The following is a 115,343-nucleotide window of genomic DNA, read 5'->3' as shown; positions in this document are numbered from 1 at the left end:
GAAGTGTGTGGTTTAGATGAATATCAAACTCACGCTTAGATAATACGCCAATCACGCTATTGCGGTGGGAATTACGCATAATCAGCTTGATGATTTCATCCGCACGCTCATTCAAGACATTATTAACCTTCAGATCAATAAAGCCATTGTATTGAGCTGCCTTATTTTGATCATTTACGACCTTGCGGATAATGACAAATGAATGAACTTCAAATAGAGGTGCTTTGTTGTAAACACTCTGCATAAATTCATCGTACTGTCTACCTGAGCGATTATATTGTTCTATCCATCGTGAGAATTTTCTCTGAAATTTACTGGTTGTGCACGTAACTTTCAAGTCACTGAAATAAGAATCATATCGTTCTGTACCCGGCGTTGAGCCATCAAAATATATAGAAAATAGTTGATGCTGATGCATCTTGGTCAGTTTGAGTTAAATTGGCGCAAAAGTGTTTATCGATACGGCAGAAGTAACGCTGAATGCGGAAAAATGGTCAGGTTTAACCGGTTCCCACACAGCACAGATCAGTAGTGCCGGTTTAGGTTTAAATTGGTTTAATGTATGGAATGTCCAGGCAAATGCCGAAGTTGCATTCCCAATTTGCAATACGCCAGATCAGTTAGACAATCGTGATGATCATCAATACTGGTTAAGCATTCGCAAGAATTTTTGATTAAACATGGTTTTAATCAGAATTAATCTATCTTGATATAGATAAAAATATCAGTAGTTCAGGGGAAGCTTCGGCTTCCTTATGAGCTTTATGTTTTTATTTTCAATAAACAGTTCTGCCTAAATTGGGTATAGAAGTTAAAATTAAGTTCAATGTTTACTGAGTTTTCATCCCAATAATTTTTAACCCATCACTTCCACCTTCACCAAAGCCAAAGCAATCCGTTCAATATGCTGATAAGCCGGTTGCTCTAATTCTTCGCCAAAAACATCGGAATCAATTTCTTCATAAGACCATTTTATATTTGAAGAAGGAGTAAGCAGTTTTTTTAATTCTTCTAAAAATGGATTGCCCTTTGATCTTATTGCCACACCGGTATATAAAAATAAGCATCCCTGTGGATTAATCCTTGTAAGTCCTTCTTTTAAAATGTTAAATGATAATTCATTGCCATCTAGTACATTCCCACCATGACGATATTGGCGTTGATCTGCATCGATCAAATAAGGCGGATTGGCAAAAATAAGGTCAAACTGTCCTTCAATATTCGCAAATAAATTGCTGTATATGGGATAGATATTATTTAATCCTGCAAACTTCGCATTAATTTGGCTATATGACAATGCTTTCGGATTAAGATCCGCCACTATCATTTCATTAAATTCTGGATAATGTTTTGCCATAGTAATGGCAGCAGCAGAAGTACCGCAGCATAATTCCAGACCGCGTTTGAATGGTTGAGGTTTATGGGATAAATACTGTTTTAAATGATAAACAAAGCGATAAGTATCCGGTCCAAAAAAAACTGCATCTTGTTGAATAGTTGGAAAACTGGAGTGAATAAACAATTGATCTTCTAGTGAGGCTACTCGGATGTTTGTGAACCAATAACCCTCTTGAAAATGAATAAGCTGATTTTCTTTTAAAATTGTAAAAAGAGTCCGGTCGAGATCAGTTTGTGAAAATGCTAAATTCCAGCCGAATATATCCCGAAGAGTTATATCTTTATCTTTTATATTCTTGTTTCGGTCAAGAATACGCTGATGTGAAAGAGGCGTTATCGCCGTAAAGTGATAATTTTTTTGTTTTAAAAATTTTAATAGAAAAAGCAAAGCCTGATGTTGAGCGGTTTCTACATTATTCAAAATTTGGTTCATATGAATTTTCTCTTCTAATTATTTAAAAACTATTTCAGTACTATAGAGGTTATTCAATCATTTAGAGTCCTATGACTTGAATTAGACATATATTAAATTCAGGCTGTATCGAGCTATTTAAAAATACACTAGATTGATATTCGCTTAATAGGTGGTTTTTTTAAGTAAAAATATGAGGGAAATTGGTTTAATTTATATTTAACATGAGAAGAGAGGCGAAAAATATGAAAAATAAGGATAACTATAAAAATAAGTTTTTAATTTTATTATTATGTTTGGTCATGCCGAGCCGATTATTTGGCAATAATCAGCTCGAATGGAGATTTGTCAAAGTACGATCTTAATTTTTCGTCTGTGGCAAATCAAACCAGATAAATTGACTATCTTCTAAAGCTTTGATGTGATTATTTTCAGCAAAAAGTAGCGCATCACCCGCTTTTACAATTTGGTCTTCAATTTGAATTGCGCCTGAAATGACATGCACATAGTTGACTTGCTGGGCCGCTTCAACAGCAAGCAGATGATCTTTGTGTAAGACGGCCGTTTTAACTTCAGCTTGTTGACGTATATGCATCGGTGCATTGTCATTTGGCCCGGCAATTAAGTGCCACTGATTTGGTTGCTCATGCGGATTACACTGAATTTGCTGATAATTGGGTTCTGCATCTTGTAGATCCGGGTGAATCCAGATTTGCAACATATGTACAGGGGTATCGCCATTGTTCATTTCGCTATGTTGAACTCCTGTTCCTGCGCTCATGAGTTGCCATTCACCCGCAGTAATATGACGTTCATTACCCAGGCTGTCTTTATGCGAAATTGTACCATCGAGTACACAGGTCAAAATTTCCATATTCTCATGGGGATGGGTACCAAAACCATTATGAGCAGCGATGGTGTCATCATTAATCACGCGAAGCACACTGACCCCCATGTATTTGGGGTTATACCAGCTACCAAAAGAAAAACTATGCTTGGTGTCTAACCAACCCGCCTGAACATGACCTCGATTTTCAGCATGATGTAAAAAAGCATTCATCTTTGATGCTCCTTATTATTTGAAATTAGAATGATAATACCGTGCTATAAAAGTGATAAAAATAGTATAAAAGCAACAGATCATTCTATATATGCAACGGTTATTTTTTCTTGTTAATATTTATAATATGTAGAATAGATCACATTATGGGTAATTCTAAGATAAATAGCATTTTATTTTTTGTAAAAAAAAGCCCACATAAATGCAGGCTTTGGCATGATCAATATTTTGATTATTCTAGGAATTTAACAGTTACGCCAGATTTCACTTTCTTACCTAAGTCATTGGCATCCCAGTTGGTTAAACGGATACAACCATGCGATGCAGTTTTAGAAATTGCAGACGGGTTTGGTGTACCGTGAATACCAAATGATTTTTTACTTAAACCAATCCAGATATTTCCAACAGGACCATTTGGACCCGGTGGTAGTGAAAGCGGTTTAGTATTCTTACCTTGCACAAAGTTACTTGGTGAATAGCTATACCAAGGATTTGGTGCTACGCCAGTCACTTTATAAGTACCTGTTGGAGAAGGAGTATCTGAACTGCCGATAGTCGCCGGGAATGAACCAATCATCTGGTTACGACTGTTAAATAAGTACAGTTGTTTTGCACCTTTATGCGCAACGATCAGATGAATGTCTTCAGGTACTTCGTTGCGGATATTGGCAACAATGATTTTCTCACCGGCTTTTTTGAAGGTTGCTTTAGGATTTAACTTTTTCAAAAAGTCTTCATCCATATGGAACTTTTCACCTAACATTTCAGTTATACGGGTGTAATACAAGCCTTTCATTTTTGCCTGTAATGCATAATCGTGTGGAATAGATTCAGCATAAGGGCCTTTCAAGTCAGCGTCGCTAAGGGTGTATTCAACAAATGCAGGTTTAGAACCTTGTTTAGCAACTAAAGCATCCCATGTTTCCTGGGTCAAAGTTCCTGTAGGTTTAAGACCGCTGATTTGCTGAAATGATGCAATTGCTTTGAGGGTATTTTTACCACTTGAACCATCAATCGCACCTGGTGAAGCATGAGCATTATTTAACATGACATGAGCGCGTGCATAAACCGGGAACTGGCCCTTACCAATATTTTCATACCATTCAGCTTGGTTCAGACCATCCAATGTCCATGATGCTTTAGCTGCAGCACTGGTATTGGTTGTCGTCGTTGCTGTTTTTGTCGTAGCTGCAGTACCGATTGCAGCAGTTTCATCTTCAGTTTGTTTAAGATCTTCTAAGGTTTTCGAAGCCTTATTTAAGTCTTGCTGTTCTTGTTGTGTAATATGGGTTTCGGTGCTTTGAGCGCTTGATGCCGCCTCGGTTGCAAGTGGATCAATCGGATCCTGAACCGCAGTATCAGCAATCTTATGGGGATTTAAGGGCTGTTCAGCAGTAGATGCGGCAAACGCTGTACCCGCAAAAATGCAACTTAAACTCATAGCGAGCAATGTGCGAACGAACATGGAATTCAACCTTAAAAATTATTCATTAACAATTTGATAAAACTACACAAGTATTGCAGAAAAAATGAGGAGATGCAGTATTTGTTTTGTGTAAAAATTATTTTACATTTCCCATGATTACTTTTTAAAGGCGAGAGAAGTTACTAAATTTTCGAGCTTTTTGTTATGATGGCTTGAAGATTAAAAATGAGATGGGAAAGTAAATGACGACTCTAAAAAACGATCGTTTTCTACGTGCTTTGCTGCGTGAGCCAGTAGATAGCACACCAGTTTGGATGATGCGTCAAGCAGGGCGTTATTTGCCTGAATATCGCGCAACACGTGCCAAAGCGGGTGATTTTCTTTCCTTGTGTAAAAATAATGATTTTGCATGTGAAGTCACTTTGCAACCTTTGCGCCGTTATGACTTGGACGCAGCCATTCTGTTTTCAGATATTTTAACTGTGCCGGATGCTTTGGGGCTAGGACTGTATTTTGAAGCGGGTGAAGGGCCGAAGTTCCATAAAACCATTCGTACCGAACAGGATGTGGCGAATTTACCCAACTTTAATGCCAAATCTGATCTAGATTATGTGATGAATGCTGTAACCACCATTCGTTCTGCATTAGGCGGTCAAGTACCATTAATTGGTTTTTCCGGCAGTCCTTGGACGCTTGCAACCTATATGATTGAAGGTGGATCAAGTAAGGATTTTCGTTATACCAAACAGATGATGTATGCCCAACCGGAAGTGTTACATGCTTTGCTTGATCGCTTGGCGATTGCCGTAATTGATTATTTAAATGCGCAAATTGATGCCGGTGCACAAGCTGTGCAGATTTTTGACAGTTGGGGTGGAGCGCTGGCTCATCGTGAATATATCGAATTTTCATTGAACTACATGCAGAAAATTGTTGCAGGTTTAAAACGTGAAAATGAAGGTCGTAAAGTGCCGGTCATTTTATTTACTAAAGGTGGCGGCCAATGGATTGAGCCGATGCTGGCAACCGGTGCCGATGCCTTAGGTTTGGATTGGACTACATCATTGAATGTGGCACGTCAAACTGTCAATAGCCGCGCTGCTTTACAAGGAAACCTGGATCCAGCCACTTTATATGGCACACCGGCATCCATTGAAAAAGCCACCAAAGCCATGCTGGATGATGCTTATGCAGGTGGTGAAAAAACCGGTTATATCGCTAACTTAGGTCATGGTATTACCCAATGGGTCGATCCTGCAAATCCTAAAGTATTTATTGATACGGTGCATGAATATAGCGCTAAATATCTTTAAGTATGTGTGAGTAAACTCATTTTTTAGGATTCAACCGTGATCAGTCTTGTTAAATCATGTTTTGAGTTCTCATTTAAGGCAGCTTCGGCTGCCTTATTTGGGATTTTACTCCTCATTGCTTTTGTAATTACCGCATCTATGGGAAGCCAAGAGTTTTACGGCTTTTTCCGTTATGACTATTTGTTGTTTTATGCCTTAATTATTCAAGTGTGCTTGCTCTATTTAAAGCTGGAATCATGGTCGGAAGCCAAAGTGATTGCCTTGTTTCATCTTATGGCGATGGTCATGGAAGTTTTCCTGACTCATCCGCACATTGCTTCATGGCAGTATCCACAACCTGCAATATTCAAAATTTTGACCGTACCTGTATTTGCTGGATTTATGTATTCAGCAGTAGGCAGTTTTTTTGCCCGCTCATTAAGGCTGTATCAGGTATCGTTCGAAAAGCTTCCTAATTTTCTTAACATGATGGCTTTGGCAGGATTTTCGTATATTAATTTCATGAGCAAATTTTTTGTGCCAGATATTCGTTATTTGCTCTTTGCATGGAGCATTTTTATTTTTTGGAAAACCAAAATTCGCTTTCAGCTACAACAGCATCAAATTCAGCTTCCCATGTTACCCGTGCTGATGGTTTTGGCATTTATTATCTGGGTTGCAGAAAATATCAGTACCTTTTATAAAATCTGGCTCTATCCGAGTCAGGTCGATGCCTGGCATATGGTCGGTTGGGGTAAGTTGGGTTCCTGGTATCTACTGTTAATGCTCAGTCTGGTATTGGTGCTGAAAATTTTAGGCACACGTCATGCCGAAGGCACCTGGACACTTAAATCCCATTAGAACAGCAAGTGTTTATTTTTAGCTAAATCATACATTTTTTCCATTGCACCGCACTTGACTTAACGCTAATCTCATAAGTGTGTAATTTAAATTACATGACTAGAGTAATAACAAGATTGCATGAGAATAATTGGAGAATAAGCATGTTGAAAAAAATAATGCTGGCCGCTGTAATGGTCACAGGTTCAGGTATGGCTATGGCCGATAATGATGTCGGTTGTGGTATAGGTAGTCAGGTATGGGAAGGTCAGTCTGGCATCATTCCTAAACTTCTGGCAGGAACAACCAACGTTCTTTTTACTAACCAATGGATCGGGATTACTTTCGGTACTTTAGGATGTAGTCAAGGCGGAAGAGTTACCGCTCAGGTGGTCACTTTTACCAATGAAAATTCCGAAACTCTCGCACGTGATATGTCGGTAGGTGAGGGCGAAAGCCTGAATGTGCTGGCTGAATTGCTCAAGATTAAAGCTGAAGATAAAGCCCGTTTCTTTGCGGTATCCAAGCAGAATTTTTCTGAAATTTATTCTGCTAAAAATCAGGATACTCTTCAAGTATTAACCTCTCTACAAACGGTTATGGCGAAGGATGATGTATTAAAATCCTACATCTAAGCCGTTGACTGAAAACCCTGTCACCCTGACAGGGTTTTCTTATAAATATAAGAATTGCAGAGAATAAGATTACTGAATGAAATATGCCTTTTTACTGCTTGGTTTGACCTGCATCCATTTAAGTCATGCAGCCGAAATAAAACCGGAAATCCAAACCTATCTAGATCTGGCTGAGAGCCAACAGCTGAATCAGGCCCGGACTTGGCAACGCCTCATGTATGCGAATGCACAGGGTAAAAGCGAGGTTAATTATGCAGGCTATTTTTTGGCCGAGCAGGGCTCAACCGATCTTAACAGGGAAATGCAGCAGAATATCCAGGCTTTATTTACGGCAGCCAAACCCAATCAGTCGATACGCTGTAAATTTCCGGCACGCAGTCACTGGTTGATGCAGCAACTGAATATCTCTGAACAGCAATTACCGGCGCTGAGCTGTCCCGAATTTGACCAGTGGATTGGTCAAGTTAAACCTTATAAAGCAACTTTAATCTATGCCACAGATTTCATGGGTAATCCCAGCTCCATGTTTGGCCATACCTTATTGCGTTTGGATCCGAAAGATCAGCAGCAGTTAAACCTGATTTCGTATGCGGTCAACTATGCGGCCACAGTAAACAGTAATGACAACTGGTCTTTTGCCTGGAAAGGCTTGACCGGACAATACCTAGGTGAATATTCCCTGATGCCTTATTATCGTAAGGTTAAAGAATATGGTGACTTTGAAAGTCGTGATTTATGGGAATATGAGCTGAATTTAAATCCGGAAGAAACGCAGTTTCTGGTTCAACATCTGTGGGAAATGCAGAAGGTCAGTTTCCCGTATTATTTTATCAATGACAACTGTGCTTACCGCTTGCTCGGGCTTTTTGACTTGGCACGTCCCGAGCTAAATCTTCAAGCACAGTTCAATTCAGCTGCTATTCCCATAGAAACCCTGAAAGTTGTCGAACAGCAAGGTCTGATCAAGGAAAAAATATATCGGCCTGCTTTGGAAACACAATTGTTGGCACAAGCTAGACAGCACGGCACAACTTTGGCGAAAACTGCCCATCAGGTGGCATACGCAAATACAGACACACAGTCTTTAACGCTCCAGAAGTTTTCGGGGCAGGATCAGGCTAAAATTCTGGAGATGGCCTATGACCATTTATATCTGGATTTTCTGAGACAAAAAGTCGATAAATCTTTTGCCCAGTCTCGTTTCCGTCAGTTACTGGGTTTAAGAAGTCAGCTTGATGTAGAAAAGCAGCGAAAGTCGCCGCTGCGTCCAAAAACGGATCCGACCCAGAGTCATAACGCACGTCATATTTCAATTGAGGCGGGTGAAGTGCAGGGTGAAAAATTTATCGAGCTTGGACACAGGCAGGCCTATCATGACCTGATAGATCCCCAGAGCGGCTTTCGTACCGGCACACAGCTATTATTTTTAAACACTGCAATACAGTACCGTGAAGATGAGCTGAAATTTGAGCAAATGGATCTGATGACAGTCAATTCCTACAATCCTGTTTCACCGTTTAAAATACCTTTGTCTTGGGGCTTTAATTTAGGTTGGCAGCAAGAAGCGTTAGAGCAGGGTGGGAATTTTAGTGAACATGAGCAGCATGGAGTTGCCAATTTAAAAGTACAAATGGGCTATAGCTATGCCGATCAGGCACGTGAGCATTTATGTTATGCACAGCTGCAAAATCATATTCAAGCCGGCAAGGCATTGGATAAAGGTTGGCGTGTGGCTATGGGTCCAACCCTAGGCTGTCAGAATATTTGGTCAGATAAAATTAATTCTTTAATTCAAGTGGAATTGCCGTATTGGGAAGATTCACACCAGTGGCAGTTGAAATTGAATACTCAATGGCAATATGTGTTGAACCAGCAAAACGCGATTCGACTGGGCTGGGAATATCAACAACAGGATGGAAAAGACTGGAATAAGGCCAGCTTAGGATATATAAACTTTTTTTAAGATCAGATTCTGTTCGTCCTCTCATTATTTAGATAGAACTTAAAATAGATCACACAGTAATTTTTTTGAAAATTTGTTATATTTATAAACTAATTATCTCCCTTTCAATTTTAAAGCTGTTGGATCAATTGTATGAATACAGAGAGTATTGCCATGCTGGCGGAGCAATGGAAATCGATTTGTGCTGGTTATTCTACAACTGATTTAAATGACACTTTTCAATTTATTCAAACCCATTCACTCGTTTTGGTGGATGAGTTCTATAAAAATATTATGCAAGAAAAAGAAGCATCCTATTTTCTTTCGGACAATCTTGTTCAAAACCGTTTAAAAGCAACTTTGAACCAATGGCTTCTCGATTGTTTTAATGTGCCATTTCAGCAGAACTTCGAAGAAATTTCAAAGAAACAGCTGGTGGTGGGAACAGTTCATGCGCGTATCGGGATTCCTTCCTGGTTGATCATGCGTGGTGTGCGGGAGATTGAAAATAAAGTATTTAATCTGCAATCCTGTAAAGTACAGGAAAATAGTTTCGTCATTATCAATTATATTATTCAGGTACTGGGTTTTGCGTCTGAAATCATGTGCCGTTCTTATGAAGTGAATATAGAAAAAAGTAATGACATCAAGCATACCTACCGTTTATTTTCAGCCATGCAAGATGTAGCCGTACAAAAAGATAAGCAACGTAGCTCATTACTGGACTGGGAAAATGAGCTGATGTTTAAAGTTTTTTCAGACAAGGTCGATTTTAAGCATCCTTTATTATCGAAATCTGAGTTTGGTTTATGGTTTATTCATAAAGCAGCCTATGCATTTACAGGTTCAGAGCAAGTCGATGTCATCATTGAGCGAATTTATGAGATTGACCAGTTAAATGAAAATGTTTTAGCGTGTGTTGAAAAAGATAAAACCATTGAATTGATCCAACACATACGTGAGAAAAATAGAGAAATCCAGCATTTGGTCGAACAGATTTTTCAGGTTGCTGAATATATTGATTCAGGAAATGATTCTTTAACTCAGCTGCTTAATCGACGCTATTTAAATACCATTATTTCCCGCGAGATTAATTTTTCTCGAAAAAATAATGTGCCATTGTCCTTGCTGGCAATTGATGCCGATTACTTTAAGCGAATTAATGACAAATACGGTCATGCAGCCGGTGATTTGGCGTTACAGTTTATTGGTGAAGTGTTGCTGGAGTCGGTGAGGGGCAGTGATTATGCATTCCGAGCGGGTGGGGAAGAATTTTTGTTGCTTCTGGTGGATAGTGATTTAACCCGAGCGCAGGAAATTGCGGAAAATATCCGCACACGTGTTCAGGAAACGCCTATTCGTACCGCTGCGGGCAGTAGTTTTAATTTTACCGTCAGTATCGGTTGTTCACTTTACGATGGACATCCCGATTATCAACGTTTCCTGGATGCGGCAGATTCAGCGCTTTATGCTGCAAAAAATAATGGGCGCAATAACGTTTATTTAGGCAAATAGCGTTAAGCGTGGAACATCATTTAGACTGTGTACAGGGCGAACAAAGTGCTCGGTATAATCTAGGGGTAAAAACAGCTTTAGGCTTCAACCACGACAAAATATTTTTTAACCGCTTCAAGCACTTCAAATTTACCGGTAAAACCGGGTGGGATAATGCCGGCTTCACCTGCTTTAATTTCGACAAAACTTTGTGTTTTGGCATCATGTAAGCGTACCAGACCTTCAATCACCTGAAAGAATTCCTGTTTGTTGGCAGCAAATTGAATCTTCCATGCTCCCACTTCACACGTCCAGATGCCACAGTTCATATTGGGATGCGCATATAAGCTTTGGGTTATCCGTTTAGGGTTGCCTGCAACCAGACGATCAGGATGAGGATAGTCAATAGCTGCCTGAGTCTGAGTCAAACCGTGACCTGCTAACCAAATAGATGACATGACTTATCCTTAAAGTTAAGAGTTGCGTAAACGAAAAATATAAAAGCATCCATAAAAAAGCCCCGGTTCGTCGGGGCTTTTTTGAATCTTTCAAACTTAGTAATTTTCAGGTAAAGCACTTAAAAACTCACGACGTTCTTCTTTATTGGTTTTAAAATCTCCAATAAAAGAAACCGTACGTGTAGTGGATTCCTGTTTGCCGACACCGCGCATCATCATACACATATGTGCAGAATCAATCATCACGGCAACACCGCGTGCTTGAGTGACTTCAGCCACCGCTTCAGCAATTTGCTGAGTCAGGTTTTCCTGAATTTGCAAACGACGTGCAAACATTTCAGTAATGCGGGCAAATTTAGATAGACCTAAAACATTCCCTTCAGGTAAATAAGCAATATGCACACGACCGTAAAAAGGAAATAAATGGTGTTCACATAAAGAATAGAATTCAATATTCTTGACTAAAACCATTTCACGGTTGTCAGAAGGGAAGACTGCACTATTGGTCACTTCTTCTAAAGTTTTGCTATATCCAGACGTTAAATACGAAAAAGCTTTAGCAGCGCGCATTGGCGTATCTTTAAGACCAGGACGATTAAGATCTTCACCAACTGCAGTTAAAATGTTGGCGTAGGATTGCTGCATAGACATAAGACGTGTTCACTTACACTGATATCGAACAAGGACGGCATTGTAGCAGAAAACCGCTATAATGCCCTGTTTTGGGGAAAAATTCTGCTTACTGTTTAAATTTAGGGTTTTTTTCTGCGCGTTTTAATAAAACCAAAACGGCACCCGTGCCACCCTGTTTTTCAGGTGCACTGACAAATGCTAACACATCACGGTGTTGACGAAGCCAGCCATTGACATAGGTTTTTAAAATGGCTTCTGGCCCTTTGCCATGCACAATCTTAATGACATTCTGATTTTCATCTTTGGCCATTTGAATAATCTGTAACACCGCAGATCGCGCATCTTCAACTGTACAACCATGCAGGTCAACTGCTTCAAACCAGCGCAGATTACCGGCTTTTAAATCTTCAAAAACCTTATGCTGTAAAGTGCCAATGCGATAGCTTAAGGTGGCTTGACTAGCAACCGGGTTCAGCATGGCTTGGGTGTCTGAAAGCTCTGCATTGTCTATTTGCATTGGCCCCGTGGCTGAAGCACGTTTGGCTAAGGTTTGTGCATCCATTTTTTTCTTTTTGTTCTTTTCAACCGGCGCAATATTACTGGTGTCCATTTTTTTGACACCTTGCATCGATTTTTGGAACAAATCGAAATCATCTTCCTGTTCTTGCTGGGCCTGAGCTTTAGGCTCAGGTTGTTGAGCAAGAGCAGTTGAATGCGGATTAGTAATTTGCTTTTTAAAAGATTTCAGCAAGTTGTACTGATCTTTCGAAAGCGAAGAATCATGTTTACTCATAATCTTAATTATTCATTAAACAGTTTCAGGCTGACCAAATAATGCGGTGAATGCATGATCTGGACGAGGCTGTTTCATAAAACTTTCACCCACAAGGAAGGCATGAATATCATGTTCTTGCATCATGTGGACATCATTTGGTGTGGCAATACCACTTTCAGTCACCAGTAAACGTGAGGGCTCAAGCAATTTCTTCAAACGTAGAGATGTATTTAAGTCGACATCAAAGGTTTTTAAATTGCGGTTATTCACGCCTAACAGACAACGCTCTGAAAGTCTCAGTGCACGTTCAAGCTCAGCTTCATCATGCACTTCAACCAGGACATCTAAATTATGTTCAAAGGCTGTTTTAGACATTTCTTCCAGTTGCTGGTTAGACAGACAAGCCACAATTAAAAGAATACAGTCTGCATGCAGGGCACGTGCTTCAATCACACCATAAGGATCAATCAGGAAATCCTTACGTAGAGCAGGAAGAGTACAATGTGAACGAGCAATGGCAATATTTTCGTCCGCACCTTGGAAAAAGTCCACATCAGTCAGTACCGACAAACAGGCTGCCCCGGCTTGCTCATATTGCTGTGCAATTACAGCCGGATTGAAATTTTCGCGAATCACGCCTTTAGACGGTGAGGCTTTTTTAATTTCAGCAATTACACCTGGACGTTTACCAAGCAAAGATTTTGCGAAACCACGTACAGGTGTCGCTGCCTGCGCCAGTTCTTCCACATCTTTATAGCTATGTTGCTTTAAACGTACAGCAAATTCTATCTGCTTGCGGTCAACAATTTTACCTAAAATGGTATTTGAGATATCTATCATGACAAGATTTCCTTTATAGCCTTAAGCTTCATATTCTTTGAGGGTTTTGGTGAATTCAGACAAAACGCTCATTTTTTCTAAAGCTTGTCCACCGTAAATAATGTCATGTGCGAGTGCCACACCTTGTTTGTAGCTGGTGGTTAAGCCCGATACATAGATGCCTGCACCTGCATTGAGTGCAATCATATTGGCCGCTTTTTCACCCTTTGCCGATTTTTTCTTACCTAAAGCATCTTTAATTAAGGCCAGACTTTCAGCTGAATCTTCCACAATTAAACCGGTCAAAGTTTGTGATTCAATATCGACATCTTCAGGGCTAATCATCCATTCAGTGATTTCACCATCTTTCAGTTCAGCGACATAAGTTGAAGATGCCAGACTGATTTCATCCAGACCGTCTTTGGAATGAACCACCATGACATGTTCAGCACCCAATTGTTTCATGACTTCGGCAATCGGGCGGCACAGTTCATTCGAGAATACACCCAGTACAAAACGTTGTACCCCAGCCGGATTGGTCAGTGGGCCAAGCAAGTTGAAAATACTTCGAATACCCAGTTCTTGACGTGGACCCACAGCATATTTCATGGCTTTGTGATGATTCGGTGCAAATAAAAAGCCGACCCCCATTTCACGGATACAGCGTTCTGTTTGCTGCATATTCAGGTTCAGGTTAATCCCTGCTTTTTCAAGCAAGTCCGATGAACCTGATTTTGAAGATACGCCTCGATTACCGTGCTTGGCAATGGTTGCGCCAGCAGCAGCAATCACAAAACTGGATGCCGTAGAGACATTAAACAGGTTTTGACCGTCACCGCCAGTACCGACAATATCGACCAGATGGGGAATATCACTGACATCGATTTTAATCGCAAATTCACGCATTACACGAGCGGCTGCAGTAATTTCATCAATACTTTCGCCTTTCAAGCGTAAGCCCATCATCAGCGCACCGATTTGAGCATCGGTTGCTTCACCGGACATGATGCTGCGCATCACATCTTCCATTTGCGGCTGAGTCAGGTGAATCTGTTTGGTAATATTATTTAAAGCTTGTTGAATATTCATGGTGTTCACTATGCATAAATTTCTAAAAAGTTTTGGAAGATTTGATGGCCATGCTGGCTCAAAATTGATTCAGGGTGGAACTGCACGCCTTCAACGGCCAATGTCTTATGTTTTACACCCATGATTTCTTCCATGCTGCCATCGGCTTCATTGGTCCAGCAGGTTACTTCCAAACAATCTGGTACGGTCGCCTGATCAATCACCAGTGAATGATAGCGCGTTGCCGAAAATGGAGAAGGCAGATTGCTGAAGATGCCTTTATTGCTGTGATGCATATCGGACAAACGACCGTGCATGACGTTCTTTGCGCGAATAATATCGCCACCAAAAGCTTGACCAATGGCCTGATGACCCAAACACACGCCAAGCAATGGAATTTTGCCGGCAAAGTGCTGAATTGCGGGAATTGAAATGCCTGCTTCACTGGGTGAGCAAGGACCAGGACCAATCACTAAATACTGAGGTTGCCATCGCTGGATATCTTCCAATGTCACGGCATCATTACGGACTACTTTTACGTCTTGATTTAACTCGCCAAAATATTGGACGATGTTGTAGGTAAAGGAGTCATAATTGTCGATCATTAAAAGCATGAGCTAACCTATTGAAAATTACGCACTTAAATGTGCTCGAATAGTCCAGGAATACTCGCATGATTGCTATTTTTTAGTAGCTCGCCTGATATAAATGAGGCTAACAAAAACAAGTCAAAAATGGAGTGCGAATAATCATAGCAAAAAATAAGCATTTTCTGCTGAACTATTTCTATGATAATGATTTTAGAGGAATCACCGCATGAGAATAAGCTGATTTATTTGCATTTTATCTTGAATGAAATTCATCGATGTTTAGTTCAACTATTGAATCCACTTTTGAATAAAATGCAGGCTTTTTAAGAGTTGAAATCAATGAATAAATAGATAAAATTAAATTTGAGTAATAGACTTACTATAAGTAAGTTTTATTTGTATTAAAATTGATAAATTCAAGCTATGTTTCATATGCATAAAGGGATATAAATAGAAGGAAATAATATCTCACCTTTATCACCAAAATGGCGCACAGCATTTGTTTGTGCAATGAATAAAAAAAATTACGGGTTAAACCAGATTAAATGTAAAATTCTTGAAAAAATAATCAGATAATTTGATTTTAAATTGAAATTTACCGGAGTGGTTTAGATTTAACAGTTGATATATTCAACAATAAAATCATCAACATGGTTGAAAATTAACTTTTAAGTATTTATTTTAATCTCAAGCGATGAATATTAAGCCAAATAGAGATAAAAAAAGATTATTTACAACTTTTAAAAATAAATTCGCACCATTTTAGTACACTGAAAGTAGCTTTTTAACCAAAAGTAATGAAGTGTGTTTGAATATGGTGCATTTACATTTGCACACAGTATAATAGCCTCAAACGAAAGTATCTAAATCTTCTATTCTGATAAAGAATTCAATATTTTATCTTTGTTTTTAAAAGTTGGTATGAGAATTGCTTAATAAATGCCAACTACTAACACGCACTTAGCAGGTGCAACAAAAAATCATCGGAGCACAATGAGCATGGCGAACAAGGTCCTTCAACTCATCCAAGAAAGTGGCGCAAAATGGGTCGATTTTCGCTTTACTGATACTAAGGGTAAAGAGCAACACGTAACTTACCCAGCAGATACGATTGACGAAGATACATTTGAAGACGGTAAAATGTTTGATGGTTCTTCAATCGAAGGTTGGAAAGGCATCGAAGCATCTGACATGATTTTACGTCCAGATGCTGAAACCTGCTTCCTTGATCCGTTCTTTGCTGAAGCAACAGTTGTTGTTACCTGTGACGTGATCGAGCCTTCAACTGGTCAAGGTTACGACCGTGACCCACGTTCAATTGCTCGCCGTGCAGAAGAGTATTTAAAATCTACGGGTATTGGTGATACTGCATTCTTTGGTCCAGAACCAGAATTCTTCGTTTTTGACGAAGTGAAATGGGAAATCGATATGTCTGGCGCGCGCCATACATTAATCGCTGAAGAAGCTGCATGGTCAACCAACAAAGACTATGAAGGCGGTAACTCTGGTCACCGTCCACGTGTTAAAGGCGGTTACTTCCCAGTTCCTCCTGTAGATTCTTCACATGATATGCGTGCAGAAATGTGTGCAAAAATCGAAGACATTATGGGGCCTGGTCGTGTTGAAGTACATCACCACGAAGTTGCATCTTGCCAGTTAGAAATTGGTGTGAGCTTCAACACCATGGTGCGTAAAGCAGACGAAGTTCAACAGTTCAAATATGCAGTTTGGAATGTTGCGCACCAATACGCTAAAACAGCAACCTTTATGCCTAAACCAATGGTTGGCGATAACGGTTCTGGTATGCACGTTCACATCTCAATCGCTAAAGATGGTAAGAACCTGTTTGCTGGTGATGAATATGCAGGCTTGTCAGAAATGGCATTGTACTTCATTGGCGGTGTGATCAAGCATGCGCGTTCATTGAATGCAATTACTAACCCTTCTACTAACTCGTACAAGCGTTTAGTGCCACATTATGAAGCTCCGATTATGCTTGCTTACTCAGCACGTAACCGTTCTGCTTCTATCCGTATTCCTTACGTGTCTAGCCCGAAAGGCAAACGTATTGAAGCACGTTTCCCAGATCCAATGATGAACCCGTACTTAGGTTTCGCGGCATTATTGATGGCTGGTCTTGACGGTATCCAAAACAAGATTCACCCAGGTGAAGCTGCTGATAAAAACTTGTATGATCTTCCTCCTGAAGAAGAAGCGAAAATTCCTACAGTTGCACATAGCTTAGATATGGCACTTGAAGCACTTCAAGCGGATCATGAATACCTGTTGAAAGGTGGCGTGTTCACTAAAGATATGCTTGATGCCTATATCGAAGTTAAAACTGAAGAAGTTCGCCGTTTAAATACGACAACTCACCCAGTTGAGTTTGAGATGTACTACAGCTTGTAATTCTTAACAGAATTTCAGTGTAAAAAAACCCGCTCTAGTAGCGGGTTTTTTTGTATCATCACTATTATTAACCACTACTCAGCCTATAAATTTATGGCACAACGTAAAAAACACACCAGCTTTTACCCATGGATTGATCCTAAAGATCATGAGCAAGGTTTTAAAATGAATTTTTCTGCCGTGACGTATCTAGAAGTAGGGCGTACCGTGGAAGGTTATAAGCAGGCAGAATTTGTCGGATTAAAAAATCCAGAGTTGGCGCTGGATTATGTCTATCCGCAAAGTTTTTATTTGAGTGCTGAAGGGATGATTTTAATCAAGACAGCGCAGGGTAAATTTGAAGTGATTGCCAAGACGGATAATTGTTAAGCGCATTTGATTGAATATGATGGGGGAGAGGAATGGCTGGGTTAACACTGGCTATTGCTAACATGATGTATATATGAGATTAAAATTAATCAACCTAAACGAGCAGAGGGCTTATGCAAAACAAGCGAGCATGTAAACGCCAGGATAAACAGATCCCTGCTGAATTACGTGAATGGTTGTATGCATCGGGTTCACTCACGCAGCAGCTGACAGATCTGGCGGATGGACGATTTAAAGTACAGCCCATCCATGAGCATTTTTTGCGTTTAAGTTTTGCAGACAGCCAATGGATGAACATGCCGCATCAGCATACCTCGTGGGTGCGTGAAAGTTATTTATATGGCTGTGAAGCCCAGCCTTGGGTGAAAGCAAAAAGTATCTTTCCGATTTTAAGTCTGCAATCTCGTGCACGTATCTTTCAGCATATTGGCAAAAAGCCGATTGGCTGGTTCTTGTTTCAGCGAACCGATCCATATTGTGAACGTCGTGTGATTTTGCTGGAAGAAGGTTGGACGCGGCAAAGTTGCTATACTTGGCATGGTTGTAAATTTATTGTTCAAGAGACTTTCTTGCCTGCGTTTGAACAGTTTATTCAGCAAAATACTTCACAATAAAATATTGAACAGAAATTTGGTTAAGGGACAGTCATGGCTACTGCACAGCAAATTACAGGGCGTGAGCGTTTAGCAGCGTATTACTATTTATGTCGTTTTGATAAGCCAATTGGTACAGAGCTGGTGTTTTGGCCGACCATGTGGGCATTGTGGATTGCAGGAAAAGGCATCCCCGACTTAAAAATACTGTTGTTGATGAGCTTGGGTGTGATTTTTATGCGGGCAGCAGGTTGTGCCATAAACGACTTTGCTGACCGTAAAGTGGATGGCGCTGTTGCCCGAACCAAAGACCGGCCTTTAGCGACCGGAGTCATTAAGCCAATAGAAGCCATCTGGGTGTTTTTAATTCTTGTTGCAGCAAGTGCCTGCTTGTTGTTTTTTTTACCCGTAGAGAGCTTTTACTGGTCATTTGGTGCGTTGATATTGGCCTTTATATATCCTTTTATGAAACGCTATACCAACTTGCCTCAGGTTTTTTTAGGGGCGGCATTTTCGTGGTCTATTCCGATGGCATATACCGCAGTTGGGCAGACACCTGATCTGACCTGTTGGCTTTTATACTTTGGTAACTTGGCTTGGACAGTGGCTTATGATACGCAATATGCCATTACTGACCGCGAATATGATTTAAAAATTGGGGTGAAATCAACTGCGATTTTATTCGGAAAATATGACATCGAAATCATCTCGTTATTACAGGCCGCAAGTGTATTGCTGATCGGTGCGGCTTTGTATCGTGAAGCTTTACTGGTGCCTTTTGGATTAATGGCTTTGCTTGTGGTAGTTGCTGACTTCATTTATCAGTGGACAAAAACCAAGGACAGAAATCCGCAACTCTGCTTTTGGGCATTCCGTCATAATCGTTGGGTGGGGCTGATTATTTTTGTCGGGATCTTTATTGCATTGCTTTAATGCTAAGTTGATTTAAAAGCTGAGTTTTATCAAAAGCCTCTACGCTATAATTGAGTAGAGGCTTTTTATACTTGATTAAAATATCAGGGTAACGAAACAACTCGCAATAAAAGAAGGTATTAGATTTGAGTCACACAGTTTTGTGCAAATGATTCCGTATTCTATTCATCCTGTCGACTAACATTGACGCTGATGACATTAGCGCTAGTAGTCCTGGTGATATAGAGAAATAGGCTTGCTAAAGGGTGGGTTAAAGAATGTCTTTATGCAATTGTCTGACATTTGGAATTTCGGTGTAACGTAATACACGATAACCTGCTTCATGCAGCATATGGTCGCGAAATTTATCCTCTTCAACTTTGTATAAATGCGTCGGGTCATCTAGCTCAATAATCACTAAAACTTGTAGTGATTCATTAAGTAAAACGAAATCGGTGACTTTGCGATTGAACTGGTTACGAATTTTAAGATGATGACTGGTAATGAGTGCACTAAAGGCAACTTGTGCCAAAACATGATATTGCGGAAAAGCTTCTTTTAAACGAACGTACATTCTGCATTCATAAGGGGTAATGACGCGTTTCGGATAAAACTTTTTTTTGCTTTTGCAGTATTGCTGAGCATATAGAATGATCAATGCAAGACTGGCAATAATACCAATAACAAGAAAGGTAGATGAACTGGAATTAAACACGATATGAATCTACAGATAAGAAAAAACCCACTCAAGTAGAGTGGGTTTTTAGAATTTGGCTCTCCAACCTGGGCTCGAACCAGGGACCTGCGGATTAACAGTCCGTCGCTCTACCGACTGAGCTATTGGAGAATCTGGTACGCATTCTATGTATCTAAGTTGAAGGGGTCAAGGGCTTATGCTTAAAAAAATCAGGAAAATGAACTGAATGTTTTAAAAATAAACTTATTGCTGATTATTTAAGTGATTTTATTAAGTTTATATAGTTTTCTTTGCTTTGTAAGGGCTGTGCTTTGCAGTATTCGTTGATCAATTACATCAGCTCAGCGTTGGTAGACTCAGCTTGTTGCGTTTATGGGATTTATTAAAATATTTTTATTTGCATGAACATGACTAAATTTTAATAAGCGAAGAAAATAGATAGGAAATAATCTAAGGTTTAAATAAAAATTAGCGAATAAAAAAAGCCCACTGCATGATGAGTGGGCTTTTTAGAATCTGGCTCTTCCACCTGGGCTCGAACCAGGGACCTGCGGATTAACAGTCCGTCGCTCTACCAACTGAGCTATGGAAGAATAGATGGCTCTCCAACCTGGGCTCGAACCAGGGACCTGCGGATTAACAGTCCGTCGCTCTACCGACTGAGCTATTGGAGAATCTGATGCGCATTTTAGGGATGAAAAGCTAAGTCGTCAACACGTAAATATAAACAAATGAATCATTTGCCTTATAATTATGCAGATATGCCCTAAAAATAAAAAAACCACCCATAAAGGGCGGTTTTTTTGTGCCTAAATAAAATTTATTTCAAATTTTATTTTTCAACACCAGCTTCTTGGCCAGCATATTTAGCATTTGCATAATCCCAGTTTACCAAGCTTTCTAGGAAAGTTTTGATGTAAACAGGACGTGCATTACGGTAGTCGATGTAATAAGCATGTTCCCAAACGTCAATTGTCAACACAGCCACTTTACCGTGAGCAAGTGGAGTATCAGCATTTGCAGTTTTAAGAATAGAAAGGTTGCCATTTACTTCGTCAGCAACTAACCAAGCCCAACCTGAACCGAATTGAGTTGTTGCAGCAGCAGCAAATTCTTCAGCAAATTTTTCATAAGAGCCGAAAGCTTCATCAATTTTAGCAGCTAAAGTACCAGTCGCTTTACCGCCACCGTTTTTAGCCATACAGTTCCAGTAGAATGTATGGTTCCAAACTTGAGCAGCGTTGTTAAATACGCCAACTTTAGAAGCATCACCCGCAGATGCTTTGATGATTTCTTCTAAAGTTTTACCTTCAAGCTCAGTACCTTTAATTAAGTTGTTAAGGTTAACAACATAGGTATTGTGGTGTTTGTCGTGATGGTATTCTAGAGTTTCTTTGCTAATGTGTGGAGCAAGATCTTCATAACCGTATGGAAGTGCCGGTAAAGTAATCGTTGTCATTTTTTCAATTCCTTGCGTTTTGCTGGGTTTTGACATTAAGTGCCCTTATTGTAATAGATTCTTGACCTGAATTGCGCATTGCTTATAAATAACAATACACAATAAAGCCTGAATTTATACGTTTAAAGAAAATGTCAATCCGTCAAATTTGAATTAAATCGGATTGTTTAATTCAAGGTAACTATACTCAATATCGAACTGTTCTGAAATAGCTTTTGCCAGACGTTGTACACCATAACGTTCGGTTGCATGATGCCCGCAAGCGTAATAATGCACATTCAATTCTTTGGCTTCGTAAAAAGTACGCTCACTGACCTCACCTGAAATGTAGGCATCACAATTTTGTTCAGCCGCTTTGCCAATAAAATCTTGTGCTCCACCGGTACAGAAACCAATTTTTTGGATTGAGGTTTTATCAGCAGGAAGATGGATGGCATTAAAATCTAAACGCTGCGACACATATAACTTAAACTCTTCCGCGGACACGGGTTGTTTTAAATAACCAATATTGCCAATCGGATTGCGTTCGCTTGGATCTAAAGCTTCAATATTTTCTAATGCTAAAAGATCCGCAATCGCCGCATTGTTACCTAAAGTAGGGTGACTATCTAAAGGTAAGTGATAGGCGGCCAATGAAATATCATGTTGAATTAAACTTTTTATGCGTTTGCCGCGCATCCCGGTAATCGGGTAGGGTTCACCTTTCCAAAAATAGCCGTGATGGACCAGCAGCAAATCGGCCCCTTGTTTAATCGCGGCTTCAATTGCATCTTGTGATGCAGTCACCGCACACAAGATTTTATTAACATCGGATTTACCTTCAATTTGTAGACCATTGGGTGCATAGTCTTTAAATTCGTGTGATTTCAGGGTTTGGTTACACCACTGAATAATCTCGTCGAGCTTTGCCATAAATTTCTCAAAAGCCTAAATATTTAACATCATCAAAACATATTTTGAATTGTAACTAAAGCATGACAAAACTCTTGCACTATTTTATGTTTCCTGCTGTATTTCATTTTACAATGGCACATAAATTACTTAGTCATCAACGAATTAAAATATTATTAGAGGAAAATAACGTGCGCCGCACATTTATATGGTTACCTTGGGTTTTACTCATTTTGGTCACGCTCGGTTTTCTTGCATGGCAACAATACCAGCAGCCTAAAGCACCTGTTGCGGCTGATGGCGTAAAAATGCCGGTAGAAAAAGTAGAGCCGTTAGTCAGTACGACTCGAACAGGCGCTATTGATTCTTATAATGCTGCGGTTAAAGTGGCTGCGCCTGCGGTGGTGAATATTTTTACCACCCAGAAAGTAAAGCAAGCTGAACATCCTTTGTTAAATGATCCTGCATTTCGTGAATTTTTTGGTGATCAAGCACCGGATCAATTGGGTCAGGAACAAAATGAAAATAGCCTGGGCTCGGGGGTTATTGTGCGTTCTGATGGTTATATCTTGACCAACAATCATGTGGTTGCACAGGCTGATCAGATTGTAGTCGGGTTAAATGACGGGCGTCGCGCTGTAGCAAAAATTATTGGCACAGATCCCGATTCTGATCTTGCCGTAATCAAGATTGAATTAGACAAGCTTCCGGTTTTACCGTTTAAACTGAGTGGCAATGAAGTGGGTGATGTTGTTCTTGCTATTGGTAATCCGTTTGGTGTGGGGCAAACCGTGACTCAAGGGATTATTTCTGCCACCAACCGTTCGGATTTGGGCATCAACACCTATGAAGATTTTATTCAGACAGATGCTGCGATTAATCCGGGTAACTCGGGTGGTGCGCTGATTGATGTGGCGGGTAATTTGATTGGTGTGAACACAGCTATTTTCTCTCAATCGGGTGGTTCACTGGGTATTGGTTTTGCCATTCCTGCGAAAGTTTGTCAGCAAATACTGAATTCAATTTTGAAAGATGGTCGTGTGGTTCGTGGCTGGCTGGGAATCAGCCTGATGCCAGTGCAACAGGATAACATTCTTGAACCTAAGCACACGGGTGTTGTGGTTGCAGATGTACTTCCTCAAGGCCCAGCAGCCAAAGCGGGAATTAAAAAAGGCGACAAGATTGTCCAAGTGAATGGCGAACCGATCAATTCGGCATCTCACCTGATTAATTATGTTGCATTGCAAGCTCCAAATAGCACGATTAAAGTTGAAGTCGTGCGAGGTGAGAAACCCTTAACCGTGGATGTAGTGGTGGCTGAACGTAAAGCGCAGAATAATAATTCACAATATATTCCTTTGCCTCAGCAATAAAGAATGTATAGCCATCCAATTTTGAGATGGAATAAAGAAAGAAAAAGCGCATTCCGATGCGCTTTTTCTTTTGTTACTAATTTATTGCTTACTCATTAGATAATTTTTATAAATCAAAAAATGTTTAAGATTCCGTTGATAAAATCAGAATGCTTTAGTTTGTTAATTCAGTTTTTATGTCTTTGCGTAGAGTATGTCTCTACTTTGGAAAGGTCCAAATAATGATCTCAAAATATATGGGGAGTCCACTCAAAGCTGGTTATTCTTAAATAATAAATTTTTTAAATCTCAAAACATTTCTACTTATGAATAATGTAACTTGATGTTTTAGATAGGCCGTATAGATTTAATGGGAAAACAGAAAATTTGGATAATTGTTTTTATAATAATTTAAACAGTTATAGATTATTCAGGCAGAAAAAAGCCCGCTTTAATGCTGCGGGCTTTTTCGTATTTGGCTCTCCAACCTGGGCTCGAACCAGGGACCTGCGGATTAACAGTCCGTCGCTCTACCGACTGAGCTATTGGAGAATCTGCCTGCGATTATAAGGAGATTTGGTGGAGGGTCAAGCTAAAAGTGTCATGATTCCTTCATTTTTGTGCTGTATGCTTTTTATTTAGACAAATAAATCAAAAACGTTAAAAAAACTTGCACAGCCAAAATCGGCTTGTTAGATTAAATGCATAACAGAGCGTTTGAATGAAAGTTCAACCAGTGTGGATTTAAACCAACTTGCCAGCACTAAAATGGCTAAACAGGAGAAAGCGAATGCATACGCTTACGATTGCCGAAATCTTTTCAAATTTATCTTTTTATCAAGACAATTACCTGTCTATTATTCAAAACCCCGAGCAATATCAAACTGCGGTAGAAGATGCTTATATCCAAGTGTGGCCTGTCGGGACTCAGAACTTGTATTTGGGTGATTTATTGCAGCTTTGGTTTAGCGATAAATGGTTAATTAATTCGCCTTGTCAATTGCTTTTAGACAGTTATTCGAAGGGTCGCAAGCAAGCTTTGCAACGTGATCATGATTTGTATTTATATCAGTTGAATGGCAGCGCTTTATCGGGACGCAATAATTCTAAAGTCTGGTCAATATCGGAACACAAAAAACTCGCTGTATCACTCGATAGCGTGTTTAAATATTTATGTATTTATAAAGGCACTTCACGCCCAGAAGTCGACTTTGCAGCGCTAACGAAATCATTTGAATCAGCGAGCTAATCCTGATTAAACTATAGAGCTTAAGTGTTTAACTTAAGCTCTTTTTCTTATCTTTTTTAAAGACCGGATTTAACCTTAACGGATAATCATGCAAGTCGCAGTCGCATGCGCATAAAGTTTGCCATCTTCATCGATAATTTTACCTTCAGAAATACCCAAGTTTTTGCTGAGATTAATGACTGTACCCACGGCATGAAGCTCTTTATCCTGAGGGATAGGACGGCACATTTTTATATTTAAGTCGATCGTGCCATAACCTACGCCTGCTTCCAGCATGCTGTGTACGGCACAACCAGTGACAGAATCCAGTACGGTTGCTGCAAAACCGCCGTGTACGCCGCCTAAAGGGTTTAAATGGCGATGATCTGCTTTTACCGTGAAATGAATTATTCCTTCTGAAACTTCGTAAGGTTGCATAGGAATGGTTTCACTAATACTTGCAGCTGGAATTTTTCCTGTACACATGGCTTGTAACAGTTGTAGTCCTGTCATTTCTTTGGGATTCATTCTATTCATTTTCCTTTCTTGGATTGATAAGTTCTAAAAAAGAACTTAAATTCAAATTAACCAGATGCTTGAAATTCGTCAAGGACTATTCAACTGCCTTTACTTCAAGAGTAGGCAAACAAATTGTAAGAAATTTTCTTGTATAAAATATTAAGATGCCGCTACGTTAATCTTTAAGAAAAATAAAAATAGATAAAAACATATAAGGTCTGCTTAGCTGGTTCACCCACTTTTCATGTTCGCGGAATCATCAGGTTCACATATGTCATTGTTCGATGTGTCGTAGACAAAGCAGCGGAATAATGACTATTGATGCGAGTCAGAACAGTTTGGTCTTTACTGACAAGAAAAATTTATTGATTTACCCTTCTTTGGCGTGTGGGCGGGGTTTTTGTAATCAGTCTGGTACCACTTTGTTTTGGCGTAGCCGGGATTTTAGCTATTGTGCTATCAAGGTCGTGATTTTAAATGAGCAACTATAAGATTTAAAGCTGCATGTGAAAATTATATTGATCATAAACCTAAATTTTATAGTTTTACAAATAAACCAAAAAGTGGACTGAAGATAAGATCATCGCCTTATTTTCTCAAAGTGATCAATAATAATTTTGATGAGTTTTGGCGAGGTTTCTATGCATGATTCAAAATATAGAAAAGGTTGTAGCAACAACAGAGTTTGATCAGATAATAGTTGTAAAACTACACATAATGATTTTTTAAATAAAAATTAGATTTTTAATTCATAAAAAAACCCGCGAATTTCGCGGGTTTTTTAAATCTATTTTTAAGGCAGATTATTTTTCAGCAGCAATTGAAGCAATCGCAGCGTCTACGCCTTCAATTGAATCAGCCGCTTTCTTAATACGAGCAAGCGCATCAACAAGCACTTCGTCAGCAGTTGCGTAAGAAATACGCATAAAGCCACCAAGACCGAAGGCATCACCAGGAACAACAGCAACGCCAGTTTCTTCCAATAACCATGCAGAGAATTCTGTGCAAGATTTTAAACCTTTTGCACGAATTAACGGTTTGATGTTTGCATAAGCATAGAATGCACCATCAGCTGGAAGGCAAGAAATACCGTTGATTGCATTTAAGCCGTCCATTACTAGGTCGTGACGACGCTTAAATGCTTCAATCATAGGCTCAAGCACATCTTGAGGACCATTCAATGCAGCTTCAGCAGCAACTTGCGAAATTGAAGTTGGGTTTGAAGTGGATTGAGACTGGATTTTTTTCATTGCGCCAATCAGTTTAGCAGGACCCGCTGCATAGCCAATACGCCAGCCAGTCATTGCATAGGCTTTAGACACACCATTAAGCACGATTACGCGGTCATACAGGTCTGGAGCAACAGTTGCGATGTTGTAGAACTCGTCATCCCAACGGATTGGTTCGTACATGTCATCTGAAGCAACCATGACTTCTGGGTATTTACGAAGCACATCAGCCAAAGCAACAAGTTCTTCTTTGGTATAGATCATACCAGTCGGGTTAGATGGACTATTAAGTACCACTAAACGAGTCTTATCAGTGATTGCTGCTTCTAATTGAGCTGGAGTGATTTTGAAACGTTGTTCTTCACCACATTTAACAACAACAGGAACACCTTCAGCGATGATCACCATGTCTGGATAGCTTACCCAGTATGGCGCAGGGATGATCACTTCATCACCTTTGTTTAACAAAGCAAGTGCCAAGTTAAAGAATGATTGTTTGCCGCCGCAAGAAACCAAAATTTGGTTTGCTGCATAGTCAAGATTATTGTCACGTTTAAATTTCGCGATAATCGCTTTTTTAAGACTTGGAGTACCGTCAACAGCGGTATATTTTGTAAAGCCGTTGTTGATCGCAGTAATTGCTGCATCTTTGATGTGTTGTGGGGTATCAAAATCTGGTTCACCTGCGCCCAAACCAATTACGTTTTTACCAGCAGCTTTAAGTTCAGCAGCCTTATTGGTAACAGCAAGTGTAGGGGACGGTTTGATGGCATTGACACGATCAGAGAGACGTACGTCCACGGCAGTATTCCTTCTTATAGGGATTAAAAAATAAAAAAGCACACTATCTTAGCCTAAAAGACAGGAGAAAGGGGTGCAAGAAATAGACGATATGTAAAAAATATATTTTTATGAATAATTGTTTTAATCGTTTTGGCTTTAATGGATGCGATTTTAGGTTTATCTAAGCAGATAAAATAACTCAAGAAATTGAATGTTGGGCAAGAGCTTTAATCTAACTAACGTGACTGGATGAAATAAAAAAGCTTAAACATAAAAATGGCTACCGTGAAGTAGCCATTTTATAAGATGCGATTTAAATAAAACAATTACATGAAACGGGATAAATCTTCTTCAGGACGTGCAGTCAGTACTTCAACACCTGTTTTGGTTACTAAAAGGGTGTGTTCATATTGTGCAGATAACTTATGATCTTTAGTGACTACAGTCCATTTATCACCCAGTAGTTTGGTTTGCCAAACACCAGCATTCACCATAGGTTCGATGGTGAACGTCATTCCTTCTTCCAGAACCATGCCGGTATTCGGTTGACCGTAATGAAGAACTTGAGGTTCGTCATGGAATACTGTGCCAATACCATGACCACAATATTCACGTACAACGCTAAAACGTTCAGATTCAACATATTTTTGAATGGCATTACCAATATTGCCAATGGTTGAACCCGGTTTAACCGTTTCCATACCGCGGTACATGGCTTCTTGAGCAACTTTACACAGGCGGTCAGCTAAAATAGAAGTTTCACCACCGACGATGTACATCATGTTGGTATCGCCGTGGTAACCGTCTTTAATGACAGTGACATCAATATTTAAAATGTCGCCTTTTTTTAATACTTTGGTGTCAGATGGAATGCCGTGGCACACCACATGGTTTACAGATGTACAGATCACATGCTGGAATGCAGGACGACCGGGCGCTGCACCGTAACCTAAACAAGCTGGAATGGCATCTTGTTTGTTAACAATATAGTCATGACAAATCGTATCAAGCTCAAGGGTCGTCACACCCGGAACAATATGCGGTTTGATCATATCCAGAATTTCTGCTGCCAGTCGTCCCGCTACACGCATTTTTTCAATTTCGTCAGGGGTTTTAATGAGTCGACGTGGAGCTTGATAAGTACTGTTCATGATCTCTAAAAACTTTTGGAAATTTGTATGTGACTATGGTATAAATAGCCGCCCATTTTATCAAATGCTTTTTCGTGAATAAATTTCACGGGCTTTGTTGGATGGGGCAACAAAATCCGCACATATATCGACACATTTCTCTGGGTGCTCTGCAAAGAGTGGAGAATGCGGATATATGGAGGCCTAACCCAAACTTTAAGGTAAAGAAAATGGCAGATTACAACGTAAGCATGCGCGACCTTCTTCAAGCAGGCGCGCACTTTGGTCACCAAACTCGTTTCTGGAATCCAAAGATGCGTGAATACATCTTTGGTGCGCGTAACAAAATTCACATCATCAACCTTGAACACACTGTTCCTGCGTTAAATGATGCTTTGAACTTTGTTAACAATCTTGCTAGCAAAAAGAACAAAGTATTGTTCGTTGGTACTAAACGTGCTGCATCTAACATCATCCGTGAACAAGCGCAACGCGCTGGTCAACCATATGTTGATCACCGTTGGTTAGGTGGTATGTTGACGAACTGGAAAACTCTTCGTCAATCAATCAACCGTTTAAAAGACCTTCAAACTCAATCTCAAGACGGTACTTTCCTTAAGCTTACTAAACGTGAAGCTTTAGAACGTACTCGCGAGATGGAAAAACTTGAACGTGCTTTAGGCGGCGTTAAAAACATGGGTGGTTTACCTGACGCATTATTCGTAATCGACGTTGACCACGAATCAATCGCGATTAAAGAAGCTAAAAACCTTGGTATTCCTGTAATCGGTATCGTTGATACAAACTCTAATCCAGACAACGTAGACTACGTTATTCCGGGTAATGACGATGCAATCCGTGCCGTTACACTTTACGCTTCTGCTATGGCTGATGCGATTCTTGCTGGTAAAGAGTACGCTCAATCACAAGCAAACGCTCAAGCTAAAGTTGAAGAAGTTGCTAAAGAAGCTCCAGAGGCTTAATGCGTTTTGACGCAGGTTTGTCATTTTTGCGCCATGTAATGGTGGCAAATTAAGCGTCAAGAAAGCAGAACGGCCCAGAGAACACTTTGGGCCGTTTTTGTTGAACAGATTCATTTTTCTACCGTATTTAGGAGAACAACATGACTGCAGTTACTGCGAGCATGGTAAAAGAATTACGTGACCGTACTGGTCTTGCAATGATGGAATGCAAAAAAGCATTAACAGAATCGAATGGTGATGTTGAATTAGCGATTGATAATCTTCGCAAATCAGGTCAAGCAAAAGCTGCTAAAAAAGCAGGTAACATTGCTGCTGATGGCGCGATCACGGTTGCTCAAGAAGGCAATAAAGCGCTTCTTTTAGAAGTAAACTGCCAAACTGACTTCGTTGCTAAAGACGAAAACTTTGCTGGTTTCTCTGCTAAAGTTGCTGCTGCTGCGCTTGCTGCAAACGAAACTGATGCTGCTAAAATTGCTGAATTGAAACTTGAAGATGGCCAAACTGTTGAAGAAGCGCGTATTGCTCTTGTTCAAAAAATCGGTGAAAACATCCAAGTACGTCGTGCGAAAATTGTTGAAGGCGAAAACCTTGCAGTTTACAAACACGGTTTAAAAATCGGTGTTGTTGTGTCTTACACTGGTGATGCTGCGACTGGTAAAGGTATTGCAATGCACGTTGCTGCGTTCAATCCGGTTGCTGTAAATGCTGAAGGCGTATCTGCTGATCTTATCGCTAAAGAAAAAGAAATTGCTGAAGCGAAAGCATTAGAATCTGGTAAACCAGCGAATATTGTTGAAAAAATGGTAACTGGTTCAGTTGAAAAATACTTGAACGAAGTTGTTCTTGAGCGTCAAATGTACGTAATCGACAACGATAAGAAAGTTGCCGATGTTCTTAAGTCAACTGCTACTACAGTTGCTCAATTCGTTCGCTTTGAAGTAGGCGAAGGCATTGAAAAGAAAGCAGAAATGAGCTTCGCTGAAGAAGTTGCTGCTGCTCAAGCTGCTGCACAATAAGATTAACTTGATTTTTTAAGTTAAATTGTTTGAAAAAAGCCCCGTTTGGGGCTTTTTTTATAAAGATTATTTCTGTGAAGATAATTAAATTTTGAGGAGCGGAGATGGCAAATAAAACCAATCTGGGGGGTGGCGCAGTTATTATTGTATTAATTGCCGCATATTTGGGAATTGATTTACAAGAACAGCAAAATACTTCAAATCAAACGCTCACGGATTTAGAACCACAAGCCGAAATTTTATCGAAATCACAACAGAAAGCATCTATAGATTCGAATTTAGCAAATTTAGCCACGCAAAATAATGATCGAAAAATTCAACAGGCATTTCGAGAACAAAAAAGTGATATTCAAGTCCAGTCAAGTGGGCGAGTGAAAGCTGTTTTGCGTGATGATAATGAGGGTTCACGGCATCAAAAATTTATTTTGGAATTGGGGAATGGGCAAACGGTATTGGTGGCTCATAATATCGACTTAAGCCCACGCTTGGATGACTTGCAAAAGGGTGAAATTGTGCAATTTTATGGTGAATATGAATACAGTGATCAAGGTGGGGTAATTCATTGGACTCATCATGATCCACAAAAAAATCATGCGAATGGTTGGTTAAAGTATAAAGGAAGAACCTATCAATAAAGGTTCTTCGAAAGGCTAAAATGATGAAGGTGTCTAAATTACCCTCATTTGCGATTTTTGGCGTTTTTTCCATTTGGGTATCAATTTACCTAGATAGGCATCCATACACCATACCGGGCCAATGAGGAGGAATTGGAGGTCTTTAAGGAAAGAAGGCTTTTTACCTTCGACTTTGTGCCCATAAAACTGTCCAATCCAGGCCAAAACGAAAATTGCGATATAAAATCCGGTACCCACAGGTAAAATAAAAATAAGCCATGCCATAACAATCAGTAGGGCTGCCATTGCCACAGCAAGTACCAGATCAAGGCGCGCATAAAAAATAAAAGTTAACACTAATATCAGGGCGGTAAGTAACGCACTGAAATGAGCAAGAATTCCAATGATTGAAAAAAGGATTGCAGGCACACAAACCCAATGAATGGCTTTGTTGGTTTTGTCTTGATGGCTGTCACTGTATTCATCTAGCCATTCGGTTATTGTTTTCATTCTCCACTCCAGCAGGAATTAAGTTCCACAGACTTATTTTTATTCAAATTAAATATAAAGCAGAACGAGGGAGGGGTCAAAGGAGTTGGAAGCTCAGCCTCGTTCATTTTAAATAAACAGAATATGTAGTTAAATCTAAAACCGTATATCAGGTGTGTCACGGAGATTTAAGTTCTATATTTTTAAAGCTGGGATTTTGATAAATCTGCTGACCTTCCTTGTAAGTTGAGAGTATTTTTATATCTTTAATATTGTTGTTCGGAACAGTCAGAGGGTTGTCACTCAGGATTACAAAATCAGCCAGTTTTCCTTTCGTTAGAGTTCCTTTGCTATTTTCTTCAAAATATTGGTAAGCCGCCCAGTCGGTGAGCGACTTTAAGGCAATATAAGGACTAACACGTTGTTCAGCACCCAGTATTTTGCCACTGCGTGTAACGCGGTTTACAGTGCTATCCAGCGTCATCATGCTATGAGGTGGAATAACCGGAGCATCATGATGTTCGGTAAACAAAATTCCTTTGCGTAACGCAGAGCCTGTCGGTGAAATACGATTTGCCCGCTCGACCCCCAGTGTTTCTTCTCTGTGCCAGTCGCCCCAATAATAAGTATGTAATGAAAAAAAAGATGGAATGAGCTCAAGAGATTTAGCTTTGTCTAGCTGATCTTCACGTATGGTTTGCGCATGAATAATGACATTGCGTCGGTCTAATTTAGGATAGTGCTGGGTTGCAGTTTTAATATCATTTAAATATTGGTCAATTGCAGCATCACCATTGGCATGAGCCAAGATTTGCCAATGATGTTCAAATGCTAGATTAATTGTGTCCTGTAAAATTTTATTGTCAGGAAAGGCAGGATAGCCTGAATAGTTTTTAGCTTTGCCTTCTGGTGGAATTAAATAGGGCTGGGTCAGCCATGCCGTTTTACCCTGAGGTGATCCATCCAGACTGATTTTAACGCCCCCTATGCGAAAATGGTGATCATAGTTGCGACTCGTGCCATATTTAAGCATGTATTGTTTTTCGTTATTGATGTCGGGGTAAGCCACCAAATCAATCGATAGTTTTCCTTGTTTGGCCAAGTTTCGCCATAATTCACTTGTGCCTGCATCCGCACGACCTTCCTGAACGGTTGTGTAACCATTTTGGACATAGGTCTGAATAGCCAGAAGCGCCATTTTCTCCATAATATCGGGCGGGACATTTTTAAAAGCTTGCATCATGGCACTAAAAACAGCACTTTCTTCAAGCACACCATTTGGCTCCATGGAGTCATTCATCCGACGAATCACGCCACCAGACGGATTGGGTGTTTTTGCATTGATGTTGAGTATTTCTAAAGCCTTATGATTTACCGATGCTAGATGACCAGATTGATGCAGAATCAAGACCGGCTGATCCTTAGAGATCTGATCCAGTTCTGTTGCTGTAGGATGGCGTTTCTCTTTGAGTTGAGCATCATCATAACCGTTGCCCATAATCCAGCCGGATGTCTGAAAAAATTCGGGGTTTTGCTGCTGCCAGCTTTTCATGGCAGCAATTAGCGTGTGGATATCGCTCACTGCTCCATCGGGAGGAGGGTAAAGATTCGCAACCGTTTGTTGTAAGCCGACACTGTTGACATGGCTATGTGCATCGATGATACCTGGGATGACAGTGCGCTGTTCTAAATTAAGTTGCTGTGCTTGTGGGGCGATTTTACGTGCTTGTTGAAGTTTTCCACTAAACTGGATATGACCTGCTTGAATCAGTAAGGCTTCGACATAGGTCGGTTGCATTCCTTCCATGGTCAAAATGGGACCACCATAAACCAAGAGAGTATTAGATGCTTTTTCTTGAACCGGTTCATGTTGTGCTGTAGGTAAATTTGAGCATGCAACAAGCAAAGTGAATGGGACTGCCGAAATGATGCATTTGGCGATCAAGTGAGGTGTATGGCGCTTTTGGGGCTTCGGTAATATATTCATCCTCGACTCTTATCATTATTAATACGCTGTATTTATTAAACACCAAGAGCAGGCTTAAAACAAAGTTTTTTCAGGCATTAAAAAAGCCACATTACGTGGCTTTTAAGTCAAATGTATTAGGAGGCAAGCATCATCTTATGAATTTGGACCATCAACACGTTCAATATTTACTTTTGCAGTACCTGCATTGGTAATACCTAACTGTTTCGCAGCACCATAAGACAAGTCTAGAACTCGGTTGCCATGGAATGGACCGCGGTCATTTACTTTTACCACAACACTCTTGCCATTGGTTTTATTGGTTACGCGGATATAGCAGTTCAACGGCAGGCTACGGTGAGCTGCAGTTAGACCATTCATATCGAATGTTTCACCACTTGCTGTTTTACGACCATGAAACTGGCGACCGTACCAAGATGCAGCACCTGTTTGGCTAAATTTACGAACTGTATTTGATGCAACAGTATTTAGCTTTTCAATCACTGAAGGCTCGTCTTCAGGAATTTCAATTTTTGCTGCAATGGTTTGACGACGGATTTTATCGCCAGAACGCTCAGTGATTGAAAGACTATTTAAATTTGAGAAGTGTGAATTGAACTTTTGAGCGTCTTTATTAAGTACACGCGTAGCTAAGCGAGAGTTGTCATTATCTGTGTTGAATGATGTCTGAACCAATTCCGCTTGAGACTGACTCAGGGCAAAAGTGGTCGTTAAAGCTAAAATATATTTAACCGATGAATGCATTATTAAACTCCTAAAGACCATTGACTTAATTTCATTTAAAAACTTGAAATATAAGCAATCCAGTCTGTTAATTCTCTTTTGCAACTACATTTGACGAGATGGATAATATTCATGCCATGCTAAAGCTGTCTACTCTTTAACTGAAAATATTACAAAAAGGACAGAAATAGAACGTTTATCGGTTAAAAAATAATCAATATTGTAACAATATGTTTATAATGCCTGTTTTGTGCGCCATTTTGCATAAAAAAACCTTGACTTTTGTTATTTTTGGTAAAAACCAGCCTTAACGGCTGGCAATTTCGGTGCCTAATTGCCATACCGCAGTGGCATACATACGGCTCTTGTTATAGGTCGTAATCACTTGAAAATTTGGATAAGTTATATAATAAATTGGCGCATAACTCTCTTGAAGCTGAATAATATTCACCATATCTAGATCGTCTATTTTCACAATCGGATTTGTTGGCGTAACACCTTGATTCTTTAACACTCCATAAGGAGTGGGCTGTTCCAAATTTTTCGCGATAATCGATTCTGGATTATTTCCTGTATAGCGTGCTGAAAATCCAATTGGTTGATTGCGTTGCCAGCCATGTTGAGACAAATAATTGGCAATCGAGCCAATCGCATCTACCGCTGAATTTCTAAGGTCAATATGCCCATCCGCATCATAGTCAACGCCTAATTTGGGAATGTTACTTGGCATAAATTGAGGGTAGCCGATTGCCCCTGCATAAGAACCCTTCACTGAATTGGTGGGAATGCCATCTTTATATGACCATGCAATCAGTGCAGAGAGTTCATCTTGAAAATATTGTGCTCGTCGCTCATAACCAAAACCTAAGGTTGCCAATGCATCACGAGTGACAAAATTACCTTTATTTGCACCGAACCCCGTTTCTACACCTAAAATACCTAAAATTACTGCTTGAGGCACACCAAACTGTTGTTCAGCACGGTTTAAAGTGTCGGCATATTGATTTTTAAAGCGCACTCCGCGTTGGATGGTGCTTTCAGCCATAAAGTTGGTTTTATATTCGTACCAAGGCTTACTTTCGCCTGGGCGATTCATAATATTAATAATATTGGGAAGGTTTTTTGAGCCATTCATAGCCCAATCGACTTGCTCTGCACTTAAACCATAGGTCTGCATGGTTTTTTGTTTAAAGCTGTTATATGCAGGCAGATTGTAGAAATCATTGGCCTGACAGAAACTGGTGATAGAAAGTGCACCGAGAAGTAAAGGAAGACGTTTAATTTTGTTATAAAAGTTGATACTTAACATATTACTCAAAGTTCCAAAAACATAATCAGTGTGTGAATTGACATCACGACGCTAAAAGCCGCTATTACAAATATAAGGATTGAAAACCCATCCGTGAAAGGTAACGGAATTTTTCAAATGGTTAAGATAGCATTGACTGAGGCTACAACAACAATTACATATACAAAAAAAGACAAAGATCGTGGCTCTACATATAATTTTACGTATATGAGACCAGTTCTGATGGCTATATTTTGCGGTTAGAGACAAAAGGACAAAAATAAAAATTAATCCGATTACGTTAGCCAGTCAGGCGTGATGTTTGGTAGCAATTACAATGATAAGGTCTATCGAGATTTAGCGTAATAAATTTAGCCGTGATTGAGCTTTCTTAAACAGTATATGATTGGAAAAGCATCAGAATATGTTGTCTGATTAGACGAATACTTGTTGCCATCAAATCATCTGATATTTAACGATGAAATAAAATAATGCTTCCCGATTGTCTTGTGTTTCAGCTCTATAAAAAAGCTTTCATAAAGGCAAAAACGAGTGTGCGCCTATAGCCTTCTGTCTATTATTTAACAATCAGAAAATAGCTTTACTAAACAAAAATTTATTTATTTAACTTTTTGTTAATTATCACTGCTATAAAGGTGATAGGGATAATGATTTAGGTCGGAATAAGAATAGTACAGAGAATAAGCTTTGATAGAATTTAGCTTCCCACATCACTCTATATATAGAAAAATTTTTCATAAAAATGCAGGAATGTAAAAATGATAAATGCCCTGTTTCTGCAATCAATCTAAGATAAAGTAAATCTGTAAAAATGGATTCAGATCAATCATCCATGAAGGCAGTATTGTTTATTCTTTGTTTAATGATGCTTTGAGAGCAAAATTTTGTCATAAAAAAACCCAGCAATCGCTAGGTTTTAGATAGTTTAGAATACTTAAGCATGAAATAAGGTGTCGTGGTATTCCGCAAGTACCAGAAGCTCGGCTTTATTCAAATTTGGAATAATTTTATTCACTGCAATATGCACGGCTTTAATCACCGCAGCAGAGCCAATATCCGCTGCTTTACGCTTGATCATGCCTAAATCTAGGGTCTTGTTAAAGTCATTCATAAAATGACGCACGGTCGCTTCAGCAAATTGCTTATACGATTCGGTGAGCGCCGCCTTATTGATGTCATTACCCGCTTTAATTTCGGCATAACTATGTTTGAGGTTGGTCACCAAACTGGCATCTAAATGCTCGCCTACACGCAAGTTGCCTTCCGCATCTTTAAATAAGCTTTTTTCAGAAAACTCAATCGATTGCTTAACCACATCATTTGAAGATTTACCCATCAACTGTTTCAATAAGACAGCAACAGTAGATTTGATATAGCCCGCCAGTTTTTCAGCAGTATCGCGCTTATCGCTGGCTGGAAAACGACGCACCAGCTCAGTCAAAATGCCATCAATGATCTCTTCATTAATCAGCAATGCGGTCTTGTCGCGTAAAGGGTAAAGCGGTTCGCTGGAATTTTTCTTTTCCTGAGCGGTTTGAATACTGCTTAATAATTCTGCAGAAGGAATAAATCCAAAAAATGGCATGTTAAAAAACCTCAATGTTCTTTATTTTATTGTCGCGCCAAACGAATGGGGCGAGGCATCCATGTCGCATCCGATACACGGCAAGGGTTGATGTCTAATCCACCACGACGTGTATAAGTTGCATAGACCATCAGCTTTTCTGGCTTAAGGTTTTGCCAAATATCGGCAAACATCTGTTCCACACATTGTTCATGGAAACCATTATGCTGACGGTAAGAAATAATATAAGCTAAAATACTGCGATAACAAGGTTTTTTACCCTGATATCGAATAAAAACTGTACCCCAATCGGGCTGACCAGTGACCGGACAGTTACTGCGTAGTAAATGTGAATACAGTTGAATTTCGACTTCGTCAGTATTTTCTGGATCTAATTTTAATAAAGTCGCATCTGGATGGTTCTCTAAGCGTTCAGGGCTTAAATCATCAATACAAATCCCTTCAGGTTTAGAAATATCCAGATCATCTGCTTGGAATAAAGTCAGGCTGATTGGTGCGCCTGCCGCTGCTGATAAATCTTTTTCAACCGTCGCAATAAAACTATCTTTTGAATCGAATTGAGTAAAGTTCATACTATTAAAATAGAGCTTCAACGATTTTGATTCGATCAGGTTTGGCGATGATGCCGGTAAGCTCATACGACCAATTGCAACCTGTGGAATGCCTGCTGCATTTAACCAGGAAATTTCAAAAACATGCCACCAGTCTTGACCTTGCTGAATGCCTTCAACATGGGCATATTTTTCACGGGCTTGAGCGCGTGCAATTGGAAACAGAATAGCGGGTTGATAGTCTGTCGGATAATTGGTTTCTTTACCTAAGGGAGAATGTTCTACACTCATTATTCACGCATTCCTGAACCACGAGAAAGTAAATAGTAAGCTACGCCGTAAAGTGCCACACAACATAAGGTGATGATGCTTAATGAAAGTGAAACATTGACATCACTATGACCTAAAATGCCGAAACGGAAAGCATTGACCATATATACGATCGGGTTAATTAAAGAGAGATTTTGCCAAAATGGGCTTAAGGCACTAATGGCATAGAATACACCACCTAAATAGGTGAGTGGAGTCAATACGAAAGTGGGGATAATCGAAATATCATCAAAAGATTTCGCATAAACCGCATTAATCAGACCGCCAAGTGAAAACAACAATGAGGTAATTAAAACGGTATATATGGTCACAAACCAGTTGGTGATATATAAGTCAGTAAAGAACATGCTCATGGCAGTCACCAGAATGCCGACCAAGACGCCACGACACACACCCCCAATCACATAGCCCCATAGAATCATATGCAGCGGCACAGGGCTCATGATCAGCTCTTCAATACTTTTTTGAAATTTTGCACTAAAGAAACTGGAAGATACGTTGGCATAGCTATTGGTAATCACGGCCATCATAATCAGGCCGGGCACAATAAACTGCATATAGCTAAAGCCGCCCATTTGGCCAATACGAGATCCGACCAAATTACCAAAAATCACGAAGTACAAACTCATGGTAATGGCAGGAGGTAACAGGGTTTGCGGCCAGATGCGCATAAAACGACGCACTTCTTTATGCACTAAGGTATAGAGCGCAACACTGAGTTGATTAAAGTTCATTGCGCTGCTCCATCAAGATTTTTTTCGACCATTTTCACAAACAGTTCTTCTAAGCGATTCGATTTATTACGCATACTGCGCACTTGAATGCCTTGCGCTTCCATAAGCTGGAACAATTCATTCACGGTATGTGCTTTGTCCATGGTGACTTCTAAAGTGACAGGATCGATTAAATTAAAACGCACACCAATAATTTCAATATTGACGGGTTCAATCGGTTCGACCAAATCAAAAATAAAGGATTCTTCACTGAGCTGATTCAAGAAAGATTTCATGCTGGTGTCTTCTTTAATCACACCACGGTCAATAATGGCAATGCGACGACACAACATTTCTGCTTCTTCTAAATAATGCGTAGTCAGAATAATAGAGGTGCCATTTTCATTCATTTCGGTGAGAAAATCCCACATTGAACGGCGTAATTCAATGTCTACACCGGCAGTCGGTTCATCCAGAATAAGCAGTTTAGGCTGATGCATCATGGCACGGGCAATCATTAGACGGCGTTTCATCCCACCAGAAAGCATACGTCCTTGAATGGCACGTTTATCCCAAAGACCAAGTTTTTCTAAGTATTGCTCAGCCCGTTGTTCCGCAATTTTTTTTGGAATGCCGTAATAACCGGCTTGAGTCACTAAAATGTCAAAAGTTTTTTCAAATTGACCAAAGTTGAATTCTTGCGGTACAACGCCTAAGCATTGTTTGGCTTCAGATGGATGCGTGTCCAGATTATGGCCAAAAATTTCAACTGTACCTGATGTTTTTTTTGTAAGTGAACTAATGATGCTGATGGTGGTCGATTTACCTGCGCCATTGGGTCCGAGGAGTGCATAAAACTCACCTTCAGGTACAGTTAAGTTGATACCTTTCAATGCTTGAAAACCATTTCGGTAAGTTTTAGATACGTCTCTCAAGCTCAATGCATCAGTCATAAAGTTCTCACATGGTGAATAATATGAGTATTGTGAGTGATCTTTGCTAATAAACCAAGTAAATAAGGAGGAATTCTATGTTGCAATTATGGAACATTGCTCAAAGTCTGAGCACAAAAAATGATGACTTCTATATAGTTGCTTTACCTTATGGTTTTTTTTGTTATGATGTGCACGCGCGCTCATAGCTCAACTGGATAGAGTACAGGTCTCCGAAGCCTGTGGCGTGGGTTCGAGTCCCGCTGAGCGCACCAAATTTTTAAAAAAGAGGACATTTTGTCCTCTTTTTTCTATTTGGAATTTTAATTTCCAATCGACCAGCGTCTATTTACTGATTTTCCTGCGTTATTATAATTAATTACTTTGGCATAGTTACCGACTGCAGTTGCATTTTCAGGAATATCTTTCGTTACCACACTACCTGCACCAATCGTAACATTATTGGCAATATGCACATTGCCAATCACGCAAACATTTGGCCCAATATAAACATTGTCACCAATGATGGCAGCTTGAGTGCCGCCATTTGCACCAATGGTAATATATTGTGAAGGATTGACATTATTGCCAATAATTGTAGTGGGGTTAACCACAAGTGGCCCGCCATGACCAATATAGAGTCCATAGCCTATTTTTGTGCTGCAATGAATATCTATACCGTATTTTTTCTTTTTATAATAAAAAATTGGGTAAGCAAATTTCGCAATAATGGATTGAGAGCCTGCCAGTCGTAGCCAAAAGCTGAAATTAAAGCCACGATTAAAAAAGTAATTTTTAATAAATGAACTGAATTTGGTGTTGCCACAGTATCGATATAAGTCACTTAGAATTAATTGAACTAACATTGCGTCAGACTCGTCAAAAATGCTGGGCCATTTTACGCGATTCAACTGAAGAAGGATCTATAGGGGAGTGAATGCAATCATCTACTAAAATTAAAAATTATCAATTGTATTTTTTTTATACAATTATTTTAGAGTGTTAACTAGCCTTGCCAGAAAAATTGTATGCGCTTATAGTAAATCTACAGTAGGTCGTAGATGACGCTACAAAGTAGTTGGACGGATTAATGACAGCTCGTTGAGTTTACAACCTTAGGGTTGAACAATAAATCAGCACTAGCCTTCCAACATAAAAGCCCGCAGAAATGCGGGCTTTCTTATTTTTATATCAAAAAATTATTGTTGTGATTTTAATTTTAACGAGTTCAGGTGTGCTGTGAAAAATGGATGCTGTTTTGAGTGATTTTTAACTTTTTGTCTGCATGATTTAAAATAAATGCTAGATATCTGATTATAAAAAATTACATTGCCAAGAAATCTAACATTTCCAAGTCCTATATATGAAAGAACCTATGCTATAAAAAGACTCATTAAATCAGATAACAAGAGAAACACTATGAATGAAATGATTGAGGTGAAGGTAAAAGACCAGTTTAGTAAAATACATGAAGTGTATGCATTACTTCGAACTATTCCGGAGCACGCTGAGTCGAATAAATTATCAATATTTCAAAGAATTGAACATATTGTTGTAAATGGTGAAATTATTCTACCCAGTATCGAATTGCTTTTTGAGAGTTGCAAGTCAGACAGTATTTATCGCATTGTTGAGTAATGCACGTATGGTTAAATATCCAGTTGTTTTCATTTACCAATATTACAGATAAAAAACTCACTTACAGGGTGAGTTTTTTAATAACTTTAATTTAGTATCTCGACTCTGTTGAATCTTTAATTATCAATGATATGAAATAAAAAAAAGCCCACCGAAGTGAGCCAAGGGCTAAAACTCATAATAAATTTACTTCGACATCATATTTAACAAATTCTTGCATAATGCTTTGAATGACTTTAATTCCAATTTCATCATTACAGCTGAATTGTTCATCCCTGCCTTGGGCGCTGTCATAACATTCGATTTGCTGAATCAACCAATGATTCTCAACTGCTGTTTCGTGAATGATGACTCGAACAGGTTGCAGATTTTCACTGACTTGGCGCGGCAATACACTGGTAATTGCAAGTTGAATGTTGGCTAACTCATCTCTAGAATTTAAAAATGTCAGCACCCAATTGCCTACTTTTTTTAAGTACATCGGATTATCTGCTGGATCAAATTCTAAATAATGTAGAGACGTCATAATGAATTACCCCTCAAATACTTACTATATGAAGTTTTTACAGAGTAATCGCTATTGAGCAAAGGTCGTATTTAGAGGTTGTTTTTAGATTTTGCTGTCTACAACCGAGTTGTACTGATTTAAATCTCATTGTTTTATCGAAAGAAAAATACAATGCAATTGTCTAGTTAAGACCTGAAATGAATCATGAAACAGAAAAATCCTCTTAACTGTTATGAAGCATTTAACTTTTGTAGAGAAAAATTGATTTGCTTTAAACATTGATTCAATTCGTGGGCAGGAATACGGCTTTCTTGTAATGAGGTAATCCACTGCATCTGACAAAGTTTTAAACTGCGTAAATCTTGGGTGTGTAGAATCCGAGTCGTCAGTTGTTTTGCCATTAAGCCACAGTTTTGTTGGAGCAGATGTGCCATTAATTGTTTTACTTCTTCAAAATCTAGGGCATCAATAATAACTTCTTTGATTTCATTCTGCGTTTCTATTGCCTGAGAGCTGTGATGAATAATAGATGAAATAGAGGAGGAACCAGAAGTGGTGGTAATCGCTTCAGCAAATTTTTCAGCAAGTGGTGGGGGTAGTTGAGTTGAAAGGCTGGTTTCAATTTCACTATTAACTATAGGTGAAGAAACTGGTGTTTGAGTTTGCTGTGGGGTAAAACAAGCAATTAAGCCCATATCGAGCAATTGTTCGAGTAATTCTACGGGTGCAATACGTTTTTTAAATTGTTCATTAAGGAGATTAAAATCTTCTGTGCCAATCAGAAGTAATAGTCTACGTTGGCGAGCATTCAAATCCATTGAACGCTGTTTTAAACTTTCAATGCCTAAGTCGGTTTTATGATATTGAGACATGCCTTAATTTACTCTCCAAAATAAATTAAGGCAGATTGTATTTAGTAATAATGACAATAATATGTAAAAAATATTACAAATCAAAAGATTATAAGGTAACTATTTTTGCATTTTCGATTGCTTTACGTAAGTAAGGGTCTAGGTCTTCTTGACGAAGCAGCCACTGCATATAATCTGCAGGTAAATCGGTGATGGCAGTGCCACGATGTTTACCAAAATTAATGCTACGTGGAATACGTGCATCTTCAGATGCTGCATAAAGTTCTTCAATACTTTTAATTTTTAGATGATGGATTTCATGCATTAAAATATTCGCGGTTAAAATAATATCCATATCGGCACGATGTGCTTTTTTAATCATATCGCGGGCTTTTGCACTGCCTTTGGTAATCATATAAATCAGCGCAGAAATATTATGTGCTTCAGCATCTGGCCAGACTAAACGTGCAAGGGCAAGGGTACAAATGGCTTTAATATTTTTGCAATCTACGCCACACTTTTCAAGTGCGCGAATATCGTAATCAATGTTATGACCGATGATATAAGTGGTATCGCTTGGCAAGGTGAAAGTTTTATAGTGGGGCTGATCGATTAACTCAGACTCTAAAATATGATGCACCGCCATTGCCGCATAAGAAATGGGTTCATCTACACTATACAGTTGGTCAAAAATTTGGGTTTTGTCGAGGCTGAGTTTGCCCTCATTAATTTGAACAGGTGCATACGCAATCTCAATCGGCTGTCCATTTAAAGTATGGGTTTCTGTATCGAGAATAATTGCTTGCATGACCTGATCCATAACTGTAGCGAAAGTTTGAATAAATTTAACACTTTCAAATGCGCTGACACAAACCGAAAACAGTGACTTTGAGTCATTCTTTCTTATTTCTTTCTAAAGATGGTGTTTAAATCGTCTTATTTTAAGTCACCCTCCGAAATTAGACCTTTAGATAGACATAAAGGCAGCCTATCTTCATGCTCCGTCAATTTGATAGCTTAAGTAAGCACGGTATTCAAATATCGTACATTGCGTAGAATCGCAATCTAAAATAAGAAAAAATTATTGTTTGATGGCGATTTTATGATGGATAAAGGCTTGTTTAAACGACCGTAAAATACATTTTGATGTTAGCTTAATTTATTGGTTTTAGGAGTTCAAATGTTCTTAATTTGATTATATTTTTAGATAAATTTTGAGAAAAATTTGTTCGTAATGAATCGGAAGAAATAGCGATACTCACTTATTTAATAAATTTTATTTTTTAATACTTGTTCAACTTAAATAAATAGAATTTCAGGAAAACAAGATCAATAATCTTCTATTTCACTAAACTAAATTGTTGTATATTTGTAAGTGAAATATAGGGAAGATATTAAAAATCAATTGCTTATATTGTGTAAAAAATTATTCAATTTTATTGTGTTTATTTGATCTGAAATTACATTGTTTAAAATCAAGAATAAAGGTAATAATTCTTATCTTCATGATACTTAAATCATCACAACAAAAAATGTATAAGGAAATGCACATGAAAAAAACATTGCTAACAGTGTTAATGAGTAGTTCGGTCATATTTTTATCTGCATGCGGAAGTGACGATAATGATTCAGTCTTTAATGGCCCGAATAATGGAATTCCGGTCAATAATATTCAGAACCCTGTAGTTGGTATTCCTATTACCTATATAGATAAGGACGAAGCAACTAATACCCTTTTGAATTCAGTGAGTTCACAAAGTACTTTAATGACATATAAAATGTTAGGAGTGGACAATAAAGAGGTTATGGCGACAGCTTTAGTATTTGTACCTAACAAGCCCGCACCTGCAAATGGTTGGCCGATTGTGGCTTGGGCACATGGAACCACAGGTGTTGCAGATCAATGTGCACCAAGTCAGCAAGGCCTAAAGGGTACTCAAGATCTTCTAGAAAAATTGCTTGCAGCAGGCTATGTGGTCGTGGCCCCGGATTATGAAGGTTTGGGAGAACCGAGTGGAAAAGAAGTTCATCCATTCCTCAACCTAAAAAGCGAAGCATATTCAATTACTGATGCTGTGGTGGCAACACGTAACTATTTAGACAAACAAGGTAAAAAAACTGCTCCACAGTGGGTAACGGTAGGGCATTCTCAAGGTGGACAGGCAGCTTTGGGCGCTGCGCAATATGCTTCAAGAGCAAAACTTGATTATAAGGGAACGATCGCTATTGCACCGGCCTCTAATCTCGATACGATTTTTGATTTCGGCACACAGTATGCGCAGACTCCTCTACCTCCAGCTGATAAAATAGGCATATACGCATCATTAAATACCTATGCTGCATTGATTGTAGCAGGCATGCAAAGTCAACCAAATCCTGCAACGTATACACAAGTGTTTCAGCCTGAGGCGGCAATAACCGCAGCTGATGCAACTACGATTTGCGCTACGCCCTTAGGTGGAAAGTTTGCGGGAGAAATGGGTGCGGTATACCAAGCTAATCCATTGTTAACAGGTTATTTAACCCAGACAGATTTTATGAAAGTACCTATGGTGGCAACTTTTATTAACAAAACGGCTCAACCATTAACGGTGAAAGTAACTACACCAATTAAGATTTATCAGGGTCAATTGGATACTACAGTTCCTAAAGTTGCCACTGATAAACTGGTTAAGTCGGCGAGATCCAATGGAACGGTTATAGAGGATAAAAATTATCGAATTGGACTTTGGGATCATACGAGTGCATATACCTCAAATATTGATAATATCGTCAATGATGTTAAAGAGATGATGCCAATACCTGCTCCATAATTTGCATTGACATAAATAGCTCATGTTTTTAATTAAATATGAGCTATTTTTATTTAACACTGAACAAAGTTCATTCTCGATATTTGTAAACTTCATGCTACAATACGCGCCAATCTTAGCACGGCTTAAAAGCCCTAATTTATAGGACCTCGCTAATGTTTGCCAATATCTCGATTTCTGAATTTGACCCGGAATTAGCTAAAGCAATTGATGCTGAAGGTGAGCGCCAAGAAGCGCACATCGAGCTAATCGCTTCTGAAAACTATTGCTCTCCAGCAGTTATGGAAGCTCAAGGCTCAAAACTCACTAACAAATATGCAGAAGGCTACCCTGGTAAACGCTATTATGGCGGTTGCGAATATGTAGACATCATCGAACAATTGGCGATTGACCGTGCTAAAGAACTCTTTGGTGCTGATTATGCTAACGTTCAGCCACATGCTGGTTCACAAGCAAACTCTGCTGTTTACCTAGCACTTCTTAACCCGGGCGATACAGTTTTGGGTATGAGCTTGGCTCACGGTGGTCACTTGACTCACGGTGCAAAAGTTAGCTTCTCTGGTAAAACCTATAATGCGATTCAGTACGGCTTAAATGTTGAAACTGGCGAGATCGATTACGAAGAAGTTGAACGTTTGGCTGTAGAACACAAGCCACGCATGATCGTTGCTGGTTTCTCTGCATATAGTCAAATTGTTGATTGGCAACGTTTCCGTGAAATCGCGGACAAAGTTGGCGCTTACCTATTTGTAGATATGGCACACGTTGCAGGTCTGGTTGCTGCGGGTGTTTACCCAAGCCCAGTGCAAATTGCTGACGTAACCACAACCACTACGCATAAAACACTTCGTGGCCCACGTTCAGGTTTAATCCTGGCTAAAGCAAACGAAGAGATTGAGAAAAAACTTCAATCTGCAGTATTCCCAGGCAACCAAGGTGGTCCACTGGTTCATGCTATTGCGGCTAAAGCGATCTGCTTTAAAGAAGCGATGGCGCCTGAATACAAAGAATATCAAAAACAAGTTGTGGTAAATGCTAAAGCAATGGCTGAAGTATTAATCGCACGTGGTTACGATATCGTTTCTGGCGGTACTGAAAACCACTTGTTCTTATTGTCACTGATCAAACAAGACGTGACTGGTAAAGAAGCAGATGCTTGGTTAGGTGCTGCTCATATTACTGTGAATAAAAATGCTGTACCAAATGACCCACGTTCTCCGTTCGTGACTTCTGGTATCCGTATTGGTACACCAGCTGTAACAACTCGTGGTTTCGGTGAAGCTGAAGTACGTGAACTTGCTGGCTGGATCGCAGATATCCTTGATGCAAAAGGCGATGAAGCGGTAATTGCGACGGTTAAAGAAAAAGTTGCAATTGTTTGCGCTAAATTTCCTGTTTATGCAAAATAAGTTAACGACTTGAGAAAGCCCCCTCAAGGGGGCTTTTTTTATATATGATCAAAAGTCATATTTTTCAAAAATCATATTTCTGCTATAACAGAATAATACTCCATAAAAGATATAACTCATTTTGCTATTGCTGTAATGACATCTTTCGTTTAAAGGAATCAGGTAAATGGCTAAACCAACAATTATTATTTCACAACAAGATCTTCAACGTTTAGAAACCATGCTTGATCATCAATCTAAACTGAGTCCAACGATGCAACATCTTGAAGATGAACTTGCCCGTGCAGATGTGGTTGCTCCACAAGATGTTCCTGGAAATGTAGTGACCATGAATGCGCGTGTGCGTATTACCATTGCGCCTGCTAGCGAATCTACGGATATTACTTTGGTTTATCCGCATGATTTTCGCGGTGAAAAAGGCCAAGTTAATGTTCTTGCTCCGGTAGGCGCAGCAATTCTGGGGCTGGCAGAAGGACAGGAAATTGAATGGCCGCAACCTGATGGTCATTTAATGAAAGTGAAGATTGAAAAAGTGTTGTATCAGCCCGAACGTGAAGGTGATTATCTGTAATCATTTAGAATAAAATGTCCCCTAGTTAGGGGCTTTTTTAATGGCTAATTTTTAATTATTTAACTAATAATGTAGCAAAAAGTTCACTGCCTACATCAGGAATCTTCAACACTTAAGCATGTATTGTGCTGAACACTGTCAAACGTTTGACAGTGTAAGGGCAGACTGTATTTCTACCGCACAACGTTGCAATAAAGATTGAAAATATAGGGTATAGCTATGAGCCAAATTCAAACCAAATCATAACTGGTCGTATTGGTGCGGAAATAGCAGGGTTTAAACTTTCTTTAACTTTAGATCAGGACACGGTCTATGAAATTAGCCTTGCTTTAGTTAAGTACAAAACAATCTTCTTTAAAAATCAGCAGCATTTAACCGATGATGAACAAGAAGGTTTTGCCGCATTATTAGGTAAACCTTTTAATCATCCAACGGTTCTGGTAAAAAGCGGAACAGCGCATGTGCTTGAGCTGGATTTACTTGGTGACCGAGCAGATACAGGGCATACCGATATTACTTTTATAGAAGATTATCCAAAGGCTACCATTTTACGCAGTATCGTGGCACCGCTAGCAGGCGGTGATACCGTTTGGGCCAATACCACATCTGCCTATAACGACTTACCAGCAGAATTGAAAATTTTGGCAGATAGCTTGCGTGCAGTGCATAGTAATGATTATGACTATGCCTCTAAAGTCACCACCAATACGCGAATAGATGCTGAAAAATATCTTGAGTTATTTAACTCGACTGAATATGAAACAGAGCATCCATTGGTTCGTGTACATCCTGAAAGCGGTGAAAAAACATTATTATTGGGTCACTTCTTCAAGCGATTTGTCGGTTATAGCAATCAAGATTCACGTCGCTTATTTGAACTATTCCAAGATTATGCCGTGAATTTGGAAAATGTCGTTCGCTGGCGCTGGAGTGTCGGTGATGTCGCAATCTGGGATAACCGTGCAACCCAGCACCGTGCAATTAATGATTATGGTGATGACTTGCGTGTCGTGCGCTGTGTCACTATTGAAGGGGGTATCCCCGGTGGGTGTTGATGGTCGTCCAAGTGTGAGCTTGAAAAAAGTGGTGAAACAAGATATTTCTAATTTCACCTTTGAAAATGGTCAGATTTTAGAAAAAGCATCCTAATGAATCAGTGACCTGACTTACGCTATTTATAAGGGTAGTGAGCTGAATTCGAGATATACATAGCGTTAAAACTTAGTTGGACTAAAGCGATGAACAACCTAGTATCGAGGGTACTAGGTTTTTTATTTTGAATAAGTTCGATAAACCCATATGCTCACTCGTGCAGAAAAATTACAGCAAATTTTCAAGGAGGATGCAGTCTTTTCAGCATTCAATGCACAGTCACATCAGATTTTAATGCAGCAGGTGAAATATCTACGTTTTTACCTCAGCAACATATTTTACGTTATCAGCAAAAACTGGATGATGTCTATGTGCTGCTGTCTGGACGGATGCAGATTGGCTGGTTGCTCAGTGAGGGTGAGTTTAAAGTCAGTGATTACGTGAACATGTATTCAGTGTTCAATCTCGTGCCATTTTTACAGCAGAAACCGCTGAACTTTGATTTTTATGCCGTAGAACAAGTCGAAGTCGCAATAATTTCAGGTCAGGTTTTTTTAGAGCAATTACAACAGTAGCCACAAGCCATGTGGCAGATTATTCAATTGTTGAGTGAGCGCATATACGGCTTGATGGATAAAATCCTTTATCTGCAAACGGCGGCTATTAATCAAAAAATGCACGGTATTTAATGATCTTGGGGCAGCAGACAACACTCCTAAGTCCGCCGAATTTCCCTATTTAATTTATAATGAGTGAGCAAAACTTTGCCAAATTACTCAATGTGTCCCGACAAACCTTAAATAAGCAGCTGCAATATTTTATACAGGAACACATTGTAGAGTGGAGTGATAGCCAAATTCGTATTATCGATATTCATCGCTTAAAACAAATCAGTCAGTTATAGCAGTATGGCTCAAAAATGCTAAAAACTGATATTTTATAAGGTTATAGAGTGTGGTATAAAAATTAGGCAATAAAAAAGGCAAAGTAAACACTTTGCCTTTTTTGATCTGTACTGATCTTAGTGGTGATGACCACCAGCGCCGTGTACATGACCGTGTTCTAATTCTTCAGCAGACGCTTCACGAATTTCAACAATTTCAACTTCGAAAGTTAAATCTTGACCAGCAAGCGGGAAGTTAGCATCCACAACAATTGTGTCGCCTTCAACTGCTTTAACAGTCACGATTTGAACGCCGTCATCAGTTTGAGCTTGGAACTGCATACCTGGTTGGATGTTGTCCACGCCCTGGAACATTTGAGCAGGAACTTCTTGAACCATTTCTGGGTTGTATTCGCCATAACCTTCAGCAGCAGGAACGTTTACAGTGAATTTTTCACCAACAGTTTTGCCTTCCAAAGCATTTTCTAAACCTGGGATGATGTTACCTGCACCGTGCAAATATGCAAGTGGTTCACCTTGTGATTGGTCGAGAGTTTCGCCTTCTGCGTTAGTCAACGTGTAGTGGAAAGAAACCACGAGGTCATTTGCAATAGCAGTCATGTTATTGATCCATTCAATTTTTAAAGGGGACATCATAAAGTGAAAAGCAGATTTTGTAGATCATATTTATCAAAAATCTGCATTTTCTACGTTTTTAATGGCATTTTGTTAATAATAGGGACGCTTTTAAAAATTTCAATGCAATTTTATCTTTGGACCTGTTTTTCTTGTGACAAAATCTTTGGCGGTCAAAAGACCCGCATGCGCGTAGCCATGAATTGCAGCTTGATGTAGTCGATATAAAGAAACGTACATTGATTTCGCCAGAAAACCCTGCACATTGACTTGCCCGAGCAATTCTCCCACTGCTTTGTTGTGGCTTAATGACACCAGTGAACCTTTGTCGGAAAATTTGAACATCGGTTGTGGTTTGCCTTGAATACGAGCTTTCATGGCCCTGACCAAGAAACTGGCCTGTTGGCTGGCGACTTGAGCGCGAGGGCCGAGTACAGGTTCATCAGCAGTCGGTTGGCAATGGGCACAGTCACCAAAAGCAAAAACATTTGGGTCAGATAAAGTTTGTAGCGTTGCATAGACTTTTAACCGGTGAATATTGTCTTTTTCAAAGTCTTTTAATTTTTCCAGAACAGCCGGGGCTTTAATTCCTGCCGCCCAGACTTTTAGTTCTGCATCTATAGAGCTTCCATCGGCAAAGTAGACTTTGTCAGCATCGACTTTAGCCACCCGATGCTGGGTCAAAACCCTAATTCCGAATTGCGCTAATTGATGACTTGTGTGGTTGGCAATGGTTTCAGAAAGGGCAGGCAAAATCCGGTCAGCCGCTTCTATCACGGTAATAGTGACATTTTTCGGGTCAATTTTATTTAAGCCATATTTAAAGAACGTCTGTTTGGCTTGAAACAGTTCGGCTGCAAGTTCGATACCGGTAGCGCCTGCACCAATAATCGCGATATTTAATGCGCGTGTCATCTCATGGTTTTGGGCTTCAAGATATAAATGCAGTAAATCTTGCTGAAATACATCTGCCTGTTTACGGCTATCGAGAAAATGACAGTACTGTTTCACTCCTTCGGTATTAAAGTCATTCGATGTTGAACCGATTGCAATAATAAGGGTGTCGTAATCCAGACGAATATTTTTTTGGATTGGGTCGGGTTTAGATAAATGCGCTGTTTCAAGAACGATTTGTTTGCTTGTCTGATCAATTTCAATAAAGCTGCCTAAGACAAACTCATAATGATGTTTGGAGGCATGCGCGAAATAGTTAGTTTCTTCAGCATGTGGATTGAGTGTGCCCGCCGCAATTTCATGTAAAAGCGGTTTCCAGATATGGGTCAGTTTCTGATCGACCAAGGTGATTTTGGCTTTATTGCTTTTACCTAAAGTATTGCCCAGTTGGGTCGCCAGTTCTAAACCACCTGCGCCACCACCGATAATGACAATTTTATGTAGATTACTCATTTTTAACCTATTTGTTATTTTAAAGACAAAAAAAGAAGATGGCATCAATATGCCATCTTCAATTTGTTGCTTTTGTTCAGATTGTTATACAGCTTACATAATTTAAAGAAATGTCACGCAATTAGCCTAGAGGATAAGTTTTGACTTCAACTTCATCGCTAGAGAAAAAAGTGAAAAGCTGCTTAACCCAGATGGCAATTTTCTGGAAGAAATTGGCTTCTTCAATGCGCACATCATTTTCAATTGCGATGGTGCGAATCAACTGGTTATTTTGATAAACCTGCACGGTTGCCAATTCCATCACTTTAGCTAAGGGGGCAGTCAGAAATTTTTCTTTGATTTCGACATTTAAGTGAGTTTTTGTTTCTTGTAATGGTTCGATCGCCTGAATTGTTCCATTGCCTGTATTCAGCATAATGCGCTGATTCACGGTGTCATAAGTTTGCAGATCAATCGCATAAGGCTGGTCATATAAAGAGGTAGTAATAATTTGCGGTTTGCTGGTTTCAAGTTTAAACATTTTTAAAGTGGATTTGATCACCGGTAATTCAGCAATCAGCTGCTTGTCTTTAATCGCCACTTCATTGCGCGTATAGGTATAAGCCATGTCGAGAAGGGTGTGAGCAACTTCAGCACGTTTTAGAGCGTTTTTTGTGCCCATGACCACGACTATCAGACGGCGTTCCCGCAATTCAGGATTAGCCGTAGGGCGGTGCGCAGTAAGTGCGAGGTTATAACCTGCCGCTTTGGTAAAACCGGTTTTTAAACCATCAACACTTGGGTCAAATTTAAGCGCCAAATTGGTTGCACGGTGAAAACGCTGCTTATAACTGAAACTCGGCATCACTGAATAGTGCAAGTATTCAGGTGTCTGTAATGTTAAAGCCTGACCCAGAAGTGCCATGTCATGGGCTGATGAAAAATGATCCGGCATGGTGACACCAGGCGCATTGGCAAAATGCGTATCGCTCATCCCCAAGGCTTTGGCCTCAAGATTCATGCGCTCAATAAAAGCCGGTACTGTACCTGAAATACGTTCCGCTAAAGTTACGGCTGCATCATTGGCTGACATCACCACCAAACCTGCCAGTAGCTGATCAACGGAAATCTGTTCACCTTCTTTCAGGTACATTTGTGATTCATCCCACTGCACCATTTTTACCACCGGTGTTGCAGTGATGATTTCATCCTTTTTTAAATGACCCGCTGCAATGTCTTTGAGCGCTATATAAGCCACCATCATTTTGGTCATGGATGCCGGCGCACGTTGCTCATGGCTATTGTGCTCAGCAATCACTTGTCCGGATTGGGTATCAAGAATGGTCCAGGCCGGTGCTTCAACGCTTTCCGGAACGAGGTTCAGTAATGCGGCATTGACTATTGTGGAGCACAATAAACTGAGTGATGCGAGAAGGTAGATAACAGCTTTCAATGATGTTCCTTTATTTGCCAATCCATTGACTTTAAAAATGCAAAAACCTTGGGCATGCTATGCTTTTTTTTTAGCAATGGCTAGTCAGAATTGTAGACAATTGCGACAGTTCAGCATTGTTTTACAAAAAAATGCTAAGCTAGCCCTAAGTTCAGTTTTTTTATTTTGTATTGCCCATTATGTTGCATTATCAAATCGAATTTGACGATTATCGTCAGCATTTAATTCACGTGACTCTTCGCTTTTTAGCAGATCCTACTCAAGTATTATCACTGCCAACCTGGATTCCGGGAAGCTATCTGATTCGCGAGTTTTCCAAGCATCTTGAGTCAGTCAAAGCCTACGATGAAGATGGCCGAATTCTACAGATTCAGAAATTTGAAAAGAATAAATGGCGTTTATTTAATACCGATCATGAACTGATTACAGTTGAATATGACGTTTATGCCTATGACTTGTCTGTTCGTGGTGCCTATGTAGATCAAACACGTTTATACGTCAATCCGGCCTGTGCATGTTTAGGGCTAGAAGGTCAGGAAGATAAAGCCATTGAAGTTGAAGTGTTTCTTCCACCAGAGCTGAAACACTTCCAATTGGCCACAGGTTTAGAAAATAAGAGCCTAGTTAAAGGTCGCCATACCTTAAAAGCTAAAAACTATGCGCAGCTGATTGACTCGCCATTTGAACTGGCAGATCAAACCCGTTTTAGTTTTGAAGCCAATGGCATTGCGCATGAGTTCGTGGTTTCAGGCAAACACACCATGAATGCCGAACGTATGCAGCAAGACATTGAAAAAATCTGTAGCACAGAAATTTCAATGTTTGGTTCCGCGCCCTTTGAAAACTATACCTTCATGACGATGGCAACAGGCAATAGCTATGGCGGTTTAGAACACCCGAATAGCACCAGCCTGATTACACCACGTGATGACCTGCCAAAAGCGGATGAGCCTGTTGAGCCTTCAAAAGATTATCAACGTTTCTTGGGTTTATGCAGCCACGAATATTTTCACTCTTGGCTGGTAAAATTTATTCGTCCTGAAAACTTCGTCAATTATGATTTAAATAGAGAAGGCTATACCTCACTGCTTTGGATTTTTGAAGGCTTTACTTCTTATTACGATGATCTGATTTTGCTGCGTAGCGGTGTCATCAGTCAAGAATCATATATTGCCTTATTAAAAGCTCAGATTGATCGTTACCTGCAAAATCCGGGTCATGCGATTCAAACTGTGGCGGAATCAAGTTTTGATGCATGGGTGAAATTCTACCGTCAGGATGAAAACTCGAATAATGCAGGTACTAGCTATTACAACAAAGGTTGTTTGGTTGCGTTGTGTCTGGATTTAGGATTGCGTCTTAAGGGTTCAAGCCTTGATGCACTCATGCGTAAACTGTATGAAAATGCGCAACAGGGCATTCAGGTGAATGAACGTACTATCTTTGATTTGTGTCAGGAGTTGACGGGTCAAAGTTGGCTTGAGCAAATTAACCATTTGATTAACACCACAGATGAATTGCCACTGGATCAGTTATTGCCTGAATTTGGTCTCAGTTTTGAATTGAAAAATGAAAAAGCGTTGCCATTCGGACTCAAAGTTACAGATAAACCTGAAGGTGTAGTGATTCAACAGGTTCGTCGTGACAGTGTAGCGACAAAAGCCGGTCTTTCTGCCAATGATGTGATTGTTGCGATTGACGGCTTAAAAGCGTCTGAAAAACTTGTTGAGAAATATTCAAAACAACAAGGCACTTTCACTGTATACACATTCCGCCGTGATGAATTTATTCAGTTTGAAGTTCAAGGTGGGGTAATTGATTTGACCACGGTTGAATTGAAAGTTGAAGATCAGGAAAAAGCAGAGAAATGGCTTAAAGCTTAATTTGCTAGTTTTATTAAAGTTATGTAAAACCGATGCTTATGCATCGGTTTTTTGTTAGAAAAAGATGAATCAGAAAAGTTTATTTGTTGGGGTAGGTGTAACTATAGTTTGGTTTTTAGGAATCAGTATTTTTTGCATTTGGGGTAACTTTGGGTTTGAGAAAAATGATTTAAATTCTTTAGGTGATTTTCTGGCAGGTATATTCGCACCTGTGGCTTTCTTTTGGTTGATTTTAGGCTATGTTCAACAAGGTAAACAGTTAGATCAAAATACCAAAGCTTTGGAGCAACAAGAAAAAGCATTGCAACTTCAAATTGATGAGATGAAAAATAGTGTTGAGCAACAATCAAAATTAGCCCAGATATAGAGTGATCAATTAATAATGATGAAGCAAGAAAGTCGTCCTTTTCTAAAGTTAAGTCATGCTCGATTATTTTTAAACGCGAATAAATATGCGACTTTAGAAAAGCAGTTAGAGAATGATGAGAAATATATACTTAAGTTTTTAATAAAAAATGAAGGAAGAGGAAGGGCTAAATTTGTTAACATATTTACGAGTGAGGTATTACTGAGAGAAGAATTTTCTAGATTAGAGGAAAATGAAACAGTGACTGTTGAACTTGAACTAAATAAGGTTGAATTAGAAAAATTAGTTAATAATAAAAACAACTTTTTATGTTTAATAATTAAATTTAAAGATATTTATGATTCTGAATTTTCGGCATTTTATGGTTTTAATATCGACTCGATAAAGACAAATAAAAATATCATTCCAGTTAATATTCTTTCATACCAGAATCAATATAATTCTGATATAGCAAATTGAAAAGCTCACTTTCATAAGCTTTATCTTCTATTCTTAATTCCCATAATAAGGTGACTAACTATAGGGAGCTTGAAAGTAGCGCACGTCAGAAATTCTATCTTGTTCACTGGTGACACTTTCATTTACTTAACCACTTATCACCTTGCTGAGCTTCCACAACAACACTTTATCTTGAATTTTCCCAAAATGTCCCGTTGAAAATTACCACTCGAAAGCATTTAAAGTTTAGTACAACTTAAGTAAGAAACTTATACCTTAGAATGATAACTTTTTCGTCTTATCAGCGGAGAATTTGTATGGTATTCGGTTATCCATAATTTATTTGCATGATACCCAACATGTTTCAATTAATTGGGTTGTAAAACAGTAAATGGATCAGTTTGTATTTTAATCAACCTGGAAGGATTTAGAGTTAATAATTTATTGATAAATATATATATTATTGTATTTTGGATCTAAGTTGTTACTTATGGTATGGGGTCTATGAATGTAGTTGAATAGATGCAATGCAGCGCCCCATATTCGAAAAATGACGAAATATCAAGTAGAATATAAGCATTGGTGAATCACACCGATATATACGAATTTTCAGCCAGACAGCAAGATGAAAAAGATATTGTTGTTTAGCTGAGGTGCAATGAGCACCCATACTTTCGATTTTATTGTTATTTTAAGCAAATCGGTTCGTAGGGCTGGGCCAAAAGCTCGGACCTCAAAACTCAATTCAACGCAAGGGGCTATATATGGCTGGTGGAAAGTCAAAAATCATTTACACGCTGACTGACGAGGCGCCATTGTTGGCGACTTATTCGCTACTGCCGATCATTGAGACCTTTACTAAGCCGGCCGGTGTCGAGATTGTCAAAAGTGACATCTCTGTAGCCGTTCGCGTGCTCGCAGAATTTGCAGACTGCCTAAATGAAGAGCAGAAAGTTCCCGACACCCTCGCGGAACTCGGTCGTCTTACTCAAGATCCAGACACTAACATTATTAAATTACCGAATATCAGTGCATCTGTTGGCCAGCTAACAGCATGTATCAAAGAGCTTCAATCTAAAGGCTACGCGATCCCTGATTATCCGGAAAATCCAACGACTGAAGAAGAAAAGTCAATCAAGGTTCGTTATGGCAAATGCTTAGGCTCTGCTGTAAACCCAGTATTACGTGAAGGTAACTCTGACCGTCGTGCGCCTGCTGCTGTTAAAAACTACGTTAAGAAACACCCGCATTCAATGAGCGAGTGGAAACAGTGGTCACAAACTCACGTTTCGCACATGAATGAAGGTGACTTCTACCACGGCGAAAAGTCAATGACACTTGACCGTGCTCGTAACGTGAAAATGGAATTGATCACCAACAGTGGCGAAACTATTGTTCTTAAACCAAAAGTTGCATTGAAAGATGGCGAAATCATCGACTCAATGTTTATGAGCAAAAAAGCACTTTGCGACTTCTACGAGAAAGAACTTGAAGATTGTCGTGAAGCGGGCATTTTGTTCTCTTTACACGTTAAAGCAACCATGATGAAAGTGTCACACCCGATTGTCTTCGGTCACTGTGTGAAAATTTATTATAAAGACGCGTTTGAGAAACATGGCAAGTTGTTTGACGAGCTAGGCGTTAATATCAATAACGGTATGGCAGGTCTTTACGAGAAGCTTGAAACGTTACCAACCTCTGTACGTGAAGAAATTATTGCTGATTTACATGCGTGTCAAGAACACCGTCCAGCGCTTGCGATGGTTGATTCAGCAAAAGGCATCACCAACTTCCATTCACCTAACGACGTGATTGTAGATGCTTCTATGCCTGCAATGATCCGTGGTGGCGGTAAAATGTGGGGCGCTGACGGCAAACCTTACGACTGTAAAGCTGTAATGCCTGAATCGACTTTTGCACGTATCTACCAAGAAATGATCAATTTCTGTAAGTGGAATGGAAACTTCGATCCAAAAACGATGGGTACTGTACCTAACGTTGGTTTGATGGCGCAAAAAGCTGAAGAATACGGTTCACACGACAAAACTTTCGAAATTCCTGAAGCGGGTATTGCCAACATCACTGATCTTGAAACAGGTGAAGTGTTGATGTCGCAAAACGTTGAGGAAGGCGATATCTGGCGTATGTGTCAGGTGAAAGACGCTCCGATTCGTGACTGGGTAAAACTTGCGGTAACTCGTGCGCGTAACTCTGGCATGCCTGCGATCTTCTGGCTTGACCCGTACCGTCCACACGAAAATGAATTGATCAAGAAAGTTGAAAAATACTTGAAAGATCACGACACGACGGGTCTTGATATTCACATCATGTCACAAGTACGTGCAATGCGTTATACGCTTGAACGTGTAGCACGTGGTCTAGATACAATCTCTGTGACTGGTAATATCCTACGTGACTACCTGACTGACTTGTTCCCGATCATGGAGCTGGGTACTTCAGCTAAAATGCTTTCTATCGTGCCGTTAATGGCAGGTGGTGGCATGTACGAAACGGGTGCAGGTGGTTCTGCTCCTAAACACGTACAACAATTGGTTGAAGAGAACCACTTGCGTTGGGATTCACTGGGTGAGTTCATGGCGCTTGCTGTTTCTTTAGAAGAAATGGGCATCAAAGAAGACAATGCTTCTGCGAAGTTATTGGCTAAAACTTTAGACCAAGCGACTGGTAAATTGCTCGACAATGACAAGTCTCCTTCACGTCGCACTGGCGAGATTGATAACCGCGGCAGCCACTTCTACCTAGCAAAATACTGGGCTGAAGAACTTGCTGCGCAAGACGAAAATGCTGAGCTTAAAGCGAAGTTCGCTCCGCTTGCAAAAGCATTGGCTGAAAACGAAGACAAGATCATTGCTGAACTTGCTTCTGTTCAAGGCAAACCGGCAGACATCGGTGGTTATTACGCTGTTGATCAAGCCAAAGTGACTGCAGTCATGCGTCCAAGTACAACCTTTAATACAGTGCTTGCAGCTGTTTAAGCATAATTAGTGCAAAGCCAGTGACTCAACTGGTGATGCAAAAAAAGCCGGTGCATATGCACCGGCTTTTTTTCATCCGCAATTTCTACGGCACAAACATTCCTCAAACAAGGAACTTGTTTAAACTAAATTTTAACGACCGTTACTACGTCCACGACTACGCGGTGCTTTAGTATTCGGGCGTGTCGTACCATTGGTTTTACGACGTGGCTTATCCGCATCATCCATTTGCCAAATACGCGTGGTACCGCCACTGGCTCTTTTCTTGCCTTTGAATGGTGCTTCGCCTTTTTCTTCACGTGCTTTATCTTTAGCCACCGAGAAATGCTGTTTCTTGGTCGTGGTCTTTTTCGCAAAAGAACGGCCTTCATATGGCTTTTCTGCAGGAACATCTTTAAAGTCTGGGTAAAGCAAAGGTTCAATTTCGATTTGCTCACCTGGTTGTAGGCCAAGTTTTACAATGCTAATAGTACCAATTTGAGTACGAATCAAACGTAAAGTTGGAAAACCTACAGCTGAAGTCATGCGGCGAACCTGACGGTTACGGCCTTCACAAATTTGAATTTCTACCCATGAGGTAGGGACACTGGCACGGAAACGTACCGGTGGTGTACGTTCCCATAACCAATCTGGCTCATCAATTTTTTTTGCTTGAGCCGGCAGGGTGATGCCATCTTTAAGCTCAACGCCTTTACGAAGCTGCTCTAAAGCTTCTTCAGTGATGTCGCCATCGAGCTGTACTACATAAGTTTTAAATTTTTTGCTGGCAGGATTGGTAATAAACTGGTTCAAACCACCATGATCGGTTAAGAACATCAAGCCTTCTGAATCTAAATCAAGACGACCGGCAATACGCAAGTCAGGATCCTGAGTAAAATCAGCCATGGTTTGATGTTTCTCATCGGCACGGAACTGGGAGAGAACGTCATAAGGTTTATTAAGAATGACGATTTTCATAGAAAATAACTACTTTGATAATGATAAATACTGGAAATGTTGATTCTATTTTATGAAGAAATGGCAGTATTTCTTCGATAAATCTCAATAACATTTAAATTCAATTAGAATATTATGCGTTAAGACAAGTTGAAAGTATTGCATATTGGCAACTATTTTTTAGATTCGCCAGATAGAATAACAATAGGGAGCACTAGTATAATGGGTTATCAGAAGATTGTCGTGCCTGTGGATGGTACTAAAATTACCGTTAATGCCGATTTGTCACTAAATGTACCCAATCATCCGATTATCCCTTTTATTGAAGGTGACGGTATTGGGGTAGATATTACACCCGCAATGAAAGCTGTGGTCGATGCTGCGGTTCAGAAAGCTTACTGTGGCAAACGTTCGATCGAATGGATGGAAGTTTACTGCGGCGAAAAAGCAGATAAAATCTATGGCACCTACATGCCGGAAGAAACTTTTGAAGCGCTTCGCGAGTTCGTGGTTTCGATTAAAGGTCCTTTAACCACGCCTGTTGGCGGTGGTATTCGTTCTCTCAATGTGGCTTTACGTCAAGAATTAGACCTTTATGTATGTGTACGCCCGGTTCGCTGGTTCGAAGGTGTTCCTTCTCCAGTTCATCACCCCGAACTGACTGACATGGTAATCTTCCGTGAAAACTCTGAAGATATCTATGCGGGGATTGAATGGAAAGCGGATTCTCCAGAAGCCAAAAAAGTCATTAAATTTTTGAAAGAAGAAATGGGCGTGACTAAAATTCGTTTCGAAGAAAACTGTGGGATCGGCATTAAGCCAGTCTCTAAAGCAGGGACTCAACGTCTGGTTCGTAAAGCCATTCAATTTGCAATTGACAATGACAAGCCGAGTGTGACTCTGGTTCACAAGGGCAACATCATGAAGTATACCGAAGGTGCATTTAAAGAATGGGGTTACGAAGTCGCGCTTGAACGTTTTTCCGGCGAACTCATGGATGGTGGTCCATGGGTCAAAATCAAGAACCCGAAAAATGGCAAAGACATCATCATTAAAGATGTTATTGCAGATGCGTTCCTGCAACAAATCTTGATGCGTCCATCGGATTACTCAGTCATCGCCACGCTGAACCTAAACGGTGACTATATTTCTGATGCACTTGCAGCAGAAGTGGGCGGTATTGGTATCGCGCCTGGGGCAAACATTGGTGGTGCAATCCTAATGTATGAAGCGACTCACGGTACTGCACCTAAATATGCGGGCCAGGACAAAGTAAATCCGGGTTCAATCATTCTTTCTGCAGAAATGATGCTGCGTGACATGGGCTGGACTGCAGCAGCAGACTTGATCATCAAGGGTATTTCTGGTGCGATTGCTGCTAAAACGGTCACTTATGACTTTGAGCGTTTAATGCCTGACGCAACTTTGTTACGTTGCTCTGAATTTGGTCAAGCAGTGATTAACAATATGGAATAAGTTGAAGACTTCAACTTTGTATTAGAAAACCTGCGCGTATTGCGGGTTTTTTTTATATTTACAGAAATCATATTTCATTGAATAGAATTAAAAACTTAAGATGAAATTGACTAAATTACTTTAATTCTTGAGATGAATGTATCCATATCGAAAAATGTTTAAAAAAATTTCCTGTTTGGTTTTAATGCTTGCATTGATACTGCTTTCGGGCTGTCAGCCGCCACCTTCTGGTGAAGCTGTAGGTATGCGTTATCCAATTTTATATATGCAATTACAGCAAATGAACTTGCCTGAACAACTTGCAATGCCGGTTGAGAATGTTAAAGCTGGTCAGATTAATGATACTTGGGGGGCAGCACGTAGCGAAGGACGTAAGCATGAAGGCATCGATATTTTTGCCAAGCGAGGAACGTCTGTACTTAGTGCAACACAAGGAATAGTCACTCGAGTGGGAACCAATCATTTGGGCGGTAAAGTGGTCTGGATTACCGGGCCGGATTTAAGCCGGCATTATTATGCGCATTTGGATGATTATGCAGATCAAATACAAGAAGGAGATTGGGTAGAAGTCGGTCAAGTAATTGGTTATGTAGGAAATACCGGTAATGCTAAAAATACCCCGCCACATTTACATTATGGTATTTATCTCAATGGGCAAGGTGCGGTCAATCCTTATTCTTATCTGGTTCCAGATTCTTAAAAATATAAAAATAAATCAGATTCCTTTAATTTTGTGACATTGATCCGAGCGGGTATACCAAGCCAATTGTAAAGTTCCCAATAATAGAACCACAGTAGCCAATATAAACTGTTGATGATAAGTTACACCGAAATGTTGCAGGGCACTAAAACTTAATCCGCCAATCAGCTGAACAGAGGCAAAACACAGCGTGGCAATACTCCAGAGTCTTTTATATGCCAGCCCATAAAGCTGTAAAATCGTATAAGAGGTCAAAAACACCACGGCCGGATTGAGCATTCCTGTAAAGAAAGAGGAAGCAAAAGTCAGCAGCGGACTGGTATCTAATGTGGCAATAAAAATCGCCAGGATATATAGACTATACAGAATTTTCAGACTCGTAAAATTTCCAAATTTTCTTGCCAGTGAATAAGCAGCAAAAGCCCCCAAAGCGCTGCCTACGCCATACAGAATCCAGTTAAAGTTGATCCAGAACAGATTCAGCCCCAGTTCATGGCCGAGATAGTCAATCCAGAACAATGAATGTGGAATATAAGCAAATGCACTGCAAGCATAGACAATCATCAAGCTATAAAAGAGTGCATTGAATGGTGTCTTGGATTTATTCTGACCTGTTGGCTCAGACAAATGATGCTTAAATTGTTGCAGTAGCAGACTTAAGCAAATACAAATAATCAGCGCAAATCCACATAAAATAAGCCAGGCCGTCTGTATCGAAATTTGATCCAGATAAGGCAAGAAAAGCGTGGCCACTAAAACTCCAAGTCCAATTCCGCTAAAGCCAATAAAATTGATTTTAAAACGATCCTGAATGTCGCAGCATTGCGCAACCACACTCGGGGATAAGATCATTAATAAGCCACCGCTGATCCCCGAAAGCACCCGCCAGAAGATATACCAAGCTTGAGGGAAGTTTGTAAAAGCACAGCACATTAAACTGAACATTCCCGAAATTGCGGCAATCTGAATGTAAAGGGTCATGCTTTTGTTTTGAGGCAGTCGCATGGCTACGAAAGCGCCCATCAGATAGCCGAGTAAATTGGCACTTCCTAAAAGACTGGCAAAACCGCTTGACCAGTCAAATGCTTCACGTGTGCTGGGTAAAAGTGCGGTATAGGAAAAACGTAAAATACCAATTCCTAAACACATGCTGAGGCATAAAAAAAGACTAAGCCTGATATTGTTTGAGGACATCCGTGTGCTCGCAGCTATTTGGTATTAATTCACCCCAATAAATAACATGAGTACCAAACAATGAATAGGATCAGACCTTACAAACGCTACCAAAGTATCGATGTTTGAAGCATTAAGTAATATTTAAGACAGCTCTTATAGAATTGGGTAACAGATAGCCCTTTATTTTGAAAATTGAATTTTTTCAATAAAGGCATACAATGCCGCTACTTTATTCTACTTTTTTGAATTATGAATTTCTCATATCGCGCTGATATAGATGGCTTAAGAGCTATCGCCGTTTTATTGGTGATTTTTAACCATATCGGACTATCTTTCTTTGCTGGAGGATATATTGGTGTCGATATCTTTTTTGTGATTTCAGGATATTTGATAACCCTTATTTTAAGTCATGAGATTCAGTCCAAACGGTTTTCTATCGCACGGTTTTACAAGAAGCGTGTGGTACGTTTAGCACCTGCTTATTTTACGGTGCTCAGTGTGGTGAGCATCATTGCCTGGCAAGTGATGCTACCGGGTGATCTGACTCAATATTTTGATAGTGTCATGTACGCAACTTTGCTGATGGCGAATATCTATATGCGTAATGAAGTAGGAGATTACTTTAGCCAGAGTGCTGAAAGTATTCCTTTATTACATTTATGGTCGCTTGGGGTGGAAGAGCAGTTCTATATTTTCTGGCCTTTGTTACTATTGCTGTTTGTTGGAAAGGTATCGCGTAAATATAGCTGGGCTATAGTCACAGCGTTAATCTTGGCTTTATTGTTTTATGCCCAGCATAAATTGACTCAAAATGCAGAGAAGGCCTATTTCAGTATGCCGGTACGTGCCTTTGAGTTGCTCATTGGTGCATTGATTGGCTTTTTACCACAACTCAAGTTGCCAAAAAAAATAGCACAGAGTCTGGTTTGGGCCAGTTTAAGCGTCTTGTTTGCGGCAGCAGCGTATTTTAATGAAAAGACACCATTCCCGGGAGCAATGGCGCTTATCCCATGTTTAGCGACAGCCTTCATTATCTATCTGGGGCAATGTTCACCTTCAAGTAACGTTTTACTTAACAATCCTTTGAGTACCTGGATTGGAAGGATTTCTTATCCTTTGTATTTATGGCATTGGCCTATTATCGTATTGTTTGGCATTTATATGCGGCCATTAAATACAGAAAATCAGGTGGTGATTGTATTATTGTCTATTCTGTTGGCATTTTTGACCTATCAACTGATTGAAAAACCCAGCAAACGTTTTGTGATGATGGCCAATTACAAAGTGATCATCATTGGCTTTCTGGTGCCAGCCCTCAGTTTTATGGCTATTGCAAAGACCGTCAATATCAATAAAGGTTTTCCAGACCGCTTCCCTGAATCTATTTATATCAAGCAACAAGCACTCAATTCATTTGCGCATGTGATCCGAAATAAATGTATGGATATTGAAGATCCAAAAGCATTACCTCAGCAGGATGATTGTGTTTTGGGCAAAGCGAAAGCCAATATCGATTTTTTATTGATCGGTGATTCTCATGCCAATGCTTATACCGCGATGCTGGATGTATGGGCTAAAGATGCCAATTTACGCGGTTATGACGTTACTCAAAGTTCAACTTTCTATTTACCTGGCGTGCAGCGTTTTGACTTTAATTTCAATCGTTGGGAAGAGCTGAGCGAATTTAAATTAAGAAATGATGCTATTACTGCTCATCTTGCAAAAACACATTACCCTACGATTATTTTGGCGGGTTCATATGTCCCGTATTTTGGTCATCAGGTGAAACTTGAAGATGGAACTCATCATTCCAATGAGCAGATATTCAAAGCTGGCTTTATGAAAGCGCTGGAAATTGCCTATCAGTCCAGTGATCAAGTCATATTGCTCAATGATGTGCCGCGACTGGATCAAGATGGTGTACCGGCTGATTGTAATCTTCGCAATGAAATTTTAAATACTCAGGCTCAATGTACGGTTTCTAAAAAGAATTATGAAGCAAGTCTGTTGAAGTTCAAGCGAATGGTTGCAGAAGCAAAACTGAAATATCCTGACTTGAAAATTATTGATCCTGCGAAGGTGATGTGTAATCAGCAGACGTGTAAAATTATGATCAACAATGTGCCTTTATACCGAAATAAAGACACCAATCACATTAATAATCAGGGTTCTCGGCAACTAGGCATTGAATATTTAAAACAATATGGTAATCCGCTGAAAGATTAAAAACAGGCATAAAAAAACCGCGTTATTTAACGCGGTTTTTTTTATATTTGAAATTAACGCATTTTTGCCAGGAAGCGGCTTAAACGGGTAATCGCTTCACGAAGCTCATTTTCGGCCGGTAAGAACACCACACGGAAATGATCTGGAGTCGGCCAGTTGAAGCCAGTACCTTGAACCATTAATACTTTTTCCGCGCGTAAAAAGTCAAGCATGAATTTTTCATCATCCTGAATTGGATAAATTTCCGGATCCAATTTAGGGAAACAGTACATCGCACCTTCTGGTTTGACACAAGATACACCCGGAATTTCGTTTAACATTTCCCAGGCGATATTGCGTTGCTCGTATAAACGTCCACCCGGACGAGTCAGGTCATTAATCGACTGATAACCGCCAAGTGCTGTTTGAATGGCATATTGTGCCTGATGGTTAGCACATAGGCGCATTGAGGCCAACATGTCTAAACCTTCAATATAGTCCATCGCACGTGATTTATCACCGGTAATGGCCATCCAGCCAGAACGGAAACCTGCAATACGATAGGCTTTAGACAAGCCATTAAACGAGACACACAGTTGATCGCCAGCAAGCGCAGCCACAGCAACATGCTCAATGCCGTCATAAATAACTTTGTCGTAAATTTCATCTGCAAATAAAATCAGGTCATATTTTTTTGCAAGGGCAACAATTTGTTCCAGTACATGACGTGGGTAAACTGCACCTGTTGGATTATTCGGATTGATAATTACAATACCACGGGTATTTGGCGTGATTTTACTTTCCATATCCGCAATGTCAGGATACCAGTAGTTTTCTTCATCACATTTATAATGAATTGCAGTACCACCAGACAGGTTTACCGCAGCTGTCCATAGTGGATAATCCGGCATTGGAACCAGCATTTCATCACCATCGTCCAGCAAGCCTTGCATGGCCATCACGATCAGTTCAGACACACCATTGCCGATATACACATCATTCACGTGCATATTCATAATGCCTTTTTGCTGGTAATACTGACAAATTGCTTTACGTGCAGGGAAAATCCCTTTCGAGTCTGTATATCCTACGGCATTGGGTAAGTTTAAAGCGACATCATTAATAATTTCTTGTGGCGCTTCAAAGCCAAATGGGGCGGGATTACCGATATTAAGTTTAATAATTTTATGACCGGCTTCTTCCATTTCATTGGCCGCTCGTAACACAGGTCCGCGAATGTCGTAGCAAACATGCTCGAGCTTAGACGATTTCTTAATTTCGCGAGGCGTAGTGTTACCTAAAACGGACATATTTCCATCCAACTATATAAGGGTTTGAAAAAATAGATTACTGAAATATCACAATCTATATTGAAATTTAGCTAGATATTTTCTTGGCTCTAGCGTAAATATGAAGTACTGAAGCATGACACTGAACGTCAAAGATTTAAAGGAGTTAGTGATGGGAAAACTCAATAAAACAGACCGAGAATGGCAAAGAGAGTTATCACCAGACGAATTTCGCGTTACGCGACAAAAGGGGACCGAACCAGCATTTACAGGAAAATACTGGAATACCAAGCAAGCTGGAACGTATATTTGTCGCTGCTGCGGCACCGAACTGTTCTCCTCAGACACAAAATACGACAGTGGTTGTGGCTGGCCAAGTTTTTATAAGCCGATTGCCAGTGGTGCAATTGATGAAAATCAGGATACGACGCATGGTATGGTGAGAACCGAAATTGTTTGTCATCATTGTGACGCACATTTAGGGCATGTTTTTGAAGATGGTCCACAGCCAACCGGGTTGCGCTATTGCGTAAATTCAGCTTCATTAGAATTAAAAACACAAGAAAAAAATGACGAGGAAACATATCCATGACCAGCATTTATCAGTTTGAAGCTGAGTTGTTAGATGGAAAAAATAAATCATTTGCCGATTATGAAGGCAAGGTTTTATTGATTGTAAATACTGCCAGTAAATGCGGTTTTACCCCCCAGTTTGCAGGTCTTGAAAAGTTGTATGAAAAGTACAAGGATAAAGACTTCGAAGTTTTGGGATTCCCTTGTAACCAGTTTGGTGGGCAAGATCCGGGTTCTAATGATCAGATTGGTGCCTATTGTCAAAAAAATTATGGCGTCACCTTTCCTATGTTTTCCAAGGTTGATGTTAAGGGTCCAGAAGCTCATATTTTATTCCGTTATTTGACCAATAACAGCAAAGGAATTCTCGGTAATGGGATCAAATGGAATTTCACCAAGTTCTTGATTGGTAAAGATGGCAAAGTGTTAAATCGTTTTGCGCCAACGACAAAACCTGAAGATCTGGAAAGTGAAGTAGAAGCGGCACTTACCAAGTAATCTTTTCTGATCTGGAAAAATTAAGGGCAATCCACGGATTGCCCTTAATTTTTTGGTTTTGATTGGCGTATCAAGCACAGTATTTGTAAATGATCAATAAAATTATGCATTGTTGCAAAACTTAACCACGCCACAAAAAAGTATGTGCTACCCGTATTGGATTATAAAATTGATCCGAAACTGCTGAATAGCTAAATAATAGTTATCAGGGTCAACCGGTTAATTGCGGCCAAGTTTAATTTTAAGATAACAGCGTTTAAGGTTATTCAATCTCCGGTAAAAGTGAAAATAACCGTGATTGCAAGTAGCGGAATGATTGCCAAAGTTGAGATATTGAAAAGTACAGTCTTAAAATTATGAGATACTAAAGTTGTTGATGCTGTAATGCAGGCAAAACTTGAATCTATTGCCATGGTTGATCCAAATATTACTTATAGCTTGTATTCATAAGCTGGAAATAAATAATCCACTGTAGAAACAGTGGATTATTTTCAATTTGGTTATTGTTTAAATTAGAGAATGGCTTTTAGTCGCTGAATGGCTTCTTCACATTGGGCAATATCTGTAACCAAGGCTAAACGTACGTGATTTTCACCCGGATTGCCTTGTTCGGTATCACGAGACAAGTAGCGTCCAGGAAGCACTTTAATATGTGCTTTTTCCATTAGCATTTTGGCAAAAGCTTCATCATTGTCGACTTTTAACCAGTAATAAAAACCTGCATCCGGTTTTTTAAGCGGCAATAAGTGCCCGAGCTCTTTCTGAAACAGTTCAAACTTGGCACGATACAGCTTGCGGTTTTCTTCCACATGCGCTTCATCATCCCAAGCCGCAATTGATGCCAGTTGATGCTGAACCGGCATTGCTGCACCGTGATAGGTACGGTATTGCAAATACGGTTTAAGCAGGTTTGCATCACCCGCTACAAAACCTGAACGCATGCCCGGTAAGTTTGACCGTTTAGAAAGTGAATGGAATACCACGCAGTTCTTGTAGTCGTCACGTCCGATTTCAGCGCAAACTTCAAGCAAACCTATCGGAGCTTCCTCAAACCAGAGTTCTGAATAACATTCATCAGAGGCAATCACAAAGTTATATTTGTCTGAAAGTTCAATCAATTTTTTGAATTGGCCTTTGGACAATACAGCTCCGGTTGGATTGCCCGGTGTGCAGACAAAGAGCAATGCTGTTTTTTCCCAGACTTCCGCTGGCACCGCATCAAAATCGCCGAGGTAATTATTTTCTTCGGTGCAGTTAATGAAATACGGGTTTGCCCCGGCGAGTAAAGTCGCACCTTCATAAATTTGATAAAAAGGATTGGGCATTACTACATAAGGTACATCTTCACGGTTCACCAAAGCTTGAACAAAAGAGAAAATGGCTTCACGTGTTCCTGAAACAGGAAGAACATTGCTTTCCGCACTAATACTGTTGAGCTTAAAACGACGAGTCAGCCAGGTAGCAATGCTTTGACGTAGCTCTGGCAGGCCTTTACTGTTGGGGTAAGTCGATAAATGCTTAAAGTTGTCAATAATTGCCTGTTTTACAAACTCTGGCGCAGGATGCTTCGGTTCACCAATCGATAATGGAATGAGTGGTAAATCTGCAGCTTTTATATCCTGAAAAAGTTTATTTAACTTTTCAAAAGGATAGGGGTGCAATAATGACAAACTTGAGTTCATGAAATCGATACCGCTTAATTTAAGTTAATGTTGGCCAGAGACTTGATTCGAAGCTTCATCCAGTGCTGATTTTAGTTGGACAGCAAAAATTTTAGCTTCTGAATCGGACATCGGAATGCCATCTTTTTTAGTGACAAAGAAAATATCTTCTGCGCGTTCACCCAGCGTTGCAATTCTAGCAGAGTGAATATCCAAACCTTGCATCATAAATAAACCGCCTACTTTAGCCAGTAAACCTGGATGGTCAAGTGTTGCTATTTCGACCATGTTTTGCTGTAACGCAGCATTTAAGGTGATATCGACAGTATTTTCAATATCAAAATGGCGTAATTGACGTGGGATACGACGTTGCATTAAATCTGGATATTTGTCCGATTGACTGAGTGCTTTGACTAAAGCTTCAATCACGGTTTCTTCGCGTTCCGGGTCAGTCAGCAAGGTGCCAAAACGGTCAAGCACTACATAGGTATCCAGACTAAATGCAGTAGAGGCGGTAATAATTCGCGCATCTTGCACGTCCAGATTCATCCGGTCAAATACAGCAACGGTAGTGGCAAATAAATTGGGCTGATCTTGCGTGTAAATAAAGATCTGCACCGCATCTTGGGCAAATTGACGATGGGCACGCATTAACACCAAAGGTTCAGTGTTGTTGCCATGTTGCAAGATGGCACGGGTATGCCAGGCAATTTCATCAGCCGATTCTTTAATGAAATATTCATCGCCCAGTTCCTGCCAAACCGTTTCTACATCATAGAGAGAAAAATCATTGACCAGCAGTTCACTTGCTGCAAACTTGGTGTCTTCAATCAGCATTTGATAATCGACAGGACGCCCAAGACCGCTTCTAATCACATCACGGGCATGGGTGTAAAGCTGACGCATTAGCGATGAACGCCATGTATTCCAAAGTTTAGGATTAGTCGCGTTAATATCTGCCACGGTCAATGTGTATAGGTAATCCAGATGCTCCATATCACCAAGTTTTTCAGCAAACGCTTGAACCACGTCTGGATCGGAAATATCTTTCTTCTGCGCCGTCATGGACATCAGTAAATGACTTTGAATCAGCCATGCAACCAGATTACATTCACGCTCGGTAAAGCCATGTTTGCGACAGAACTTGATGGCATCTTCGGCCCCCAGTTCACTGTGATCACCGCCACGACCTTTGGCAATGTCATGGAATAAAGCGGCTAAATAGACAATATCGCGACGTGCCAGACGTTGGAACACTGAACTGACCACCGGGAAATCTTTGGCAAATGCCGGTTCTTTAAAGCGGTTTAAATTACGAAGCAATAACAGTGTGTGTGCATCTACAGTATAAATGTGGAACAGGTCATATTGCATCAGCCCCATAATCTGACCAAATGCAGGAATATAATTGCCTAAAACACTGTATCGCTTCATCGCAACCAAAGTGTCATAAAGACGATGCGGTGAACGGATAATGGCCATAAATAAGGCTTGATGTTGAGGATTGTCCCGATAGTTTTGATCAATGCGTTTTGCAGCAAGGATAAGCAGACGCAAGGTACGTGCGCGAATGCCTTCAATTTCAGGGCGATTGGCCAATAAATAGAAAATTTCTAGAATTGCGCTGGGGCGTTCCGAGAAAATTTTGTGATGCTGTACCGCAAGTTTGCCATCTACCAGTTTGAAGTTTTCATTAATTTCTTCAATTTTGCGTTCATAGTTGGGCAAACGTGGGGTAATTACCGATTCATTAAAATAAGCCAGTAGCATTTCATTGAGTGTTGAGACTTGCTGCGCGCTACGATAATAACGCTTCATGAATTGTTCGATTGGATAATTAGGTGGTTGATGTTCTTCACGGGTGTAGCCAAACAGGGCTGCAATATCACGTTGGTAATCAAACAACAGACGGTTTTCATCACGCTTGGTTAAGCGGTGTAAATGATGGCGGATTTCCCACAAAAAACTTTCTGATTCTTCTAAAACGCCCAGTTCAAAATCGGAAATAAAACCTAAATGTACCAGGTCATAAATGCGATTAACGCGGAAATGGCGTTTTGCAATCCAGCCAATTTGATTAATATCGCGAATACCCCCCGGGGCATTTTTAATATCCGGTTCTAGATTACTCTCGGTATTGTTGTGTTGGGCATGACGTCGTGCCTGCTCATCCATTTTGGCATCAAAAAAGGTTTTATCTGTCCAGGTTTGTGACACGATGCGACGTGGCCATTTGGCCAAATGCTGATTGCCAATAATCAAGCGTGACTCAATCAGGGCAGTGGCTACGGTTAAATCATTGGTGGCTTGTTCAACACAGTGGGAAATGGTGCGTACGCTGATACCAGGTTTGAAATTACCGACATCCCAAAGGGATGAGATAAAGGTTGAAATCAATTTTTCCTGATCGGGGCTGATTTCATCTTCGGATAAAATCATGATGTCGACATCGGAATACGGCAACATTTCCCGGCGACCATAACCACCAACGGCAAATAAACCCAGATCGGTCTGATCCAATTCGGCATGTTTCCAGAGAAATTCTAAGGCTTCATCAATCAGGTTTGATCGGGTTAGAATCACTTCACGAATTGACTGCCCATTTTCAAAACCTTCCTGTAGCTGCTTTTCCACATCGGTGCGCCATTGATTAAGCGCTTGAATGTCGTGGTTACTTTTAACGTAATTTAATAGCGGAGAGGTATTGATCATGAACAGGAATCCGTAAATAAGGTGATACGTTTAGTTTTGCTCAACAATGACTTGAGTCGCTGTATGCAATGCAAGTTCACGTGCTTGATCGGTTGTTTCGGCACGTGCCGTTGCCACACCCATGCGACGACGTTTGAAACCTTCGGGTTTACCAAAAAGGCGTAAATCGGTGTGTGGATTAGACAAAGCAAGATTTAAGCCAGAAAAAGACAGATTGCTATCATCAACGCCTGCATAAATAACTGCACTTGCTGCAACGCTATGGCGTGTTGTATTCACAGGCAGGCCTAAAATGGCACGCGCATGCAGTTCAAATTCACTCTGGAATTGCGATGCAAGTGTCACAAGGCCCGTGTCATGCGGGCGTGGTGATACTTCACTAAACCATACTTTATCGCCTTTGACAAACAGTTCGACTCCGAAAATACCGCAACCGCCCAAGGCTGTTGTGACTTTATGCGCAATCCGTTTTGATTCTTGCAATGCGGCAGGTGTCATGGCTTGAGGCTGCCAGCTTTCGACATAATCGCCAGCATCTTGACGGTGTCCGATCGGGTCGCAGTATTGAGTTTCGATTTCACCCGTTTCTGCATTTTTAGCCCGAACGGTAAGCAAGGTAATTTCAAAGTCGAAATCAATTTGTGATTCTACAATCACTTTACCTTGATTTACACGACCGCCAGTTTGGGCATATTCCCAAGCAGCATCGACTTCATCAAAATTTTTGACTCGTGATTGTCCTTTACCTGAAGAGGACATCACCGGTTTGACAAAGTTCGGATAGCCAATATCATCACAAGCCGCGCGGAAAGATTCTAAGGAGTCGGCAAAACGATAAGCTGAAGTCGGCAAGCCAAGTTCTTCAGCCGCCAAACGGCGGATACCTTCACGGTTCATGGTCAGGTTAACTGCTTTGGCTGAAGGAATAACAGCCGCAATATTTTGTTGTTCGATATCGACTAAAACTTCAGTCGCAATGGCTTCAATTTCAGGAATAATTAAATTAGGTTTAACCTGTTCGATAAGTTGTTTGAGTTGTTCAGCATCTGCCATATTTAAAGTATAAGCATAATGTGCAACTTGCATGGCTGGTGCATGATCATAACGGTCTGCTGCATGGACTTCCACACCAAGACGTTGTAGCGAAATCACCACTTCTTTACCCAACTCTCCTGAACCTAATAGCAAAACTTTAAAGGCAGAAGCTTGAAGGGGAGTACCAATAGTCACGCTCATGTAAATCATCTACGCTTGATTTTATGGGCTTTTAGCATAGCAGAACTGTGTGGTGTGTTAAGCCCGGATTGACATAAAATAATGATATTGTCTAACAATTTTCTTTATAAAGTTGTTTAAAAAATCTCCCTAAATTCTTCCTTAAAAAAGAAGGAACTTGATAGGACATTTAGATATCTAGGGCTTAGAAGGAAAAAGGCAGGTAGGTATAAATCAGGCCATAGGTCACGGCTGCGGTTAAAGTCGCAGGAACAATTTGCTTAAACTTAAAATACAGTCCGGCTAAGGTTAAAAAACCCACCAGCATGGCGAAGCTTTTATTTGGAGTTTCCATCAGTGCGGGGAGGGTGGCGACCACCAGCATGGAATTAATCGCAGCAATCCCGATACTGCCTAAAGCAATTTTGATCCAGACCGAGCCACGCTTTTGTGAGTTCTGCTGATGTTTTTGAATGACATAAAAAGGACCAAAACGCGATGCAAAATTGGCAATGCCAACAATAATGCCCACCAGAATAATCTCAAGATTCATGCGCTTCTCCAAATTCATCATCGTGTTGTTTTAAAACATAGTGTTTAAATAAACCGGCTAAAATACCGGATAAGATTCCAATAAAAATCGCAGCCGATAAATTAATGAAATAGCAGGCGATAGCGGAAACAATTAAGCAGACCGCGACAATAAAAGTGTGTTTCTTTTCAAAGGCGGCAAGCAGGAAACTTAAGAACAGTGCCGGAAGCAGGAAATCCAGCGCGGCTTGCAAAAATTGCGGTAAGTGACTGACCTGGTCTGCAAATAAGCCCCCCAAGAATGAACCTAAAGCCCATGATAACCAGCTGAACAGGCTTACACCCAACATCCATGACTCAGACCATTCCTGTCGATGTTGCGACAGCTTGATCATCCCTGAAGCAAACACTTCATCGGTTAAGCCCCAAGCCCAAAAGGCTGTCTTTTTTAGGTTTAATTTATCTTGAATCAGGTTTTGCAATGCAGGGCCATAGAGCAGGTGACGAATGTCTAAAGCAATCACGGTGAGCGCTGTCATCCAGATAGATGTACCACTACCCAGTAAAGCCACCACTAAAAATTGACTGGCACCGGCATACATGGAGCAAGATAAAAACAGCGCTTCCCAAGGGGTAAAGCCAAATTGTGTCGCAGAAACACCGAAAGCAAAAGACACAGGAAGATAAGTAAAAATAATGGCTTGACTATCTTTAGCGCCTTGCCAAAAGCCGGCAGGTTGTACTGGAAGGGTTTTGTGCTCAGACACGACACACCTAAGGAGAGTTAGACAAAGAGGGTAAAATGTTGATTGAGTATTCTATCCGAATTCACTAGCATAGTGCCGAAATGTTTGTATAGGCAGCTGATATGTTTGCGTTCCAATCACGAGCAATAGTGATGATTTCTGTGCTGTGCAGTATTTTTGCATTACAGGGTTGTGGTAACTCATCTGAAGAACCGAAACACAAAGTTGAAATTAAGGCTGCACCCAAGCTTAACAATGATGCGACCAGCTATGCCAATGAAGCCTGGAAATTCATCAATCAAGTTGATGGCCTGGTGTATGCAAAACAGCTGGATGTGCTTGAAGAACAGGTACGTAAACCTGCCCGCAAGTTAAGTACCGATTGGCGCATTAATGTCAAAATGACCGATTCAGTCACCGAAGGGAAATATGCACTATGTCGTAAAGCGTTGACCAGTCTGGAAATATGGGCGCGTGAAACGATGGATCAATCAAGTTCAGTTGTACAAAAGCAGATAGATTACGAACGAGATAAAGCACAGTGTAAGGATGCAATTGATAATCCTGCGCTGGGAAATACTGATCCGAAAAAGAAAGGCGTTTAAGAAAGATAAAGCGAGGCGAATGCCTCGCTTTTTTTACCCAAATTTTTAAAGTGTATTTTAGTTATAGTTAAAAAAATCAATAAGAGCTTAGAGCGATAACTTGATAAATATATAGAATTATCATAATGCGATAATAAGTGTATAATAAAACATGTTCACGTTGTTATTGCTTTGATAAAAATCTAAATAACATCCATATAGTAAATAAACAGGAAAGAAAAATATGTTGAATAAAGTGTTTTTATCAATAAGTTTAACGTTCGCAGTAAGTATTTTTAGCAGTATGGTATCTGCGTCTGAACAAGTTGATGCGATTCAATTTTCATCAAATAGCGAACAGGAAGTTGCGCCATGTACAAATGGTTTTGATGATGTAAATGTGTGCCAGTTACGTTCGTAATCGCTGAATATATAAATAATAAATCTAAAACTGATAGAAGCCTGATGAGACCTGCATAAGATAAATACTGTAACGGTATGACATCTGAATGATTTAGCTCTTATTTATATTTTGTTATTCAAAAGCTTGAAGATGCATGTGCGATTCGATGCAATTCAGCCAGATCTAAAATTTCGATTTTCCGAAAAGAAAGCCGCAAAATACTCTGCTTCTCTAAGGCTTGCAGTTCCTGGTTTACGGTTTGTCGGGAACAGGTCAGCATTTGTGCCAATTGTTCCTGCGACAAATGAATGGTGTGTGTTTCAATCACCAAATGATTGCCATAGCCATTCAATATAAACATTAAACGCTGTGCTAAACGTTGGGTGAGGCTTTGCGTCTGAATTGCAATCAGTTCTAAAAAAGCAAAACGTAACTTTTGACTGGTCAATTGTGCAATGTGATACCAAAAAACAGGACGTGCTGCGAGTAGCTTTTGAATGGCTGTACTTGGAATATGCAGGATCATACTTTTTTGAATCGCAATAGCATCATGCGAGCGAGGCTGAACATCTACCAGTGATATTTCACCAAACCACATAATCGGTTCCACTATCGCCGCTACGGATTCTTTGCCTTCAATATCGATATAGCCTAAGCGAACCGCGCCTTCTAAAACAGCATAGATGCCATTGAATAAATCCCCTGAATAGAAGATAGCTTGTTCTTTGACAAAATGTTGTTGTACAGCATGCTCCACAATAAATTTTTTGAACACTGAAGGTAATTGTGAAAACCAAGCATTCTGTTCTAAATGAGCAAGATAAATCGGCTCGAGCACTTTAATTCCTTTTTTAATGTGAGTTGTCATTTGGCCGACAACTTGGTCTTGGGTTTTTTTATATAGTCAAAGAATAAGTGTAGCAAGGAAGAATAATATGACCAAATTAGAACAGCTATTAAGCCAATATGCAGCCTATCATCTAGATCACAAAAATATTTTGACCCATTTTGTGGGTATTCCTTTCATTGTCTTTGCGATTCTGTGTTTAACCGCAAGAGCAGGGATGATGCTGGCAGGAATGGAAATCACCTTGGCATTAGTGCTGATTGCAGTCACCAGTATTTACTATTTTAGCCTCGACCGAATTTTTGCTTTAATCATGTTGATCGTTCTGATTGCTGCCTATCCCTTGGCTTTGAAAGTTGCCTACTTAGAACTCGCAGTTTGGTTAAGCTTAAGTATTGGCATCTTCGTAGTCGGTTGGGTATTTCAGTTTGTGGGACATTTTTATGAGAAGAAAAAGCCTGCTTTTACCGATGATATTATTGGTTTAGCGATTGGACCATTATTTGTGTTGGCAGAAATCGTGTTCATGCTCGGTTTTCGTAAGGAATTAGAGCAGGGTATGCTTGATCATGCGCGTATATTACGTGCAGAAATGGACGGAAAAACTGTGAATATCACTTAGCCTGCATAACAGTATATAAAAAAGCCGGTTTATTTGAACCGGTTTTTTTATATACTGTTATGAGGGGGATATTTAAGGTTGGGGTGCCTGTTTTTCCGGGGTTTTGTTATCGTTCATATTTTCATGCATATTGGTTTGAGGTGCTGTAGTGGCAGGGGCGGAAGTTGCAGACTTTTTATCCATTTTCATCATATTCTGATCTGATTTCATCATTTGAGGCTCTGCTTTTTTCATATGATTTGCTTTATTTTTTGGTATATGGGTAGTTGCTACACATTTACCGCCTTTGTGATTTGGACCTGTACCTCCCATCATTGTTGTGCCTTTAGGACAAGCAAATGCAGTCGCACTAAGCATAGTGAAGATAGCTGCCGTAAAAATTGTGCTGAGTTTTTTCATTTTCATTATTCTAAAATAAAGGCATTAGTGCCTATAGATAAATTAGGCAAATTTGATCAGGGATTGAGTTGTAACATGGTTGCGGAACAGCAAAATTCTAGGATGAAATTGTCGGCATAGTTTTAGTTTTAAGCAAAAATTAAGCTTATGCTGGATCAAATTAAGTTGAAAGAAAATAAAGAATTGCGCTTATCTAAAATAGCCTAAGATATTAGGCATTAAAACTACCGATAGTGAAAACTATATCTAATGCAAAATGATAACGTAACAGATCAATTCTGAAAGTTAAATCAATGAAAGTGGGAAAGTTCGGACGTTTTTATAAACCATCTTCCGAAGCTCCCTGAACTTTAAATCTACCGTCATATTTAGCCGAAAAAAGGGGGAATGTTTTAATGTTCGGATTAAAGCTGCATGTTATAAGTGCTTAAAGCTGTATTTTGAGTTAATTTTAACAATCTAAGACAATAAAAAAGCCAGCGTAGCGCTGGCTTTTTTGCGCTCGGATTAGACGTTAAAACGGAAGTGTAAAACATCACCATCTTGTACGATGTAAGTTTTACCTTCTAAACGCCATTTGCCTGCTTCTTTCGCACCAGCTTCGCCGTTGTATTGAATGAAGTCATCATAAGCAATACATTCAGCGCGGATAAAACCTTTTTCAAAGTCAGTGTGAATCACACCAGCCGCTTGAGGTGCAGTTGCTCCAATTTTAACCGTCCAAGCGCGAACTTCTTGTACACCGGCGGTAAAGTAAGTTTGCAAGCCAAGCAGTGAATAACCTGCACGGATGACCGCGTTCAAACCCGGTTCTGCCATGCCCATTGCTTCTAGGAATTCAGCACGGTCTTCATCTTCAAGCAAAGAAATTTCTGCTTCAATCTGGTTGCACAGTGGAACCACAATCGCATTTTCTTCCGCAGCCAATTTTTTAACTGCATCTAAATGTGGATTGTTTTCAAAGCCATCTTCAGCCACGTTGGCAATGTACATGGTTGGTTTTAAAGTCATTAAACCAAAACCACGCACCAGTTTACGTTCATCATCATCAAGGTCAGCTGCGCGAGCCGGTTTACCTTCATCAAGTAATGGCTGGATTTTTTCCAAAATTGCTTTAACGGCAATCGCTTCTTTGTCGCCACTTTTTGCAGATTTTGTTAGACGAGTGATGGCTTTAGCAACAGCTTCAAGGTCAGCCAGCGCAAGTTCAGTGTTGATTGTTGCGATGTCATCAAGCGGATCAATTTTACCATTCACGTGAATCACGTTTTCATCTTCAAAACAACGAACCACATGGGCAATGGCATCGGTTTCACGGATGTTGGCCAAGAACTGGTTACCCAAACCTTCACCTTTAGATGCACCAGCAACTAAACCCGCAATATCAACAAACTCCATTGCAGTTGGAACAACACGTTGTGGTTTAACGATTTCCGCAAGTTTGTCCATACGTAGGTCAGGCACAGGAACAATACCGGTGTTTGGTTCAATGGTGCAGAAGGGGAAGTTTTCTGCAGCAATCGCAGCTTTAGTCAATGCATTGAAAAGTGTAGATTTACCCACGTTCGGCAAGCCGACAATACCGCAATTAAAACCCATGAAATGACTCACAAAGTATTATTTAAAAATTGTGGCTGATTTTACATGAAAGCCAGCACAAAGTCAGGTCATGGCTTTCATGTTTATTGAAAACAACTGAAATGTATATCCTTTAAATTTTACGTTTATCAAGTTGGTTGGCAAGGGTGTCTCCAGTCGCCTGAATCAACATGACGAAAACAATACTCCCAGACGATTGATGATTGATCACCAGATCTTATATGACCTTTTGAAGGCAGGGGTTTAATCGCAAACCAGTGGGCAAACTGCAACTTAGTATGTTGCATTAATTGCATTCTGGTCATTTTCAACTATATGAACATTGTCAGAAGTTAAATGTGACATAACGACAGCTTAAATAGATATCAAAATGCTACAAGTAATTAGATTCAAGAGTAAGCAAGTGCTTTTGCAAAACTTATGAGAAATCATGTTTATGATAAAAAATGAATGATTAAACTGTTTAACAATCAGAATGATTTGAATTTATGGCGCTTTTTATTTAAACAATGATTTATTGGTTTAGCCGCTTTAAAGATAATCAAGATAAAAAATGTATAAAAATAAATGATCTAGCATTGAACATCCGGCAATTATTTTGAATTAAAAGTATATTGTATTTCTAAGGCAGGGTGACTAAAGTATCCGAATGATTTGATGGTTTTGATTTAAGCAAAACTAAAAAAATAACTGCGGAGATTTTATGCGAACCTTATACCAGTTTCCTTTGTCTCATTTTTGTGAGAAAGCTCGCTGGTTGCTCGATCATAAAGAATTGGATTATGTTGCCCATAATATGATCCCCGGTGTGCATCGTGCATTTGCACAATTAAAAACAGGGCAAAATCGTTTACCCATTTTACGTGACCAAAACCGCTGGATTGCTGATTCGACTGAAATTGCATTGTATTTAGATGAAGTTTACCCAGAACATTCTTTGCTACGTGCTGATTTACAACAGCGTGAACTGGCTTTAGAAATTAATCAGCAAGCTACAGAATTGGGTATGCATGTGCGTCGCTGGGGCTTGGCGCATACTTTGACTGAAAGTGAAGAATCTCTCGATATTCTGATTGGTGAAAAAGGCTATTTACGCCAATTTGAAAAATATTCAAAACCGATTATCAAAGCATTGCTTTCAAAAGGTTATCAACTGAATGCGGATAAAGTGGCTGAGTCTAAACAACAAATAGATACTCTAGTCGAGCTTTTGAATCAGCGCTTAATTGAAAATCATGGACGTTATTTTGTGGGTGAACGATTAGGCTTGGCTGATATTGCTGTCTGTTCAATGCTGGCTCCACTTTTGGAAATTCCCGGTACGCCGTGGGAAAAAGAACATGTTGAGGTACTGTCTGAAGAATTTAAAAAATATAAAGAGACGTTAACTGAATTACCCTTAGGGCAATATGTACTGCGGATTTATCAAACCGAACGCAATGCCCGCGTGGATTGGCGTGGGATCTAAAGATAATTTATAAAAATACGCGCTCCATAATGCATATTTTTTGCTCACTCAATGACTTACCAAAAAAAGACTTAATCCAATACAATCGCTGCTCGAGTTCTAAACTTGGCATTGATGTCGTTAGCATGTTACATCGTGAATCGCTAGCGTGCTGCTACTGATACCTAAAATGTCGTGAATCGAATCTGTGACATCCGTGGCAATATTGCCTAAATTGATATTGCCTAAACTGCTGTTAGCTACACATAAATCTTTACGTTCAGCTAGTTCAAGCGATGAACTCATCCAATACATTGGTAATTTGAAGAAGATTAAAACCACCACCATTCGACTGAATCTACTGTACTGATCAAGTTTTAAAGTACTGAGCTTTCAAAATCTTATTTTGAATTAAACATTTTTTTTGGAAAATATTTTCAGAATATTAAAACTTTATGGAAATAAACAATTGTTGTATAACTTAGAGAGCGCAATTTTTTGCGCATCTATTGATTGTTGAGAAAGAGTATAAAAATGGAACTGGATCGTTTTGATAAACAAATCCTAGAAATTTTGAATCAGGAAGATGCGAATTTAAATGAACTTTCAGAACGAATAAATCTTTCTGTGAGTTCTGTACATCGACGCATTAAGCATTTGATTGAAGCCAATATCATGACGCATTTAAAGCGTGATATAAATTATGCCAAATTGGGTTTTAGCCTGCATGTTTTATTGCAAGTGTCTTTAAATAAACATGATACCGATACTTTCGCGAAGTTTTTAGAAGAACTGGAAAGTATTCCGGAAGTGATTAATGCCTTTTTAGTGACAGGTCAATCTGCCGATTTTATTGTTGAAGTGGTCGCAAAAGATATGGAAAATTATAGTGAAATTCTTCTAAAGCGTATCGGTAAAATTGAGCATGTTGTGGCACTGCATTCGAGCTTTGTCATTAAAGAATATAACGTGTTGAACTGTAGTGGCTTACTCAGTCGGGTGTAATCGCTTTTATTTAATCTATCACTTTAAAAATTGATCCTCTGATTCATCTCTGGTTATAAAGGTCATAAAAAACGCACTTATTCGTGCGTTTTTTATGACAGATTTAAAACTGGTTATGCAATTAAGCATCCAACTGTTCTAAAACTTCATCTGAAAATTCTACGTTGGTATAAACGTTTTGAACATCATCAAGATCTTCAAACATATCGATCATTTTCAGAATCATTTTGGCTTGATCGACGTCGGTAATTTCTGCTTTAGTGGATGGACTCATCACAACTTCAGCATTGTCAGATTTTAAACCTACAGCAGATAACGCATCCTGTACATCACCAAATGATTCAGGTGTGGTGATGACTAAAATTTCATCTTCACTCACTTCAATATCTTCAGCGCCCGCTTCTAAAGCCACGTCCATGATTTTATCTTCTAAAGAAACATCCTCAAAAGTAATTTCACCTCGTTTGGTAAACAGGTAAGCTACTGAACCAGCTGTACCTAAGTTACCATTGGTTTTAGAGAAGCAATGACGAACGTCAGGTACAGTACGGTTCAAATTGTCTGTCATGGTTTCGACCAGAACCGCTACGCCACCAACGCCATAACCTTCGTAAGTGACTTCTTTTAAATCATCGTTATCTTCACCACCGGCACCCCGTTGAATAGCACGGTTGATCACATCACGTGTCATATTTACAGACAGTGCTTTTTCGACAACAGCACGTAGACGCGGGTTACTTCCCACATCTGGGCCACCGAGTTTTGCAGCTGTGGTTAATTCACGAATGTATTTGGTAAAAACTTTACCACGGCTCGCATCTTGTCTTGCTTTGCGATGCTTGATATTGGCCCACTTGGAATGACCCGCCATGTGAAATATGCTCCTTGTAGATTGGCTTTATGCCTAATCGAATGTACTAAATTCTACCATAAGCCCTTTTTTCTTAGAAAGGGCTGGCTTTTAAGTTTTTATACAAATACCCGTCAGTTTTTAGGTTCTGGAATAACAATATCCAAATCAACCTTATCTTTATAAAGTTGTTTAAGCAAAGCTAAGTCATGATTGATTTCAGTCGGGTAGATTTTTCCTAAAATGCCGCCTTGCTTAGTAGTTGAATTGGCATACATTAAAACGATAGGAACACCTGCGGCCTTGGCAATATGCCAAAATCCGGTACGAATCGGTCTTCTGGTTTCACCCGGTTTTGCACGCGTGGCTTCAGGTGCAATCACAAGATTAAATTTTTCATTTTGCTGAAAATGCTCCACCATAACCGACACGATATCTTTATTAGATTTACGATCGACTGCTATACCACCAATGGCTTCTAATAACGGTTTCATCGGACCCTTAAATAATTCTTTTTTAATCAGGGTATGAATTTTCATATCAAAAATTTGGAACAGGGCAAGGGAAAGAACTGCATCCATCATTGAAGTATGTTCAAAGCCAACAACGACTTGTTTATTCTCAAGTACATCGGGTTCAACATGATAGGTCCATCCTGCAAGTTTAAATGCAGATTCACCAATAAATTTTTTTAACATAGGAAGAAATTAGGCAATCCGAAAGTTAGCTAATTTCTGCTTGTTCTTATTTATAGTCAAGAGGGTATGTGTTTAAAGTGAACAAATAAATACAGAGGGATATCGTTTTAAAAATAGCTGTATTAATTGTTTTTATATATAAATAGACTTTAATAAATATTTTAAATCTATTACTTAATATTAATTAAGTCTTAATAATGACTTGAAATGACTATTCAGATCAAAAAATAACTATTAGACTTTTGTCGAAGATAAAAGTTTCTGAACAAATTGTTCAACTTCGCTTTTGTTTAATAAGGATTGAAAAGAATGATGTATTTTTCGACTTTTTTATTGGCGTTTGGGTTGTTTACCCTCGTTATTGTTTGGTCTTTGATCGAAATTCTCTTGGAATCCCGAAAAGAGCGTAGTTTTGGTTCTTAAGCAGGTGGCTAACCTAACCGTTATAAAAATTAATTTCTCTTTTTATTTTGTGAATAAATACTGAAAATAAAGGCTAAGTAATTAAATTAAGACCTTTTGAGTATAATAAATTCATCATTCTTTTATCATGTAGTGTTGAGTGTTAAAATTGCCTGAGTGGTATAGCCTATGTTTTTATTATCTGGATTTATTTTTTAAAATAAAAAGTATGGTCGCCTCATTTTATCAATCACAAGTTTTTTTAAATATAAGTTATAAATAAATGATTAACAGAATTGTTGTGTTACTGTGCAATTAAAAGCGGAAATGCTTGTTTTTGAAAAATCTTCGTTTGTATTGTCTCGCCTGAACTTGTTGATATATAACAAATTCAGCTTATAAGGGCTTATAGATCATTTAATTAGAACAACGGACTGATAATTTAAATTCTCCTGCAAAATTCGAAACTCCTCATAATATTTCACAATACTACACCTCCAATTAAATCCTTAAAACCTCATATTTACAGCATATTGCAATATACAAATCATTATGGCGATCGATTGAAATACTTCTATCCTCTACCAATCAAATATAGTCTGCTAGGCCTTATAGGCTGAATTAGATTTTCAAGAGTTCCGTTGGTACGGAATACCTGATAGGCAGGCAGATTATCGCCACACTGTACGAGTTATCACAGCAGTGACTGCAACGAAGATAAGCGAGGCTTAAGAAAAGGCCCTCAACTGAGGGCGGCTTTTCTTATTTACGTTACTTTTATTGCTTAATGTTTATGTCCATCATCCACTTCAATCACTATTTCATTTTTGGCTTTGGCTGTTCCTTTTAAATCATCGTAAACTACTTTTCCGTGAAACACTGTCATCAATACTTGGGAATCCTCAAGCTTATCTGCTTGAAGTTTAAATAGATCCTGATCCATTACTACCAGGTCGGCAGCTTTACCCACCTCAATTGAGCCTGTTTCTTTTTCTGCAAAAATCGCTTCAGCACCTTGGATTGTATGACTGTTTAACATTACATTTAAGGGAACACCTGATTTTACTCCACCTGCAATTCTAGTCATCGGGAAGAATTCACGTACAGGATAATCGCTTGAAGAGTTGACCAAGACACCTGCATCAAAAAATGCTTTAGGCAATGGATGACCATCTGCGCGAATATTCAAAGCTTTAAAACGTGGAATAGTTGGAATAGCTTCATCACTCACATGCGTAATCATATGGCGTGCGTCACGTGGACCATTTTGTTGAAGTGCGTATTCAAACGCATCCAGCATTAAATTGTAGGTGCGAGTTGGGCCAATATTATGAATATAAACTCGGAATTTTTCTCGATCGAGTTCAGCCACTGTTTTTTTCAAGACTTCCTGATCCCAGACTACTGAACCATAAGTGCTGCTTGCCCCAGTTCCGAAAATTTTAATTGAATCCGTTTTAAAGAATTTTCCTTTATATTTAGCGCGACGTTCAATAAAACCAGGGATCTGCTCAGTCCCTCGATTTTCATCGGCCCATTGTAAAAGGTCATAACGGACAGTCAGTTTATTTTCTTTATCCAATGCCTGCATGGCATCTAGGAAAGTATCAGTTGGATAGTGAATCGGAACCATGACAGAGGTTACGCCGCGTTGAGGTGCAAGATCTTCCTGGAAAGATAAGATGGCATCTTTATATTCTTGCACACTAAAATCTGGTTGAGGTAGGACACTAATGACCAAATTCTGGGCGCCAAATTCACGTAAAATACCGGTCGGCTCACCCGTGTTATCCCGGTCAATAAAAGCACCTGGCGGATTTTGTGTGTCTTTAGTTATACCTGCATTTTGCATTGCGCGGGTGTTGGCCCAGACTTCATGATGTCCATGGGTAATGAATACTGCCGGGATATCTTTACCCACAATATCATCTAGTAATTGTGCCGGAGAACGGCCTGTTGCCTCAGCCTGTTCAAGAATATATTTCAAATTCCAGCCGACACCACGGACTTGTTTAATATCGGGACGTGTGGCTAAAAAGGCTTGAGTTTCTTGTTTATAACCTTCCAGACTTGGTGCTGTTAAGTTTACCCAGTACATCGATTCTGCACGAAGATAAGCGTGGTTATGAGTATCAATAAAGCCTGGCAATAACGTTTTACCTTGTAAGTTGATCACGCGTGTATCTTCACCGCGCCACGTTTTCAGTCCAGCGTCATTACCGACATAAACAATTTTTCCGTCTTTTACCGCGACTGCCTGAGCTTGAGTACCTTTAGCATCTGCAGTGTAGACCGCAGCGCTTTCAAAGATTAAATCTGCCTGTTTGGTTTGTTGATGCTTCTCATCATCATTGCCACATGCAGTCAGGGCGAGTGCAAGGGTGCTTAATACAGCTGAACCCATCCAAAAGCGGCGCGGAGCATTTGGGGATAATTGTTTCATTGTTCTTTCCGTCCTGGTTTATTGACAATAAAGAGCCTCTTTATTGTTATTAGCATGACAATATATTTAAAAACCTTTTAAATATTTTTTGTTGTATTGCCCTATGTCTAAATTAGACAGCAAAGGTTAGGGTGTCAAAAACCATCGGAGTATATTTTTATAGGCAGAGAGTATATTAAAAATAAACAAGACCAACTGACATTTTTACAACACTAATTAAACGGAAATAAATAATATTAGATATTTTTTATAACACGCCTATGAGAGTGATGATTTAACACTATGGAATTTATAATAAAATAATATTTATTTAGATTGTTTTTAACATTATTAAGCAATTACTACATTGCTCATTCGATTATGATGAACTTGAATATCGGAATATGTGTGAAGGCTCTTTAATAAGAGCTTTGAGTAATAATTGTTAATACGCCATAAATAGTTTTATTAATAATCAATAAGTTCTTTTTATTAAATTTACAGTCACACAACCGGATACAGATGTTATGTTGGATAAATCGATTTAAGGAGTACCTTGGTAAAGCTGCTACCAAAGCAGTTTATTCCAAAACTATAGGATGGAAACTAAAATGGCTAACCAACAATCAAACCAACAATCTGATCAACAGCAACAACAAAACCAACAGAATGATCAGAAACATCAACAACAAAACCAACAGAATGATCAGAAACATCAACAACAACAATCAGACCCTAAACACCAACCAAATCAACAACCAGAAAATCCGCAAAAACAACAAAAATAATATTGGATAGAATGGAAGCAAAGCCCTCAATTGAGGGCTTTGCCATAATAGAACCAGTGAAAATTAGCTAGATTTATCTAGTTTTAATTTGTCAATGCAATGATTTAGAATTAATTCATGCGCCTGAATCGTTTCTTCAAGTTGATTTAAAAATTTAAAATAAAATATTTTATTTTCCAGAGTTCCTACTCGATCCTCTTTAAAAAAGCCCTCTATTTTAATTATTTGCTCTTTTAAATTTAATCGATCGGACTAGCCATACATTTTTTTAATATTATTAGTATTACCTTTATTTTTGTATATCCGATTGATTAAAATAGATTGGTTGTAAGACTCACTATAAAAACTGATTAAGAATATATAGTACATTTGAACTTGAAAATATTTTTTATTAAATTGATCATATGTATTCTCTAAGAAATCATATTTTTTATTTTAGAATAAATCTTGATATCTGGGTATTAACAATCAAGAATATACTCGACATTCTTATCTTTAAGGTGTTCTGAAGTTTCTGGAATAAAACGAGCTGGAATTAATTGCTGTGTTAATTTTTCATCAGTCAATGTGGTAATATTTTTAATGTTATCGTCGAATTTTTGCAGGAGTATATTTCTCTTTTAATCATCACTCTATATTGTTTTATATTCACCTAAAACAATGTCCTCAATAGCATTCATTGCTTCTCTTAATTTCCTTTCACTAACCTGAATATAACCAGAGGTCACATCAAGATCCTCCTCATGATTAAGCAATTTTTTAATCGTGTACCGGTCATAATCAAGGTTTTCAGCAATAGATCCAAAGGTCCTACGTAAATCATGAAAACTGAATTCAATCCCACATGACTTATTAATCTTTTGGCGTACTTTGGATATATTTACAATGTGGCCAGAACTAGATTTAGCAGAAGGGAAGACCCATTCTGTAGTGGCCTGTGCACGTCTTTTCTTCATCAAATTAAAAAGGAAGTCGCCCATAGGCAATGTATGAGATTCGCTATTCTTTGGATCTATAGATGAGATTCGTCCACATTTTAAATCTATACTGGACCAAGATAGAGATTCACACTCTTCACGTCTAAGGCCAGTTAAAACTAAAGTTAGTAAAAAATCCCGGTTAGTCTCCAGTTGTTGCCCGCGATCTTGATATTTAAATACCGCTTTAATCCAGTCGGGCATCTGGTCTTTATTAATATAGGTTTTTCGGCGTCTGATTTTATTCCAGGCATTCTTAGCATTTAAGGTTTTAATAGGGTTGTGTGCATCAAGAATAGGTTTATCGTTATTGTCTAAGGAATGTTCAACCGAATAATTATAAATGGCACGAAAAACACGCATAGCCATATTGGCTTGCGCTTTACTTCTCTGTGATAACTCTGAGTGCTTGGCTTGAATCATGGTGCGTGAAATATGATCAAGCTTAATGTTCTGCCACTCCTTCAAATAATCATTAATCACAATCGTATAATCTTTTACGCTTCTAGCTTTTAGTGTTTTATGAAGAAGATAATTATCGAAGGCTTGTTTTAGAGTAGGCTTGCTTTTTGATAAGTCTGATTTTACTTTTTCCGCAGCAATGGCTTTTTTCTTTTCATTATTGGGATTGATCCCTTGCATCATCTGAGCAAGTTTGTCTCTAGCAATCTCTCTTGCTTGGACAAGCGTTAAATTGCCATATAGACCAATTGTAGACCGTACTGTTTTTCCTAGAACTTTCTTTTCGACAATATAGGTCTTACAGGTGGAATTCACTCGAATAGCGAAACCAATGATCTCACTATCTCTATAAATAGCAGGAATCATTTCGAGTTGATCAATAAATGTCTTTGTGAGCTTTACTCTTGAAGAGGACATCGCTAGAATCGCTATCAATTGCACTATCTTGCAATATAGTACAATAATTTCTAGCGTCTACCATGCGTCTACAAGTAAAAATGCTTGCTCATTTACGAAATGTTAGATAGTATTGATGCGCAGCCAAGCTATTGAATATGATGGTTTTGCTAAATTATAGGGCCTATAGCTCAGTTGGTTAGAGCAGCGGACTCATAATCCGTTGGTCGACAGTTCAAGTCTGTCTGGGCCCACCAAATATTGAACCTCATAAATCTTTTTTGTTTATGGGGTTTTTTAATGACTTTTATTTAATTAAATATCAAAAATGACTGATCTCTTTAAGGTAAATTCTTTAAATTAGATTTGAAATTGGTTTATTTTTGGCATTCATATATTAAATAATTTGCTTAGTTTAGCATCATAAATTTGTGTGATTCTTTCTTTATTCTTTTAAGACTTTGTTTATATTTGTTTTTTAAGATGTATTTTTTAATAATCAAAGGATGGAGTTTGTTAAAGCTGACTCACGGTTACTCTAATTTCGATGATTTTTCCTGTTTCTTATACAGGTGAAAGAGGAATATTCTTTTTTGTAATTTAGGCTAAAAATTATTGCTAAGTTGTTTGAATTATCTCAAAAATATGGTAATAAGTAGTGGTGATGGTTTTTTAATCACACTATTGTTTCAGGATGAAATATATTTAAAAAACTTAATTTTAAAAACAAGCAAAAGGGAGTTTAGAAAATGCTTCAATTACTTATGAAATTATTTTGTTTACATGTCTATGAATATGAGCACATGGAAGAAATTGGGGAACATTATAAGGAATGCAGAAAGTGTGGAGATAAGCCGCTTTAATTGAATTTTATTTATAACAAAGAAGTGAGCCTAAAGCTCACTTCTTTGTTTTCAGCGCAAAATTGGTAATAATTGATAAGTAAAAAATTTTACTTAGGGCTACGGCCAATGAACAAAGATTTTAAAGCAAAAACGTATATTGTGAATGAGCATCTGGAAGATACATTAAGGTGGTTGTGTCATCACCAAGAAAGTTTTGATTCATTCACCTATGATGCGGTTACTCAAGAATTGGCAGTTCATCATGCCAATGGTATAGATATCATTCGGGTGGGGGATTATCTGAATGCGAGTTATGGCATTTTAATTACAGCACATAACTTTGCAGAATAATCTGAAAAATAAATTTCCTAAGAAAAAAGCCCAATGAGGGCTTTTTTTATCAATGATCCGAATGAATCATTTAACTTGCCATTGCATCTACTGATAATTCTTTAATACTAGGTTTGGCTTTTTCTGCAACCAAGCCCAATTTATCAAATAACTGTTTGTCTCTACCTTCACCTGCATTCGGGGTTGTCAAAAGTTTTTCACCAGAGAAAAGAGAATTGGCACCCGCCATGAAAGCCAAGGCCTGATCTGAATCGGATAGAGATTCACGACCGGCAGAAAGACGAATATAGCTCTTAGGCATAATAATTCGTGCAACCGCAATAGTACGAATCCATTCCGTCACATCTAATTTTTCTACATCTGCAAGCGGCGTACCTTCAATCGGAACCAGCATGTTGATGGGTACAGATTCAGGGTGAGTCGGTAAGGTTGCAAGTTCGTATAAAAGACCAATCCGATCATTACTGTTTTCACCTAAGCCGACAATCCCACCACTACAGACTTTCATACCTGCCTGACGGACATGATCCAAAGTATTTAAACGATCATCATAAGAGCGTGTGGTAATCACATTGGGATAATATTCGCGAGAGGTGTCGAGGTTATGATTATAATAGTCTAAACCCGCCTCACTTAGGCGCTCAGCTTGAGACTGATTGAGCATGCCTAAAGTCATACAGGTTTCCAAGCCTAGCGCTTTAACTTCGTTCACCATTTCCAATACATAAGGCATGTCGCGTTCATGCGGATTACGCCATGCAGCCCCCATGCAGAAACGTGAAGAACCTGAAGCAAGCGCTTCTTTGGCTTCCTGAATCACTTTATCGACAGCAATACGTTTTTCAGTTTCAAGTTTTGAGTCATAACGCGCTGATTGTGAGCAATATTTACAATCTTCAGGGCATTTACCGGTTTTAATTGAAAGTAATGTGCTGACTTGAATGGTATTCGGATCAAAGTTTTCACGATGAATGCGCTGTGCCTCAAAAACTAAATCTAAAAAAGGCTGGTTATATAAAGCCTGAATTTCTTCGCGTGTCCAGTCATTACGTACATTCATTGGTGAAAATCCATAATCATCATTATTTATTGTTATTTATCATACCTAATTTAAACCAAATCTAAAGGCATAAAAAGCCAAATTTCATGGTATCTATCGATGGTTTTGAGTCAATATTGCTAATTATAAGATTACAGATTTAGTTACAAACTATGTCTTATTTCTTTAAATATAGACGCAAAGTTTTTAATAGAATTTTTTATTTTGTTTTGAAATGGAGAGTATTTTTTTTATAGAGATAAAACTTTGCTTGTATCTGGAAAATGATAAACCTGAAAATTTTTTGGAAATAAATGAAATATCTACATGGATTTAGCCAGCTGTTCCTGAATTGCCCAGTCAATATGGACTTGCACAATCTCATCATGCAAATCACGCGTTTGTTTTAAAGTTTCCAAAATTTCATGAGAAAAGGGTGCATTTCCCAAGCCAATCGCAATGTTTCGCATAAAGCTTTGATAACCGGTACGTCGTATTGGGCTGCCTTCAGTCTTGGCTAAAAAGGTCGGTTCATCCCAGTGCCATAAATCCAGTAAGTTAATCTGATCCAGACCATGTCGAGGGTTAAAATCTTCAATCGTGGCTTTCTTGGCAAAACTATTCCATGGACAAATCAATTGGCAGTCATCACAGCCAAAAACACGATTACCAATCCCACGACGTAATTCTTCAGCAATGATGCCTTTATATTCAATGGTTAAATAAGCAATACATTTACGCGCATCCAACATATAAGGTTCAACAATAGCTTGGGTTGGACAGATGTCGATACAGGCAGTGCAAGAGCCACAATGCTGCGTTGCAGGCGAATCGAAGGGTAAATCCAGCGAAGTAAACAGTTCGCCCAAAACAAAGAAGGAACCTGATTTTTTCTGAATCAGTAAAGTATGTTTACCTGTCCAGCCCATGCCGGCATTTTCGGCTAAAGATTTTTCAAATACCGGTGCAGAGTCAGCAAAAGGACGCGATTCAAAATCTCCAACCTTTTCACGAATGATGCTGGATAAAGTTTTTAAACGGCTGCGCATGGTTTTATGGTAATCGCGCCCCCGCGCATAGCGTGCAATGATGGCTGCATTGGGTTCATCTGGAACATAACGCGGTTTAGGAGTTTCCACCAGATAATTCATGCGTACGCAAATAACGCTTTTGGTGCCGGGAACCAGCAGAGTCGGATCGGCACGTTTTGCTAAATTTTCTTCCAGAAACTTCATATCACCATGATAACCGCGCTTTAAATATTCTTGAAAACGTGGCAATTCTTCTTGAGCATCCGGTTTGGCGATGACACAATCACTAAAGCCTAATTGCAAAGCTTGGGCTTTAATCCACGCTTTTAGCGCTTCAGGATCATATTGATCTAAAGGTATTTTCTGAGACGGTGTGGATGTTGCCATAATTTAACAAGAAGGGAAGAACAATGCGTCAGCAAGTTTATCATAGCCCCGTTTATTTGAGCCAAAGTATTCAAGCATGGGAGCAACGCTGGTTTGCTCAGCAAAACCGTTCTTATGCCTTGATGCAGCAAGTTGCCTGGATGATTGCGCAGCGCCTGGTTCCCATTTTTCAGCCTCAGAAAATACAAAATATCGCTGTATGTTGTGGACAAGGCAATAATGCAGGGGATGGATATTTAACAGCTCAATATTTAAAACAGGCCGGTTTTAATGTCGAGATTTATGCTGCTGAACTGGGTTCTTCAACAGATTTGCATACGGCTTATCAAGAAGCTGTCGCTGCCGAAATAAAAATTCATTCAGGTTTTAATTTTCAAAAACAATATGACTGTTATATCGATGCTTTATTTGGCATTGGTTTAAATCGTGAACTCAGTGCTGATTGGCAGCAGATTATTCAAAGTATGAATGCCCAATCAGGTTTAAAAATTGCCATTGATGTTCCCAGTGGTTTACAGGCCAATAGTGGTCAACCCTTACCTTGTGCAATTAAAGCCGATTACACCTATTCAGTTTTAGGTTTAAAAGCAGGGTTATTTACCGGACAAGGCAAAGAGTTTGCAGGGCAGGTTGAGGTTATTTCCCTGATTCCGACAGATGCAGAACTTAATCCAGTCGCCCACCTCTCACCTGATACAATTTCATTGCCCGAGCGTCAGGCATTTGGCCATAAGGGTAGCTATGGTCATGTACTTGTGGTGGGTGGACATGCCGATATGGGCGGTGCGGTAATGATGGCGGCTGAATCGGCTTTTAGTGCTGGCGCGGGTAAAGTCACGATTGTTTGTCATGAAAAACATCACATCGCGATTTTGGCACGTTCACCGAATATTATGCTACGTGATATCAATGCCTTGACCAACACCGAAATTCAGCAATTATTAGATCACGTCGATGCGATTAGTTTTGGGATGGGGTTGGGACGGGATAGCTGGTCAGAGCAACAATTTTTTAAATGGTTTCCGAAGATCAATACTGCTGAATATTTACAGGTAGTAATGGATGCCGATGCTTTATGGTTCTTGGCTGAACATCCTGAATTGTTAAAACCAGATTCTTATGCGACACCGCATCCTGGTGAAGCTGCAAAACTTTTAAATTGTTCTGTCAAAGAAATTGAAAATGATCGAATTGCAGCCATTCATCAACTGCAAGAAAAGTACGCAGGACAATGGGTACTCAAAGGTGCAGGTAGTTTAATTCTGGAAGATCAGTTGTGGATTTGCACGAAAGGCAATGCCGGTATGGGAACAGGCGGCATGGGAGATGTACTGGCTGGTATGGTGGCCAGTTTGAAAGCGCAATTTTCCGGCCACATCCATCTGCATGAAATCGTCACTTTACATGCCTTGGCAGGCGACTGGTTGGCGACAAAAGGGATGCGCGGTGTGCAGGCGCATCATATGAATGAAGCGATCTATCATATGGTGAATGGGAGCGATGATGAATAAGGCGATTAAACTCATCATTCAGGGTAAGGTGCAAGGTGTGGGCTACCGGCGCTGGTTTGAGCAGCAGGCTTTAGCATTAGAACTTAAAGGTTATGTCAAAAACCTAGAGAGCTCTGAAGTTGAAGCCGTGGTTGTTGGTACGGAACATCAGCTCCATTCAATCATTGAGCGTAGTTATATAGGGCCATCCCTTGCCGAAGTTTCAAAGATCATTCAAGTTGAATATGAGCAAGCACCGGATTTTACCGCATTTAAAATATTGCGCTGAATGTGAATTTGGATAAAAACGATTTAAGAGGGCAAGGATGGATAAATATCTGGTAGTCGCAGTGGTGATCATAATTTGTATTGTAATGGTGATTTATACACAACGCGGTGAGAGTTCAAGTAAAAGATTATTTAAAGATATCGTTCAAAAAGAATTCATTCAATATAAAGTGATTGAAAGGAATCAAACCATTTTGATTTGCGAAATGAATCCACGCAATGAACCTGAGGAACTGGTTTTGATCCGGATTGATCCCAATCAGAAAAAGAATATGAGAAGTTTCGGACGGAGAGTTACTTTTACTTATCCCAAGCAACCCTCAATTGCTGACATGCGTAAGGATTTCGCGCCGTATCTTTAAATATTGTATTTATCGTCTTCTGCTGGTGCGGCTACGACCACGTGCCATACCGCCTAAAGCATTGAGTACCGCCATTTTACTCATGCTGCCTGAAGCATGGGCATGGCAAATTGCGGCGGCTAAAGCATCGGCAGCATCCTGTTGTGGCTTAATGCTTAAATTTAAAATACGCATCACCATCATCTGAACTTGTTCTTTATCTGCTGCGCCATAACCGACAACAGATTGCTTAATTTGTCGTGCGGTATATTCGGCGACTTGTAAATCTAGATTGACCAACGCGGCAATGGCAGCACCACGTGCTTGACCGAGCTTCAACGCAGAATCGGGATTTTGTGCCATAAAAACCTGTTCGACTGCCGCTTCAGTAGGTCCATGAAATTTAACAATACGCTCCACACCGGCAAAAATTCGTTTTAAGCGTTCCGGCATTTCCGGGGTTTCAGTACGAATGGTGCCTGCATCTACAAAAGTCAATTTTTGCCCATCTTTTTCGATAATACCGTAGCCTGTCATGCGAGAACCCGGATCGATACCAATAATTAATGACATATAAAGACTTTAAAAATAGAATAATGCCCATATTGTTACATAAGCGTATCAAAAAAGCTTGGTCGTGATTAAGCACTTGTATATTGCACCCTATTTATTTTATTGAGATTTGATCAATTTTTATGAAATTATTTCTTATTGTTTTAGCTAGCTTAATCCTTGAAGTCTTTGTCTGGATTGGCGTGGGTGACCTCGTCGGTAGTATGTGGTACGTGTTTTTCTGGTTTGTTGCTGCCTTTTTTATCGGGATAAATCTGATTCGTAAATATTCGGCAGGTTTAATGCCTCAGATGCAGCAAATGCGTATGGGGCAAATGAGCAGTGATCCTGCATTAACCGGGAATCTGCCAAAAATTCTGGCTGGATTGTTGTTGCTTATTCCAGGTTTGATCACCGATGTCTTGGCCGTACTGATTTTGATTCCAGCCGTTCAGAATGTATTTAAAAATGCCTTGATGAAAACCATGGCAAAACGCCAGCAAATTATGATGAATAAAATGATGGGCGGGATGATGGGTGATGTAAATGGTGGCGGTGCCCAAGGTCAAAACCCATTTGCCGATATCATGCGTCAAATGCAGGATATGCAACAACAGCAAGGGGGTGCACCGGGTCGTGACTCGAATGTTATTGATGGCGAAGCTCGTGAAGTAACGCCCGATGCGAAAAAAATTGAAATGAAAGATGTGAATAAATAATTTACTGATCTGTATTTTTAAAGCCGAATCATCACGATTCGGCTTTTTTATAAGCTGTATATTTTACTTAAAGTACAAGCTAAGGCATGCAAGAAATTGAACAAACAATATAATGCATTTTTCTTAAATCTTCCTCTATTTCTATGTCATTGCTTTTGACCATTTGTGCACTGCATTTTGTTGCACAGCTTAGCCCCGGCCCGGATGTTTTATTGATTGCTAAAAGTTCAGCGTCGACTTCAAGGGTGAATACTTTAAAAATTATTTTGGGTATTTCCGTTGGTATTGTGCTTTGGGTTGCATTGACCCTGTTGGGCTTTATTGTTCTGATACAGCAATTTCCATGGATACAGCAAGTATTAATGCTGATTGGTGGTGTATTTTTGGCGCGCATGGGTTGGGCAATGCTAAACGGCGGTTTAAAAAATCTTAAGCAAGAAAAGAGTTTGGAGGATGGTCAAAAACTCACTATACCTGATTCTAAAAATCATTTTTTATTGGGATTATTTACCAATTTATCCAATCCTAAGACCCTGATTTATTTTAGCAGTGTATTTTCTTTGGCCTTAAGCTCCTCCGCATCGGCACATTTAAAAATCCAACTGGCAGTGATTATTCCACTGCAAACCTTCTTGGTCTTTGCCTTGTTTATGTTGATTATGTCAATGCCAAAAATCAAAGCTGCTTATCAGCGTTCAGGTGGTTATATCGATATTATTTCCGGGGGATTATTCTTAGTTTTTGCAATCTGGCTAGGAGTAGATGCATTCTCGATGTTTTAGTCTTTTTTGACAGAATCATCAATGAATTGTGTAGATGGGGGAATGACATTGCTGACTTCCTCATTTTTTTCGCTTTGAGAATAACGATTGGGTTTTAAGGTTGCCTCAGTATTTTCTGAACCTTTATAGCTGCGGCTACGATTAGCACGTTCGCGTAAGCCACCTTTTTTAATCAGTTGAACCATCATACACTCCCCATCATTGTCTGCTATTTTACCTAAAAAAGTGAGAAGTAGCTGTCTTTTGCAATTTTAAGATTCAAAACTTGTTTTATTCCATTATGTTACAAATAATGTCTTTTGAATTGGATTTAATGATTATATTTCCAATATAAATGAATGGCTTATAAAAACAATTAAACAGATAATAGTTCTGAATCTATTTAAGTTATGAATAAGTAGACTTGTATCTTAATACAGAGTCACATAAGATTTTAGCCATATTACCTTCCATCAAATAACCGGGTGGAAATATAAAAACAAGAATGTGTGTAATGTAGGAGCCATAGCTATGCTATATCAATATCATTGTGCGTGTTGTGATCAGGTCGTTGAATCAACCCATCATAAAGAATGTACAAATTGCGGTTCACATAATATTAAAAGTCCTTATGGTTTCTGGATTTTTTGTGTTTTAACCTGTCTGGCCGCAGTGATTATTTTTAAAGTCGTTCATATTTATTTGCAGGATCATCAAGAAATTCCTGTCCAACCCTCGGTACTTGAAGTGATTAGTGCCAGACCATAATAACTTCAGTTTAAATTATTGGAAAATCCTGATTTTTGATCATCATGATTTTTATTGATGATCAAGTTTTAGATTTTTATGTATTTAAAAAGTCTGCTTGATTGATGATAGACAGAGCTTGATTCACTTCAAAAATTTTTCCACGAATATTATGGATACCAAAACTTTGCAGACGTGCAGTGTGCATGTGTAAGTATTTTTCTGCATTGGCTTGGCTATCAAATAAATAGATACCACCCGCTTCTTGAGTGACACTATTTTCTGTCCATATTTTCCATAACATGCCATCTTCGTGATTAATACTTTCGGCAAGTTGTTGATAGGCTTGATGCATTTCCTCCCCAAATGGACCTTGAGAAGGGAATTCAACTTGAAGAATAACGGCCATGGTTTTTATCCTATGCAATAAAAAAGATGATTGATCATAACATTTTAGGCTTTTGTATATTATTTTAAAGCAGAAATGAAAAAGCCCACAACACTGTGGGCTTTTAAATGAAAAAACTTACAATCCAGCAGAGGCTTTAAGCGCTTCCACTTTGTCTGTTTTTTCCCAGGTAAATGCAGTGTCTGAACCTTCACGACCAAAGTGACCATAAGCAGCAGTTTGCTTATACATCGGTTGAATCAGGTCTAGCATGCGGGTAATACCGTATGGACGTAAGTCAAAATGTTCACGTACTAATGCAATGATCAATTCTTCAGATACTTTAGCTGTATTGAAGGTATTGATTGAAATTGAAGTTGGCTCAGCAACACCAATTGCATAAGAGACCTGAATTTCACATTTATCAGCCAGACCGGCAGCAACAATATTTTTTGCTACATAACGACCTGCATAAGCAGCAGAACGGTCAACTTTAGATGGATCTTTACCAGAAAAAGCACCACCGCCATGACGTGCCATACCACCGTAAGTGTCTACAATGATTTTACGGCCGGTTAAGCCGCAGTCACCTACAGGACCACCAATCACAAACATCCCGGTAGGGTTGATGTGGAATTTGGTGTTTGCATGGAACATTTCAGCAGGAATCACTTTTTTCACGATTTCTTCAATCACAGCTTCTTTAAGATTTGCCTGTGAAATTTCAGGATCGTGTTGGGTAGACAATACCACTGCATCTAAACGAACAGGCATGCCATTTTCATATGCAAAAGTTACCTGACTTTTCGCATCTGGACGTAACCAAGGTAAACTGCCGTTACGACGTAGTTCAGCCTGCTTTTCCATTAAGCGGTGTGCATAAGAAATAGGAGCAGGCATTAAAACGTCAGTTTCACGGCTTGCATAACCAAACATCAAGCCTTGGTCGCCAGCACCTTGATCTTCAGGTTTTTGACGGTCAACACCTTGAGCAATTTCAGGAGACTGTTTACCAATCATGTTGATGACAGCACAAGTTGAACCATCAAAGCCCAAGTCAGAATGGTGATAACCAATTCCATTTACGGTTTGACGTACAATTGCTTCGAAGTCAACATTTGCAGTTGTTGTGATTTCACCGGCAAGTACTACCGCACCCGTTTTGACAAGCGTTTCACAAGCAACCCGTGCATATGGGTCTTCTGTTAAGATTGCATCCAAAATAGCGTCACTGATTTGGTCAGCCATTTTATCCGGATGACCTTCGCTTACAGATTCCGAGGTAAATACAGCGTACTCGCGCATAAGCCCTATCACAGTTAATTTTAAAGACCCGATATGTTACATCGAGTTAGACTTTTGGACCAGTTCTATGCGACCAAAATGACTGAAATTATTTCAATTTCACGACTTTTTAATTGATATATGCATCTAAAAAACTGATAAGCAGAAGAAATTGGGTTTTTAAATTGGTATTTCTATTATAAGAATTTTTATACAGTCAATGTTTAATCACCTCGTCAAAGCGTATTGATCAGTGAATGAAATATTATTGCTCAGATTTCCTGTTAAAATTGCTATATAAAAATACTGATCATTATCAGAATATTAGTTCAGATGATTTGTGTAGAATGATTGTTTTTAGATCGCTCTATCGAGCTTATATAAGTAACTATGAGCAATAAAAACAGTCACAAAATATAGAGTTTAAATAATTATATTTTTCATTAATTTTTTTAAAAGATGAATTTTATTCAACTTCTGTGTCTATCGGGTGTTAATTGATCAAATTTAATTTTAATAGAACTTTTTAGACGTTATTAGATGAGGGAAATTCATCCATTCCTAGCTAAATGAAAAAAATGATTCTTTTAATAACGAAAATGTTTGAATAATGTTCTAATTGAATAAATGAAGCTGAATTATCTTTAAAATATTATTGATGAGTCTTAAATTAAATAAATCACAGTATTTACTATCAAGTTAAATACTTAAAAGCGATGTGAAATTGAACTCTACCTGCATTTAAACATGCCTAGTCACGAATAAATGTTGAAATGTTGACTATTAGGCTTTACCCCTTGGCGTTTTTTTAAGACAATATAGCCAGCTTTGAATTTTCCTATTCATCATCTTCTTTAAACGATTTAGTTGGACTCTGACCTATGACAACCCCGCTTAACGAACGTCGTATTGCAAACGCAATTCGTGTATTGGCAATGGATGCTGTGCAAAAAGCAAATTCAGGACATCCAGGTGCTCCAATGGGGATGGCAGATATCGCTGATGTACTATGGCGCGAATTTTTAAATCATAACCCAACAAATCCACAATGGGCTAACCGTGACCGTTTTGTATTGTCGAACGGCCATGGCTCAATGCTTCAATATGCATTATTACATTTAACCGGTTATGAGCTTTCAATTGCGGATCTTCAACAATTCCGTCAATTACATTCTAAAACGCCAGGTCACCCTGAATTGGGTTATGCACCAGGAATCGAAACGACAACGGGTCCACTCGGTCAGGGTATTGCCAATGCAGTTGGTTTTGCTGTGGCAGAAAAAACTTTAGCGGCTCAGTTCAACAAAGACGACATTAAAGTGGTTGACCATTTCACTTACTGTTTCTTGGGTGATGGTTGCTTGATGGAAGGTGTTTCACACGAAGCATGTTCATTGGCGGGTACTTTAGGTCTCGGTAAACTTATCGCTTACTATGACGACAACGGTATTTCAATTGATGGTGAAGTGGAAGGCTGGTTCTCTGACGACACTGAACAGCGTTTCCATGCTTACGGCTGGCAAGTGATTAAAGTTGATGGTCATGATGCTGATGCGATTCGTCAGGCAACTGTAGATGCAAAAGCTGAAACTGCTAAACCAACATTAATCATGTGTAAAACAGTGATTGGTTTAGGTTCACCAAACAAACAAGGTAAAGAAGATTGCCACGGTGCGCCGTTAGGTAATGACGAAATTACTTTAACGCGTGAAGCTCTAGGCTGGACTGACGAAGCATTTGTTATTCCTGCAGACGTATATGCTGCTTGGGATGCAAAAGACAAAGGTGCTAAATCTGAAGCTGCCTGGAATGAGGTATTTGCTGCCTATGCTGCAAAATATCCAACAGAAGCTGCCGAACTTAAACGCCGTATCTCTGGTGATTTACCAGCTGACTTTGTTGCCAACGCAGATGCCTATATTGCTGAAGTGAATGCAAAAGGCGAAACAGTTGCAACACGTAAAGCAAGCCAAGCAGCGATTCAAGCATTTGCACCACAACTTCCTGAAATTTTAGGTGGTTCCGCAGACCTTGCAGGTTCTAACCTGACCCTTTGGAAAGGTGCACAAGGTATTCAGGATAATCCAGCGGGTAACTACGTACACTATGGCGTACGTGAGTTCGGTATGACCGCCATTGCCAATGGTGTTGCACTTCATGGCGGTTTTATTCCTTACGTAGCAACCTTCCTGATGTTCATGGAATATGCACGTAATGCAGTACGTATGTCTGCAATCATGAAACAACGTGTGATTCATGTTTATACCCATGACTCGATTGGTCTGGGTGAAGACGGTCCTACACATCAACCGGTAGAGCAAATTGCATCACTTCGTGGTACACCAAACCTAAATACTTGGCGTCCATGTGACACCGTTGAAGCCGCAATTTCTTGGAAATCTGCACTTTTGCGTTCTGAAGGTCCAACTGCACTAATTTTCTCTCGTCAAAACTTGCCATTCCAAACGCGTACTGAGGCTCAAATTGCTGATGTTGCCAAAGGCGCTTATGTATTGGCTGAAGAAAAGGGCGAATTAAAAGCAATCATCATTGCAACCGGTTCTGAAGTATCTCTTGCGATGGAAGCATATGCACAACTTGAAGGTGTGCGTGTTGTTTCTATGCCATGTGCTGAAGAATTTGTTAAACAAGATGCGGCTTATCGTGAAGCGGTTCTTCCATCGAACATTCGTGCACGTGTAGCGGTTGAAGCTGCACATGTAGATTACTGGTGGAAATTTGTAGGTCTGGATGGTCGTGTGATCGGTATGACGACTTATGGTGAATCTGCACCTGCGAAAGACTTGTACACATACTTCGGTATTACAACTGATGCTGTGGTTGCTGCGGTAAAAGAAATTACTGCTTAATTTTAAAAGATTAAATGAGTGAAAACGCCCCCACGGGGCGTTTTTATTTTAATAAATTTTTAACGATATTGTTCTAGCAGTTTTTAGAAAAAAGTATATAGTGATGCCATTCATTGAGTATTCCTTTTGAGATGGCATTTATTCAGCATAAGTGAGGAAAATATGAGCCTTTATAACCAAATTAGTGATGAAATCACTTTAATGGAACCCGGCGAGCAAAAGTGGATCGGTCAGGATCTTCCGCTGGAAAGCATGATGGCGGTAGTGTTGATGCTGAAAGAACTGGACGAAGAAAAAGTGATTAAAGTTCGTCGCCAAAATCGTGAAAAGCACACTGGCTTAAAACAAGTCGATCGTGTGTTGGTTGAAAAGTTATAAAAGATTAATGATCTTTAAAAGCCCCTCATGGGGCTTTAATTATTTTAGCGATGGGTTAATTATCTTTAATTGCTTTCGGAGGGTTCATTCCATTTAAAGTTAAATAGATCCAGCCAGTCAATTATCTGTAAAGTCACCTGATCTTCTTGCAATATCATGTCTCTAAACTGTACATTTTTTGTATTAAATAATTCGAATATCATTCAAAAAACAATGCAAATTAGAGATTGAGATAGAATAATAAAAGCTGATTAAAAATAATTTATGAAAATTATCAACTGATTAACATCAACACCTTTATATCGAGGCGAGTGTCCTGTAGTAAACCCAAGTGAGTGTTCTATTCTTGCAACATATCGTTTTATCTATACCAGTGAATTAAGATAATAAACCTATACACTAACAATTATTCCAAAGAGAGATAAAACACATGAATTTCAAAGCAATAACTTTAGGTTTGGCGGTTGCATCTGTTGCAACTTTATCTTTGGCAAAACCCGTTGCTTACCAGATTGACCCAGGCCATTCAGCAACAGTTTTCTCTTGGAGCCACTTTGGTTTCTCTACACCTTATGCGAACTTTTCTGACATTCAAGGTACCATTAATGTCGATAATGAAAAACCTGCCAATTCATCAGTAAATGTCATTATTCCAGTATCAAGTATCAACACCAATGTAAAAGCATTGGATGAGCATATTCAATCTGCAGAATTCTTTGATGCTGCTAAATATCCGAACATTACTTTTAAAAGTACCAAAGTTCAGGCTTTAGGCAAAAACAAATACAAAATTACCGGTGATTTAACGGTGAAAGGTGTCACTAAACCTGTGGTTTTAGATGCTATGTTAAATAAACAGGCAGTTCATCCAATGACTAAACTGCAAACGGTTGGTTTCAATGCAACCACTTCATTTAACCGTTCAGCCTTTGGTATAGGCGGTTATGTTCCAAATGTGGGCGATAAGATTACTGTGAATATCACCACTGAAGCTTCTGTTCCTGCAAAAAAATAAGTCTAAAATGCGCTAATAAAAAGCACCATTGATGGTGCTTTTTATTGTTTAAATTATTTTAAATACGTTAATCCCGGTTTAAGATCAGCAGGCAGCCAAAACTGATAAATATCCCGCCGGTAATGCCGTCAATTTTCTTGCTGGATTTTTGATAATAATGATTAATTTTTGCTGCAGAAAAAAGTAGAGCAACAGCAGAAAACCACATCAGACTTTCGATAAATACCAGCGCTAGCAATGAACTTTGCTCAAAAATACTGACATTTGTGCTAATGGCGATGGAAAAGACGCTGCTGAAATAGATTAGCGCTTTGGGATTAGCCATGTTGGTCAGAAAACCTTGAACTAATAGTGTGCGGTGTGATTTTATCGGCAGGATTTCATTCGGATTTTTCGAGACAGGCGCCGGATTTTTATTGAAAGCGGATTTCAGCAATTGTATCCCTAAATAAAGCAGGTATAGGCCACCTAAAATCATCAGCACCTGTTGCAGCCATGCTATCTTTTGGAAAAGGTAATGCAAACCACTGATGGCACAAATTGACCAGACTAGAATGCTCAGTGAAATACCTAAAGCCGCAAATAGGGCATGCGATCTGGACTGGCGAATAGCACTTTGAGTGACAAAGAAAAAATCTGGACCTGGACTGATCAAGGCAAAAAAATGAATTACCGCAATACTGATTAAAGGTGTCATGGTCAAAAAATTATATAAATGAATTAGATCATAACTTAAAGTCTATTTATTTATCACTTGCTTCATATAGTTTCGTAAAATTTGTGTAGCAACCGTTTCTAATGACACGGCATATTTTTTATTATCTGCCCGCAACTGTGGAATATTGATATTCGCTTGTCGTAATTCGCAAGTATGTCCAATGAGCCATTTTTCCAGGCTCTCTGCAGTAACTTCAAGATGGAATTGTAAGGCCAGAATATTTTTGCCCACTGAAAAAGCCTGATTTGGATAAATGTCAGAGCTGGCCAGTAATTCAGCCTGTTCCGGCAAATCGAATGTATCGCCATGCCAGTGTAAAACAGCTGTATCATTTAATGGTGTCAGCACGTTATTTACAGTATTTGAAAGACTGAGTTTGCTCCAGCCAATTTCCTTTTCATCACCTGCATAGACTTTTGCACCTAAAGCATGCGCAATCAGCTGGGCACCTAAACAAATACCCAAGGTCGGTAAATTATCTTCCAGACGAACTTTTAGTAAGTCAATTTCTTGTTGTAGGAAAGGATAGTCATTGCTTTCATAAACGCTGATGGGTCCACCTAAAATAATGGTCAAGCCTTTGTGCTGAAATGCTTTGCTTAGGTCATCCACACCCGCTTCGAAATAACGTACCCGAAAGCCAAGTTGATAAAAAATATCTTCCCAATGTCCCAAGTCTTCAAAGGCGAGGTGTTGAATGGCATAGATGGTGTCTGGAAGATTCTGCATGTTGATATGTTTAGTTAATAAATTAAGTTTTGAATGTAGCCTGAAAAGCCACAGAACTAAAGCAGCTTATAACTTTATTGTGTAGAATTTTAATATAAAACTTTAAGCTGAAACATTTGGGTTGTTTAAACCAAGGCTTTGACGAATCATCCATTTACTGGAATTTAAAATCATAATTTTAACCCTATCATCCGCGACAGTTCGTGCCATCAAGATGGCACCGACCAGTTGACACATTACTGCCCAAGCTAAATCTTCACGGCCCAAATGTTTGACGAATAAGGCATGTCCTCGTATAAGTTCGTTTTGATACAACCGTTTAATCTCATCATCGGAACGCGCAACTTCACTGCTTAGAGCCGGCAAAATACAGCCCTGATCAGCCCGTTGCACATGTGACATTGCCAGATAACGCTCGAGTTCAAAATCAATCCATGCTGCCAAATCCTCATGCGGATTTTCTTGCCAGTCCAGCAAACTTTTTTGTAGTTCAGCTTCAATCAGGGCTTTGAATAAATCATGTTTAGAGGAAAAGTGTGAATAAAATGCACCACTGGTCATCTGTGCTGCGTTCATAAAGCTATCTACACCAGTATTGGCAAAGCCATTTTTTTTGGCCAATTGACCACTGATATTCAATAGTTCTTGTCTTTTTTGTTCTTTATAACCCGCTTTATATCGCATAATTTATAGACCATGATATGGTTGACTCTTGATCAAAATTATAACATAGTAATCGTTATCATAACGATCGTTATTTTATAGAGGGGATAACTATGCCACAGGTATTAGAACAAACAGAGGGACATTCTCCCTCAACTAAAGGCAAAGTTGCTTTGGTGATTGGTGCAGGTGATGCCACAGGTGGGGAAATTGCTAAACGATTTGCCCGTGGTGGATATATTACTTGTATGACACGGCGCACCGCTGAAAAACTGCAACCTTTAATTCAAGAGATTGAAAGCCTGGAAGGAAAAGCATATGGTTTTGCCTCGGATGCCCGTAAAGAGGAGCAGGTGATTAAATTGATTGAAGAGATTGAAACTCAGATTGGACCCATTGAAGTGATGGTGTTTAATATCGGTGCCAATGTGCCCTGTAGTATTCTGGAAGAAACCGCCCGTAAATATTTTAAAATTTGGGAAATGGCCTGTTTTTCTGCATTTCTCAATGGCCGTGAAGTGGCGAAACGCATGGTACAGCGAGAGCGTGGTACGATTATTTTCACTGGCGCAACTGCTGGACTCCGTGGATCATCACATTTTGCCGCCTTTGCAGGAGCCAAACATGCCTTACGTGCTTTGGCACAAAGTATGGCACGCGAACTGGGACCAAGAAACATTCATGTGGCCCATGTCGTGGTAGATGGAGCTATCGACACCGAATTTATCGAAACCACTTTTCCAGATATTTATGCACGTAAGGCAGAAGATGGTATTTTAAACCCTGCACATCTGGCAGAAAATTACTGGCATTTGGCTCATCAGCCACGTGATGCTTGGACGCATGAAATGGATTTAAGACCGTGGATGGAACGGTGGTAAAAAAGATTGTTGTTCAAATAATAAATTAGAGAGGGAAGCGTAATAATGAAGGTAATCGAGTTTTATTTTGATTTGGGCAGTCCATACAGTTTTATCGGTTTTCATCGCATTCAAACCCTAGCATCTCAATATCAGGCTGAAATTAGCTGGAAACCGATGCTATTGGGCGGTGTATTTAAAGCCACAGGCAATAGCAGTCCGCTGATGATTCCTGCTAAAGCGCGTTATTCCATGCTGGATTTACAGCGCTGGTCAAAGCTATGGAATATTCCAATACAGATGAATCCTTATTTTCCAATTAATACTTTGCAATTGATGCGAATTATTGTTGCCGTGAAACTATTTCAGCCAGAGCAATTTCTTGGCGTTTTAACCGCTTTCTTTGATGCTATGTTTGGGCAGCCGCGTAATTTAAATGATCAAAATGAAGTCATGCAATTGGTCAGTGAATTGGGTTTGGAGTCGCAACAAGTTGCGCTGTGGCTAGACGATGAAAAAGTTAAATCTGAATTAAAAGTGATTACAGAAGAAGCAATTGAGCGCGGGGTTTTTGGTGCGCCCACTTGGTTTGTAGACGATGAAATGTATTGGGGAGTAGACCATTTACATTTCGTTGAAGATGCGTTGGCTCAACCTGCAGTTGAATTCTCTAAAAGTATTCACTTGTAAGTATAGATTAGCCAATAGAAAGCGTAAAAAGAGCAATAAAAAAAGCTGTTGGAAAACAGCTTTTTTTATTGCTAGTGACTTAGAAGAAGCCCATCGGTTTGGTTGAATAGCTCACCAATAAGTTTTTGGTTTGTTGGTAATGATCAAGCATCATCTTGTGGTTTTCACGTCCGATGCCCGATTTTTTATAGCCCCCGAATGCTGCATGCGCAGGGTAGATGTGGTAACAGTTGGTCCATACTCGACCGGCCTGAATCGCGCGACCGGCACGGTAAGAGGTATGCGCAGAGCGTGACCAGACACCTGCACCTAAACCGTAAATGGTGTCATTGGCAATTTTAATGGCATCATCAAAGTCTTTAAAAGTCGCTACAGCAAGCACAGGTCCAAAAATTTCTTCCTGGAAGGTTTTCATGTCATTGGTGCCTTTGAAAATGGTCGGCTCTATATAGAAACCTTGTCCCACTTCATGACGTTCGCCGCCACCTGTCAATATTTCAGCGCCTTCTGCACGACCTGTTGCGATACAGCCCAAGATCTTATCTTGCTGTTCTTGCGAGGCCTGAGCTCCAATCATGGTGTCGGTATCAAGTGGATGACCGGTCTTGATCCGTTTAACACGTTCAATGGCTTTTTCCAGAAACTTGTCGGCGATGCTTTCTTGTACCAGTGCACGTGAAGGGCAGGTACAAATTTCACCCTGGTTTAAGGCAAACATCACAAAACCTTCCAGCGCTTTATCTAAATAGTCATCATCTTGTGCCATTACGTCTTCAAAGAAAATATTCGGTGATTTACCACCCAGTTCAAGGGTGACCGGAATAATGTTCTCGGTTGCATATTGCATAATTTGCTGACCCACTGCCGTTGAACCGGTAAATGCAATTTTGGCAATACGTGGATTGGTTGCAAGCGGACGACCCACTTCAATACCGTAACCATTGACGATGTTTAATACGCCTTCAGGCAGCAGGTCTTGGATCAGTTCGACCAGAACCAGAATACTGACTGGGGTTTGTTCTGCCGGTTTAAGCACAATACAGTTACCCGCAGCCAATGCCGGTGCCAGTTTCCAGGTCGCCATTAAGATAGGGAAGTTCCAAGGAATAATTTGCCCAACCACACCCAAAGGCTCATGGAAATGGTAGGCAATGGTGTCTTCGTCAATTTCTGAAATGCCGCCTTCTTGTGCGCGGATACAGCCAGCAAAATAGCGAAAATGGTCAATCGCCAAAGGAATATCTGCTGCCAGGGTCTCGCGGATGGGTTTCCCGTTATCCCAAGTTTCAGCTACAGCCAGAAGCTCTAAATTGGCTTCTAAACGGTCTGCAATTTTTAATAGCATATTGGAGCGGGTAGTGGGAGAGGATTTGTTCCATTGCGCTTTGGCCTTATGCGCTGCATCCAGTGCCAGCTCAATATCTTCAACACTTGAACGTGGAACCTTGGTAAATACTTTACCGTCGACAGGAGAAATATTGTCAAAGTATTCACCTTTTACTGGAGCTACCCATTGACCGCCAATAAAGTTTTCATATTGGGCTTTAAACTGAACTTTTGAACCATCTTGATTAGGATCGGCATAACGCATATGTATTTTCCTTTGCTTATTTTAGTGTTTTTAACCGTATCTACAGCTTTGGTATAAGGTACTTTTGTACATTATTTAATTAGCATACAGGGAATAAGGTTGGAGAAAGGTTGGAGACAAGAAGGTTTACAATCTTTTCAGTCAGGCTTACAAGAATAACTATTACAGTGGATGTAAATCATGAATTGTTTTGAGAATAAGGAATGATGAATAAGCAAAGTTTGATCCAGAAAAGACAGAAAATTGAGCATTTTAGACAAAGTAGCAGTCTTTCTCCCTTACATGCAGAGCAGCTGGGGCAAAGTATTGCGAGTTCCTGGCAACGCTCAACTTCTGCTGAAATTCCCAAAGATCGTGCAGCTGCACCATTGATCCATTTGCAAAAAGAAACTTATCCCACCGCTCTAGAACATGCATTGCAATATTGTGCACAAGATTTAAAACATATCGCAGAACAGTCTTCCATGGTGCTGGCGGTTGGAGATATCGGCAGCACTATTATTTGGACAGCGTCGAGTCCACAAATGCAAAGTGCAGCAGAGAGGGTACATTTTATTGAAGGGGGACAGTGGCGTGAGGAACTGGTTGGCACCAATGCTCTAGCTTTGTCGTTGAAGACGCAACAATCGAGTTGTGTATTTTCCAATGAGCATTACATGTCCTCTATTCATGATTGGGTCTGTTATGCAGCACCGATTATTGATCCTTATTCAAAACAGGTGCTTGGAGTGATTGATCTTTCCACCATCTGGCAAAAACATAACAGTCTGGGTGTGCTGGCAGCTGAACGCTGTGCCTCAATTATTCAATCTGCATTACTTGAATATCAAAAGCAGCGATTGTTTATTCGGGCTTTTTCCGTACCGCAAGTAATGTTTAATGGCAAAGTCTTGGTGCTCACGCCCAGGCAAATTGAAATTTTGACCATCTTGGCACTGTGTCCGCAAGGTTTAAGTTTGGATACTTTGCATCAGGCGTTATATGGAGAGCGCAAAGTCAGCATAGGCACTTTAAAGGCGGAAATGTCACAATTGCGCGATATTTTAGGCGGAATGCTCGGTTCTAGACCTTACCGTTTACTGACGCATGTTGAAGCTGATTTTTTACTCACCGAGCAATCTTTAGATGCCGGCTATACCGATTCGGCCTTAAAACTGTGTACGGGTGTTTTTCTGGCAAAAACTGAAAGTCCTTTTTTATCTGCCTGGCGAGATTGCCTGGAATCACGTTTAAGTGATGCCATTTTTAAAGCCAACGGAACTGATATTTTACTTAAGCACGTGGCACATTTCCCTGAAGCGATTGATGCCGTGGAGCGTTTAATTGAACTTATGCCCAAAACCCATCCCGTGCATCAAACCTTACTCAAATATAAAGATAACTAACGCTGATATTGTCTAATGACGGCTATAAACCTTTCTGCTTAAGCCATGCAAAGAGTTGCTGATAAACGTGTTCGCGTACCGATTTTTCCGAAAGTACCAAGTCATGCAAACCATTTTTTATTTCACTGATAGTGACATCACCGTTAATCTTTTTAGCATATTTATCAATATGTTTTACATCCAAAATTACATCGCTGCTTTGTGCCTGTTTATGCCATTTTTTTGGATTTTTAGTTTGATCTGAATGCATCACTAAGGCAGGGACTTTTAAGGTCACGCCTCGATGAATTTCCTTTTGCGCTTCAAAAATTGCCCGGACAAAACTTAGACGAACCCGAGGATAAGAGGTTTTTTTCCATTCCAGATTAAAGTCCCATTCTCCTTTTAAGCTTTTGTGCAAACTGGTCACATACCATTTGTTCAGTTCACTGGGGAATTCCAAATCTGGACAAATTTTACCGACACGGCTTAAATTTGGAAGTCCCAGTTTTTTCTTGATTGGATTCATGTTGAAATCATAAAAGGGGCTATTGACCCACAATGCTTTAATTAAAGGATGATCTGGATGATGCGCTGCATATAAAGTCGTGGTGAGACCGCCAGTTGAATGTCCGCACAGTAAAATAGCATCATGACCTTCTGCGCCAATAATGTCTAAGGCCTGGGTGATTTCCGCATCGTATTCAGCAATCTCACGCACGTTATAATATTTTTGATGCGGAAGGTGGGAACGACCGTATTTACGTAAGTCGAGTGCATAAAAGTCAAAGCCATGCTGATTAAACTGTTCGGCCATTTCGGTTTGAAAGAAATAGTCGATGAAGCCATGAATATATAAAACGGCTTTGGATGTACTTTGCTCTGCCTTTTTACGCACCAATGTAGCGGTGACTTGGCCTTCATAATCATCGGGGAAATCTAGGGTGGCCTGTTCATAGCCTGATCCTAAGATATCAACTTGATAAAGCGGTTCAATTATTTGTTTTGTCATTATTGTGCTCATTTTGGAATGATTAATTTTCTTTTATCCTTCCTGATGAGCTTTAATTTGTCAAATAGAAATAAGTTGAAAAAACAACCTATATTCTTATTAATTTTTAATAAGAATATAGGTTGTTAAAGCACAAGTTAAAAAGGGAAAGAAAATTTACACCGCTGCTTTAAAAATATCGACCACTTGAGCGTTGGCCTTTAATGCTGCTTTAAAAATATTCACCACTTGATCATGGGTTGCTTTGCGTGGGTTGGTTAACATACAGGCATCTTTTTGTGCATTTTCAGACATCACATTAAGATCTTGTTCTTTAACACCCAGTTCCGACAAACTTGAAGGAATACCAATCGATGCTGATAATTCACGAATTGCATCAATGGCTGCATAAGCTGCTTCGGTTACGGTCAGTCCAGTAGTATTTATACCCATTAACTGTGCAATTTTTGCATAACGATCAGGACAAGCAATCAGGTTAAATTCACATACATGCGGAAGTAAAATCGCATTGCATACGCCGTGGGGTAAATTGTAGAAACCACCTAATTGGTGTGCCATGGCATGTACATAACCTAAAGATGCATTGTTGAATGCCATTCCAGCCAGATATTGTGCATAGCTCATCGCATCACGTGCTTCAAGATTTTCACCATTGGCAACAGCAGGGCTCAGCCATTCACTAATCATGCTAATGGCTTTTTCCGCGCAGGCATCAGTAATTGGTGTTGCAGCAGTGGATACATAAGCTTCAACGGCATGCGTCAGTGCATCCATCCCTGTGGCTGCGGTTAAACTGGCAGGTTTGGCGACCATGAGTTTAGGATCATCAATTGCTATCAATGGAGTGCAACGCCAGTCTACAATTGCCATTTTTACGTGCGTGTCGGTATTGGTAATAATACAGAAACGTGTCATTTCAGAAGCGGTACCTGCCGTGGTATTGATGGCAATCAGGGGCGTCATGGCTACTGTGCTTTTATCAATCCCTTCGTAGTCACGAATATGACCACCGCCGGCTGTTACCAGACCAATCCCTTTGGCACAGTCATGTGATGAGCCACCGCCTAAAGAGATGATGGAATCACAAGCATTGTCGTTATAGGCTTGTACGCCGTTATGTACGTTAATATCGGTTGGATTGGGTTCTGCACCGGGGAAAATGTGACTGTCGATGCCAGCCTCTTTTAAATAAGCTGAAATGGTATCTGCGACACCAAATTTAAAAAGACCTGCATCCGTCACAATCAGGGCTTTTTTAGCACCTAAATTTTGTGCTTTAGCACCAATTTCCTTGGCACAGCCGGGACCAAAAAGAGAAACACAGGGAATATAAAAACCGTTGGTATGATCTGCAATATTTTTAAAAGCCATGGTGCGATTCCTTTTACTATTTATATGTTGTTATCGGTGACCCTCACCGTGAATCCAGTATCAAAGGAACAGAATAAAAATCCTACCTACCAAATACCTACCATTTTAAGTTACTGAATTTATATTGTTTTTTAATTTTTTGGTTTGAATTTTTAATCAGAACTTAAACCACATTTTAAATGTATGAGATAAAGCAGGATGATTTAGACGGACTTTGATGGCAAAAAAATGTAAATTCGCTTTAAGGTCGTGATTTTCGGATTGCTAAAGGTGTTGTTTTGCTAAAAATATAATTTTCTATTTGGTAAATAAATTATTTATGTTATTTATTAAATATTCAGCATTTTTCAGCTTAATGGTTTGAACCTGACTTTTTTCATGAATTAAAAAAATTTAAAATTTTATAAGAATTTAAGCTCAAAGATATTTTTAAAAATACTTGCTGATATTATCAAGAGTAAATTATAGTCAATTTATATGATTTTTATATAAATTCCTAAGGATGGGGGGAGGTTTAATGAAAGTCGAACATACAAATGATGCAACACTATTATTACATGCAATCCATAAAATTTTGCTTAAAGAGTGGGATCCTTTAGGAATTCGTAGCATTCCTTCGATGCGTGATGAATATGAAGATTATTTACCTAAACTCTTTATGATGATTTGTGACAAGGCAGATGAATCAGAGATTTTTGAATATTTATGGCGGATCGAAAATAAAGTCATGGAAAAAAGAGGCAATAGGCAGCATACCTTGCGTATTGCCAGTTTACTCAAAGATCTGCAATTGAAGAAATGAAGTTAAATTTTTTAGTAGTAAGCAGAATCTTTTTAAATACAAATGATTGACAGTAGAACTGGAGATGCAGCAGTCGCTTTTAGGCATTGTCGGTGCTTCGGGAAGTGGCAAATACAATTTTCAAAAAGTGGGTCTGTTGCAACCTCATCAGGGTTTTATCCAGTTTAATGAGCGTATTTTGCTAAATACTCAGCAAAAAATTCATGTATCGAAGTATCAACGCAAGGACGCTTTAATTTTCTAGAATGCTTTGCTGTTTTCACACATGAATGTGCAGCAGAATCTGGGTTACGCAGAAAAATTAGTGTCCAAGTCTGAACGAAAATTCCAGTTTGACGAGATGGTAGAACTGTTAGATTTAAAGATGTTGATTTAGCGTAAAGCATATCAGCATTTAGGTGGGGAAGCTCAGTGTGTATCGATTGGACGTACTTTATTGTCTTCACCCAATTTACTGTTGCTGGATAAACCTTTAACTAGGCTTTATTCACATCTTAAAGAGCAAATTTTACCGTTCTTAAAACGGATGAAAGATGAGCTTGATTTACCGATAATTTATGTGACCCATGATCTGCAGGAACGGGAATATTTAGCGGCATATATTGTGCAGTTAAAGCAGCGACAAATACAAACTATGCCAAAGCTTGAAAGAATTTAAACCATTAGTAGAAAATAGCCTAAGCATTAGGCATAAGCTATTTCGATAAATATCAAATGATATTATTCTACTTTTTGATATTCATTAATCACTTCAAGTGCTGCACGAAAAGCTTCTTGCGTTGCAGGTGCGCCGCAGTAAGGCAAGCTGTGAAGTAGCACTTCTTGGATTTCTTCAACCGTCGCTCCGTTATTGAGTGCACCGCGAACATGACCTTTAAGCTCAGTTGGGCTTTTTTGTGCAGTTAAAAATGCAATGGTAATCAGTGAACGGTACTTACGTGGCAATACACCTTCACGCTGCCAGGTTGAACCCCAAGCATGTTCATTAATCCAGTCCTGCAAGGGTTGGGTAAAAGGCACAGTATTGTCTTGTGCGCGTTTTACAAAAGATTCGCCCATAACTTCGGTACGAACTTTTAAACCATTTTCAAAATCTTGTTGTGACATATTTTTTACTCTTTCAATGTCTATAAAAAAGAAGTGATCAAAGTTTATGCCTGAATGACTTCAATGCGTATTGGTTTATGGTCGTAAGTCAATGACAATTCCGGTAATGAGACTACAACACATTCTTTGATGACTATTTTAATGTATAGATAAAATCAAAAAAAATAGTTTTAAATAAATTATGATTTGGCATGTTTTATAACAAGTACAGAAATGGGGCTTAAAGTTAAAATATCTTGAGCAATATTGTCAATAAATGCTTTTTAAAACCCTGTGTACTTATGAGAATTTACCTCAGTTAAATTAATATCTAATTCATCGGCACGTTCATAAATGATAATTCTGGGTGATATTTTGATCAGTAATTTAGTGTATTTTTTTACTACTTAATTTAGATATTTTTAGTCTTAGCTTAACCCATATATTTTAGCAGGCGTATTTTCTTCCATTAAAAAATCTGTTATTTCAGGCATGGTTTTATGAGATTTACTCTGGTTAATGAGTCGATAATAAATATATTTAATATAATTAATTTATTTCCAAATACTTTAGCTGGAATTGTTATTTAGTGTTTAATGTGTTGTTAATATGAGCAGCTTTATTGTGTGGATTTTCTTGATAGAATAATGAGTAAATCTAAAGTTATTATTTTAAATCTTTATATTATATTAAGGGTTAATTTGAAAAAAACAAAAATAAATTTTTATATTATATGAATAGTTAATTAGAAAAAATTAAACATAACTTTTTATATTATATGAGTATTTAATTTAAAAATATTAAATATAAATTTTTATATTATATTAATAGTTACTTTGAAAATAATATAAGTATATGATTTAATTGATTTATAATTATTTAACTGGTTATTAAAAAATAATTATTTAGAATTAATTGAAGACAATTTATTAATATTAAAAATATTAGATGTTTCACATAAATAATAAAATAAGTACATATTTATATTTATTAGCTTGAAAAATAAAAAAAATAAACGTTTAATTAATCCAGACAATTATGGTTGGTTTTAGGATTTTTATGCAGATTCAAGTTATTTCAAAATCGAATGGTAATAATAATTTATTAAAAAAATATTCACAAAATATTGAACTAACTGAGAGTTCTGTTGTTTTAGTGGATGTGAATGTTGATAACATAGAAAAAATTGATTATTTAAATAATAAAGTGGTTGTTACTTTAAAAAATGGTGAAAAAATAATAATTGATAATTTTAATAATGAAGAAAGTTCATTGGTTTTTAGAAATGAGCAATCAGAAATGTTTTTATTTGATTTTGAGAATCTTAGTTATAACACGATAGATAAAATTGAACCTTTACTATATGCAAATTCAGAAGCATCTGAAGGTATATCAATTTGGCCTGTAGCGGCGGCTTTACTTGGTGGAGCAGGTATTATTGCTGCAGTAGCTAAAGGTTCGAACGGTAATAACGGTATGGATGGTGCAACGGGTGCCACTGGAGCAACAGGTAATGATGGCGCAACAGGATCTGCTGGAGTAACAGGTGCAACAGGATCTACGGGAGCCACGGGCAGTACTGGAGCCAATGGTAATGATGGTACGGATGGTAAGTCTCTTTTAGAATTACTAATCGATTCGGGACAATTACCTCCAGACGCAACCATTAATAATTTAATTGAATACCTTAAAGGCACAGATGGCGCGACCGGAGCAGACGGCAAATCAGCCTTGGAACTGTTGATTGAAGCGGGTGAATTGCCGGCAGGTGCGACGGTGACGG

The 115,343-nt window shown here is 39.3% G+C and carries 113 protein-coding genes, 6 tRNA genes and 1 pseudogene (2 of these 120 cut by a window edge); 56 read left to right on the top strand and 64 right to left on the bottom strand.

Annotation, left to right across the window (positions count from 1 at the left end; genetic code table 11):
- Positions 1 to 418, bottom strand: the 5' portion of a protein-coding gene (locus E0H80_RS00845) for a hypothetical protein (RefSeq protein ID WP_131362352.1). It extends 161 nt beyond the left edge of the window; the window shows 418 of its 579 coding nt (coding positions 1-418); it begins with the start codon at positions 416 to 418; the stop codon falls past the left edge of the window.
- Positions 419 to 449: 31 nt separating this feature from the next.
- Between E0H80_RS00845 and E0H80_RS00840 the strand changes: the two genes are divergently transcribed.
- Positions 450 to 674, top strand: a complete 225-nt coding sequence (locus E0H80_RS00840; RefSeq protein ID WP_228259923.1) for a hypothetical protein — start codon at positions 450 to 452, stop codon at positions 672 to 674.
- Positions 675 to 856: 182 nt separating this feature from the next.
- Here the strand turns inward: E0H80_RS00840 and E0H80_RS00835 are convergent, their stop codons facing one another.
- The 3 genes from E0H80_RS00835 to E0H80_RS00825 all read right to left on the bottom strand — a co-directional run bounded on the left by E0H80_RS00835 (position 857) and on the right by E0H80_RS00825 (position 4,335).
- Positions 857 to 1,831, bottom strand: coding sequence for a N5-glutamine methyltransferase family protein (locus E0H80_RS00835; protein WP_131362350.1), 975 nt, complete (start codon positions 1,829 to 1,831; stop codon positions 857 to 859).
- A 340-nt stretch (positions 1,832 to 2,171) separates the two neighbouring features.
- Positions 2,172 to 2,870: a pirin family protein gene (locus E0H80_RS00830; RefSeq protein WP_131362348.1), complete on the bottom strand. Its 699-nt coding sequence runs from the start codon at positions 2,868 to 2,870 to the stop codon at positions 2,172 to 2,174.
- Between the two features lie 232 nt (positions 2,871 to 3,102).
- Complete coding sequence (locus E0H80_RS00825; protein WP_131362346.1) at positions 3,103 to 4,335, bottom strand: L,D-transpeptidase family protein; 1,233 nt, start codon at positions 4,333 to 4,335, stop codon at positions 3,103 to 3,105.
- Positions 4,336 to 4,538: 203 nt separating this feature from the next.
- On the opposite strand from E0H80_RS00825, the gene hemE reads away from it, so the two are divergent.
- From hemE to E0H80_RS00800, 5 genes are all read left to right on the top strand, one after another.
- Positions 4,539 to 5,609, top strand: coding sequence for a uroporphyrinogen decarboxylase (gene hemE, locus E0H80_RS00820; protein WP_131362343.1), 1,071 nt, complete (start codon positions 4,539 to 4,541; stop codon positions 5,607 to 5,609).
- Positions 5,610 to 5,648: 39 nt separating this feature from the next.
- Entirely contained in the window at positions 5,649 to 6,449 is an 801-nt protein-coding gene (locus E0H80_RS00815) for a DUF817 family protein (RefSeq protein WP_228259943.1), read from the top strand.
- Positions 6,450 to 6,592: 143 nt separating this feature from the next.
- Positions 6,593 to 7,063 carry a DUF3015 family protein gene (locus E0H80_RS00810; RefSeq protein ID WP_131362339.1) on the top strand — a complete coding sequence of 157 codons (471 nt, stop codon included), beginning with the start codon at positions 6,593 to 6,595 and terminating at the stop codon, positions 7,061 to 7,063.
- Between the two features lie 76 nt (positions 7,064 to 7,139).
- On the top strand, positions 7,140 to 9,026 hold the full coding sequence (locus E0H80_RS00805) for a DUF4105 domain-containing protein (RefSeq protein ID WP_131362336.1): 1,887 nt from the start codon (positions 7,140 to 7,142) through the stop codon (positions 9,024 to 9,026).
- Between the two features lie 132 nt (positions 9,027 to 9,158).
- The gene (locus E0H80_RS00800; RefSeq protein WP_131362333.1) at positions 9,159 to 10,520 is read left to right on the top strand and encodes a diguanylate cyclase; all 1,362 of its coding nucleotides are present in this window, start codon (positions 9,159 to 9,161) and stop codon (positions 10,518 to 10,520) included.
- Between the two features lie 77 nt (positions 10,521 to 10,597).
- On the opposite strand, the gene E0H80_RS00795 is transcribed toward E0H80_RS00800, so the two are convergent.
- The 6 genes from E0H80_RS00795 to E0H80_RS00770 form a co-directional block, all read right to left on the bottom strand.
- Positions 10,598 to 10,957 (bottom strand): cupin domain-containing protein, encoded by a 360-nt coding sequence (locus tag E0H80_RS00795; protein WP_131362330.1) that lies wholly within the window; start codon positions 10,955 to 10,957, stop codon positions 10,598 to 10,600.
- A 96-nt stretch (positions 10,958 to 11,053) separates the two neighbouring features.
- Positions 11,054 to 11,602, bottom strand: a complete 549-nt coding sequence (folE, locus tag E0H80_RS00790; protein ID WP_171255394.1) for a GTP cyclohydrolase I FolE — start codon at positions 11,600 to 11,602, stop codon at positions 11,054 to 11,056.
- 94 nt (positions 11,603 to 11,696) lie between these two features.
- Positions 11,697 to 12,383 carry a Smr/MutS family protein gene (locus E0H80_RS00785; protein WP_067867903.1) on the bottom strand — a complete coding sequence of 229 codons (687 nt, stop codon included), beginning with the start codon at positions 12,381 to 12,383 and terminating at the stop codon, positions 11,697 to 11,699.
- A gap of 15 nt (positions 12,384 to 12,398) precedes the next feature.
- Positions 12,399 to 13,205 (bottom strand): indole-3-glycerol phosphate synthase TrpC, encoded by an 807-nt coding sequence (gene trpC, locus E0H80_RS00780; protein WP_131362326.1) that lies wholly within the window; start codon positions 13,203 to 13,205, stop codon positions 12,399 to 12,401.
- Between the two features lie 21 nt (positions 13,206 to 13,226).
- A complete protein-coding gene (trpD, locus tag E0H80_RS00775; protein WP_067867894.1) occupies positions 13,227 to 14,273 on the bottom strand; it encodes an anthranilate phosphoribosyltransferase in 1,047 nt (348 codons plus the stop codon).
- Between the two features lie 8 nt (positions 14,274 to 14,281).
- Positions 14,282 to 14,866 carry an anthranilate synthase component II gene (locus E0H80_RS00770; RefSeq protein ID WP_131362323.1) on the bottom strand — a complete coding sequence of 195 codons (585 nt, stop codon included), beginning with the start codon at positions 14,864 to 14,866 and terminating at the stop codon, positions 14,282 to 14,284.
- A gap of 969 nt (positions 14,867 to 15,835) precedes the next feature.
- Here E0H80_RS00770 and glnA point away from each other — a divergent pair.
- The 4 genes from glnA to ubiA all read left to right on the top strand — a co-directional run bounded on the left by glnA (position 15,836) and on the right by ubiA (position 19,146).
- Positions 15,836 to 17,251 carry a type I glutamate--ammonia ligase gene (glnA, locus tag E0H80_RS00765; RefSeq protein WP_171457791.1) on the top strand — a complete coding sequence of 472 codons (1,416 nt, stop codon included), beginning with the start codon at positions 15,836 to 15,838 and terminating at the stop codon, positions 17,249 to 17,251.
- 93 nt (positions 17,252 to 17,344) lie between these two features.
- On the top strand, positions 17,345 to 17,620 hold the full coding sequence (locus E0H80_RS00760; RefSeq protein ID WP_131362318.1) for a hypothetical protein: 276 nt from the start codon (positions 17,345 to 17,347) through the stop codon (positions 17,618 to 17,620).
- Between the two features lie 113 nt (positions 17,621 to 17,733).
- The gene (locus E0H80_RS00755) at positions 17,734 to 18,234 is read left to right on the top strand and encodes a chorismate--pyruvate lyase family protein (RefSeq protein WP_131362316.1); all 501 of its coding nucleotides are present in this window, start codon (positions 17,734 to 17,736) and stop codon (positions 18,232 to 18,234) included.
- Between the two features lie 33 nt (positions 18,235 to 18,267).
- Positions 18,268 to 19,146 carry a 4-hydroxybenzoate octaprenyltransferase gene (gene ubiA / locus E0H80_RS00750; protein ID WP_131362314.1) on the top strand — a complete coding sequence of 293 codons (879 nt, stop codon included), beginning with the start codon at positions 18,268 to 18,270 and terminating at the stop codon, positions 19,144 to 19,146.
- Between the two features lie 250 nt (positions 19,147 to 19,396).
- On the opposite strand, the gene E0H80_RS00745 is transcribed toward ubiA, so the two are convergent.
- From E0H80_RS00745 to E0H80_RS00720, 6 genes are all read right to left on the bottom strand, one after another.
- On the bottom strand, positions 19,397 to 19,840 hold the full coding sequence (locus tag E0H80_RS00745) for a DUF2726 domain-containing protein (RefSeq protein WP_131362311.1): 444 nt from the start codon (positions 19,838 to 19,840) through the stop codon (positions 19,397 to 19,399).
- Between the two features lie 56 nt (positions 19,841 to 19,896).
- Positions 19,897 to 19,972: transfer RNA gene (locus E0H80_RS00740), tRNA-Asn, on the bottom strand.
- A 367-nt stretch (positions 19,973 to 20,339) separates the two neighbouring features.
- Positions 20,340 to 20,415: transfer RNA gene (locus E0H80_RS00735), tRNA-Asn, on the bottom strand.
- A gap of 5 nt (positions 20,416 to 20,420) precedes the next feature.
- Positions 20,421 to 20,496, bottom strand: a tRNA-Asn gene (locus E0H80_RS00730).
- 158 nt (positions 20,497 to 20,654) lie between these two features.
- Complete coding sequence (locus E0H80_RS00725) at positions 20,655 to 21,281, bottom strand: superoxide dismutase (protein WP_131362309.1); 627 nt, start codon at positions 21,279 to 21,281, stop codon at positions 20,655 to 20,657.
- A gap of 153 nt (positions 21,282 to 21,434) precedes the next feature.
- Positions 21,435 to 22,193 (bottom strand): Nif3-like dinuclear metal center hexameric protein, encoded by a 759-nt coding sequence (locus tag E0H80_RS00720; RefSeq protein WP_131362305.1) that lies wholly within the window; start codon positions 22,191 to 22,193, stop codon positions 21,435 to 21,437.
- Positions 22,194 to 22,363: 170 nt separating this feature from the next.
- On the opposite strand from E0H80_RS00720, the gene E0H80_RS00715 reads away from it, so the two are divergent.
- Positions 22,364 to 23,545, top strand: a complete 1,182-nt coding sequence (locus E0H80_RS00715; RefSeq protein ID WP_131362301.1) for a S1C family serine protease — start codon at positions 22,364 to 22,366, stop codon at positions 23,543 to 23,545.
- A gap of 455 nt (positions 23,546 to 24,000) precedes the next feature.
- Here E0H80_RS00715 and E0H80_RS00710 read toward each other — a convergent pair.
- Positions 24,001 to 24,076 (bottom strand) — tRNA-Asn (locus E0H80_RS00710).
- 238 nt (positions 24,077 to 24,314) lie between these two features.
- Between E0H80_RS00710 and E0H80_RS00705 the strand changes: the two genes are divergently transcribed.
- On the top strand, positions 24,315 to 24,773 hold the full coding sequence (locus E0H80_RS00705) for a hypothetical protein (protein ID WP_131362299.1): 459 nt from the start codon (positions 24,315 to 24,317) through the stop codon (positions 24,771 to 24,773).
- Positions 24,774 to 24,848: 75 nt separating this feature from the next.
- Here E0H80_RS00705 and E0H80_RS00700 read toward each other — a convergent pair whose 3' ends face one another.
- Positions 24,849 to 25,280 (bottom strand): PaaI family thioesterase, encoded by a 432-nt coding sequence (locus E0H80_RS00700; RefSeq protein WP_131362297.1) that lies wholly within the window; start codon positions 25,278 to 25,280, stop codon positions 24,849 to 24,851.
- A gap of 302 nt (positions 25,281 to 25,582) precedes the next feature.
- On the opposite strand from E0H80_RS00700, the gene E0H80_RS16740 reads away from it, so the two are divergent.
- On the top strand, positions 25,583 to 25,762 hold the full coding sequence (locus E0H80_RS16740) for a hypothetical protein (protein WP_228259922.1): 180 nt from the start codon (positions 25,583 to 25,585) through the stop codon (positions 25,760 to 25,762).
- 312 nt (positions 25,763 to 26,074) lie between these two features.
- Here E0H80_RS16740 and E0H80_RS00690 read toward each other — a convergent pair whose 3' ends face one another.
- Together E0H80_RS00690 and map are read right to left on the bottom strand one after the other, a co-directional pair.
- Complete coding sequence (locus E0H80_RS00690) at positions 26,075 to 27,301, bottom strand: pyridoxal phosphate-dependent aminotransferase (RefSeq protein ID WP_131362293.1); 1,227 nt, start codon at positions 27,299 to 27,301, stop codon at positions 26,075 to 26,077.
- A 308-nt stretch (positions 27,302 to 27,609) separates the two neighbouring features.
- Complete coding sequence (gene map / locus E0H80_RS00685; RefSeq protein ID WP_131362291.1) at positions 27,610 to 28,434, bottom strand: type I methionyl aminopeptidase; 825 nt, start codon at positions 28,432 to 28,434, stop codon at positions 27,610 to 27,612.
- Positions 28,435 to 28,643: 209 nt separating this feature from the next.
- Between map and rpsB the strand changes: the two genes are divergently transcribed.
- From rpsB to E0H80_RS00670, 3 genes are all read left to right on the top strand, one after another.
- Positions 28,644 to 29,396 carry a 30S ribosomal protein S2 gene (gene rpsB / locus E0H80_RS00680; RefSeq protein ID WP_067867857.1) on the top strand — a complete coding sequence of 251 codons (753 nt, stop codon included), beginning with the start codon at positions 28,644 to 28,646 and terminating at the stop codon, positions 29,394 to 29,396.
- Between the two features lie 140 nt (positions 29,397 to 29,536).
- Positions 29,537 to 30,412, top strand: a complete 876-nt coding sequence (gene tsf / locus E0H80_RS00675; RefSeq protein WP_131362289.1) for a translation elongation factor Ts — start codon at positions 29,537 to 29,539, stop codon at positions 30,410 to 30,412.
- A gap of 104 nt (positions 30,413 to 30,516) precedes the next feature.
- Positions 30,517 to 31,047 (top strand): DUF3465 domain-containing protein, encoded by a 531-nt coding sequence (locus E0H80_RS00670; protein WP_131362287.1) that lies wholly within the window; start codon positions 30,517 to 30,519, stop codon positions 31,045 to 31,047.
- Between the two features lie 33 nt (positions 31,048 to 31,080).
- Here the strand turns inward: E0H80_RS00670 and E0H80_RS00665 are convergent, their stop codons facing one another.
- From E0H80_RS00665 to E0H80_RS00630, 8 genes are all read right to left on the bottom strand, one after another.
- Positions 31,081 to 31,536: a DUF962 domain-containing protein gene (locus E0H80_RS00665; RefSeq protein WP_131362285.1), complete on the bottom strand. Its 456-nt coding sequence runs from the start codon at positions 31,534 to 31,536 to the stop codon at positions 31,081 to 31,083.
- A gap of 157 nt (positions 31,537 to 31,693) precedes the next feature.
- Positions 31,694 to 33,502 carry an amidohydrolase gene (locus E0H80_RS00660; protein ID WP_131362283.1) on the bottom strand — a complete coding sequence of 603 codons (1,809 nt, stop codon included), beginning with the start codon at positions 33,500 to 33,502 and terminating at the stop codon, positions 31,694 to 31,696.
- A 135-nt stretch (positions 33,503 to 33,637) separates the two neighbouring features.
- Complete coding sequence (locus tag E0H80_RS00655; protein ID WP_067867839.1) at positions 33,638 to 34,246, bottom strand: septal ring lytic transglycosylase RlpA family protein; 609 nt, start codon at positions 34,244 to 34,246, stop codon at positions 33,638 to 33,640.
- A gap of 286 nt (positions 34,247 to 34,532) precedes the next feature.
- Positions 34,533 to 35,534: a lytic murein transglycosylase B gene (gene mltB, locus E0H80_RS00650; RefSeq protein WP_131362280.1), complete on the bottom strand. Its 1,002-nt coding sequence runs from the start codon at positions 35,532 to 35,534 to the stop codon at positions 34,533 to 34,535.
- A gap of 934 nt (positions 35,535 to 36,468) precedes the next feature.
- On the bottom strand, positions 36,469 to 37,119 hold the full coding sequence (locus tag E0H80_RS00645; protein WP_131362278.1) for a hypothetical protein: 651 nt from the start codon (positions 37,117 to 37,119) through the stop codon (positions 36,469 to 36,471).
- Between the two features lie 26 nt (positions 37,120 to 37,145).
- A complete protein-coding gene (gene queF, locus E0H80_RS00640) occupies positions 37,146 to 37,961 on the bottom strand; it encodes an NADPH-dependent 7-cyano-7-deazaguanine reductase QueF (RefSeq protein ID WP_131362276.1) in 816 nt (271 codons plus the stop codon).
- Complete coding sequence (locus E0H80_RS00635) at positions 37,961 to 38,734, bottom strand: ABC transporter permease (RefSeq protein WP_067867827.1); 774 nt, start codon at positions 38,732 to 38,734, stop codon at positions 37,961 to 37,963. The genes queF and E0H80_RS00635 overlap by 1 nt, the downstream gene beginning before the upstream one ends.
- On the bottom strand, positions 38,731 to 39,666 hold the full coding sequence (locus E0H80_RS00630; protein WP_067867824.1) for an ABC transporter ATP-binding protein: 936 nt from the start codon (positions 39,664 to 39,666) through the stop codon (positions 38,731 to 38,733). The genes E0H80_RS00635 and E0H80_RS00630 overlap by 4 nt, the downstream gene beginning before the upstream one ends.
- Positions 39,667 to 39,844: 178 nt before the next feature.
- Here E0H80_RS00630 and E0H80_RS00625 point away from each other — a divergent pair.
- Positions 39,845 to 39,920, top strand: a tRNA-Arg gene (locus E0H80_RS00625).
- A 48-nt stretch (positions 39,921 to 39,968) separates the two neighbouring features.
- Here the strand turns inward: E0H80_RS00625 and E0H80_RS00620 are convergent.
- The gene (locus E0H80_RS00620) at positions 39,969 to 40,511 is read right to left on the bottom strand and encodes a serine O-acetyltransferase (RefSeq protein ID WP_131362274.1); all 543 of its coding nucleotides are present in this window, start codon (positions 40,509 to 40,511) and stop codon (positions 39,969 to 39,971) included.
- 553 nt (positions 40,512 to 41,064) lie between these two features.
- On the opposite strand from E0H80_RS00620, the gene E0H80_RS00615 reads away from it, so the two are divergent.
- Complete coding sequence (locus E0H80_RS00615) at positions 41,065 to 41,283, top strand: hypothetical protein (RefSeq protein ID WP_131362272.1); 219 nt, start codon at positions 41,065 to 41,067, stop codon at positions 41,281 to 41,283.
- A gap of 175 nt (positions 41,284 to 41,458) precedes the next feature.
- Here E0H80_RS00615 and E0H80_RS00610 read toward each other — a convergent pair whose 3' ends face one another.
- From E0H80_RS00610 to E0H80_RS00600, 3 genes are all read right to left on the bottom strand, one after another.
- Positions 41,459 to 41,809, bottom strand: coding sequence for a hypothetical protein (locus E0H80_RS00610; RefSeq protein WP_131362270.1), 351 nt, complete (start codon positions 41,807 to 41,809; stop codon positions 41,459 to 41,461).
- Positions 41,810 to 42,021: 212 nt separating this feature from the next.
- Entirely contained in the window at positions 42,022 to 42,663 is a 642-nt protein-coding gene (locus tag E0H80_RS00605; RefSeq protein WP_131362268.1) for a hypothetical protein, read from the bottom strand.
- An 88-nt stretch (positions 42,664 to 42,751) separates the two neighbouring features.
- On the bottom strand, positions 42,752 to 43,450 hold the full coding sequence (locus E0H80_RS00600; protein ID WP_131362266.1) for an exonuclease domain-containing protein: 699 nt from the start codon (positions 43,448 to 43,450) through the stop codon (positions 42,752 to 42,754).
- A 742-nt stretch (positions 43,451 to 44,192) separates the two neighbouring features.
- Between E0H80_RS00600 and E0H80_RS00595 the strand changes: the two genes are divergently transcribed.
- The 6 genes from E0H80_RS00595 to E0H80_RS00570 all read left to right on the top strand — a co-directional run bounded on the left by E0H80_RS00595 (position 44,193) and on the right by E0H80_RS00570 (position 49,431).
- Positions 44,193 to 45,455, top strand: a complete 1,263-nt coding sequence (locus E0H80_RS00595) for an alpha/beta fold hydrolase (protein WP_131362264.1) — start codon at positions 44,193 to 44,195, stop codon at positions 45,453 to 45,455.
- A gap of 155 nt (positions 45,456 to 45,610) precedes the next feature.
- Complete coding sequence (gene glyA, locus E0H80_RS00590) at positions 45,611 to 46,864, top strand: serine hydroxymethyltransferase (RefSeq protein ID WP_131362262.1); 1,254 nt, start codon at positions 45,611 to 45,613, stop codon at positions 46,862 to 46,864.
- Positions 46,865 to 47,030: 166 nt separating this feature from the next.
- Entirely contained in the window at positions 47,031 to 47,435 is a 405-nt protein-coding gene (rnk, locus tag E0H80_RS00585) for a nucleoside diphosphate kinase regulator (protein WP_067867761.1), read from the top strand.
- Positions 47,436 to 47,626: 191 nt separating this feature from the next.
- Positions 47,627 to 48,490 (top strand): TauD/TfdA family dioxygenase, encoded by an 864-nt coding sequence (locus tag E0H80_RS00580; RefSeq protein WP_323052962.1) that lies wholly within the window; start codon positions 47,627 to 47,629, stop codon positions 48,488 to 48,490.
- Between the two features lie 225 nt (positions 48,491 to 48,715).
- Positions 48,716 to 49,102 carry a cyclic nucleotide-binding domain-containing protein gene (locus E0H80_RS00575; RefSeq protein WP_131362260.1) on the top strand — a complete coding sequence of 129 codons (387 nt, stop codon included), beginning with the start codon at positions 48,716 to 48,718 and terminating at the stop codon, positions 49,100 to 49,102.
- Positions 49,103 to 49,275: 173 nt separating this feature from the next.
- The gene (locus E0H80_RS00570; RefSeq protein WP_131362257.1) at positions 49,276 to 49,431 is read left to right on the top strand and encodes a helix-turn-helix domain-containing protein; all 156 of its coding nucleotides are present in this window, start codon (positions 49,276 to 49,278) and stop codon (positions 49,429 to 49,431) included.
- Between the two features lie 117 nt (positions 49,432 to 49,548).
- On the opposite strand, the gene slyD is transcribed toward E0H80_RS00570, so the two are convergent.
- From slyD to E0H80_RS00555, 3 genes are all read right to left on the bottom strand, one after another.
- Positions 49,549 to 50,031: a peptidylprolyl isomerase gene (gene slyD, locus E0H80_RS00565; RefSeq protein ID WP_067867757.1), complete on the bottom strand. Its 483-nt coding sequence runs from the start codon at positions 50,029 to 50,031 to the stop codon at positions 49,549 to 49,551.
- A 135-nt stretch (positions 50,032 to 50,166) separates the two neighbouring features.
- Entirely contained in the window at positions 50,167 to 51,453 is a 1,287-nt protein-coding gene (locus tag E0H80_RS00560; protein WP_131362255.1) for an NAD(P)/FAD-dependent oxidoreductase, read from the bottom strand.
- 121 nt (positions 51,454 to 51,574) lie between these two features.
- Positions 51,575 to 52,885 carry a D-alanyl-D-alanine carboxypeptidase PBP6B gene (locus E0H80_RS00555; protein WP_131362253.1) on the bottom strand — a complete coding sequence of 437 codons (1,311 nt, stop codon included), beginning with the start codon at positions 52,883 to 52,885 and terminating at the stop codon, positions 51,575 to 51,577.
- A gap of 179 nt (positions 52,886 to 53,064) precedes the next feature.
- Here E0H80_RS00555 and E0H80_RS00550 point away from each other — a divergent pair, with 179 nt between their 5' ends.
- From E0H80_RS00550 to E0H80_RS00535, 4 genes are all read left to right on the top strand, one after another.
- On the top strand, positions 53,065 to 54,768 hold the full coding sequence (locus E0H80_RS00550; protein WP_131362251.1) for a M61 family metallopeptidase: 1,704 nt from the start codon (positions 53,065 to 53,067) through the stop codon (positions 54,766 to 54,768).
- Positions 54,769 to 54,832: 64 nt separating this feature from the next.
- Positions 54,833 to 55,135 carry a hypothetical protein gene (locus tag E0H80_RS00545; protein ID WP_131362249.1) on the top strand — a complete coding sequence of 101 codons (303 nt, stop codon included), beginning with the start codon at positions 54,833 to 54,835 and terminating at the stop codon, positions 55,133 to 55,135.
- Positions 55,136 to 55,150: 15 nt separating this feature from the next.
- Entirely contained in the window at positions 55,151 to 55,594 is a 444-nt protein-coding gene (locus tag E0H80_RS00540; protein ID WP_131362247.1) for a hypothetical protein, read from the top strand.
- A gap of 743 nt (positions 55,595 to 56,337) precedes the next feature.
- On the top strand, positions 56,338 to 58,569 hold the full coding sequence (locus E0H80_RS00535) for an NADP-dependent isocitrate dehydrogenase (protein ID WP_131362245.1): 2,232 nt from the start codon (positions 56,338 to 56,340) through the stop codon (positions 58,567 to 58,569).
- A gap of 132 nt (positions 58,570 to 58,701) precedes the next feature.
- On the opposite strand, the gene E0H80_RS00530 is transcribed toward E0H80_RS00535, so the two are convergent.
- Positions 58,702 to 59,526: an rRNA large subunit pseudouridine synthase E gene (locus E0H80_RS00530; RefSeq protein ID WP_131362242.1), complete on the bottom strand. Its 825-nt coding sequence runs from the start codon at positions 59,524 to 59,526 to the stop codon at positions 58,702 to 58,704.
- 201 nt (positions 59,527 to 59,727) lie between these two features.
- Here E0H80_RS00530 and icd point away from each other — a divergent pair, with 201 nt between their 5' ends.
- Together icd and E0H80_RS00520 are read left to right on the top strand one after the other, a co-directional pair.
- Positions 59,728 to 60,981, top strand: a complete 1,254-nt coding sequence (gene icd, locus E0H80_RS00525; protein ID WP_131362239.1) for an NADP-dependent isocitrate dehydrogenase — start codon at positions 59,728 to 59,730, stop codon at positions 60,979 to 60,981.
- Positions 60,982 to 61,135: 154 nt separating this feature from the next.
- Positions 61,136 to 61,681: a M23 family metallopeptidase gene (locus E0H80_RS00520; protein WP_131362238.1), complete on the top strand. Its 546-nt coding sequence runs from the start codon at positions 61,136 to 61,138 to the stop codon at positions 61,679 to 61,681.
- Between the two features lie 15 nt (positions 61,682 to 61,696).
- Here the strand turns inward: E0H80_RS00520 and E0H80_RS00515 are convergent, their stop codons facing one another.
- Positions 61,697 to 62,875, bottom strand: coding sequence for a YbfB/YjiJ family MFS transporter (locus E0H80_RS00515; RefSeq protein ID WP_131362236.1), 1,179 nt, complete (start codon positions 62,873 to 62,875; stop codon positions 61,697 to 61,699).
- A gap of 231 nt (positions 62,876 to 63,106) precedes the next feature.
- On the opposite strand from E0H80_RS00515, the gene E0H80_RS00510 reads away from it, so the two are divergent.
- Positions 63,107 to 65,083 carry an acyltransferase family protein gene (locus tag E0H80_RS00510; protein WP_131362232.1) on the top strand — a complete coding sequence of 659 codons (1,977 nt, stop codon included), beginning with the start codon at positions 63,107 to 63,109 and terminating at the stop codon, positions 65,081 to 65,083.
- Between the two features lie 53 nt (positions 65,084 to 65,136).
- Here the strand turns inward: E0H80_RS00510 and E0H80_RS00505 are convergent, their stop codons facing one another.
- The gene (locus E0H80_RS00505) at positions 65,137 to 66,372 is read right to left on the bottom strand and encodes a pyridoxal phosphate-dependent aminotransferase (RefSeq protein ID WP_131362230.1); all 1,236 of its coding nucleotides are present in this window, start codon (positions 66,370 to 66,372) and stop codon (positions 65,137 to 65,139) included.
- A 151-nt stretch (positions 66,373 to 66,523) separates the two neighbouring features.
- Between E0H80_RS00505 and msrB the strand changes: the two genes are divergently transcribed.
- Together msrB and E0H80_RS00495 are read left to right on the top strand one after the other, a co-directional pair.
- Positions 66,524 to 66,943: a peptide-methionine (R)-S-oxide reductase MsrB gene (msrB, locus tag E0H80_RS00500; protein WP_131362968.1), complete on the top strand. Its 420-nt coding sequence runs from the start codon at positions 66,524 to 66,526 to the stop codon at positions 66,941 to 66,943.
- Positions 66,940 to 67,422 (top strand): glutathione peroxidase, encoded by a 483-nt coding sequence (locus E0H80_RS00495; RefSeq protein ID WP_131362228.1) that lies wholly within the window; start codon positions 66,940 to 66,942, stop codon positions 67,420 to 67,422. The genes msrB and E0H80_RS00495 overlap by 4 nt, the downstream gene beginning before the upstream one ends.
- A gap of 512 nt (positions 67,423 to 67,934) precedes the next feature.
- Here the strand turns inward: E0H80_RS00495 and dapC are convergent.
- The 5 genes from dapC to E0H80_RS00470 all read right to left on the bottom strand — a co-directional run bounded on the left by dapC (position 67,935) and on the right by E0H80_RS00470 (position 74,308).
- The gene (gene dapC, locus E0H80_RS00490) at positions 67,935 to 69,104 is read right to left on the bottom strand and encodes a succinyldiaminopimelate transaminase (protein ID WP_131362226.1); all 1,170 of its coding nucleotides are present in this window, start codon (positions 69,102 to 69,104) and stop codon (positions 67,935 to 67,937) included.
- A 24-nt stretch (positions 69,105 to 69,128) separates the two neighbouring features.
- Positions 69,129 to 71,795, bottom strand: coding sequence for a [protein-PII] uridylyltransferase (gene glnD, locus E0H80_RS00485; RefSeq protein WP_131362224.1), 2,667 nt, complete (start codon positions 71,793 to 71,795; stop codon positions 69,129 to 69,131).
- A 30-nt stretch (positions 71,796 to 71,825) separates the two neighbouring features.
- Complete coding sequence (purT, locus tag E0H80_RS00480) at positions 71,826 to 73,040, bottom strand: formate-dependent phosphoribosylglycinamide formyltransferase (protein ID WP_171457790.1); 1,215 nt, start codon at positions 73,038 to 73,040, stop codon at positions 71,826 to 71,828.
- Between the two features lie 175 nt (positions 73,041 to 73,215).
- Positions 73,216 to 73,563 carry an L-valine transporter subunit YgaH gene (ygaH, locus tag E0H80_RS00475; protein WP_131362220.1) on the bottom strand — a complete coding sequence of 116 codons (348 nt, stop codon included), beginning with the start codon at positions 73,561 to 73,563 and terminating at the stop codon, positions 73,216 to 73,218.
- A complete protein-coding gene (locus E0H80_RS00470; RefSeq protein ID WP_131362218.1) occupies positions 73,553 to 74,308 on the bottom strand; it encodes an AzlC family ABC transporter permease in 756 nt (251 codons plus the stop codon). The genes ygaH and E0H80_RS00470 overlap by 11 nt, the downstream gene beginning before the upstream one ends.
- Before the next feature lie 101 nt (positions 74,309 to 74,409).
- Between E0H80_RS00470 and E0H80_RS00465 the strand changes: the two genes are divergently transcribed.
- Positions 74,410 to 74,892: a hypothetical protein gene (locus tag E0H80_RS00465; RefSeq protein ID WP_131362216.1), complete on the top strand. Its 483-nt coding sequence runs from the start codon at positions 74,410 to 74,412 to the stop codon at positions 74,890 to 74,892.
- 235 nt (positions 74,893 to 75,127) lie between these two features.
- Positions 75,128 to 75,292, top strand: a complete 165-nt coding sequence (locus E0H80_RS16695) for a hypothetical protein (RefSeq protein WP_213073394.1) — start codon at positions 75,128 to 75,130, stop codon at positions 75,290 to 75,292.
- 118 nt (positions 75,293 to 75,410) lie between these two features.
- Here the strand turns inward: E0H80_RS16695 and E0H80_RS00460 are convergent, their stop codons facing one another.
- A complete protein-coding gene (locus tag E0H80_RS00460; protein ID WP_416224566.1) occupies positions 75,411 to 76,112 on the bottom strand; it encodes a Crp/Fnr family transcriptional regulator in 702 nt (233 codons plus the stop codon).
- A gap of 97 nt (positions 76,113 to 76,209) precedes the next feature.
- Here E0H80_RS00460 and E0H80_RS00455 point away from each other — a divergent pair, with 97 nt between their 5' ends.
- Complete coding sequence (locus E0H80_RS00455) at positions 76,210 to 76,743, top strand: DUF962 domain-containing protein (RefSeq protein ID WP_131362212.1); 534 nt, start codon at positions 76,210 to 76,212, stop codon at positions 76,741 to 76,743.
- Positions 76,744 to 76,815: 72 nt separating this feature from the next.
- Here E0H80_RS00455 and E0H80_RS00450 read toward each other — a convergent pair whose 3' ends face one another.
- Complete coding sequence (locus E0H80_RS00450) at positions 76,816 to 77,142, bottom strand: hypothetical protein (protein WP_131362210.1); 327 nt, start codon at positions 77,140 to 77,142, stop codon at positions 76,816 to 76,818.
- Between the two features lie 507 nt (positions 77,143 to 77,649).
- Entirely contained in the window at positions 77,650 to 78,741 is a 1,092-nt protein-coding gene (gene ychF / locus E0H80_RS00445; protein WP_131362208.1) for a redox-regulated ATPase YchF, read from the bottom strand.
- 703 nt (positions 78,742 to 79,444) lie between these two features.
- Between ychF and E0H80_RS00435 the strand changes: the two genes are divergently transcribed.
- Positions 79,445 to 80,209, top strand: a complete 765-nt coding sequence (locus tag E0H80_RS00435; RefSeq protein WP_131362206.1) for a glutathione S-transferase family protein — start codon at positions 79,445 to 79,447, stop codon at positions 80,207 to 80,209.
- Positions 80,210 to 80,329: 120 nt separating this feature from the next.
- Here the strand turns inward: E0H80_RS00435 and E0H80_RS16550 are convergent, their stop codons facing one another.
- Positions 80,330 to 80,494 (bottom strand): hypothetical protein, encoded by a 165-nt coding sequence (locus E0H80_RS16550; protein ID WP_165494262.1) that lies wholly within the window; start codon positions 80,492 to 80,494, stop codon positions 80,330 to 80,332.
- A gap of 228 nt (positions 80,495 to 80,722) precedes the next feature.
- Here E0H80_RS16550 and E0H80_RS00430 point away from each other — a divergent pair, with 228 nt between their 5' ends.
- Positions 80,723 to 81,193, top strand: coding sequence for an Lrp/AsnC family transcriptional regulator (locus E0H80_RS00430; protein ID WP_067867693.1), 471 nt, complete (start codon positions 80,723 to 80,725; stop codon positions 81,191 to 81,193).
- Between the two features lie 121 nt (positions 81,194 to 81,314).
- Here E0H80_RS00430 and E0H80_RS00425 read toward each other — a convergent pair whose 3' ends face one another.
- From E0H80_RS00425 to E0H80_RS00415, 3 genes are all read right to left on the bottom strand, one after another.
- Positions 81,315 to 82,064, bottom strand: coding sequence for a YebC/PmpR family DNA-binding transcriptional regulator (locus tag E0H80_RS00425; protein WP_131362204.1), 750 nt, complete (start codon positions 82,062 to 82,064; stop codon positions 81,315 to 81,317).
- Between the two features lie 113 nt (positions 82,065 to 82,177).
- On the bottom strand, positions 82,178 to 82,741 hold the full coding sequence (locus tag E0H80_RS00420) for a 1-acyl-sn-glycerol-3-phosphate acyltransferase (RefSeq protein WP_067867688.1): 564 nt from the start codon (positions 82,739 to 82,741) through the stop codon (positions 82,178 to 82,180).
- Between the two features lie 1,186 nt (positions 82,742 to 83,927).
- A complete protein-coding gene (locus tag E0H80_RS00415; RefSeq protein ID WP_213073393.1) occupies positions 83,928 to 85,586 on the bottom strand; it encodes an amidohydrolase in 1,659 nt (552 codons plus the stop codon).
- A gap of 590 nt (positions 85,587 to 86,176) precedes the next feature.
- On the opposite strand from E0H80_RS00415, the gene E0H80_RS16545 reads away from it, so the two are divergent.
- Positions 86,177 to 86,353 carry a hypothetical protein gene (locus E0H80_RS16545; RefSeq protein ID WP_165494261.1) on the top strand — a complete coding sequence of 59 codons (177 nt, stop codon included), beginning with the start codon at positions 86,177 to 86,179 and terminating at the stop codon, positions 86,351 to 86,353.
- A 632-nt stretch (positions 86,354 to 86,985) separates the two neighbouring features.
- Here E0H80_RS16545 and E0H80_RS00410 read toward each other — a convergent pair.
- Complete coding sequence (locus E0H80_RS00410) at positions 86,986 to 88,209, bottom strand: integrase family protein (protein WP_131362202.1); 1,224 nt, start codon at positions 88,207 to 88,209, stop codon at positions 86,986 to 86,988.
- Positions 88,210 to 88,368: 159 nt separating this feature from the next.
- On the opposite strand from E0H80_RS00410, the gene E0H80_RS00405 reads away from it, so the two are divergent.
- Positions 88,369 to 88,445, top strand: a tRNA-Ile gene (locus E0H80_RS00405).
- 714 nt (positions 88,446 to 89,159) lie between these two features.
- Complete coding sequence (locus tag E0H80_RS00400) at positions 89,160 to 89,384, top strand: hypothetical protein (protein ID WP_131362201.1); 225 nt, start codon at positions 89,160 to 89,162, stop codon at positions 89,382 to 89,384.
- 70 nt (positions 89,385 to 89,454) lie between these two features.
- On the opposite strand, the gene bioB is transcribed toward E0H80_RS00400, so the two are convergent.
- Together bioB and queG are read right to left on the bottom strand one after the other, a co-directional pair.
- On the bottom strand, positions 89,455 to 90,444 hold the full coding sequence (gene bioB, locus E0H80_RS00395; protein ID WP_131362199.1) for a biotin synthase BioB: 990 nt from the start codon (positions 90,442 to 90,444) through the stop codon (positions 89,455 to 89,457).
- Positions 90,445 to 90,746: 302 nt separating this feature from the next.
- Entirely contained in the window at positions 90,747 to 91,841 is a 1,095-nt protein-coding gene (queG, locus tag E0H80_RS00390; RefSeq protein ID WP_131362197.1) for a tRNA epoxyqueuosine(34) reductase QueG, read from the bottom strand.
- A 23-nt stretch (positions 91,842 to 91,864) separates the two neighbouring features.
- Here queG and E0H80_RS00385 point away from each other — a divergent pair, with 23 nt between their 5' ends.
- Genes E0H80_RS00385 through E0H80_RS00375 form a run of 3 tightly spaced genes read left to right on the top strand, consistent with a single transcriptional unit; the run spans position 91,865 to position 93,981 of the window.
- Positions 91,865 to 93,352: an NAD(P)H-hydrate dehydratase gene (locus E0H80_RS00385; protein ID WP_131362195.1), complete on the top strand. Its 1,488-nt coding sequence runs from the start codon at positions 91,865 to 91,867 to the stop codon at positions 93,350 to 93,352.
- Positions 93,345 to 93,620, top strand: coding sequence for an acylphosphatase (locus E0H80_RS00380; RefSeq protein WP_131362193.1), 276 nt, complete (start codon positions 93,345 to 93,347; stop codon positions 93,618 to 93,620). Before E0H80_RS00385 ends, E0H80_RS00380 begins: the two co-directional genes overlap by 8 nt.
- Positions 93,621 to 93,657: 37 nt before the next feature.
- Positions 93,658 to 93,981 carry a hypothetical protein gene (locus E0H80_RS00375; RefSeq protein ID WP_131362191.1) on the top strand — a complete coding sequence of 108 codons (324 nt, stop codon included), beginning with the start codon at positions 93,658 to 93,660 and terminating at the stop codon, positions 93,979 to 93,981.
- A gap of 9 nt (positions 93,982 to 93,990) precedes the next feature.
- On the opposite strand, the gene ruvC is transcribed toward E0H80_RS00375, so the two are convergent.
- Entirely contained in the window at positions 93,991 to 94,533 is a 543-nt protein-coding gene (gene ruvC, locus E0H80_RS00370) for a crossover junction endodeoxyribonuclease RuvC (RefSeq protein WP_131362189.1), read from the bottom strand.
- A gap of 122 nt (positions 94,534 to 94,655) precedes the next feature.
- On the opposite strand from ruvC, the gene E0H80_RS00365 reads away from it, so the two are divergent.
- The gene (locus E0H80_RS00365) at positions 94,656 to 95,231 is read left to right on the top strand and encodes an FxsA family protein (RefSeq protein WP_131362187.1); all 576 of its coding nucleotides are present in this window, start codon (positions 94,656 to 94,658) and stop codon (positions 95,229 to 95,231) included.
- 143 nt (positions 95,232 to 95,374) lie between these two features.
- Complete coding sequence (locus E0H80_RS00360) at positions 95,375 to 96,013, top strand: LysE family transporter (protein WP_131362185.1); 639 nt, start codon at positions 95,375 to 95,377, stop codon at positions 96,011 to 96,013.
- Here E0H80_RS00360 and E0H80_RS00355 read toward each other — a convergent pair.
- Positions 96,010 to 96,198 (bottom strand): hypothetical protein, encoded by a 189-nt coding sequence (locus E0H80_RS00355; RefSeq protein WP_131362183.1) that lies wholly within the window; start codon positions 96,196 to 96,198, stop codon positions 96,010 to 96,012. The two genes, E0H80_RS00360 and E0H80_RS00355, sit on opposite strands and share 4 nt — an antisense overlap.
- 325 nt (positions 96,199 to 96,523) lie before the next feature.
- On the opposite strand from E0H80_RS00355, the gene E0H80_RS00350 reads away from it, so the two are divergent.
- Positions 96,524 to 96,760, top strand: coding sequence for a hypothetical protein (locus tag E0H80_RS00350; protein ID WP_131362180.1), 237 nt, complete (start codon positions 96,524 to 96,526; stop codon positions 96,758 to 96,760).
- Between the two features lie 76 nt (positions 96,761 to 96,836).
- Here the strand turns inward: E0H80_RS00350 and E0H80_RS00345 are convergent, their stop codons facing one another.
- Positions 96,837 to 97,148, bottom strand: a complete 312-nt coding sequence (locus tag E0H80_RS00345) for a monooxygenase (RefSeq protein ID WP_131362178.1) — start codon at positions 97,146 to 97,148, stop codon at positions 96,837 to 96,839.
- A 117-nt stretch (positions 97,149 to 97,265) separates the two neighbouring features.
- Positions 97,266 to 98,432 (bottom strand): methionine adenosyltransferase, encoded by a 1,167-nt coding sequence (gene metK, locus E0H80_RS00340; RefSeq protein ID WP_131362176.1) that lies wholly within the window; start codon positions 98,430 to 98,432, stop codon positions 97,266 to 97,268.
- Positions 98,433 to 99,292: 860 nt separating this feature from the next.
- On the opposite strand from metK, the gene tkt reads away from it, so the two are divergent.
- The 3 genes from tkt (at position 99,293) to E0H80_RS00325 (ending at position 102,674) form a co-directional block, all read left to right on the top strand.
- Entirely contained in the window at positions 99,293 to 101,281 is a 1,989-nt protein-coding gene (tkt, locus tag E0H80_RS00335) for a transketolase (RefSeq protein WP_131362174.1), read from the top strand.
- A gap of 162 nt (positions 101,282 to 101,443) precedes the next feature.
- A complete protein-coding gene (locus E0H80_RS00330; protein ID WP_067724440.1) occupies positions 101,444 to 101,659 on the top strand; it encodes a hypothetical protein in 216 nt (71 codons plus the stop codon).
- Between the two features lie 430 nt (positions 101,660 to 102,089).
- Positions 102,090 to 102,674: a YceI family protein gene (locus E0H80_RS00325; RefSeq protein WP_131362172.1), complete on the top strand. Its 585-nt coding sequence runs from the start codon at positions 102,090 to 102,092 to the stop codon at positions 102,672 to 102,674.
- Positions 102,675 to 102,741: 67 nt separating this feature from the next.
- Here E0H80_RS00325 and E0H80_RS00320 read toward each other — a convergent pair whose 3' ends face one another.
- The 3 genes from E0H80_RS00320 to E0H80_RS00310 all read right to left on the bottom strand — a co-directional run bounded on the left by E0H80_RS00320 (position 102,742) and on the right by E0H80_RS00310 (position 104,805).
- Positions 102,742 to 103,371, bottom strand: coding sequence for a LysE family transporter (locus E0H80_RS00320; protein ID WP_131362170.1), 630 nt, complete (start codon positions 103,369 to 103,371; stop codon positions 102,742 to 102,744).
- A gap of 42 nt (positions 103,372 to 103,413) precedes the next feature.
- A complete protein-coding gene (locus E0H80_RS00315; protein WP_131362168.1) occupies positions 103,414 to 104,121 on the bottom strand; it encodes a glutamine amidotransferase in 708 nt (235 codons plus the stop codon).
- 102 nt (positions 104,122 to 104,223) lie between these two features.
- Entirely contained in the window at positions 104,224 to 104,805 is a 582-nt protein-coding gene (locus E0H80_RS00310; protein WP_131362166.1) for a TetR/AcrR family transcriptional regulator, read from the bottom strand.
- A gap of 92 nt (positions 104,806 to 104,897) precedes the next feature.
- Here E0H80_RS00310 and E0H80_RS00305 point away from each other — a divergent pair, with 92 nt between their 5' ends.
- Both E0H80_RS00305 and E0H80_RS00300 read left to right on the top strand, forming a co-directional pair.
- Positions 104,898 to 105,665, top strand: a complete 768-nt coding sequence (locus E0H80_RS00305) for an SDR family oxidoreductase (RefSeq protein WP_131362164.1) — start codon at positions 104,898 to 104,900, stop codon at positions 105,663 to 105,665.
- Positions 105,666 to 105,710: 45 nt separating this feature from the next.
- Positions 105,711 to 106,334: a 2-hydroxychromene-2-carboxylate isomerase gene (locus tag E0H80_RS00300; protein ID WP_131362161.1), complete on the top strand. Its 624-nt coding sequence runs from the start codon at positions 105,711 to 105,713 to the stop codon at positions 106,332 to 106,334.
- A 79-nt stretch (positions 106,335 to 106,413) separates the two neighbouring features.
- On the opposite strand, the gene E0H80_RS00295 is transcribed toward E0H80_RS00300, so the two are convergent.
- Entirely contained in the window at positions 106,414 to 107,925 is a 1,512-nt protein-coding gene (locus tag E0H80_RS00295; protein WP_067867484.1) for an aldehyde dehydrogenase family protein, read from the bottom strand.
- A gap of 203 nt (positions 107,926 to 108,128) precedes the next feature.
- Between E0H80_RS00295 and E0H80_RS00290 the strand changes: the two genes are divergently transcribed.
- Positions 108,129 to 109,310 (top strand): helix-turn-helix domain-containing protein, encoded by a 1,182-nt coding sequence (locus tag E0H80_RS00290; RefSeq protein ID WP_131362159.1) that lies wholly within the window; start codon positions 108,129 to 108,131, stop codon positions 109,308 to 109,310.
- A gap of 22 nt (positions 109,311 to 109,332) precedes the next feature.
- Here the strand turns inward: E0H80_RS00290 and E0H80_RS00285 are convergent, their stop codons facing one another.
- Both E0H80_RS00285 and mdh read right to left on the bottom strand, forming a co-directional pair.
- Positions 109,333 to 110,301: an alpha/beta hydrolase gene (locus E0H80_RS00285; protein ID WP_131362157.1), complete on the bottom strand. Its 969-nt coding sequence runs from the start codon at positions 110,299 to 110,301 to the stop codon at positions 109,333 to 109,335.
- A gap of 156 nt (positions 110,302 to 110,457) precedes the next feature.
- Positions 110,458 to 111,672, bottom strand: coding sequence for an iron-dependent methanol dehydrogenase (gene mdh / locus E0H80_RS00280; protein WP_131362155.1), 1,215 nt, complete (start codon positions 111,670 to 111,672; stop codon positions 110,458 to 110,460).
- A gap of 517 nt (positions 111,673 to 112,189) precedes the next feature.
- Here mdh and E0H80_RS00275 point away from each other — a divergent pair.
- Entirely contained in the window at positions 112,190 to 112,474 is a 285-nt protein-coding gene (locus tag E0H80_RS00275) for a hypothetical protein (protein ID WP_131362153.1), read from the top strand.
- Between the two features lie 64 nt (positions 112,475 to 112,538).
- Positions 112,539 to 113,132, top strand: a pseudogene (locus E0H80_RS00270) (ATP-binding cassette domain-containing protein).
- Positions 113,133 to 113,194: 62 nt separating this feature from the next.
- On the opposite strand, the gene E0H80_RS00265 reads toward E0H80_RS00270, so the two are convergent.
- Positions 113,195 to 113,581: a carboxymuconolactone decarboxylase family protein gene (locus E0H80_RS00265; protein WP_131362151.1), complete on the bottom strand. Its 387-nt coding sequence runs from the start codon at positions 113,579 to 113,581 to the stop codon at positions 113,195 to 113,197.
- A gap of 1,038 nt (positions 113,582 to 114,619) precedes the next feature.
- Between E0H80_RS00265 and E0H80_RS16690 the strand changes: the two genes are divergently transcribed.
- Positions 114,620 to 115,343 carry the 5' portion of a BapA/Bap/LapF family prefix-like domain-containing protein gene (locus tag E0H80_RS16690; protein ID WP_213073392.1) on the top strand. 6,578 nt of this gene lie beyond the right edge of the window, so only the first 724 of its 7,302 coding nucleotides appear in the window; it begins with the start codon at positions 114,620 to 114,622; the stop codon falls past the right edge of the window.

Source organism: Acinetobacter sp. ANC 4779 (assembly GCF_004331055.1).
Taxonomy (GTDB): Bacteria; Pseudomonadota; Gammaproteobacteria; order Pseudomonadales; family Moraxellaceae; genus Acinetobacter.
Note: the sequence above shows the minus strand (reverse complement) of the source record. Positions and strands in the feature narration are given on the sequence as shown.

Coding starts and splice junctions, on each gene's coding strand:
- E0H80_RS00835 (WP_131362350.1), bottom strand. CDS start 1,831: ATGAACCAAATTTTGAATAATGTAGAAACCGCTCAACATCAGGCTTTG.
- E0H80_RS00830 (WP_131362348.1), bottom strand. CDS start 2,870: ATGAATGCTTTTTTACATCATGCTGAAAATCGAGGTCATGTTCAGGCG.
- E0H80_RS00825 (WP_131362346.1), bottom strand. CDS start 4,335: ATGTTCGTTCGCACATTGCTCGCTATGAGTTTAAGTTGCATTTTTGCG.
- hemE (WP_131362343.1), top strand. CDS start 4,539: ATGACGACTCTAAAAAACGATCGTTTTCTACGTGCTTTGCTGCGTGAG.
- E0H80_RS00810 (WP_131362339.1), top strand. CDS start 6,593: ATGTTGAAAAAAATAATGCTGGCCGCTGTAATGGTCACAGGTTCAGGT.
- E0H80_RS00805 (WP_131362336.1), top strand. CDS start 7,140: ATGAAATATGCCTTTTTACTGCTTGGTTTGACCTGCATCCATTTAAGT.
- E0H80_RS00800 (WP_131362333.1), top strand. CDS start 9,159: ATGAATACAGAGAGTATTGCCATGCTGGCGGAGCAATGGAAATCGATT.
- E0H80_RS00795 (WP_131362330.1), bottom strand. CDS start 10,957: ATGTCATCTATTTGGTTAGCAGGTCACGGTTTGACTCAGACTCAGGCA.
- folE (WP_171255394.1), bottom strand. CDS start 11,602: ATGCAGCAATCCTACGCCAACATTTTAACTGCAGTTGGTGAAGATCTT.
- E0H80_RS00785 (WP_067867903.1), bottom strand. CDS start 12,383: ATGAGTAAACATGATTCTTCGCTTTCGAAAGATCAGTACAACTTGCTG.
- trpC (WP_131362326.1), bottom strand. CDS start 13,205: ATGATAGATATCTCAAATACCATTTTAGGTAAAATTGTTGACCGCAAG.
- trpD (WP_067867894.1), bottom strand. CDS start 14,273: ATGAATATTCAACAAGCTTTAAATAATATTACCAAACAGATTCACCTG.
- E0H80_RS00770 (WP_131362323.1), bottom strand. CDS start 14,866: ATGCTTTTAATGATCGACAATTATGACTCCTTTACCTACAACATCGTC.
- glnA (WP_171457791.1), top strand. CDS start 15,836: ATGAGCATGGCGAACAAGGTCCTTCAACTCATCCAAGAAAGTGGCGCA.
- E0H80_RS00760 (WP_131362318.1), top strand. CDS start 17,345: ATGGCACAACGTAAAAAACACACCAGCTTTTACCCATGGATTGATCCT.
- E0H80_RS00755 (WP_131362316.1), top strand. CDS start 17,734: ATGCAAAACAAGCGAGCATGTAAACGCCAGGATAAACAGATCCCTGCT.
- ubiA (WP_131362314.1), top strand. CDS start 18,268: ATGGCTACTGCACAGCAAATTACAGGGCGTGAGCGTTTAGCAGCGTAT.
- E0H80_RS00725 (WP_131362309.1), bottom strand. CDS start 21,281: ATGACAACGATTACTTTACCGGCACTTCCATACGGTTATGAAGATCTT.
- E0H80_RS00720 (WP_131362305.1), bottom strand. CDS start 22,193: ATGGCAAAGCTCGACGAGATTATTCAGTGGTGTAACCAAACCCTGAAA.
- E0H80_RS00705 (WP_131362299.1), top strand. CDS start 24,315: ATGCATACGCTTACGATTGCCGAAATCTTTTCAAATTTATCTTTTTAT.
- E0H80_RS00700 (WP_131362297.1), bottom strand. CDS start 25,280: ATGAATCCCAAAGAAATGACAGGACTACAACTGTTACAAGCCATGTGT.
- E0H80_RS16740 (WP_228259922.1), top strand. CDS start 25,583: ATGACTATTGATGCGAGTCAGAACAGTTTGGTCTTTACTGACAAGAAA.
- map (WP_131362291.1), bottom strand. CDS start 28,434: ATGAACAGTACTTATCAAGCTCCACGTCGACTCATTAAAACCCCTGAC.
- rpsB (WP_067867857.1), top strand. CDS start 28,644: ATGGCAGATTACAACGTAAGCATGCGCGACCTTCTTCAAGCAGGCGCG.
- tsf (WP_131362289.1), top strand. CDS start 29,537: ATGACTGCAGTTACTGCGAGCATGGTAAAAGAATTACGTGACCGTACT.
- E0H80_RS00670 (WP_131362287.1), top strand. CDS start 30,517: ATGGCAAATAAAACCAATCTGGGGGGTGGCGCAGTTATTATTGTATTA.
- E0H80_RS00665 (WP_131362285.1), bottom strand. CDS start 31,536: ATGAAAACAATAACCGAATGGCTAGATGAATACAGTGACAGCCATCAA.
- E0H80_RS00660 (WP_131362283.1), bottom strand. CDS start 33,502: ATGAATATATTACCGAAGCCCCAAAAGCGCCATACACCTCACTTGATC.
- E0H80_RS00655 (WP_067867839.1), bottom strand. CDS start 34,246: ATGCATTCATCGGTTAAATATATTTTAGCTTTAACGACCACTTTTGCC.
- mltB (WP_131362280.1), bottom strand. CDS start 35,534: ATGTTAAGTATCAACTTTTATAACAAAATTAAACGTCTTCCTTTACTT.
- E0H80_RS00645 (WP_131362278.1), bottom strand. CDS start 37,119: ATGCCATTTTTTGGATTTATTCCTTCTGCAGAATTATTAAGCAGTATT.
- queF (WP_131362276.1), bottom strand. CDS start 37,961: ATGAGTGTAGAACATTCTCCCTTAGGTAAAGAAACCAATTATCCGACA.
- E0H80_RS00635 (WP_067867827.1), bottom strand. CDS start 38,734: ATGAACTTTAATCAACTCAGTGTTGCGCTCTATACCTTAGTGCATAAA.
- E0H80_RS00630 (WP_067867824.1), bottom strand. CDS start 39,666: ATGACTGATGCATTGAGCTTGAGAGACGTATCTAAAACTTACCGAAAT.
- E0H80_RS00620 (WP_131362274.1), bottom strand. CDS start 40,511: ATGTTAGTTCAATTAATTCTAAGTGACTTATATCGATACTGTGGCAAC.
- E0H80_RS00615 (WP_131362272.1), top strand. CDS start 41,065: ATGAATGAAATGATTGAGGTGAAGGTAAAAGACCAGTTTAGTAAAATA.
- E0H80_RS00610 (WP_131362270.1), bottom strand. CDS start 41,809: ATGACGTCTCTACATTATTTAGAATTTGATCCAGCAGATAATCCGATG.
- E0H80_RS00605 (WP_131362268.1), bottom strand. CDS start 42,663: ATGTCTCAATATCATAAAACCGACTTAGGCATTGAAAGTTTAAAACAG.
- E0H80_RS00600 (WP_131362266.1), bottom strand. CDS start 43,450: ATGCAAGCAATTATTCTCGATACAGAAACCCATACTTTAAATGGACAG.
- E0H80_RS00595 (WP_131362264.1), top strand. CDS start 44,193: ATGAAAAAAACATTGCTAACAGTGTTAATGAGTAGTTCGGTCATATTT.
- glyA (WP_131362262.1), top strand. CDS start 45,611: ATGTTTGCCAATATCTCGATTTCTGAATTTGACCCGGAATTAGCTAAA.
- rnk (WP_067867761.1), top strand. CDS start 47,031: ATGGCTAAACCAACAATTATTATTTCACAACAAGATCTTCAACGTTTA.
- E0H80_RS00570 (WP_131362257.1), top strand. CDS start 49,276: ATGAGTGAGCAAAACTTTGCCAAATTACTCAATGTGTCCCGACAAACC.
- slyD (WP_067867757.1), bottom strand. CDS start 50,031: ATGACTGCTATTGCAAATGACCTCGTGGTTTCTTTCCACTACACGTTG.
- E0H80_RS00560 (WP_131362255.1), bottom strand. CDS start 51,453: ATGAGTAATCTACATAAAATTGTCATTATCGGTGGTGGCGCAGGTGGT.
- E0H80_RS00550 (WP_131362251.1), top strand. CDS start 53,065: ATGTTGCATTATCAAATCGAATTTGACGATTATCGTCAGCATTTAATT.
- E0H80_RS00545 (WP_131362249.1), top strand. CDS start 54,833: ATGAATCAGAAAAGTTTATTTGTTGGGGTAGGTGTAACTATAGTTTGG.
- E0H80_RS00540 (WP_131362247.1), top strand. CDS start 55,151: ATGATGAAGCAAGAAAGTCGTCCTTTTCTAAAGTTAAGTCATGCTCGA.
- E0H80_RS00535 (WP_131362245.1), top strand. CDS start 56,338: ATGGCTGGTGGAAAGTCAAAAATCATTTACACGCTGACTGACGAGGCG.
- E0H80_RS00530 (WP_131362242.1), bottom strand. CDS start 59,526: ATGAAAATCGTCATTCTTAATAAACCTTATGACGTTCTCTCCCAGTTC.
- icd (WP_131362239.1), top strand. CDS start 59,728: ATGGGTTATCAGAAGATTGTCGTGCCTGTGGATGGTACTAAAATTACC.
- E0H80_RS00520 (WP_131362238.1), top strand. CDS start 61,136: ATGTTTAAAAAAATTTCCTGTTTGGTTTTAATGCTTGCATTGATACTG.
- E0H80_RS00515 (WP_131362236.1), bottom strand. CDS start 62,875: ATGTCCTCAAACAATATCAGGCTTAGTCTTTTTTTATGCCTCAGCATG.
- E0H80_RS00510 (WP_131362232.1), top strand. CDS start 63,107: ATGAATTTCTCATATCGCGCTGATATAGATGGCTTAAGAGCTATCGCC.
- E0H80_RS00505 (WP_131362230.1), bottom strand. CDS start 66,372: ATGTCCGTTTTAGGTAACACTACGCCTCGCGAAATTAAGAAATCGTCT.
- msrB (WP_131362968.1), top strand. CDS start 66,524: ATGGGAAAACTCAATAAAACAGACCGAGAATGGCAAAGAGAGTTATCA.
- E0H80_RS00495 (WP_131362228.1), top strand. CDS start 66,940: ATGACCAGCATTTATCAGTTTGAAGCTGAGTTGTTAGATGGAAAAAAT.
- dapC (WP_131362226.1), bottom strand. CDS start 69,104: ATGAACTCAAGTTTGTCATTATTGCACCCCTATCCTTTTGAAAAGTTA.
- glnD (WP_131362224.1), bottom strand. CDS start 71,795: ATGATCAATACCTCTCCGCTATTAAATTACGTTAAAAGTAACCACGAC.
- purT (WP_171457790.1), bottom strand. CDS start 73,040: ATGATTTACATGAGCGTGACTATTGGTACTCCCCTTCAAGCTTCTGCC.
- ygaH (WP_131362220.1), bottom strand. CDS start 73,563: ATGAATCTTGAGATTATTCTGGTGGGCATTATTGTTGGCATTGCCAAT.
- E0H80_RS00465 (WP_131362216.1), top strand. CDS start 74,410: ATGTTTGCGTTCCAATCACGAGCAATAGTGATGATTTCTGTGCTGTGC.
- E0H80_RS00455 (WP_131362212.1), top strand. CDS start 76,210: ATGACCAAATTAGAACAGCTATTAAGCCAATATGCAGCCTATCATCTA.
- E0H80_RS00450 (WP_131362210.1), bottom strand. CDS start 77,142: ATGAAAAAACTCAGCACAATTTTTACGGCAGCTATCTTCACTATGCTT.
- ychF (WP_131362208.1), bottom strand. CDS start 78,741: ATGGGTTTTAATTGCGGTATTGTCGGCTTGCCGAACGTGGGTAAATCT.
- E0H80_RS00435 (WP_131362206.1), top strand. CDS start 79,445: ATGCGAACCTTATACCAGTTTCCTTTGTCTCATTTTTGTGAGAAAGCT.
- E0H80_RS16550 (WP_165494262.1), bottom strand. CDS start 80,494: ATGAGTTCATCGCTTGAACTAGCTGAACGTAAAGATTTATGTGTAGCT.
- E0H80_RS00430 (WP_067867693.1), top strand. CDS start 80,723: ATGGAACTGGATCGTTTTGATAAACAAATCCTAGAAATTTTGAATCAG.
- E0H80_RS00425 (WP_131362204.1), bottom strand. CDS start 82,064: ATGGCGGGTCATTCCAAGTGGGCCAATATCAAGCATCGCAAAGCAAGA.
- E0H80_RS00420 (WP_067867688.1), bottom strand. CDS start 82,741: ATGTTAAAAAAATTTATTGGTGAATCTGCATTTAAACTTGCAGGATGG.
- E0H80_RS00415 (WP_213073393.1), bottom strand. CDS start 85,586: ATGAAACAATTATCCCCAAATGCTCCGCGCCGCTTTTGGATGGGTTCA.
- E0H80_RS16545 (WP_165494261.1), top strand. CDS start 86,177: ATGGCTAACCAACAATCAAACCAACAATCTGATCAACAGCAACAACAA.
- E0H80_RS00410 (WP_131362202.1), bottom strand. CDS start 88,209: ATGTCCTCTTCAAGAGTAAAGCTCACAAAGACATTTATTGATCAACTC.
- E0H80_RS00400 (WP_131362201.1), top strand. CDS start 89,160: ATGAACAAAGATTTTAAAGCAAAAACGTATATTGTGAATGAGCATCTG.
- bioB (WP_131362199.1), bottom strand. CDS start 90,444: ATGAATGTACGTAATGACTGGACACGCGAAGAAATTCAGGCTTTATAT.
- queG (WP_131362197.1), bottom strand. CDS start 91,841: ATGGCAACATCCACACCGTCTCAGAAAATACCTTTAGATCAATATGAT.
- E0H80_RS00385 (WP_131362195.1), top strand. CDS start 91,865: ATGCGTCAGCAAGTTTATCATAGCCCCGTTTATTTGAGCCAAAGTATT.
- E0H80_RS00380 (WP_131362193.1), top strand. CDS start 93,345: ATGAATAAGGCGATTAAACTCATCATTCAGGGTAAGGTGCAAGGTGTG.
- E0H80_RS00375 (WP_131362191.1), top strand. CDS start 93,658: ATGGATAAATATCTGGTAGTCGCAGTGGTGATCATAATTTGTATTGTA.
- ruvC (WP_131362189.1), bottom strand. CDS start 94,533: ATGTCATTAATTATTGGTATCGATCCGGGTTCTCGCATGACAGGCTAC.
- E0H80_RS00365 (WP_131362187.1), top strand. CDS start 94,656: ATGAAATTATTTCTTATTGTTTTAGCTAGCTTAATCCTTGAAGTCTTT.
- E0H80_RS00360 (WP_131362185.1), top strand. CDS start 95,375: ATGTCATTGCTTTTGACCATTTGTGCACTGCATTTTGTTGCACAGCTT.
- E0H80_RS00355 (WP_131362183.1), bottom strand. CDS start 96,198: ATGGTTCAACTGATTAAAAAAGGTGGCTTACGCGAACGTGCTAATCGT.
- E0H80_RS00350 (WP_131362180.1), top strand. CDS start 96,524: ATGCTATATCAATATCATTGTGCGTGTTGTGATCAGGTCGTTGAATCA.
- E0H80_RS00345 (WP_131362178.1), bottom strand. CDS start 97,148: ATGGCCGTTATTCTTCAAGTTGAATTCCCTTCTCAAGGTCCATTTGGG.
- metK (WP_131362176.1), bottom strand. CDS start 98,432: ATGCGCGAGTACGCTGTATTTACCTCGGAATCTGTAAGCGAAGGTCAT.
- tkt (WP_131362174.1), top strand. CDS start 99,293: ATGACAACCCCGCTTAACGAACGTCGTATTGCAAACGCAATTCGTGTA.
- E0H80_RS00330 (WP_067724440.1), top strand. CDS start 101,444: ATGAGCCTTTATAACCAAATTAGTGATGAAATCACTTTAATGGAACCC.
- E0H80_RS00325 (WP_131362172.1), top strand. CDS start 102,090: ATGAATTTCAAAGCAATAACTTTAGGTTTGGCGGTTGCATCTGTTGCA.
- E0H80_RS00320 (WP_131362170.1), bottom strand. CDS start 103,371: ATGACACCTTTAATCAGTATTGCGGTAATTCATTTTTTTGCCTTGATC.
- E0H80_RS00315 (WP_131362168.1), bottom strand. CDS start 104,121: ATGCAGAATCTTCCAGACACCATCTATGCCATTCAACACCTCGCCTTT.
- E0H80_RS00310 (WP_131362166.1), bottom strand. CDS start 104,805: ATGCGATATAAAGCGGGTTATAAAGAACAAAAAAGACAAGAACTATTG.
- E0H80_RS00305 (WP_131362164.1), top strand. CDS start 104,898: ATGCCACAGGTATTAGAACAAACAGAGGGACATTCTCCCTCAACTAAA.
- E0H80_RS00300 (WP_131362161.1), top strand. CDS start 105,711: ATGAAGGTAATCGAGTTTTATTTTGATTTGGGCAGTCCATACAGTTTT.
- E0H80_RS00295 (WP_067867484.1), bottom strand. CDS start 107,925: ATGCGTTATGCCGATCCTAATCAAGATGGTTCAAAAGTTCAGTTTAAA.
- E0H80_RS00290 (WP_131362159.1), top strand. CDS start 108,129: ATGATGAATAAGCAAAGTTTGATCCAGAAAAGACAGAAAATTGAGCAT.
- E0H80_RS00285 (WP_131362157.1), bottom strand. CDS start 110,301: ATGACAAAACAAATAATTGAACCGCTTTATCAAGTTGATATCTTAGGA.
- mdh (WP_131362155.1), bottom strand. CDS start 111,672: ATGGCTTTTAAAAATATTGCAGATCATACCAACGGTTTTTATATTCCC.
- E0H80_RS00275 (WP_131362153.1), top strand. CDS start 112,190: ATGAAAGTCGAACATACAAATGATGCAACACTATTATTACATGCAATC.
- E0H80_RS00265 (WP_131362151.1), bottom strand. CDS start 113,581: ATGTCACAACAAGATTTTGAAAATGGTTTAAAAGTTCGTACCGAAGTT.